The organism is Mycobacterium sp. 852013-50091_SCH5140682, from assembly GCF_001665685.1.
In the GTDB taxonomy this organism is placed as follows: Bacteria; Actinomycetota; Actinomycetes; order Mycobacteriales; family Mycobacteriaceae; genus Mycobacterium.
This window is the reverse complement of sequence record NZ_LZTB01000080.1, coordinates 1-86,420: the sequence shown is the minus strand read 5'-3', so window position 1 is coordinate 86,420 and position 86,420 is coordinate 1. Positions and strand designations below refer to the sequence as shown.

The 86,420-nt window shown below is 67.5% G+C and carries 86 protein-coding genes, 1 pseudogene and 1 riboswitch; of the genes and pseudogenes, 39 read left to right on the top strand and 48 right to left on the bottom strand.

Annotation, left to right across the window (positions count from 1 at the left end):
* The 4 genes from A5784_RS22270 to A5784_RS22255 form a co-directional block, all read right to left on the bottom strand.
* Positions 1 to 537, bottom strand: a 537-nt coding sequence (locus A5784_RS22270) for a transglycosylase family protein (protein ID WP_197514835.1), incomplete at its 3' end; no start/stop codon positions are given.
* Positions 538 to 545: 8 nt separating this feature from the next.
* Positions 546 to 724: riboswitch (cyclic di-AMP (ydaO/yuaA leader) on the bottom strand.
* A 253-nt stretch (positions 725 to 977) separates the two neighbouring features.
* Positions 978 to 1,238, bottom strand: a complete 261-nt coding sequence (locus A5784_RS22265; protein WP_064947056.1) for a MoaD/ThiS family protein — start codon at positions 1,236 to 1,238, stop codon at positions 978 to 980.
* Between the two features lie 2 nt (positions 1,239 to 1,240).
* Positions 1,241 to 2,311: a GTP 3',8-cyclase MoaA gene (gene moaA / locus A5784_RS22260; RefSeq protein ID WP_064947055.1), complete on the bottom strand. Its 1,071-nt coding sequence runs from the start codon at positions 2,309 to 2,311 to the stop codon at positions 1,241 to 1,243.
* Positions 2,308 to 2,700, bottom strand: coding sequence for a YccF domain-containing protein (locus tag A5784_RS22255; protein WP_064947054.1), 393 nt, complete (start codon positions 2,698 to 2,700; stop codon positions 2,308 to 2,310). Before A5784_RS22255 ends, moaA begins: the two co-directional genes overlap by 4 nt.
* Positions 2,701 to 2,862: 162 nt before the next feature.
* Between A5784_RS22255 and A5784_RS22250 the strand changes: the two genes are divergently transcribed.
* On the top strand, positions 2,863 to 3,273 hold the full coding sequence (locus A5784_RS22250; protein WP_029369734.1) for a cold-shock protein: 411 nt from the start codon (positions 2,863 to 2,865) through the stop codon (positions 3,271 to 3,273).
* A gap of 27 nt (positions 3,274 to 3,300) precedes the next feature.
* Complete coding sequence (locus A5784_RS22245; RefSeq protein ID WP_064947053.1) at positions 3,301 to 4,326, top strand: glutathione S-transferase family protein; 1,026 nt, start codon at positions 3,301 to 3,303, stop codon at positions 4,324 to 4,326.
* On the opposite strand, the gene A5784_RS22240 is transcribed toward A5784_RS22245, so the two are convergent.
* Together A5784_RS22240 and A5784_RS22235 are read right to left on the bottom strand one after the other, a co-directional pair.
* Complete coding sequence (locus A5784_RS22240; protein ID WP_064947052.1) at positions 4,311 to 4,817, bottom strand: DUF2771 domain-containing protein; 507 nt, start codon at positions 4,815 to 4,817, stop codon at positions 4,311 to 4,313. The genes A5784_RS22245 and A5784_RS22240 overlap by 16 nt on opposite strands.
* Positions 4,814 to 6,400 (bottom strand): MFS transporter, encoded by a 1,587-nt coding sequence (locus A5784_RS22235; RefSeq protein ID WP_156750709.1) that lies wholly within the window; start codon positions 6,398 to 6,400, stop codon positions 4,814 to 4,816. Before A5784_RS22235 ends, A5784_RS22240 begins: the two co-directional genes overlap by 4 nt.
* A 328-nt stretch (positions 6,401 to 6,728) precedes the next feature.
* Between A5784_RS22235 and A5784_RS22230 the strand changes: the two genes are divergently transcribed.
* Positions 6,729 to 7,430, top strand: a complete 702-nt coding sequence (locus tag A5784_RS22230; protein WP_156750708.1) for a DUF3027 domain-containing protein — start codon at positions 6,729 to 6,731, stop codon at positions 7,428 to 7,430.
* Here A5784_RS22230 and A5784_RS22225 read toward each other — a convergent pair.
* Positions 7,427 to 7,879 carry an SRPBCC family protein gene (locus A5784_RS22225; protein ID WP_064947050.1) on the bottom strand — a complete coding sequence of 151 codons (453 nt, stop codon included), beginning with the start codon at positions 7,877 to 7,879 and terminating at the stop codon, positions 7,427 to 7,429. The two genes, A5784_RS22230 and A5784_RS22225, sit on opposite strands and share 4 nt — an antisense overlap.
* An 8-nt stretch (positions 7,880 to 7,887) precedes the next feature.
* Positions 7,888 to 8,133, bottom strand: a complete 246-nt coding sequence (locus tag A5784_RS22220) for a DUF2530 domain-containing protein (RefSeq protein WP_064947049.1) — start codon at positions 8,131 to 8,133, stop codon at positions 7,888 to 7,890.
* 55 nt (positions 8,134 to 8,188) lie between these two features.
* On the opposite strand from A5784_RS22220, the gene A5784_RS22215 reads away from it, so the two are divergent.
* From A5784_RS22215 to A5784_RS22205, 3 genes are read left to right on the top strand one after another with little or no spacing between them, the layout of a single operon-like run.
* Positions 8,189 to 8,620 (top strand): Rv0880 family HTH-type transcriptional regulator, encoded by a 432-nt coding sequence (locus A5784_RS22215; protein ID WP_064947048.1) that lies wholly within the window; start codon positions 8,189 to 8,191, stop codon positions 8,618 to 8,620.
* Complete coding sequence (locus A5784_RS22210; protein WP_064947047.1) at positions 8,617 to 9,444, top strand: TrmH family RNA methyltransferase; 828 nt, start codon at positions 8,617 to 8,619, stop codon at positions 9,442 to 9,444. The genes A5784_RS22215 and A5784_RS22210 overlap by 4 nt, the downstream gene beginning before the upstream one ends.
* Before the next feature lie 9 nt (positions 9,445 to 9,453).
* Positions 9,454 to 9,726, top strand: a complete 273-nt coding sequence (locus A5784_RS22205) for a DUF2537 domain-containing protein (protein ID WP_064947046.1) — start codon at positions 9,454 to 9,456, stop codon at positions 9,724 to 9,726.
* A 118-nt stretch (positions 9,727 to 9,844) separates the two neighbouring features.
* Here A5784_RS22205 and A5784_RS22200 read toward each other — a convergent pair whose 3' ends face one another.
* From A5784_RS22200 to map, 4 genes are all read right to left on the bottom strand, one after another.
* The gene (locus A5784_RS22200) at positions 9,845 to 10,636 is read right to left on the bottom strand and encodes a TIGR03620 family F420-dependent LLM class oxidoreductase (protein WP_064947045.1); all 792 of its coding nucleotides are present in this window, start codon (positions 10,634 to 10,636) and stop codon (positions 9,845 to 9,847) included.
* Between the two features lie 39 nt (positions 10,637 to 10,675).
* Complete coding sequence (sepH, locus tag A5784_RS22195; protein ID WP_064947044.1) at positions 10,676 to 11,482, bottom strand: septation protein SepH; 807 nt, start codon at positions 11,480 to 11,482, stop codon at positions 10,676 to 10,678.
* Between the two features lie 67 nt (positions 11,483 to 11,549).
* Positions 11,550 to 12,656, bottom strand: a complete 1,107-nt coding sequence (serC, locus tag A5784_RS22190; RefSeq protein ID WP_064947043.1) for a phosphoserine transaminase — start codon at positions 12,654 to 12,656, stop codon at positions 11,550 to 11,552.
* A gap of 9 nt (positions 12,657 to 12,665) precedes the next feature.
* Positions 12,666 to 13,430: a type I methionyl aminopeptidase gene (gene map / locus A5784_RS22185; RefSeq protein ID WP_064947065.1), complete on the bottom strand. Its 765-nt coding sequence runs from the start codon at positions 13,428 to 13,430 to the stop codon at positions 12,666 to 12,668.
* Between the two features lie 120 nt (positions 13,431 to 13,550).
* Here map and A5784_RS22180 point away from each other — a divergent pair, with 120 nt between their 5' ends.
* Together A5784_RS22180 and A5784_RS22175 are read left to right on the top strand one after the other, a co-directional pair.
* Entirely contained in the window at positions 13,551 to 14,567 is a 1,017-nt protein-coding gene (locus tag A5784_RS22180) for an AurF N-oxygenase family protein (RefSeq protein WP_064947042.1), read from the top strand.
* An 18-nt stretch (positions 14,568 to 14,585) separates the two neighbouring features.
* Positions 14,586 to 16,250, top strand: a complete 1,665-nt coding sequence (locus A5784_RS22175; protein ID WP_064947041.1) for a 4Fe-4S binding protein — start codon at positions 14,586 to 14,588, stop codon at positions 16,248 to 16,250.
* Positions 16,251 to 16,435: 185 nt separating this feature from the next.
* Here A5784_RS22175 and A5784_RS22170 read toward each other — a convergent pair whose 3' ends face one another.
* The 5 genes from A5784_RS22170 to A5784_RS22150 all read right to left on the bottom strand — a co-directional run bounded on the left by A5784_RS22170 (position 16,436) and on the right by A5784_RS22150 (position 20,514).
* Positions 16,436 to 17,524 carry an AAA family ATPase gene (locus A5784_RS22170; protein ID WP_064947040.1) on the bottom strand — a complete coding sequence of 363 codons (1,089 nt, stop codon included), beginning with the start codon at positions 17,522 to 17,524 and terminating at the stop codon, positions 16,436 to 16,438.
* Positions 17,521 to 18,144, bottom strand: coding sequence for a nicotinamide riboside transporter PnuC (pnuC, locus tag A5784_RS22165; RefSeq protein WP_064947039.1), 624 nt, complete (start codon positions 18,142 to 18,144; stop codon positions 17,521 to 17,523). Before pnuC ends, A5784_RS22170 begins: the two co-directional genes overlap by 4 nt.
* A gap of 77 nt (positions 18,145 to 18,221) precedes the next feature.
* Complete coding sequence (locus A5784_RS22160; protein WP_062827619.1) at positions 18,222 to 18,674, bottom strand: VOC family protein; 453 nt, start codon at positions 18,672 to 18,674, stop codon at positions 18,222 to 18,224.
* 101 nt (positions 18,675 to 18,775) lie between these two features.
* A complete protein-coding gene (locus A5784_RS22155) occupies positions 18,776 to 19,384 on the bottom strand; it encodes a maleylpyruvate isomerase N-terminal domain-containing protein (protein WP_064947038.1) in 609 nt (202 codons plus the stop codon).
* Positions 19,381 to 20,514: a citrate synthase 2 gene (locus A5784_RS22150; RefSeq protein ID WP_064947037.1), complete on the bottom strand. Its 1,134-nt coding sequence runs from the start codon at positions 20,512 to 20,514 to the stop codon at positions 19,381 to 19,383. Before A5784_RS22150 ends, A5784_RS22155 begins: the two co-directional genes overlap by 4 nt.
* On the opposite strand from A5784_RS22150, the gene pdxH reads away from it, so the two are divergent.
* The 4 genes from pdxH (at position 20,513) to A5784_RS22130 (ending at position 24,649) form a co-directional block, all read left to right on the top strand.
* Positions 20,513 to 21,223 carry a pyridoxamine 5'-phosphate oxidase gene (gene pdxH, locus A5784_RS22145; RefSeq protein ID WP_064947036.1) on the top strand — a complete coding sequence of 237 codons (711 nt, stop codon included), beginning with the start codon at positions 20,513 to 20,515 and terminating at the stop codon, positions 21,221 to 21,223. The two genes, A5784_RS22150 and pdxH, sit on opposite strands and share 2 nt — an antisense overlap.
* Positions 21,223 to 22,527: an MFS transporter gene (locus A5784_RS22140; protein ID WP_064947035.1), complete on the top strand. Its 1,305-nt coding sequence runs from the start codon at positions 21,223 to 21,225 to the stop codon at positions 22,525 to 22,527. Before pdxH ends, A5784_RS22140 begins: the two co-directional genes overlap by 1 nt.
* A 55-nt stretch (positions 22,528 to 22,582) precedes the next feature.
* Complete coding sequence (locus tag A5784_RS22135) at positions 22,583 to 23,239, top strand: TetR family transcriptional regulator (protein WP_082945008.1); 657 nt, start codon at positions 22,583 to 22,585, stop codon at positions 23,237 to 23,239.
* Positions 23,240 to 23,344: 105 nt separating this feature from the next.
* On the top strand, positions 23,345 to 24,649 hold the full coding sequence (locus A5784_RS22130) for a citrate synthase (RefSeq protein WP_082945007.1): 1,305 nt from the start codon (positions 23,345 to 23,347) through the stop codon (positions 24,647 to 24,649).
* Between the two features lie 102 nt (positions 24,650 to 24,751).
* Here the strand turns inward: A5784_RS22130 and A5784_RS22125 are convergent, their stop codons facing one another.
* Complete coding sequence (locus A5784_RS22125; RefSeq protein WP_197514833.1) at positions 24,752 to 25,216, bottom strand: YbaK/EbsC family protein; 465 nt, start codon at positions 25,214 to 25,216, stop codon at positions 24,752 to 24,754.
* Between the two features lie 62 nt (positions 25,217 to 25,278).
* Between A5784_RS22125 and A5784_RS22120 the strand changes: the two genes are divergently transcribed.
* Positions 25,279 to 26,739 (top strand): MFS transporter, encoded by a 1,461-nt coding sequence (locus tag A5784_RS22120; protein ID WP_064947033.1) that lies wholly within the window; start codon positions 25,279 to 25,281, stop codon positions 26,737 to 26,739.
* Positions 26,729 to 27,172 (top strand): MarR family winged helix-turn-helix transcriptional regulator, encoded by a 444-nt coding sequence (locus A5784_RS22115; RefSeq protein ID WP_156750705.1) that lies wholly within the window; start codon positions 26,729 to 26,731, stop codon positions 27,170 to 27,172. The genes A5784_RS22120 and A5784_RS22115 overlap by 11 nt, the downstream gene beginning before the upstream one ends.
* Here A5784_RS22115 and A5784_RS22110 read toward each other — a convergent pair.
* The 6 genes from A5784_RS22110 to A5784_RS22085 all read right to left on the bottom strand — a co-directional run bounded on the left by A5784_RS22110 (position 27,159) and on the right by A5784_RS22085 (position 33,016).
* A complete protein-coding gene (locus A5784_RS22110; protein WP_064947032.1) occupies positions 27,159 to 27,428 on the bottom strand; it encodes a hypothetical protein in 270 nt (89 codons plus the stop codon). The two genes, A5784_RS22115 and A5784_RS22110, sit on opposite strands and share 14 nt — an antisense overlap.
* A 1-nt stretch (position 27,429) precedes the next feature.
* Entirely contained in the window at positions 27,430 to 28,497 is a 1,068-nt protein-coding gene (locus A5784_RS22105) for a Leu/Phe/Val dehydrogenase (protein WP_064947031.1), read from the bottom strand.
* Positions 28,498 to 28,567: 70 nt separating this feature from the next.
* Positions 28,568 to 30,052, bottom strand: a complete 1,485-nt coding sequence (locus A5784_RS22100; RefSeq protein ID WP_064947030.1) for an aldehyde dehydrogenase family protein — start codon at positions 30,050 to 30,052, stop codon at positions 28,568 to 28,570.
* A 78-nt stretch (positions 30,053 to 30,130) separates the two neighbouring features.
* Positions 30,131 to 31,498, bottom strand: coding sequence for a glutamine synthetase family protein (locus A5784_RS22095; protein ID WP_232006194.1), 1,368 nt, complete (start codon positions 31,496 to 31,498; stop codon positions 30,131 to 30,133).
* The gene (locus tag A5784_RS22090) at positions 31,483 to 32,253 is read right to left on the bottom strand and encodes an SDR family NAD(P)-dependent oxidoreductase (protein WP_062827607.1); all 771 of its coding nucleotides are present in this window, start codon (positions 32,251 to 32,253) and stop codon (positions 31,483 to 31,485) included. The genes A5784_RS22095 and A5784_RS22090 overlap by 16 nt, the downstream gene beginning before the upstream one ends.
* Positions 32,237 to 33,016, bottom strand: a complete 780-nt coding sequence (locus A5784_RS22085; RefSeq protein WP_232006192.1) for a gamma-glutamyl-gamma-aminobutyrate hydrolase family protein — start codon at positions 33,014 to 33,016, stop codon at positions 32,237 to 32,239. The genes A5784_RS22090 and A5784_RS22085 overlap by 17 nt, the downstream gene beginning before the upstream one ends.
* A gap of 67 nt (positions 33,017 to 33,083) precedes the next feature.
* Between A5784_RS22085 and A5784_RS22080 the strand changes: the two genes are divergently transcribed.
* A complete protein-coding gene (locus A5784_RS22080) occupies positions 33,084 to 33,821 on the top strand; it encodes a FadR/GntR family transcriptional regulator (RefSeq protein ID WP_064947028.1) in 738 nt (245 codons plus the stop codon).
* Here the strand turns inward: A5784_RS22080 and A5784_RS22075 are convergent.
* From A5784_RS22075 to A5784_RS22065, 3 genes are all read right to left on the bottom strand, one after another.
* Positions 33,818 to 35,305 carry an APC family permease gene (locus tag A5784_RS22075; protein WP_156750704.1) on the bottom strand — a complete coding sequence of 496 codons (1,488 nt, stop codon included), beginning with the start codon at positions 35,303 to 35,305 and terminating at the stop codon, positions 33,818 to 33,820. The two genes, A5784_RS22080 and A5784_RS22075, sit on opposite strands and share 4 nt — an antisense overlap.
* A gap of 218 nt (positions 35,306 to 35,523) precedes the next feature.
* Positions 35,524 to 37,080 carry a phytoene desaturase family protein gene (locus A5784_RS22070; protein ID WP_064947026.1) on the bottom strand — a complete coding sequence of 519 codons (1,557 nt, stop codon included), beginning with the start codon at positions 37,078 to 37,080 and terminating at the stop codon, positions 35,524 to 35,526.
* A gap of 13 nt (positions 37,081 to 37,093) precedes the next feature.
* Positions 37,094 to 37,342 carry a DUF2630 family protein gene (locus A5784_RS22065; protein ID WP_029369696.1) on the bottom strand — a complete coding sequence of 83 codons (249 nt, stop codon included), beginning with the start codon at positions 37,340 to 37,342 and terminating at the stop codon, positions 37,094 to 37,096.
* 31 nt (positions 37,343 to 37,373) lie between these two features.
* Here A5784_RS22065 and A5784_RS22060 point away from each other — a divergent pair, with 31 nt between their 5' ends.
* The gene (locus A5784_RS22060; protein ID WP_062827596.1) at positions 37,374 to 37,736 is read left to right on the top strand and encodes an FKBP-type peptidyl-prolyl cis-trans isomerase; all 363 of its coding nucleotides are present in this window, start codon (positions 37,374 to 37,376) and stop codon (positions 37,734 to 37,736) included.
* Positions 37,737 to 37,828: 92 nt separating this feature from the next.
* Here the strand turns inward: A5784_RS22060 and A5784_RS22055 are convergent, their stop codons facing one another.
* Both A5784_RS22055 and prrA read right to left on the bottom strand, forming a co-directional pair.
* Positions 37,829 to 39,169, bottom strand: coding sequence for a HAMP domain-containing sensor histidine kinase (locus A5784_RS22055; protein WP_064947025.1), 1,341 nt, complete (start codon positions 39,167 to 39,169; stop codon positions 37,829 to 37,831).
* A 102-nt stretch (positions 39,170 to 39,271) separates the two neighbouring features.
* On the bottom strand, positions 39,272 to 39,988 hold the full coding sequence (prrA, locus tag A5784_RS22050) for a two-component system response regulator PrrA (protein WP_170064294.1): 717 nt from the start codon (positions 39,986 to 39,988) through the stop codon (positions 39,272 to 39,274).
* 73 nt (positions 39,989 to 40,061) lie between these two features.
* On the opposite strand from prrA, the gene A5784_RS22045 reads away from it, so the two are divergent.
* From A5784_RS22045 to A5784_RS22020, 6 genes are read left to right on the top strand one after another with little or no spacing between them, the layout of a single operon-like run.
* The gene (locus tag A5784_RS22045) at positions 40,062 to 41,051 is read left to right on the top strand and encodes a phospholipase D-like domain-containing protein (protein WP_064947024.1); all 990 of its coding nucleotides are present in this window, start codon (positions 40,062 to 40,064) and stop codon (positions 41,049 to 41,051) included.
* Complete coding sequence (locus A5784_RS22040; RefSeq protein ID WP_064947023.1) at positions 41,044 to 41,622, top strand: chromate transporter; 579 nt, start codon at positions 41,044 to 41,046, stop codon at positions 41,620 to 41,622. The genes A5784_RS22045 and A5784_RS22040 overlap by 8 nt, the downstream gene beginning before the upstream one ends.
* Positions 41,619 to 42,179, top strand: a complete 561-nt coding sequence (locus A5784_RS22035) for a chromate transporter (protein ID WP_064947060.1) — start codon at positions 41,619 to 41,621, stop codon at positions 42,177 to 42,179. The genes A5784_RS22040 and A5784_RS22035 overlap by 4 nt, the downstream gene beginning before the upstream one ends.
* A 56-nt stretch (positions 42,180 to 42,235) precedes the next feature.
* Entirely contained in the window at positions 42,236 to 44,119 is a 1,884-nt protein-coding gene (locus A5784_RS22030; RefSeq protein WP_064947022.1) for an ABC transporter ATP-binding protein, read from the top strand.
* Between the two features lie 38 nt (positions 44,120 to 44,157).
* Positions 44,158 to 45,984 carry an ABC transporter ATP-binding protein gene (locus tag A5784_RS22025; protein ID WP_064947021.1) on the top strand — a complete coding sequence of 609 codons (1,827 nt, stop codon included), beginning with the start codon at positions 44,158 to 44,160 and terminating at the stop codon, positions 45,982 to 45,984.
* Positions 45,981 to 47,810, top strand: a complete 1,830-nt coding sequence (locus tag A5784_RS22020) for an ABC transporter ATP-binding protein (protein ID WP_064947020.1) — start codon at positions 45,981 to 45,983, stop codon at positions 47,808 to 47,810. The genes A5784_RS22025 and A5784_RS22020 overlap by 4 nt, the downstream gene beginning before the upstream one ends.
* Before the next feature lie 52 nt (positions 47,811 to 47,862).
* Here A5784_RS22020 and A5784_RS22015 read toward each other — a convergent pair whose 3' ends face one another.
* The 7 genes from A5784_RS22015 to A5784_RS21985 form a co-directional block, all read right to left on the bottom strand.
* A complete protein-coding gene (locus A5784_RS22015; protein WP_082945006.1) occupies positions 47,863 to 48,393 on the bottom strand; it encodes a hypothetical protein in 531 nt (176 codons plus the stop codon).
* Entirely contained in the window at positions 48,390 to 49,472 is a 1,083-nt protein-coding gene (locus A5784_RS22010; RefSeq protein WP_064947019.1) for a hypothetical protein, read from the bottom strand. The genes A5784_RS22015 and A5784_RS22010 overlap by 4 nt, the downstream gene beginning before the upstream one ends.
* A 9-nt stretch (positions 49,473 to 49,481) precedes the next feature.
* Positions 49,482 to 49,889 carry a FixH family protein gene (locus tag A5784_RS22005; protein WP_064947018.1) on the bottom strand — a complete coding sequence of 136 codons (408 nt, stop codon included), beginning with the start codon at positions 49,887 to 49,889 and terminating at the stop codon, positions 49,482 to 49,484.
* Complete coding sequence (locus A5784_RS22000; RefSeq protein WP_197514832.1) at positions 49,886 to 51,298, bottom strand: DUF8832 domain-containing protein; 1,413 nt, start codon at positions 51,296 to 51,298, stop codon at positions 49,886 to 49,888. Before A5784_RS22000 ends, A5784_RS22005 begins: the two co-directional genes overlap by 4 nt.
* Before the next feature lie 50 nt (positions 51,299 to 51,348).
* Positions 51,349 to 52,155: a DUF1214 domain-containing protein gene (locus tag A5784_RS21995; protein ID WP_232006189.1), complete on the bottom strand. Its 807-nt coding sequence runs from the start codon at positions 52,153 to 52,155 to the stop codon at positions 51,349 to 51,351.
* Between the two features lie 137 nt (positions 52,156 to 52,292).
* Positions 52,293 to 53,429: an epoxide hydrolase family protein gene (locus tag A5784_RS21990; protein ID WP_064947016.1), complete on the bottom strand. Its 1,137-nt coding sequence runs from the start codon at positions 53,427 to 53,429 to the stop codon at positions 52,293 to 52,295.
* A 23-nt stretch (positions 53,430 to 53,452) separates the two neighbouring features.
* The gene (locus A5784_RS21985; RefSeq protein WP_064947058.1) at positions 53,453 to 54,592 is read right to left on the bottom strand and encodes an FAD-dependent oxidoreductase; all 1,140 of its coding nucleotides are present in this window, start codon (positions 54,590 to 54,592) and stop codon (positions 53,453 to 53,455) included.
* A 101-nt stretch (positions 54,593 to 54,693) separates the two neighbouring features.
* On the opposite strand from A5784_RS21985, the gene A5784_RS21980 reads away from it, so the two are divergent.
* A complete protein-coding gene (locus tag A5784_RS21980; RefSeq protein WP_064947057.1) occupies positions 54,694 to 55,245 on the top strand; it encodes a TetR/AcrR family transcriptional regulator in 552 nt (183 codons plus the stop codon).
* On the opposite strand, the gene A5784_RS21975 is transcribed toward A5784_RS21980, so the two are convergent.
* Positions 55,228 to 56,112 (bottom strand): helix-turn-helix transcriptional regulator, encoded by an 885-nt coding sequence (locus A5784_RS21975; protein ID WP_232006186.1) that lies wholly within the window; start codon positions 56,110 to 56,112, stop codon positions 55,228 to 55,230. The genes A5784_RS21980 and A5784_RS21975 overlap by 18 nt on opposite strands.
* Before the next feature lie 14 nt (positions 56,113 to 56,126).
* Between A5784_RS21975 and A5784_RS21970 the strand changes: the two genes are divergently transcribed.
* Together A5784_RS21970 and A5784_RS21965 are read left to right on the top strand one after the other, a co-directional pair.
* Complete coding sequence (locus A5784_RS21970) at positions 56,127 to 57,824, top strand: AMP-binding protein (RefSeq protein WP_064947014.1); 1,698 nt, start codon at positions 56,127 to 56,129, stop codon at positions 57,822 to 57,824.
* The gene (locus tag A5784_RS21965; protein WP_064947013.1) at positions 57,824 to 59,434 is read left to right on the top strand and encodes an AMP-binding protein; all 1,611 of its coding nucleotides are present in this window, start codon (positions 57,824 to 57,826) and stop codon (positions 59,432 to 59,434) included. The genes A5784_RS21970 and A5784_RS21965 overlap by 1 nt, the downstream gene beginning before the upstream one ends.
* 81 nt (positions 59,435 to 59,515) lie before the next feature.
* Here A5784_RS21965 and A5784_RS21960 read toward each other — a convergent pair whose 3' ends face one another.
* A complete protein-coding gene (locus A5784_RS21960; protein ID WP_064947012.1) occupies positions 59,516 to 60,268 on the bottom strand; it encodes an IclR family transcriptional regulator in 753 nt (250 codons plus the stop codon).
* Positions 60,265 to 61,722: an APC family permease gene (locus A5784_RS21955; protein WP_064947011.1), complete on the bottom strand. Its 1,458-nt coding sequence runs from the start codon at positions 61,720 to 61,722 to the stop codon at positions 60,265 to 60,267. Before A5784_RS21955 ends, A5784_RS21960 begins: the two co-directional genes overlap by 4 nt.
* Before the next feature lie 248 nt (positions 61,723 to 61,970).
* Here A5784_RS21955 and A5784_RS21950 point away from each other — a divergent pair, with 248 nt between their 5' ends.
* From A5784_RS21950 to A5784_RS21930, 5 genes are all read left to right on the top strand, one after another.
* Positions 61,971 to 63,470 carry an aldehyde dehydrogenase family protein gene (locus A5784_RS21950; protein ID WP_064947010.1) on the top strand — a complete coding sequence of 500 codons (1,500 nt, stop codon included), beginning with the start codon at positions 61,971 to 61,973 and terminating at the stop codon, positions 63,468 to 63,470.
* An 85-nt stretch (positions 63,471 to 63,555) separates the two neighbouring features.
* Positions 63,556 to 65,022, top strand: a complete 1,467-nt coding sequence (locus A5784_RS21945) for an APC family permease (protein ID WP_064947009.1) — start codon at positions 63,556 to 63,558, stop codon at positions 65,020 to 65,022.
* Positions 65,019 to 66,956, top strand: coding sequence for a primary-amine oxidase (locus A5784_RS21940; RefSeq protein WP_064947008.1), 1,938 nt, complete (start codon positions 65,019 to 65,021; stop codon positions 66,954 to 66,956). The genes A5784_RS21945 and A5784_RS21940 overlap by 4 nt, the downstream gene beginning before the upstream one ends.
* A 3-nt stretch (positions 66,957 to 66,959) precedes the next feature.
* Positions 66,960 to 67,400 carry a hypothetical protein gene (locus tag A5784_RS21935; protein ID WP_064947007.1) on the top strand — a complete coding sequence of 147 codons (441 nt, stop codon included), beginning with the start codon at positions 66,960 to 66,962 and terminating at the stop codon, positions 67,398 to 67,400.
* Positions 67,376 to 67,822 carry a hypothetical protein gene (locus A5784_RS21930; protein ID WP_064947006.1) on the top strand — a complete coding sequence of 149 codons (447 nt, stop codon included), beginning with the start codon at positions 67,376 to 67,378 and terminating at the stop codon, positions 67,820 to 67,822. The genes A5784_RS21935 and A5784_RS21930 overlap by 25 nt, the downstream gene beginning before the upstream one ends.
* Before the next feature lie 6 nt (positions 67,823 to 67,828).
* On the opposite strand, the gene A5784_RS21925 is transcribed toward A5784_RS21930, so the two are convergent.
* Both A5784_RS21925 and A5784_RS21920 read right to left on the bottom strand, forming a co-directional pair.
* Positions 67,829 to 68,512, bottom strand: a complete 684-nt coding sequence (locus A5784_RS21925; protein WP_197514836.1) for a hypothetical protein — start codon at positions 68,510 to 68,512, stop codon at positions 67,829 to 67,831.
* Between the two features lie 44 nt (positions 68,513 to 68,556).
* Positions 68,557 to 70,017, bottom strand: a complete 1,461-nt coding sequence (locus tag A5784_RS21920; RefSeq protein WP_064947004.1) for a carboxyl transferase domain-containing protein — start codon at positions 70,015 to 70,017, stop codon at positions 68,557 to 68,559.
* Between the two features lie 26 nt (positions 70,018 to 70,043).
* On the opposite strand from A5784_RS21920, the gene A5784_RS21915 reads away from it, so the two are divergent.
* The 9 genes and pseudogenes from A5784_RS21915 to A5784_RS21875 all read left to right on the top strand — a co-directional run bounded on the left by A5784_RS21915 (position 70,044) and on the right by A5784_RS21875 (position 81,056).
* A complete protein-coding gene (locus tag A5784_RS21915; RefSeq protein ID WP_064947003.1) occupies positions 70,044 to 70,778 on the top strand; it encodes an enoyl-CoA hydratase in 735 nt (244 codons plus the stop codon).
* A gap of 1 nt (position 70,779) precedes the next feature.
* Entirely contained in the window at positions 70,780 to 71,886 is a 1,107-nt protein-coding gene (locus A5784_RS21910; RefSeq protein WP_064947002.1) for an MBL fold metallo-hydrolase, read from the top strand.
* A 14-nt stretch (positions 71,887 to 71,900) separates the two neighbouring features.
* Entirely contained in the window at positions 71,901 to 73,505 is a 1,605-nt protein-coding gene (locus tag A5784_RS21905) for a serine hydrolase (RefSeq protein ID WP_082945003.1), read from the top strand.
* A 28-nt stretch (positions 73,506 to 73,533) separates the two neighbouring features.
* Entirely contained in the window at positions 73,534 to 75,909 is a 2,376-nt protein-coding gene (locus A5784_RS21900) for a cation-translocating P-type ATPase (RefSeq protein WP_064947000.1), read from the top strand.
* A 71-nt stretch (positions 75,910 to 75,980) separates the two neighbouring features.
* Positions 75,981 to 76,160 (top strand): antitoxin, encoded by a 180-nt coding sequence (locus A5784_RS21895; RefSeq protein WP_064946999.1) that lies wholly within the window; start codon positions 75,981 to 75,983, stop codon positions 76,158 to 76,160.
* 3 nt (positions 76,161 to 76,163) lie between these two features.
* The gene (locus tag A5784_RS21890; protein ID WP_064946998.1) at positions 76,164 to 76,610 is read left to right on the top strand and encodes a type II toxin-antitoxin system Rv0910 family toxin; all 447 of its coding nucleotides are present in this window, start codon (positions 76,164 to 76,166) and stop codon (positions 76,608 to 76,610) included.
* A gap of 304 nt (positions 76,611 to 76,914) precedes the next feature.
* A complete protein-coding gene (locus A5784_RS21885; protein ID WP_064946997.1) occupies positions 76,915 to 77,712 on the top strand; it encodes a hypothetical protein in 798 nt (265 codons plus the stop codon).
* A gap of 19 nt (positions 77,713 to 77,731) precedes the next feature.
* A pseudogene (locus A5784_RS21880) lies at positions 77,732 to 78,409 on the top strand (ABC transporter ATP-binding protein); the annotation flags it as partial.
* Positions 78,410 to 78,572: 163 nt separating this feature from the next.
* Positions 78,573 to 81,056 (top strand): FtsX-like permease family protein, encoded by a 2,484-nt coding sequence (locus A5784_RS21875; protein ID WP_082945009.1) that lies wholly within the window; start codon positions 78,573 to 78,575, stop codon positions 81,054 to 81,056.
* A gap of 8 nt (positions 81,057 to 81,064) precedes the next feature.
* Here A5784_RS21875 and frdD read toward each other — a convergent pair whose 3' ends face one another.
* The 7 genes from frdD to A5784_RS21840 form a co-directional block, all read right to left on the bottom strand.
* Positions 81,065 to 81,418 carry a fumarate reductase subunit FrdD gene (frdD, locus tag A5784_RS21870; RefSeq protein ID WP_064946994.1) on the bottom strand — a complete coding sequence of 118 codons (354 nt, stop codon included), beginning with the start codon at positions 81,416 to 81,418 and terminating at the stop codon, positions 81,065 to 81,067.
* Complete coding sequence (locus tag A5784_RS21865) at positions 81,415 to 81,795, bottom strand: succinate dehydrogenase/fumarate reductase transmembrane subunit (protein WP_064946993.1); 381 nt, start codon at positions 81,793 to 81,795, stop codon at positions 81,415 to 81,417. Before A5784_RS21865 ends, frdD begins: the two co-directional genes overlap by 4 nt.
* A complete protein-coding gene (locus A5784_RS21860; protein WP_064946992.1) occupies positions 81,792 to 82,544 on the bottom strand; it encodes a succinate dehydrogenase/fumarate reductase iron-sulfur subunit in 753 nt (250 codons plus the stop codon). The genes A5784_RS21865 and A5784_RS21860 overlap by 4 nt, the downstream gene beginning before the upstream one ends.
* 6 nt (positions 82,545 to 82,550) lie before the next feature.
* A complete protein-coding gene (frdA, locus tag A5784_RS21855; RefSeq protein ID WP_064946991.1) occupies positions 82,551 to 84,290 on the bottom strand; it encodes a fumarate reductase (quinol) flavoprotein subunit in 1,740 nt (579 codons plus the stop codon).
* Positions 84,291 to 84,299: 9 nt separating this feature from the next.
* A complete protein-coding gene (locus A5784_RS21850) occupies positions 84,300 to 84,542 on the bottom strand; it encodes a hypothetical protein (protein ID WP_082945002.1) in 243 nt (80 codons plus the stop codon).
* 56 nt (positions 84,543 to 84,598) lie between these two features.
* Entirely contained in the window at positions 84,599 to 86,083 is a 1,485-nt protein-coding gene (locus A5784_RS21845; protein WP_064946990.1) for an acyl-CoA synthetase, read from the bottom strand.
* Positions 86,080 to 86,420 (bottom strand): SDR family NAD(P)-dependent oxidoreductase (locus tag A5784_RS21840; protein WP_156750703.1); only part of this gene is annotated, 341 nt, incomplete at its 5' end. The genes A5784_RS21840 and A5784_RS21845, both read right to left, overlap by 4 nt.

Genomic DNA, 86,420 nt, shown 5'->3' with positions numbered 1-86,420 from the left:
CGGCAGCGTCAGATGTGTATAAGAGACAGGGGGAGCGTCAGGGGCCGGGGCCGCGGCGGGATCGAACGCGGCAGGCTCGACGGCAGGAGCATCGGGAGCCGGGGCCTCAGGAGCGTTGCCGGCCGCGTTGTCCAGCGGCTGCGGCTGGTTCACCACGTTGCGCGGGGTCGAGCCCGACAGGCCGTGGCCGCATACGGGCCAGGCGCCCTTGCCCTGGCTCGCCAGAACGCGCTCGGCGACGGCGATCTGCTGATCCTTGGTGGCCATGTTGGCGGCCGGGGCGTACTGGCCGCCACCGTGTGCCGACCAGGTGCTCGGCGAGAACTGCAGCCCGCCCTGGTAGCCGTTGCCGGTGTTGATGGCCCAGTTGCCACCTGACTCACAACGAGCCACGGTGTCCCATTCGCCGTCGGTCGCGGCGGACGCCTGGCTTGCCAGGGCGAGGCTGCCTCCGGCGAGCGCGACGCCGGTCACGGCGATCTTGGCGACGTTCTTGGCTGATGAAGACGTAGTGGGCTTGCGATGCCGTCCACTCATGAGCGTGCAGGTCCTCTCGTATGCGCCCACGAGGTCAGCTGTCGGGTTCGGGCTGGAGAGGTAGCCCGGCCGGCGACGTCGAAACGACGACGGCTTCACCCCAAGGGGCCGCAAGCGGCTCCTGGTCCTTGTAGCTCGGTGGACCGGTGGGTCCCCCGCCTCCATCCAAGTTGTGCTCGTCGTTAGCCACTCGCCCGATGGATGGAGCTCGGCGCAATCGGGGGTGGCAGGTCATCCGATAGAGAGTCAGTTGACTTGGGAATGAAGGTAACGGCTCGTCGCGGTCTCGTCATCTTTTGCCGCTTCGGGCGTTTTCCCGCCGGGCAAAACTTAAAAGAGCATTAAAGCCGCAGGTTACTGAAGCGTTTCCGCAGGTCGCAGGTTCGATAAACCCGCTCGTAGCCAGCTCGTGACCATTTCGTTATGTGATGCAAATCACGTTACCCGCCGGCGAATGGGGGTAACACATCGAGGGTCTGCGGCGTTGTCACGGCGCCCGATGTGTCGCGCACCGCGACGCCATCGCACAGGTAGGAGCACCGTTTCAGCACTCGCGCGAGTTCCGCGTTGCGTTCGCCGAGCTGTCCGATGAGTTCCTCGATGGTCGTTCCCGATTTGAGACCTAACGTTTCGGTCTCGACGCCCGCAGCGGCCGCCGCGGCGGCGAAATAACGGACCGTCACTTCGACGGTGGCTGTCATCGTCAGCCTCCGATCGCGCTCATAGGCCGCTGCGGTTGCACGAAGCTCGGATCGTTGATGCCGTGCCCGGCGGGCTTGGCCCACATGGCGCTGCGCCACGCGGCCTCGATCGCAGCGTCGTCGGCGCCGCCGCGCAGCAGCCCCCGCAGATCGGTCTCCTCTGTGGAGAACAGGCAGCTGCGGATCTGGCCGTCGGCGGTCAGTCGCGTGCGGTCGCAGGCCGAGCAGAAGGCGTGTGACACCGAGGCGATGACCCCGACCGTGCCGCCCGGATGCGTCGGTCCTGGCCCGACCTGCCACAGCTCGGCGGGCGCCGAGCCGCGCGGACGAGGATCGGGCTGCAAGTCGAAGTGCTGCCGCAGGGTCTGCAGGATGCGGTCGGCGTCGACGACCGCATCGCGCTTCCAGCTGTGCCCGGCGTCCAGCGGCATCTGCTCGATGATGCGCAGTTGGTAGCCCTGCTGCAGGCAGTACCGCAGCAGGTCGACCGCGTCGTCAAGCCCGGACACCGGATCGAGAACGGCATTGACCTTCACCGGTTGCAGCCCGGCGGCCTTGGCCGCCGCCAGGCCCGCGAGCACGTCGGCCAGCCGGTCCCGGCGGGTGATCCGGGCGAAATGCGCCGCGTCCACGCTGTCCAGCGAGACGTTGATGCGGTCCAGCCCGGCTTGGCGCAGCCCGGCGGCACGGCGTTGCAGCCCGATGCCGTTGGTGGTCAGGGTGATCTCAGGACGGGGCGTCAACGCCGCGGCCGCGGCCACTACGTCTTCCAGATGGCGGGTCACCAGCGGTTCGCCGCCCGTGAAGCGCACGCTGGTGACGCCGAGCCGGGTCACGGCGATGCGCAGCAGGCGCCCCAGTTCGTCCGCGCTGAGCAGGGCCTGCCCGGGCAGCCAGTCCAGGCCTTCGGCGGGCATGCAGTAGGTGCAGCGCAGGTTGCACCGGTCAGTGAGCGAGACGCGTAGGTCGGTGGCCACCCGCCCATACGTGTCGATCAGTGGGCCGCTGGCCGGAGCGGGCTTCGTGGGCCCGCCACGGTTCACGGCGGGCAATCCGAGCCCGGTGACGGTCATACCGGCGTCCTGACCGAGTCCACCGGCACGATCTCCTTACCGAGCGGCATCAGCGACACCGGGATCAGCTTGAGGTTGGCCAGCGCCAGCGGGATGCCGACGATGGTGATCGCCATCGCGACTGCACTGACCAGGTGGCCGATGGCCAGCCAGATGCCGCACAACAGGATCCAGATGATGTTGCCGATCAGCGCGCCCGGCCGGGTGCCCGGTTTGTCGACGATGGTGCGGCCGAACGGCCACAGCGCGTAGGACGCGATGCGCAGCGAGGCGAACCCGAAGGGGATGGTGATGATCAGGATGAAGCAGATCAGCGCTGCCAGCAGGTATCCCAGCGCCAGGTACAGGCCGCCGAAGATCAACCAGATGACATTGAGTATCACTCGCATATAGGGCGCATCTCCTTCAGCGGTGGTCCAAGCCTACCGAGTAATGGGGATGAAGGAGCGAACCGCCTCAGAGTAGGATCTGCACATCGCGTTCCGGCGCAAACCGGGACGCGAACTTTGTGTGTCTCCAGTAGTGCTAACAACAACGAGCAGGTGAGTCCAGTGCCGACCGGCAGGGTTAAGTGGTACGACGCCGAAAAGGGCTTCGGGTTTTTGTCCCAAGAAGAGGGCGAGGACGTCTACGTCCGGTCTTCGGCGTTGCCTTCGGGCATCGAGGCGCTCAAGGCCGGTCAGCGCGTCGAATTCGGGGTCGCTGCAGGTCGTCGTGGTCCTCAGGCATTGAGCCTCAAGCTGATTGACCCGCCGCCGAGCCTCTCCAAGGCTCGTCGGGAAGCCGAGCGTCCCGAGCACAAGCACACTCCTGATGAGCTGCACGGCATGGTTTCGGACATGATCACGCTGCTGGAGGACACGGTTCAGCCGGAGCTGCGCAAGGGCCGGTATCCCGATCGCAAGGTCGCCCGACGGGTGTCCGAGGTGGTCAAGGCCGTCGCCAGGGAACTCGACGCCTGACGCGGTGCGGCGGGGCAGACTGGGGGTATGACCCAGGGCTCATACGTCGCCGACAAGTCATCGTCCGGAGGCGAATTCAACCGCGACACCAGCTACATCACCACCCGGATCACGCGCGACGGGGTCGACGGTTTTCCCGTCGAGGCCGGCCGCTACCGGTTGGTGGTGGCGCGCGCGTGCCCGTGGGCCAACCGGGCGATCATCGTGCGCAGGCTGCTAGGGCTGGAGGACGCACTGTCCATCGGCTTCTGCGGCCCTACGCATGACGAGCGCAGCTGGACCTTCGACCTCGACCCTGGCGGGCTCGACCCGGTGCTGAAGATCCCGCGGCTGCAGGACGCCTATTTCGCGCGGGATCCCAACTACCCCAAGGGTATTACGGTGCCCGCTGTCGTCGACGTGCCGACGGGTGCGGTGGTGACCAACGACTTCGCCCAGATGACGCTGGACTTCTCCACCGAGTGGACCGAGTTCCACCGCGACGGTGCTCCGCAGCTGTACCCCGAACCGTTGCGCGACGAGATCGATGCGGTCGCCCGGCGCATCTACACCGAGGTCAACAACGGCGTCTACCGCTGCGGTTTCGCCGGGTCACAGGAGGCGTACGACGCTGCCTACGACCGGTTGTTCACCGCGCTCGACTGGCTCTCCGAGCGCTTGGCGACCCAGCGATATCTGGTGGGCGACACCATCACCGAGGCCGACGTGCGGTTGTTCACCACGCTGGCGCGGTTCGATCCCGTGTACCACGGCCATTTCAAGTGCAACCGGTCCAAGCTCACCGAGCTGCCCGTGCTGTGGGCTTATGCCCGTGACCTGTTCCAGACCCCCGGTTTCGGTGACACCATCGACTTCGTGCAGATCAAGCAGCACTACTACATCGTGCATGCTGACATCAACCCGACGCGCATCGTCCCGAAAGGCCCCGAGCTGGCCGACTGGCTCACCCCGCACGGCCGGGAGTCATTGGGCGGCAGGCCGTTCGGCGATGGCACGCCGCCCGGGCCGACTCGCGAGTCCGAACGGGTGCCCTCCGGTCACGGTGCCGGCTGAGCCTTGTCTGGCCAGTCGGTACGTACCGACCATTCGGCGTGCGGCAGGTCGAACACGTCGCCGTTCTGATCCTGCACCAGCGTGAGCAGCTGCACGGCGATCCCGGTGAGCCGCCCACGCTGCGGGTCGACCGTCGGAATCGTCACGGCCAGAGTGGTATTCGGGCGGTAGAGCGACAGCGTCGTGTCGATCGGGTTCTCGTAGACGCGCAGCAGCCGCCACGGTGCGCGGGCGATCTCGGCGGGCACCGACAGCTGCACGGGGTGCTCTTTGTTGACCCGCAGCACGCCCTGGTTGCCTGACTGCGTGCAGTCGTTGAGGTTGAGCACCGGGCAGTACCGGAACGGCCCGACCCTGCTCAGATGCCCGTTGCTGTAGGCACTGATCTTCGGCAATTCGTCGTGTCCGCGACTCAGCTGCGACACCGCCACGGCCGTGCCGGCAGCCGCCACCACGACGATCACCGCGAGGATGGCCAGGAATCGCCTCATCGCGGCATGTCCGTCGTGCTCGCCATCGCGGGTCCTCCGCCTTCCTGTTGGGCCAGCACCGGGCGGTTACCGCCGAGGCCGGGGATCAGTGACTCGCCGCGGTAGCTCACGATGGTCTGCGCGAGACCGAGTATCAGCACGGCGGTGATGGTAGTGAACCCGACGGTGAGGTCGGTGTAGATCAGCACGCCCGTCGCGCCACCGGCCACCCAGGCCAGCTGCAGAACCGATTCGGAGCGGCCGAAGGCCGATGCGCGCGACTCCTCGGGCAGATCGTCTTGCAGCGACGCGTCCAGCGATGCCTTGGCGATCGCGCTGGCGGCCGAGGTCACCAGCGTGGCGCCCGCCGCGACGAGAAGGTTGCCGGTCAGTGCGGTGGCCAGCGCGACGGCGGTGACGGCGACGGAGGCGCGCACCACCAGTTGGGCGGGGTGGCCGAGTTTGAGCCGGGCGGCGGCGATGTTGCCGCCGAAGTTGCCGATGCCTGCTGCGGCTCCGATCAGGCCGAGCATCAGCAGCTGTTGCCAGCCGGTGGCGTCGTGCGACTTGGCCACGAACGCCGGGTACAGGAACAGGAATCCGACCATCACCTTGATGGTGCAGTTGCCCCACAGCGCGGTGATGGTGTTGCGGCCCATGGGCTGCCGCGCCGCCTTGGTCTTGCCGGGCCGCCGCAGGTCACCCGGGCCGCCGTGATAGCTCAGCGTCGTGGGCACCTCGCCTTCGGTGACCTCGACCCACTTCGGGATCCGCATGGCCAGCACCGCACCGGCCGCCGAGACGACGGCGACGACGTAGAGCGCACCGGGCAGATGCACGACGCTGAGCAGATATTCGGCGGCCGCGGCGATACCGCCGCCCACCACGGTTCCGCCGAGCAGCCCGAAGGTGGTCAGCCGGGAGTTGACCCGGACGAGGTCGATGCTCGGCGGCAGCACGCGGGGTGTGACGGCACTGCGCAGCACCGAGAACGATTTGGACAGCACCATCATCCCGAGCGCGCACGGGTAGAGCACCCACGACGGGTAGCTGCCCGAATCGCCGTCGTAGTTGGCGATCAGGACCACGATCAGCACCGTGCGCAGTGCGAACGACGCCGCCAGCGCCACCCTGCGGCCGTGCTGCAACCGATCGAGGGCGGGCCCGATCAGCGGTGCGATCACAGCGAACGGGGCGATGGTGATCAGCAGGTACAGCGCCACCTTGCTCTTGGATTCACCGCTGGCCGCGGCGAAGAACAGCGTGTTGGCCAGGGCGACGGCCATGGCCGCGTCGACGGCGAAGTTGGCCACCACCGGCCAGGTCAGCGCGGTCAGCCCGGATTTGTCGGCGCCGTCGGCGGTGGCCGCGCGGTGCACGAACCCATACATCCGCGAACCCATCTCACGGCTGCGCGCGGCCGCGGCACGGGTCACTGTCACCTTTTCCCCGGCCGCGGAGCCGACGCGCGGCTGCGGGTCGGAGCGATCGGAGCGGTAGCTGCCGGCCTGCTCGTCGTCCAGCGGCGGCAACCAGCGGTTGGAGCTCGGGCCCGACGGCCGGCGGGGGCGCCGGGGCGTCTCGTCGCTGGGGTAATTGGCCATGCCGGGATGCTCCGCGCCACGATCGGCCGGCGGCCGCGGCGGGTAGTAGGTCACCCCTCGATTCTCGCCTATGCGGGCCCGGCGGGGTGCATGGGCGACCGGTGTGGCTTTCGACCGAACCAGTCAGGCACTATGGATGACGATGGAAAGCGTGACCGAACCTGCTGAGCAGGCCGCCGAGCAGGTTTCCGAGCCGGCTGAGATTGCTGAGCAGGCCGAAACCCCTGAGCAGGCCGTGGAATCCGAGCAGGCACCCGAGGCCGAGCAGGCCCCCGAGGCCGAGCCGGCGACGGATGCTGTGCCTGCGCCGGGCCTTGAGGCGTTGCTGATGGGTGCGGTGGACCAGGCGCGCGCGGCGTTGGCCGAGTTCAGCGGCGCGGAGACGGTCGGGGAGTACCTCGGTGCCACGTTCGAAGATCCCAGCTCGGCGACCCATCGCTTCCTGGCGAACTTGACGGGCTACCGCGGTTGGCAGTGGGCGGTCGTGATGGCGGCGTACCCGGGCGCCGACCACGCCACCATCAGTGAACTTGTTCTCGTGCCGGGGCCGACGGCGCTGCTGGCGCCGCAATGGGTGCCGTGGCAGGAGCGGGTGCGGCCGGGCGATCTCGGTCCCGGTGACCTGCTGGCTCCGCCGGCCGAAGATCCGCGCCTGACCCCGGGTTTCATGGCGACGGGCGACCCGCTGATCGACGACACCGCGGTGGAGCTGGGACTCGGCCGCCGCCAGGTGCTCAGCCCCTTCGGTCGCGCCGAGGCCGCACAGCGATGGCACGACGGCGACTACGGCCCGGGTTCCGCGATGGCCCGGTCGACCCGCAGGGCGTGTCGCGACTGTGCCTTCTACCTTCCGCTCGGCGGTGCGCTCGGCGTGATGTTCGGCGTGTGCGCCAACGAACTCTCCGCTGACGGCCATGTCGTCGAGGCGAACTACGGTTGCGGTGCCCATTCGGACACCCCGCCCCCGCCGGGGACGGGTTCCCCGCTGTACGAGCCGTACGACGACGGGGTCCTCGACCTCGCCGATTAGCGCTCGGCGGCCGCCTTGATGCGGGCCAGCGAGGCGTTCATACCCTCGACCAGTTCGTCCTCGAAGTTCGGTACCCCGCCCATGAACGCGTCGATGAGCGCATTGGAGATGGGCTTCACACCGTTCTCGGCGTGGCGGCTCTCGATGACCCGGGTGCCCGATTCGGTGGGCTGCAGCTCATAGGACCAGATGGTGTTGTTGATGTCGACCTTGAACGCCAGTTTCTGCTGCGGGATGACCTCGGTGATGGTGCTGGTCGTGGGCCAGTAGGTGAACTTGCGCTTGTTGAGATTGAGCGTGCGGGCGCCCGGCCGCAGCGGCCCGCGCAGCTTCATCACCCGACATTGCGGGCTCCATTGCGGCATCCGGCTCAGATCCGAGATCAGCGCCCACACCTTGTCGACCGGGGCATCGATGTCGATCTGGGCCTGCAGCAGTGGGGCAGCCATGGTTCTCCTCAGGTCAATCCGCGTTGGGCACCGCGCGCTCCGCGGCGCACGGCGTGACGTTGCCACAGGAAGATCGACGTGCCCAGGAGGCCGATGGCCAAGCCCGCCAGCGACAGTGGCCGCCAGGTGTGCAGGGCCGGCACGGTGAAGGCCAGGACGGTCGTGATCAGCCATCCCGCCGCGATCACCACGATCACCGGCCACGGCTCAAGGAGCGACGCGGGTAACGGCGGCGGCTGCGGCTCGTCGGTCATCGCTGACCAAAGTACTCGAAGACCGGCGGGCCAGGCACTCAGTACTATTTGCCGTGTGAAAGACCCGAATGCTCGGCTGGCGAGTGACCTGGCCCTGGCCGTCATGCGGTTCACCCGGCAACTGAGAGTCCGGCGCTCGGACTCGGCGGTCTCGCTGACCCAGCTCTCGGCGCTGTCGACATTGGCCAAAGAGGGTTCCATGACACCGGGAGAATTAGCTGTGCGTGAGCAGGTGCGCCCGCCGTCGATGACCAGGGTGATCGCGGCGCTGGCCGAGCAGGGCCTGGTGGAGCGCAGTGCCCATCCCGTCGACGGCCGCCAGGTGATGGTCTCGGCCCTGCCCGCGGGCGTCAGCCTGATCGAGGCCGAACGCCGGGCCACCCAGGACTGGCTCAAGGATCGGTTGGCTCGGCTCGACCCCGACGAACGCGAAACACTGGTTGCGGCGGCCGATCTGATCTCGGCGATGGTCGACGACGGCGCGTGAGCGCACTTCAGGTCATCGACATCGAGGATCCCGCCGACCCGCGTCTCGACGATTTCCGCGATCTCAACAGCGTCGACCGACGGCCGGATCTGCCCAGCGGCAAGGGCCTGGTCATCGCCGAGGGAGTGTTGGTGGTGCAGCGCATGCTTGCCTCGCGGTTCGTGCCGCGGGCACTGCTCGGCACCGACCGGCGACTCGGGGAACTCGCCGACGACCTCGCCGGTGTACCTGTCCCGTTTTACCGGGCCAGCGCGGAGGTGATGGCCACCGCCATCGGCTTCCACCTCAACCGGGGGGTACTGGCCTCGGCGTCCCGGCCGCCGGAGCTGTCGGTGGCCGACGTGATCTCCGATGCCCGGACCGTGGTGGCGCTCGAGGGCGTCAACGACCACGAGAACCTCGGTTCGATCTTCCGCAACGCGGCGGGGCTCGCGGTGGACGCCGTGGTGTTCGGCGCGGGATGTGCCGACCCGCTGTACCGCCGCGCGGTGCGGGTGTCGATGGGTCATGCCCTGCTGGTGCCGTTCGCCCGGGCCCAGTCCTGGCCGGCGGATCTGAAGATATTGCAGGACAACGGGTTCCGTGTTCTCGCCATGACGCCGGATTCGGCCGCGGCGACGCTGCCGGAGGCGATGGCGGATCTGCAGTCCGAGCGCGTGGCGATCCTGGTCGGCGCCGAGGGGCCGGGGCTCACCGAGCACACCATGCGGACCAGTGATGTGCGCGTGCGGATCCCGATGTCGCGCGGCACCGATTCGCTCAACGTCGCCACTGCCGCGGCGCTGGCGTTCTATGAGCGGGCCAGGCTCTCGGAGCCGACGTAGATTGAATCCGTGACCGACGATTCGACACCGTGGGGGACCGGGCTGACCGTGGCCGGATTCGTGGCCGCGGTGCTCGCGGCGGCCATCGTGGTCCTCGGCCTCGGCCTCACTCGGGTGCACCCGCTGCTGGCGATCGGCCTGAACATGGCGGCGGTCGGCGGCCTCGCACCGACCGTGTGGGGTTGGCGGCACCGGCCCGTGTGGCGCTGGTTCGTCCTCGGGGCCGGGGCAGGCGTGGCCGTCGGCTGGATCGCCCTGCTGGCGGCAGTCCTGTCGCAGTGAGGCGTCAGGCCGGCGTGGCGGTCGCGCCGTCGCTGCTGGCCAAGTCCCAGGTGTCGTTCTCGGTGCGCGGCATGAGCCCCTCCAGATATATAGCTAGACTAGTTATTAGTCACTATAACTAACTGATGAGGGTTTCGGCGAGTCGCGTGCGCCACGCCGCCACGTCGTCGGCGCCCAGAATCCGCAAGACCACCTGATCGGCCCCGGCGGCGTGATACTCGGCGATGCGCTCTGCGATCCGCCCGGGCGAACCCCAGGCTGCGATCCCGTCGAGCAACCGGTCGCTGACGGTGTCGATATCGGCCGCCGTGAACCCCTGTCGCAGCAGATTGCGCCGGTAGCCGCCCTGCGCCGTCAGAAACTCGAGCGGTCCGGCGGCCGCCCGGCGAGCCGTCTCGGGGTCGGTGACCGGGATGACCATCAGCAGCACCGCCAGTGTCCTGTCGTGTCCCAACGCCGACCGGGCTTCGGCGACGTAGGAGGGCGTCACCAGGAACGGGTAGGCGCCACGGGCCCGGTCCCGCGCCAGCGCCAGCATGTTCGGTCCCAGCGCGGCCAGCATTCGGTTGTCGACGCCGACGGCGTCCAGCTCGTCGAGGTAGGCGTTGAGCGTGGCGACCGGATGGGGTCCGTGCGCGCCGCCCAGCCCGACGATGAAGCGGCCGGGATCGGTGCCTTCGAGCTCGGTGTGCGTGGCGATGACGTCGGCAGCAGGCACCCGCACCACCGGGATGATGCCCGTGGCCACCGCGATCGTGCGGGTCGCGCGCACCGCCACCGAGACCATCGGCAGGTTTCCGGAACGCCACAGCGTGGCGTAGCCGAGGCTTTCGGCGTGTTGCGCCTCGTCGGCCACGAGGGACGCGTCATCGGTGAACGGATTGCTGGTCGCCAAGCCGATCGAGGTCATGCACCGACGCTATGACCTCAAGATTGGTTCAGGTCAACCTCAGCGCTGGCCGCCGGACGAACGGACACCCAGCAGCACGTCCTCCCAGGCCGGCACGGCGGGCCGCGCCTTACGTGAACGTGCGGGCTTCGGCGGCGCAGGCTCGGTCGCGACGGGTTCGGGTTGCTGCACCGGCGCGGCGACCGGCTCGGGAACGGGCGTCGGCGCGGGCGCATCGAAGTCGAGCTGCGGCAGCGACGCCACCGGGCGCAGCGGCCGGTTGAAGTCCGGATTGATCAGTTCGAGGGCGGTGTCGTCGGATGCGGTGACGGTTCCGCCGTGCGCGCCCGGGGTGAACCGGAAGTGCGCGACGTTGTCGGAACGTCCCGCCTTCCACGACAGCTGCACGGTCCACCGACTGTCCTCGTTGCGCCAGGCGTCCCAGCTGGTGGCGTCCGGGTCGAGCCCGCGGGCGACAAGCGCCGTGGTCACGGTCTCGAGCAAGGTCAGCACCGCGGGCCCGTCGGCGAGCACGGGATGTGCGGCGGTGGCCAGCTCCGCTGCCCGGGCACGCTCCAGTAGCACCGGGTGAGCGAACCGTTCCACGCGTTCGATCGGTACGCCTGCGGCAGCTGCCAGCTGCTCCACCGAGGCTCCTGCGCGGATCTTGGCTTGAATCTCCTTGGGACGCAGCACGCTGTGCACCTCTAGATCCATCTGGGTTTGATTCGAGGCGACTCGGTCACCACGCGCCGCGGCACGCAGTCGATCATCGACGCGCACACTGAACAACTCCGAGGAGTCGTCGGTTTCACAGATGATGCGCTTGCCGTCGACATCGAGCCCGACGACTTTGAGTTCTCGCATTACCGACCTCCTTGGCGCACCATACTGCGTTATCAGCCCGTAACCGTGCTGACACGCGGTAGCGGCGTCAGAGGCGTTCGACGACCCAGTCCACGCAGCGGGTCAGCGCGCTGACATCGTCAGGGTCGACCGCTGGGAACATGCCGATGCGCAGCTGGTTGCGGCCCAGCTTGCGGTACGGCTCGGTGTCGACAATGCCGTTGGCCCGCAACGTCTTCGCCACGGCCGCGGCATCCACGGAGTCGTCGAAGTCGATGGTGCCGACCACCTGCGAGCGCAGCGCCGGATCGGTGACGAACGGGGTGGCGAACGAGGTGCCCTCCGCCCACGAGTACAGCCGCTGCGACGAATCCGCGGTGCGCTTGACGGCCCAGTCCAGCCCGCCGTTGCCGTTCAGCCAGTCGATCTGCTCGGCCAGCAGCACGAGCGTGGCGATGGCCGGGGTGTTGTAGGTCTGGTTCTTGACGCTGTTGTCCACCGCGATCGGCAGGGACAGGAAGTCGGGCACCCAACGATCGGTGGCAGCGATGGCCTCGATGCGGGCCAGCGCGGCGGGGGAGAGCACCGCGATCCACAGGCCGCCGTCGCTGGCGAAGTTCTTCTGCGGGGCGAAGTAGTAGGCGTCCACGTCGGTGATGTCGACCGGCAGTCCGCCTGCCGCCGAGGTGGCGTCGATGAGGACGAGCGCGTCGCCGTCGGGACGCTGGACCGGCACCGCGACACCCGTCGAGGTCTCGTTGTGTGCCCACGCGACGACGTCGACCGACGGATCAGAGGTCGGTGTGGGCGCGCTGCCCGGATCGGCCTTGAGGATGATCGGGTCGCCGACGAACGGGTTTTTGGCGACGCACGAGGCGAACTTCGAGCTGAACTCGCCGTAGGTCAGGTGCAGCGATCGCTTGTCGACCAGGCCGAACGCCGCGGCGTCCCAGAACGCCGTCGAGCCGCCGTTGCCCAGCACCACCTCGTAGCCGTCGGGCAATGAGAACAACGCACGCAGCCCGTCGCGCACCCGGCCGACCAGATTCTTCACCGGGGCCTGCCGGTGGCTGGTGCCGAACAGGTCCCCGGCCGCGGCCAGCGCAGTCAGCTGCTCGGGGCGCACCTTGGACGGTCCACAGCCGAAACGGCCGTCGCGGGGCTTGAGGTCGGCGGGAATCGTCAATTCAGCCATGGGACCAGCTTAAAGTGTCAGAATCCGCGCTCCACCGGGGGTGACGGCGATGGTGTGCTCACTGTGGGCGGTGCGCGCGCCGGTCGCGGTGCGCAGGGTCCAGCCGTCGGAGTCGTGCACGTAGTCGTCGGTGCCGTCGGCGATCAGCATCGGCTCGATGGCGATCACCAGGCCGGACCGCAGCTTGAGGCCCTTGCCGCGCAGGCCCTCGTTGGGGACGTGCGGCGCCTCGTGCATGGTGCGGCCGATGCCGTGACCACCGTGATCGGCGAGCAGGCCGTAGCCGGCCTGACGTGCCACGGTTGAGATGGCGTGGCCGACATCACCGAGAGTGTTGCCGGGCCGGGCCGCCGCGATACCGGCCGCGAGCGCCGCGTCGGTGGCCTTGATCAGCTCGGTGTCGCCGGGCCGCGGCGTGCCGACGACGAAGCTGCGGGCGGCGTCGCCGCACCAGCCGTTCAAGATTGCCCCGAAGTCCACCGAGACCAGGTCGCCGTCGGCGAGCACGGTGTCGCCGGGCACGCCGTGGACGACGGCGTCGTTGACGCTCACGCACAGCACCGCGGGGAACGGGCTGGGAGCCCAGCGGGGGTGGTAGTTGAGGAAGGGGGAAGTGGCGCCGTGGGCGGCCAGCACGTCGGCCGCTACGCGGTCCAGATCGGCTGTCGTGCGCCCCGGAGCGGCCTCTGCCACCACCGCTCGCAATGCCTCTGCGACGACAGATCCGGCGGCCGTCATGGCCGCTATCTCGGTTTCTGTCTTCAGTTCGACCACGTCATCCACCCTCCCGGCAAACTTTTGAAATCCGACGTAGACATTTAGTCGATACCTGCGGTACCGTTATACACAAGGCAGGTAGATGTAAACCTCATAGGAGAGGGAGAGGTCTGCAATATGGCTCGGACCAAGATGATCAGGCGCTGGCGCAAGAACATGGACGTCACCGACGACACTGAGTACGTCGACATGCTCACCACACTGTCCGAGGGGTCGGTGCGGCGCAACTTCAATCCCTACGTCGACATCGAGTGGGGTTCGCCAGAGTTTGCTGTCACGCCCAACGATCCCCGCTGGGTGCTGCCGGCGACCGACCCGATCGGTGGCCACCCGTGGTACCAGGCTCAGCCGTTGCAGCGGCAGATCGAGATCGGCATGTGGCGGCAGGCCAACGTCGCCAAGGTCGGCCTGCACTTCGAGAACATCCTGATCCGCGGCCTCATGGAGTACTCGTTCTGGGTGCCCAACGGCTCGCCGGAGTACCGGTACTGCTTGCACGAATCCGTCGAGGAGTGCAACCACACCCTGATGTTCCAGGAGATGGTCAACCGCATCGGCAAGGACGTGCCGGGCATGCCGCGGCTGCTCAAGTGGCTGCAGCCGCTGATCCCGCTTGCGGCGGGTCCGCTGCCCATCCCGTTCTTCTTCGGCGTGCTCGCCGGCGAGGAGCCCATCGACCACACGCAGAAGAACGTGCTGCGCGAGGGCAAGGAACTGCACCCGATCATGGAGCGGGTGATGGCCATCCACGTCGCCGAGGAGGCCCGCCACATCTCGTTCGCACACCAGTACCTGCACAAGCGGGTGCCGCACCTGCGTCGCCGTCAGCGCTGGCTGCTGTCGCTGTTCGTGCCGCTGACCATGCGCATCCTGTGCTCGGCCATCATCGTGCCGCCGCGTGCGTTCTGGAAGGAATTCGACATCCCGCGCTCGGTCCGCAACGACCTGTTCTTCGACGCGCCCGAATCCCGCAAGATGCTGCGCGACATGTTCGGTGACGTGCGGATGCTGTGCACCGACACCGGACTGATGAACCCGATCGCCAAGATCATGTGGAAGATCTGCAAGATCGACGGACCGCCGAGCCGCTACCGCAGCGAACCGCAGCGCGAGCACCTCGTCGCTGTCGCGTAACCGACGAGAGCCTCCACTGTGCCCCATGTGATCACCCAGTCGTGTTGCAGCGACGGATCCTGTGTTTACGCGTGCCCGGTCAACTGCATCCATCCGTCGCCGGATGAGCCGGGCTTCGCGACCGCCGAGATGCTCTACATCGATCCCGATGCGTGCGTCGACTGCGGTGCGTGCGTGAGCGCGTGCCCGGTCGGCGCCATCGCGGCGGACACGCGGCTGACCGAGAACCAGCTGCCGTTCATCGAACTCAATGCCGCGTTCTATCCCAAGCGGGAAGGCAAGCTGCCGCCGACGTCCAAATTGGCGCCGGTCCTCGAGGCGCCGAAGATCGACCGGCGCTCAGGTGGACCCTTGACCGTGGCCATCGTGGGTTCAGGGCCGGCTGCGATGTATGCCGCCGATGAACTGCTGACGCAAAAAGGCGTGCGGGTCAACGTCTTCGAGAAGCTGCCGACGCCCTACGGGCTGGTGCGGGCCGGTGTTGCGCCCGACCATCAGAGCACCAAGCGGGTGACCAAGCTGTTCGACACCATCGGCAGGCAGCGCAATTTCCGATTCTTCCTCAACGTCGAGGTCGGCAAGCATCTGACGCATGCCGAGCTGCTCGAACACCATCACGCCGTGCTGTACGCGGTCGGGGCGCCGAACGACCGGCGCCTGGACATCGAGGGCATGGACCGCCCGGGTACCGGAACGGCCACCGAGATGGTGGCCTGGATCAACGGGCATCCCGAGTTCACTGATCTGCCGGTGGATCTCACGCACGAACGGGTCGTGATCGTCGGCAACGGCAACGTCGCGTTCGACGTCGCCCGGATCCTCACGACCGATCCGGATGTGTTGGCCGGCACCGACATTTCTGATCACGCGCTGGCTGCTCTGCGGGGCTCGCGGGTACAGGAAGTCGTAATCGTGGCCCGCCGCGGCCCGGCGTTCTCGGCATTCACCCTGCCCGAGCTGATCGGGCTGACCTCGACGTGCGAGGTCGTGCTGGACGCGGCCGACCATGCGCGCGTGGTCGCCGATCTCGCGTCCGAGAAGGATCCGCTGACCCGCGGCAAGCTGGAGATCCTCGCCAAGCTGGGCGATGCCTCGGCCCCGATCGCCACGCCGCGGATCCGGTTGGCCTACCAGCTGACGCCGCAGCGGGTGCTGGGTGACGCCCGCACGAGCGGTATCGAGTTCGGCGTCACCGGCACAGACCAGACGTGCACCATCGAGGCCGGGCTCGTGCTCACCTCGATCGGCTACCGCGGCAAGGCCATTGACGCGTTGCCGTTCGACGACGACGCTGCTGTCGTGCCGAACGACGGTGGCCGCGTGCGTGGCGCCTCAGGTGCGTATGTGGCGGGCTGGATCAAGCGCGGGCCCACCGGTTTCATCGGCACCAACAAGTCATGTGCGTCGGAGACGGTGCACAACCTCGTCGCCGATTACAACGACGGGGTCCTGGCGGCTCCGGTGCGCAAGCCGGGGGAGCTTGAGAAGCTGGTGCACCGCCGCCAGCCCGACGTGGTGGACGCCGCGGGGTGGCACGCCATCGACGCGGCGGAGATCGCGCGTGGCGGCGACGAGCGTCCCCGCGACAAGTTCACCACCGTCGAGGCCATGCTCGCCGCAGCCGCGACGGCACCGAAACCGACTGTGCGCCAACGTCTTGTAGCGAGCCTGCAGGCGCACTGAACTCCGACGGAGCTGTCACACCCGCCACTTTGGCACCGGTGAGCCGAGCGGCACCCGACCTGGAATCGAGCTACCGCCGGCGGTACCACATTTTGTGATACTGCGGGCGGTGGCGCATTTCGAAGTCCACCAACGCCTGCAGGCCCGGTACGGCTGTGACGCCTGTGACCAGTGCCCGCATCGCGTCACTCGAAGCCCGGGCCGTGCAGTGGTTCGCCGAAGCTCATCGCGAGGTTCAGCAACGGGTCGACGGTGCGCACGGCGAGCTCGACCCGCTCGGACAACGATCCCGTCAAGAGCACCCATGAGTGTCCGGCGGCCGTGAGCGCATCGGCGAACCAGCCGGTCATGGCTGCCCGGATGTCCAGGTCGCCCTCGCGCATCCCGTCGTCGTGCCACGGCACGTCCGTGTGGTCGGTGAGCAGATAGACCGCGCGCCGCGGTACCCGCGTCCACGCCTGATCGGTGCGCGCGCCCGTTCCAAGGTAACGACGCTCCCACACCGAGGTGGCGAACGCGTCGGTGTCGCACAGCAGGATCGGGGAACCGGTGCGGGCCGCGGCCTCCTCCCGTCGGTTCTGTTCGATTCCGATGGCATCGAAATCGGCGTGGCCCCAGGCTAATTCGGTGATCGCTCGGTCGGGTTGCCGCTGCCACACCACCTCGGTGTGTTCCCGGCCGTATTCCTCGACGGCGCGGGTCGTGGCCCAGACGCCGCCGCGCGCGGAGTAGTGCTGCTGCAGCCGGGTGGCGACGGTCGTCGTGCCGGTCGACTCGGCGCCGAGCACGACGACGCGCGTGGTGAGCCCCGCACGGGTGGCCGGGGCCAGCTCGAGCCACCGTCCAGCGAGGTCGCGGCGGACGGCCGAGGCGCTGACCGGGCTGCGGGTGATCCGCACGCACGCGGCGTCGAACCAGCGCGCCAGCTCGTCGCCGTAGTCGTCGCCGCAGAACACCGCGTCGACCTCGGGTGGGCAGCCCGCGGCCCGCAATCCGGCCCGCATGGCCGCCACCTGCGCGGCCCACACGCGTTGATCGGTGACGTCAAGCGGTGCGTCGCACGGGATCCCGGCAACGGTGACGTTGCCCTGCGTGCTGTGGGTGTCACGGAGCCAGGCCACCCGGTCGGCCAGCGGCACGGTCTCCGGCGCCGCGGCCATCACCAGCACACTCACCCGGTCGCAGCGGGCGGAGGCGGCCTCGATCACGGCGTGGTGGCCGCGATGCGGCGGATAGAACTTGCCGATGAACAGGCCGTGACCGAACTCGCTCACGCCACCCGCACCTTGCGCCAGGACTGCAACCCGGACAGGCACAGTGCCAGGAACACCACGTAGATCGCCGCGGTCAGGTTGAGATCGCGGCTCAGGTAGAGCGGCACGTAGATACAGTCCGCGGCGATCCAGAAGTACCAGGTCTGCAGATACTTGCCGTTCAGCAGCCACTGCGCCACCAACGACAGGGAAGTGGTCAGCGCGTCGAGAAACGGGGCAGAATCGTGCGCCGCCCGCAGGATGACCGTCAGCGCCGCCGTTGCGGCCACGACAACGCCGATGCACCAACCAATTTGGTCCGGGCGGGCCCGGGTGACCATCAATGGGGTTCGGCCCGCGTTGCCGTACAGCCACTGCCACCACCCGGCGAATCCCAGGGCGATGTAGAGCACCTGCAGCCCGGCGTCGGCCCAGAGCCGAGCCGAGGCGAACAGCACCAGGAAGAACACGCAATTGGCGATGCCGACCGGGAAATTGGCGATGTGGCGGCGCACGGTCAGCGCCACACACGCCCCTCCGGTGACGAAGCCCAGCAGCTCGGCCCAACTCACGGCGTCACCGCCCAATACAAACAGCGTGGCATTGAGCGGCTGCACCAACTGCGCCAGCCAGTCCAGCATCGACCCTCCCCCCCGGTTCTCGCGTCGAGACTAACCGGGCCTGCTGGGACGGCCGATACTGGTGAGGCCGGAGTGTCCTACTGCTGGTTCTGCATGGCCGCGGCGATCTCCTCGGGGCTCACCTCACGCACCGGCTGACCCAGCGACCACTGATGTCCGAACGGATCACGCACCATGCCGTAGCGGTCACCCCAGAACTGGTCCTCCAGCGGCATGACGACCTCGGCGCCTGCCTCGACCGCCTGCGCGAACTTGGACTCGACGTCGGTGACGGTCAGATGGATGGTGACGGGTGTGCCGCCGAGGGCCTTCGGCGTCGTCGACTTGCCGCCGTTGAACTCGGGGAAATCGTCGTTGAGCATCACGGTGGAGCCGTTGATGGTGAGTGCCGCGTGGATGAGCTTGCCGTCGGGACCGGGTACGCGGCCCAGCTCGGTGGCACCGAATGCCTTGACGTAGAAGTCGATAGCGGCGGCGGCGTCGTCGACGACCAGATGCGGCAACACTGCGGGGGTTACTTCGATGGCCATAGTGTGGACTCCTGTCTCATTGTGGGCGGACCCCAATGCAGACCCGCCGGGCGGACGGATCTCATCGCGGCTCTCCCCATGCAAGCACGGGAGTCTGACATTCACGTGACGGAGAAGGGCTGCGGCAACGGGGTCCGGCCGGTCAACGCTCGCAGCACGGTGTCGCCTTCGCCCAGCGCGACCGAGATGCGGGTGGCCAACACCGCTGCCGCCTCCAGCGCCTCGGACGGCAGGTCTGCCGTCACGCCGGCTGCCGCGGCGATGTCGAGGCTGTGCACGGTCAGCTCGAAGATGCGGGTCTGCAGGTAGGCGCTCAACCGGATGCCCAGACCGCCGATCACCGTGATCAAGGGGTCGCCCGCGTCGGCGACGTCGGCGAGGGTCCGAGCCGACAGCTGCTCGATGGCGGCGACGGGGTCGTCACCCAGATCCCGGCCCGCCTGCCTGCCGCGCTCCATAATGGCCGCGGCGCCGCTGCTGGACATGTAGTCGCGGATCTTCACGTAGTACTCGACCGCACTGGACACGTCCTCGTCGGTGGCGGGGGTGCGCAGATACGTGCTGACCGTGACGAACGACCGTGAGGTGTGGCCGATCAGGGCGCGCATGTCCCACTCGCCCAGGCCGGGCCCGTCCCATGCCGCGGCCGGGAGCGACTGCACCAGCCGCGTGAAAGCCTGTGCCGCCGAGGCGAATACGTCGGCCGTCACACCGAGGCCGCTCGCGCCACGGCCAGCTCGTCCCAGCCGGGGACGTCCTGCACGCTGCGCGGATCGGGGCCGACGTAGATGGCCGCGGGCCGCACCAGCTTGCCGAGGCGTTTCTGTTCGAGGATGTGCGCACACCAGCCGGCGGTACGACCGCAGGTGAACATCGCGGGCATCATCTTCGCCGGTACCCGGGCGAAGTCCAGGATGACCGCGGCCCAGAACTCGACATTGGTCTCGATGGCCCGATCGGGCCTGCGTTCGCGCAACTCGGCCAGCGCGGCCTGTTCCAGCGCGGCGGCCACCTCGAAGCGCGGTGCCTCCAGGCGTTTGGCGGTGGCCCGCAGCACCCGGGCCCGGGGGTCCTCGGCGCGGTACACCCGGTGGCCGAAGCCCATCAGCTTGCCGCCGCTGTCCAGGATCGATTTGACCACCGCGCGGGCGTCGCCGGTGCGCTCGACCTCCTCGATCATCGGCAGCACCCGCGCCGGTGCGCCACCGTGCAGCGGGCCGCTCATCGCGCCGACCGCGCCGGAGAGCGCCGCGGCCACGTCGGCTCCGGTTGACGCGATGACCCGGGCGGTGAACGTCGAGGCGTTCATCCCGTGCTCGGCCGCGGTCACCCAGTAGGCGTCGATGGCCTCGACGTGCCGGGGATCCGGCTCGCCCTGCCAGCGGGTCATGAAACGTGCTGTGACAGTGGCACATTCATCGATCTGGCGTTGGGGGACCGCGGGTTGGTAGATGCCCCGGGCGGATTGCGCGACATAGGAAAGCGCCATCGCCGATGCGCGGGCCAGCTGATCGCGCGCAGTCTGATCGTCGATGTCGAGCAGCGGTGCGTAGCCCCAGATCGGGGCCAGCATCGCCAGCCCGGCCTGGACGTCGACCCGCACGTCGCCGCTGTGGATGGGCAGCGGGAACGGTTCTGCGGGCGGCAGGCCGGCGCCGAAGCGGCCGTCGACCAGCAGTCCCCACACGTCGCCGAAGGTGACGTGTCGGTTGACGAGCTCTTCGATGTCCACGCCGCGGTAGCGCAGCGCGCCACCGTCCTTGTCCGGTTCGGCGATCTCGGTGGTGAAGGCGACAACGCCTTCGAGGCCGGCGACGAACTCTTCCGGTACGGCTGCCATGGCCCGATTCTCGCACCCGGGCGGGCGTAGCGTGGGCGCGGTGGCAACTCCGGACAATCATGATCTGGCGGCGATGCGGGTCGAGTATGTGGAGAAGGACGGCTGCGGCGACCTCGACGCCGATTGGCTCGGCGACGATCCCGCGACAGGCTGGCTGACGCTTCTGCGTACCTGGCTCGGCGATGCCCAGCGGGCCGGGCTGGCCGAGCCGAACGCCATGGTGGTCGGCACGGTCGACGCGCAGGGAAGGCCCGTGACCCGCACGGTGTTGTGCAAGGGCGTGGACGAATCCGGCATCACCTTCTTCACCAATTACGACTCCGCCAAAGGCGAGCAGCTGGCCGCCAACCCGTATGCGTCGGCCACCTTCCCGTGGTTCGGCCTGGGTAGGCAGGTGCATGTCCGCGGTCCGGTGAGCAAGGTGTCGGCCGACGCGACCGCCGAGTACTGGTCCAAGCGGCCCCGCGGATCGCAGCTCGGCGCCTGGGCGTCGCATCAGTCCTTTCCCATCGGATCGCGCGCCGAGCTCATGGACCAACTGGCCGAGGTGACCGAGCGGTTCGCCGAACTCGACCGGGTCCCGGTCCCGCCGAATTGGGGCGGTTACCTGATCAGCCCGGAGGTGGTCGAGTTCTGGCAGGGCCGGGAGAACCGGGTGCACAACCGGATTCGCGTCCAGGACGGCCGCGCGCAACGCCTCCAGCCGTAGTGAGAAAGTTCTTCGCCGACACCACCCCTCTGCGCAACCCCGACTTCCGGCGCTTGTGGGTGGCAGGCATACCGACCGTCATCGGCGCCAATCTGACGATCTTCGCGGTGCCGGTGCAGCTGTACGTGCTCACCCAGAACTCGGCCTACGTCGGGCTGGCCGGGTTGTTCGCCCTGGTGCCCCTGGTGGTGTTCGGGCTGTGGGGCGGCGCGTGGGCTGACGCGATGGACCGCAGGCTGCTGCTCATCATCGCTTCGGTCGGACTGGCCGTCGCGTCGGTGCTGCTGTGGGTGCAGGCCGCGCTGGCCATGGACAACGTGTGGGTGGTGCTGGGCCTGCTGTCGGTGCAGCAGGCGTTCTTCGCGATCAACAGCCCGACCCGCTCGGCGGCGATCCCGCGGATGCTGCCCGGCGAACAACTGCCCGCCGCGAACTCGCTGAACATGACGGTCTTCCAGTTCGGTGCCATCGTCGGCCCGCTGCTGGCCGGGCTGCTGCTGAGTTGGGTGGACCTGTCCACGCTCTACCTCATCGACGCGCTGACGTGCCTGGCGCCGATCTGGGCCACGTTCCGGCTCGCACCGATTCCTGCCACAAATACCGAGCAGGGTTCGGCGCGCTGGGGATTCGCTGCCGTGCTGGACGGCTTGCGGTACCTGGCGGGCAACCGGGTCGTGCTGATGTCGTTCGTCGTCGACCTCATCGCCATGATCTTCGGCATGCCGCGGGCGCTGTTCCCGCAGATGGCACACGAGAGCTTCGGCGGGCCGGTGGAGGGCGGCACGGTCATGGCGCTGCTGGCCGCCGCGATGTCCGCAGGCGCGGTGCTCGGCGGCGTGTTCTCGGGCTGGCTGCCGCGGATCCGCAGGCAGGGCCTGGCCGTCGTGTGGTCGATCGTGGTCTGGGGCCTGGCGATGGTCGGTTTCGGCGTCGCCGGTGGGATGGCCCACGGCCACGCCGGGATGCTGTTGTGGATTGCGTTGGCGTTCTTGGCGATTGGCGGGGCTGCCGACATGGTATCGGCGGCGTTCCGGTCGACGATCCTGCAACAGGCCGCGTCCGACGATGTGCGGGGACGGTTGCAGGGCGTCTTCACAGTCGTGGTCGCGGGCGGCCCGCGGCTCGCCGACGCGGCGCACGGTGGGGTCGCGGCGATGGTCGGCACCACGGTGGCCGCGGCAGGCGGCGGAGCACTCGTCGTCGTCGGCGTCGTCGTCGCTGCATTAGCGGTGCCCGCGTTCGTGCGGTACCGGGTGGCACCCGTGTGGGCGCCCGACGACCTGCGAGATCCCGACAAGGTGTGAACAGTCGGCAGCGGTTGTCATTTATTTGCGAAATCATCGACTTCGGGGCGATAGCATGCCGGACGTGGCGGAACTGGGCGGGACGGCCTATGTCGGTTTACGTGAACGTAAGAAACAGCGCACCCGGGCGACATTGATCGACGCAGCAATCGAGTTGTGTAACCGGCAGGGGTTCGAGGCGACCACCGTCGACCAGATCGCTGCCGCGGCCGAGGTGTCGCCCCGGACGTTCAGTCGGTACTTCTCGACCAAGGACGCCGTGATGCTGGCGTTCATCGACGAGGTGGTCGAGATGATCGCGATCGAACTGGCCCGGCAACCGGACGGCATCAGCGACATCGAGGCGCTGTACCGGGCGCACGTGAAGGCGTTCGCGGACACCAAGTCCGCGCCGCCGAACCGGCTGACGGCCGACCGGTTGCTCGCCTCGGCGCGCATCCTCACGTCGTCGGCCGCGCTGATGCACGCCGCATCCCAGTTCCGGTTCGACGCGGTCAACGCGGAGCTGGCCAAGCGCATGGGTGTGCCGCGCGACGACCAGCGGTTGATGCTGACCGCGGCCGTGTGGACGTCGATCATCATGTCCGGGCTGGCACGGCTCGGTGCGACAGTCGATTGGGACACCGTGACGGTCGACGACGTGATCGCGGCTGTGCATTCCACGTACGCCGAGTTTCTCGAGGTGACGGCGGGCGTGCAGCGCCCGGCGTGACTGGTTGGTAGCCCCCCGCGGGCAACGCCGACCGAATGCGACTACCTTTTGGTAGAGCAGTCGTAGGTTCGCAACGACTTCCCAAACGAGGACGAAGGGAATCCCGTGGCCGAAAACCCGTCGAGTGGGCAGGAGCACGCCACCCTCAGTTACCCCGGTGGCGAGCTTGATCTGGAAATCGTCAAGGCCACCGAGGGGTCGGATGGCATCGCGTTGGGGCCTTTGCTGTCGAAGACTGGGTACACCACCTTCGACGGGGGCTTCGTCAACACCGCCTCCACCAAATCGGCCATCACCTACATCGACGGTGACGCCGGCATCCTGCGGTACCGGGGTATCCCGATCGAGCAGTTGGCGGAGAAGTCGAACTTCATCGAGGTCAGCTACCTGTTGATCTACGGCGAGCTGCCGACCGCCGAGGAGCTGGAGCAGTTCACCAACCGGATCCAGCGGCACACGCTGCTGCACGAGGATCTCAAGCGGTTCTTCGACGGGTTCCCGCGCAACGCGCACCCCATGCCGGTGCTGTCCAGCGCGGTCAACGCCTTGAGCGCCTACTACCAGGATTCGTTGGATCCGCTCGACAAGAAGCAGGTGGAGCTCTCCACGATCCGCCTGCTGGCGAAGCTGCCGACCATTGCCGCCTACGCGTACAAGAAGTCCGAGGGGCAGCCGTTCCTGTACCCGGACAACTCGCTGAGCCTGGTGGAGAACTTCCTGCGGATGACGTTCGGCTTCCCGGCCGAGCCGTACGAGGTGGATCCTGAGCTTGTCCGGGCGCTCGACATGCTGCTGATCCTGCATGCCGATCACGAGCAGAACTGCTCGACATCGACTGTGCGCCTGGTCGGCTCGTCGCAGGCCAACCTGTTCACGTCCATCTCCGGTGGCATCAACGCGCTGTGGGGCCCGCTGCACGGCGGCGCCAACCAGGCCGTGCTGGAGATGCTGGAGAAGATCCGCACCGAGCACGGTGATGTCCGCGATTTCGTCAAGAAGGTCAAGAACCGCGAGGACGGCGTGAAGCTGATGGGCTTCGGGCATCGCGTGTACAAGAACTACGATCCGCGGGCGCGCATCGTCAAGGAGCAGGCCGACAAGATCCTCGGCAAGCTCGGCGGCGACGACGAGCTGCTGGCCATCGCCAAGTCGCTCGAAGAGGTCGCGTTGACCGACGAGTTCTTCATCGAGCGCAAGCTCTACCCGAACGTCGACTTCTACACCGGTGTGATCTACCGGGCCATGGGCTTCCCGACGCGCATGTTCACCGTGCTGTTCGCGCTGGGCCGGCTGCCGGGCTGGATCGCGCACTGGCGGGAGATGCATTCCGAGCCCAACAAGATCGGCCGTCCGCGCCAGGTCTACACGGGCTACACCGAGCGCGACTACCTCGACATCGGCACCCGCTGACTTCTTTCGCCGAGCAGTCCCCCGCAAGCGGGAGGTGCCCCCAGCTGCGGCACCCGACACGCCGCGTGTCGCGAACCTTGACGTCTGCTCGCAAAACGTCGGCTAGCGCACCGGCAGCGCGACGCCTCCGGTGAGCGCCAGCAACTGCGGATAGGTCAGCGGCATCACCGAGTCGGCGGTGCCCGCGGCGGTCCACACCACCGGGTAGCCGGCCAGTGTTTCGTCGACCACGGTCCGCAGTTGGATCGGATGTCCGGTGGGCGCGACGCCGCCGATCACCTGACCGGTCGCCGTCAGCACCAGCTTCGGGTTCGCCTTGCTGATGGTCGTGGCGCCCAGTTGGCGGGCCAGCACGTCGGTGTCCACCCGGGCCGCGCCGCTGGCCATGACCAGCAGCGGCTCGCCGTCGCAGTCGAATACCAGGCTGTTGGCGATCGCGCCGACCTCGCAGCCCAGCTGCTCGGCGGCGGCGGCCGCGGTCTTCGCGGCGGCGGCCAGGATTCGGATGGCTGGTTCGATACCGGCGGCGGCGACGGCCGCGGCGACCCGGGTATTCCGTTCGTTCACGGTGACGATTGTCTCGGATACCGCACTTGCCCGCGACAGAGTTGTAGTTTCACAATAGTTGTGTGAATGAAACTGTCGTCCGGTCGCTGAGCCCGCGGCGCAAGGCCATCATCCTGGTCTCCTGCTGCCTGAGCCTGCTGATCGTGTCGATGGACGCCACCATCGTCAACGTCGCCATCCCGAGCATCCGGTCCGATTTCGACGCATCGCCTTCGCAGCTGCAATGGGTGATCGACGTGTACACCCTGGTACTCGCCTCGCTGCTGCTGCTGTCCGGCGCGACGGCTGACCGGTTCGGCCGGCGGCGCACCTTCCAGTTGGGTCTGACCGTCTTCGCGCTGGCCTCCCTGCTGTGCAGCCTGGCACCCAATATCGAATTGCTCATCGCGGCCCGGTTTCTGCAGGCCATCGGCGGCTCGATGCTCAACCCCGTCGCGATGTCGATCATCACGCAGGTGTTCACCGGCCGCGTCGAACGGGCCCGAGCCGTCGGCGTGTGGGGTGGCGTGGTCGGCATCTCGATGGCGCTGGGCCCCATCGTCGGCGGCGCGCTCATCGAATATGTCGACTGGCGCTCGGTGTTCTGGATCAACCTGCCCATCTGCGCGCTGGCCGTCCTGCTGACCGCCATCTTCGTGCCGGAGTCGAAATCCTCGACGATGCGCGACGTCGACCCGATCGGCCAGGCTCTGGGCGTGGCGTTCCTGTTCGGTGTCGTCTTCGTGCTGATCGAGGGCCCGGGCTATGGCTGGACCGATCCCCGCACGCTCGGTGTCGGCGCGGTCGCACTGATCGCCTTCGCCGGCTTCCTGCGCTACGAGGCCCGCCGCCGCGACCCGTTCATCGATCTCCGGTTTTTCCGCAGCGTTCCGTTCGCGTCAGCCACAGTGGTCGCGGTGTGCGCGTTCGCCGCGTACGGTGCGTTCCTGTTCATGATGTCGCTGTACCTGCAGGGCGAACGGGGCTATTCGGCCATGCACACCGGTCTGATTTATCTCCCGGTCGCCGTTGGCGCACTGATCTTTTCGCCGCTGTCGGGGCGCCTGGTGGGCCGGTTCGGCAGCCGGCCTTCGCTGTTGGTGGCAGGCACGATGATCACCGCGGCGACGCTCATGCTGACCCGGCTGACGGCGCACACCCCGGTGTGGCAGTTGCTGGTCATCTTCGCGGTCTTCGGGATCGGCTTTGCGACCGTCAACGCGCCGATCACCACCGCCGCCGTGAGCGGTATGCCGCTGGACCGGGCCGGCGCGGCATCCGCGGTGGCGTCCACCAGCCGCCAGGTAGGTGTCAGCATCGGTGTGGCGCTGTGCGGCTCGGTGGCGGGAACGGCACTGGCGACCGCAGGCGCCGATTTCGCGGTCGCCGCCCGGCCGCTGTGGTTCGTCTGTGCCGCACTGGGTTTGGTGATCGTGGGGCTCGGCATGGTGTCCACCACGACGTGGGCGCTGCGGTCAGCGGAGAAACTGGCTCCGCTGATCGGTGAACATCACCGTCCGTCGGAGGTGGCCCATGTCGGCTGACCAGATGCCGATGCCCGGTACGCACACCGCCGCCGATGAGGTGTGGCGGGCGCTGACGACCCTGGTGTTCGACAACCGCGACAGTTGGAAGCGGGCAGTGATCGAGCGCAGCGGCCTGCCGTTCAGCCGCATCCGGATCCTGCGCCGGTTGGCCCGGCAGCCGATGACGGTCAAGCAGGTCGCCCACGCCGCAACGGTCGACGCGCCGGCAGCGACCGTCGCGGTCAACGATCTCGAGGAACGCGGCCTGGTGATCCGCACCGTCGACCCGGCCAACCGGCGCTGCAAGACGGTGTCGCTGACCGATGCGGGCCGCGCCGTGCTGGAGCAGATCGAGGCGGTCGAGGACCCGGCACCGGACGTGCTGGCGGGCCTCGACGCCGCCGATCTCGACGCGCTGCTGACGATCCTTGCGAAGATCACGCCGAGTTGATCAGACCGACACCCCGCAATGCGGTGCGCACCACGCCAATCCGGCCCTCCAGCGTGCGTTGAGCAGTCCGGGCCTGGCGGCCCGTCGCGGTGAACTCGGCATCGATCCGCACGCGCTCGGCAGCGGGCACATTGAACGACAACGCCGTGATGGTGATCCCGCGCCGATGCAGATCCGCGGCGAACCGCAGCAAGGTTTGCGTGTGATCGCTCGAGTCGAACTCCACGGTCAACGCGTGTGCCTCACAACGTTCCATGTCACGTCCCGGACCCGGCCGCGCGCATCCGCTCCTGCACGATGTCCCGCGCGGACTGGCCTGCGGATATGTTGAGCTGACGGGTGCGGCCGAGGATCTCCCGAACGGTGTCGCCGATCTCGACGACCTGGGCCGCCGCCTGTTCTCTGGTGACCCGCCGGATCTCACCTGCGACCTGAATGAGACCGCCGCCGTTGGCGACATAGTCCGGTACCCAGGTGATTCCGCGATCGTTCAGCAGTTGTTCGACACCGTCATGCGCGAGTTGGTTGTTGGCCGCCCCGCACACGATGCGCGCCGAAAGCTCCGGCACGGACGCATCGGTGAGCGTTGCACCCAATGCGCACGGCGCGTAGATGTCGACCGGTGCATCGATGACCCGGTCCAGCACCGTAACGCCATCGAACTCAGAACGGACCCGGTCCAGTGCCGCGCTGTCGACGTCGCAGACCGACACGTCCGCGTCGGCCTCGGTGAGCAGCCGCACCAGGTGGTAGCCGACCTTGCCCGTTCCTTCCACCCCGACCCGCCGCCCGCTCAGATCGCTGCTGCCCCACACGGATTCGGCAGCGGCCAGGATCGAGTGGAACACGCCGAGTGCAGTCAGCGGGGCGCTGTCTCCCGACCCTCCGTGCGCGGCGGTCCTTGACGTGACATGGCGGGTGCAGCGGCCGATGATGTCCATGTCCTCGGACGTGGTTCCCACGTCGCCTGCGGTGATGTAGCGGCCGCCGAGGCTGTCGACGAATCGTCCATGGGCTTCAAGCAATTCGGGTGTCTTGATCCGCCTGGGGTCTCCGATGATGACGGACTTACCACCCCCGAGGCCGAGCCCCGCGATCGCGGCCTTGTAGGTCATACCCCGCGACAGCCGCAGCACGTCGGTCAGTGCGGTGCCTTCGTCGGGGTAGGGGTAGAACCGGGTGCCGCCCAGAGACGGACCGAGAGCGGTGGAATGGATCGCGATGATGGCCTTCAGGCCGCTGGGCTCGTCGCGGCAGAAGATCACCTGTTCGTGTGAGATGTCGTCGGCGAAATCGGGTCGATCGAACACCCGGCTGGTCTGCATGGTCAATCCTCTCGGCTGTGGTCTGCCGCGGCAGGTGGGACGGGGTGACGCCGAACGCGTTGAGCCGGCTTCATATCGGCAAACCGGGCCGCTCGACTCCGACGATGCGGGCGCCGCGGAAGAAACGGAGAAGCTCGGCGTCACCGTGGGCGCCGACACCGCTGGCGCCCCAGAAGCCCTGGGTGGATTCCGGGACGAGATCCAAGACGCTGGTGCCGTTGATCTTGACCTCGCCGCAGTCCAATTCGGCGCCGAGCGCCATCGCCTGCTCGATATCGCTGCTGAACACGTAGCCGGCCAGGCCGGTGCTGCGTGAGTTGGCCAGCGCCAGGGCGGCGGCGTCGTCGCTCACCCGGTGCAGGGTGAGCACCGGCCCGAAGATCTCGTCTTTCGTCATCGCGGCAGGCGCGTGGTCGACGACGACGGGGGCGTGGAAGAAGCCGGCCGCATCCGGCACCGGTGTGACACTGTGCGCCACCCCGCCTGCGGCGACCAGTTTGGCCACCGCAGCCGAAACCTGTTGATACTGGCTGGCATGCGCTTGCGGTCCCATCTCGGCGGCCGGGTCGAGGCTGTGCCCCATGCGCACGGTGCGCAGCCGGTCGAGCAGCGCATCGAGCAGCGCGTCGCACCGGGAGCCCACCACGGCCACGCTGCCCGGGCTCTCGCACCACTGACCGTTGAGTTTGGTGAACCCGCTGACGAGTGCGTCGGCGGTGGCGTCGATGTCGGCATCTGTGCGCACGATCGCCGGGTTGTTGCTGCCGAGTTCCAGTTGCAGCGCTTTGCAGTCCGGGGCGGCGGCCACCGCCACCGCCACCCCCGCAGCCCGGCCGCCGGTGAACGACAACGCGCGGATACGAGAATCAGCGGCCAGTTGCCGCCCCACGTCAGGGCCGCCGTGCACCAACTGGAAGATCTCCAGGGGCAGGTCGGCCTCGGTCAGGGCCTGCTCGATGGCTTGGGCCACCAGTGCGGAACTGGCCGGGGCCCAGTTCGACGGTTTCGCGATCACCGGTGCCCCGGCAGCGAGAGCGTACGCAGTCTTCTTGGCGACGATGAAACTCGGTGCATTCCATGGCGCGATCACCGCCACCGGGCCCCACGGTAGGTATCGCAGCTGTACGGGCCGCCCCGCAGCAGCCGGGTCGTGCGTGCCGGGGTCTGCCTCAAGGTGGTCGGCGGCCGCGCGCAACGCATCCGAAAGGCCTTGGGCGAACATCTCGGTCACTGACACCACGACACCGGTGTTGATGGCGTCGCAGCGCGCGATATCACCGGACAGCTCGGCCAGCAGGTCTGCCGTGCGGCGCAGTAGCGCGGCGCGCTCAGCCGCGGGCGTGCGCCGCCAGGTACCTGCGACGTGCAGGGCATCGGCGGCGGCAATCGCCCGGTCGACCTCGCCTGCATCGGTCTGCAGCTGACGCTGGAGAACGCCAGCGGTGTTGGGGTCAACCAGGTCGGCGCCGAGGTCGTGTGTGGGCATCGACCAGCTACCGCAGACGAAGTCGCGCTGCGGCGCGAGTTCCGGTGCGGCCACGGCATTTCCAGTCATGTACGGTCACCTTTCGTGAGCCGGGCAGCCCGGTACGCGGTGGCACGGGCTCGGCCATGCCGCCGGCATACGGGCGGATCAGATGGTTTCGAAGTACCGGTCGCGGTCCCAGTCGCTGACCGCGCGGAGGAACTGCAGCCACTCGTGGCGGGCCACGGTGGCGTAGTGGCCGACCACTTCCTTGTCGAATGTGGTTGCGGCGAACAGGCTTTGCTCCAGGTGCCGGGCTGCTTCATCGAGCGTGAGGGGCAGCTCGCCGTGCGCTTCGGCGTATCCGTCCCCCGTGCACGGAGGGCCGGGATCGATCTGTCGGGCCATGCCGTCGCGCATGCTCCCGAGTATCGCCCCGGATGCCAGATACGGGTTGACGTCGGCGCCCGGCAACCGCAACTCCAGCCGGTTGGCGTCCGGCCCGCCGGTGATCAACCGACATGTGGTGGTGCGGTTGTCGAATCCCCACGTCAACCCGTTGCCTGCGAAGTCGTGGCTGATGATGCGGCGCATCGAGTTGACCGTCGGCGCATAGAACAGCATGAGGTCGCAGGCGCGGTCGAGCACCCCGGCGACCGCGTGCCGAAGCGGTGCGCTCGCGGTCCGGTCGGCTTCGGCGTCGTAGAACGGCCTGCTGCCGTCCGATCCGCGTACCGAGGCATGGATGTGGCAGGACGAGCCCATACCGTCGGTCAACGGTCGCGGCATGAAGGTGGCGGTCATGCCGTGTGCCCGGGCCAGATCGGCGACCGCACATTTGAACAGCACATGGCGGTCGGCGGTCTCGATCGCCTCGGCGTATTCGAGGTTGATCTCCCACTGCCCGAGTCCGTACTCCGCTTGGGCCACCTCGACCGGGATACCACTGTCCTCCAAGGCGTTGCGGACCTGGCGGAAGAACGGCTCCATGGCGTTGCCCGCGCCGATCGCGTAGTCCGATCGGGTCAGCGTGGTCGGGTCGAGGTCACGGTATCCGTTGCGCCGCAGTTCGTCTGGTGTGCCGCGGTACAGGTGGAACTCGAGTTCGGTTGCGGTATAAGCAGTGAGCTGCTGGTCGGCAAGGGCCTGTACCTGACGACGCAGGATGCTCCGCGGCGCGACCGGCAATGGCTCGCCGGACTCCTCGTCCACCGAATCGGCCAGGCAGATCGCCGTGCCCTCCAGCCAGGCCGCCCGGCGCAGTGTGGTCAGGTCCGGTAGCAGCCGGAAGTCGTGCCACCCGGTGTGCGCGCCGGCGAATTCCACTTTCAGGGTGTCCATGTCCTGGTTGACGTCCCAGGCGTACACGCACGTACAGACGTGCAGGCCCTCGCCGACAACGCGCTGAAAAGACCGTACGGGCAGGCGTTTTCCGAACAGCCGCCCGTACATGTCGACGCCGGCGACGATCACGGTGTCGATGCCCTGGCCGCGCAGGTCCGTGATGTCGAGCAGCCCGGTCATCGGGTCAGCCACCCGCCGTCGACGGGAAGTTGCACGCCGCTGATGTACGAGGCGTCATCGGAGAGCAGGAAGGACACCGCCGCGGCCATGTCATCGGGCCTGCCGAGGCGCTTGACCAGCAGCCGGGACTCCATCACGGCCAGCACCTCGGGGCTGTTCAAGTCCACGCCGGGAAGGAAATTGGTGGGTACCGGGCCCGGGGCGATGGCGTTCACCCGGACGTTGTAACGCGACAGCTCCACCGCCAGGGCCTTGGTCAGCATCTTCACACCGCCTTTGGAGGCGTTGTAGTGCACCTGGGCGAACCCCTGTGAAGACACCACCACGTCGGCCTCGACTGTCGAAAGATTCACCACGGCACCGCGATTGGCCTTGCGGAAGTACGGTACCGCCAACTGGGTGGTGATGTACACGCCTTTGAGGTTGACGTCGAGCACCAGATCCCACTCGTCGTCGGTGAGGTCCTCCAGGGACGACATGGTGATCAGCCCGGCGTTGTTGACGAGGTAGTCGAAGCGTTGCCACTCGGTGGCGGTGGCTTCGAACGCGGCGGCGATCGCCTCGCGGTCACGCACGTCGGCGGCCAAGGCCAGGGATTGGCCGCCGGATTCGGCGATGCTGTCGGCGGTTTCCTTCGCTCGGACGTGGTCGACGTCGACACACGCAACCTTTACGCCGTGGCCTGCGAGCCGCTCGGCGATGGCCCGACCGATACCGGATCCGGCACCGGTCACCAGTGCGACGCGGTTCTCATGCGATGACGACATCTTCCTCCTGCTTTCTGTTGGTGGTGCTGTGCTGCCTGGCGCTGTCGACCAACCAGTCGAACAGCGGGTCTGTCCCGTCGAGCATCTCGGGATGCCACTGGACCCCGACGACGGGTGCGTCGAGAGCTTCGATCGATTCGACGACACCGTCGGGGGCGCGCCCGGTGACGGCCAACCCGGTGCCCACCTCGTCCACTGCCTGGTGGTGCAGGCTGTTCACCCGGAGTCGTCTGCCGTAGAGGCTGTGTGGCACCGAGCCGTCCACGAATTCGACGAGGTGCGAGCGATGGTCGCGCGGGTAGCCCAAGAAGCTATGGGCCTCACCGGAATCCGCGGGCAGATGCGCGACGAGTGTGCCACCGCGGTGGACATTGATCACCTGGTTGCCGCGGCAGATCCCGAGAACCGGGATGCCGCGCAGCCATGCGGCGCCGAGCACGGCGTGTTCGAACTCGTCGCGCAAGGGCTCAGCCGGCGTGGCGTGCGCACCGGGGGTGGCGCCGTAGCGGCGCGGATCGATATCGGCCCCGCCGGAGAGCACGAGGCCATCGATCCGTGCGGTCACCTCGACCGGATCGCATTCCATGGTGAGCAGCACCGGCAGACCTCCTGCGGCGGATACCGCGGTCGAATAGTCGACGAAGAACGTCTCGACCAACGCATCCCGGACTACCGACACCGCCAGTGGGCCTGCGGGCTGTCTGCGTCCGGTAATGCCGATCACTGGGCGACGCGGGTAGTGATCCATATCTCGATGGGTCATTGGACTGAGGTTAGAACCATTGGCGTGTTTCGTCAATGCCGCCGCCTAACGTTCTAACTTGATACCTATGGACCTTGACCTCGGAGCGCCGACCGTCACCACTGACATCGCTCGGCGGCTGCGCGCACGCATCCGCGCGGGTGAACTCAGCCCAGGCGACCGGTTGCCTGCGGAGCGCGATCTCGCCAAGCAGATGGGCGTCGGCCGGGTCAGCGTTCGGGAAGCCCTTCGCCTGCTGCAGGCGGGAGGTTATGTCGAGGTGCGCCGGGGTGCCACCGGCGGCACCTTCGTGACGCAACTCGATCTGCCGTACCGGAACTGGCTCAGCGAGATACGCAGCGGGGTGGGTGACGTCACGGACATCCTGGACTTGCGGATCGGTCTGGAAGGCCAGGCGGCAAAGCTTGCGGCCACTCGACGCACCGACGTGGAACTCGAGGCGATGGCGGCGGCGATCGAGGAGATGTCGACATCGGATTCGCGAGTGTCGTTCCGCAACAGCGATGCCCGTTTTCATGCGGCACTGGCCCAGGCGGCTCGTAATCCGCGACTGGAATCGGCCATCGCCAGTGCCCGCGGGGAGATGTTCGCGCCACTGGACGCGCTGGTCTACACCGAGGTCGTCGAATCGAGCCGGGCCGGTCATCTCGCGGTCTACGAGGCTGTCCGCGACGGGGATGCCGATCGCGCTCGTCGCGCCATGGAGGACCACCTCGAGCAGACGCGCGAGGAGTTGGAGCTGCTGATCTTCGGCAAGAACGCAGTGGATGCGGTCGGGCCGCATCCACTGCCGAGTGCCGATTAGCTGTCGCCCAGCGATGGCGAGACGCGGTTCTCCTGTGGCGCTTCGCTGATCGTGCCTGTGCCGAAGACGTCGAGGTTGGTGCGCAGCGGCCGCACAGCGCCGACGATGTAGCCGATGAGCGCGACGGCCACCAGCAGCCACGGCATCGAGTTGACGATGGCCGAATCGCTGCCGGTCAGCAGGGGGTAGTTGTCGATGACCAGGTAGCACCCGCAGAACAGGCCCCCAGCGGCCAGCGCCGGCGCGGCGAGATGCGTCCACCAATGCCGATCGGGTCGCCGCAGGAAGAAACCGATCACGGCGATCGAGGTTGTCCCCATCAACGCGATCACCCCCAGCGCACCGAGCCCGGCGGTTTGGTTGCCGAGGTCGAGGTAGGGGTCTGCCCCGGCCAGTGAGTAACCGACGACCGCGATGGCGACGACCAGCGCCTGCGTGCATGCGGCGATATGCGGTGTGCGATAACGGGGATGCGTGCGGCCCAGCGGGCGCGGAAGCACCCCTTCGCGGCCGAATGCCATCAGGTACCTCGTGGCCATGCCGTGTAAGGCGAACAGAACGGCGATCAGGCTGGTCAGCAGCAGCCAGCTCATCACGTGCGTCGACCAGCCACCCAGCACGGCATGGGCGGCGCTGAACACGAAGTTGCCGGGGTCTGCGGCGGCCGCCGCGGGTGCTTCGCTGCCACCGGACGCCGCGATCAGCGACCACGACGACAGGAGGTACACGATGCCGATGAACGCGATCGCAAGCTTGGTCGCACGCGGCACGGTGCGTCGAGGGTCGCGCGCTTCTTCGCCGAAAATGGCGGTCGCCTCAAAGCCGATGAATGAGATGAAGACGAACATGAACCCGATTCCGACTGCGCCGCTGAAGATTTCGGTGGGGCTCAGCGAGCTGATGGGATATGCGGCGGGTCCTTTCACGACCAGCGTCGCGATATCGACGAGCAACAGCAGTCCGGTCTCGAGAATCAGCAGCACACCCAGCACGCGGGCGTTAACCTCGACCCCGCGTATTCCGACCACCAGGGCCGCCGCCAGCAGTCCGAAGGAAAACACCTGCCACGGAACGTGAATCCCGAGTTCCGTCGCAAAGATGTTGTCGGCGAAGTAGCCGACCAGCCCGACGACATAGAGCACGAGGGCGTTGTAGGCCAAGACGGCGACGAACCCGGCGGCCATGCCGAGGCGGCGCCCCAGCCCCACGGTGACGTAGGCGAAGAACGCTCCCGCGTTGGTCACGTGCCGGCTCATCGCTGCGTAGCCGACGGCAAAGAGCGCCAGGATCAAGGCCACGACGACGTAGGTCCCCGGTGCGCCGAGACCGTTTCCCAAGGCCACGGCGAGCGGGAACGCACTGGCCATGGCGGTCAGCGGTGCTGCTGTCGCGACCACCATGAAGACAATCGAGCGGACGCCCATCGCCCCCGTCTTCAGTTGGCTGCCGGCTTCGTCCGGGCGCTGGTTGCCTGGTAATGCCACTGGTCACTCCGTTCTGCACCGCATGGTTCTAAGGTAGGGCCATTGCAGAATAGGAGCATCGCGCCCGGTCGGCGAGGTGAATCGCAAATCTTTCGATCACGGCCCGACCGACTGATGCGCACAGCAAAGTCGCACGGCAGCGCGACCACCGTGCCGCGCTGCCGCGTCAGGGGTTGGACCGACGCTGCCGCGTCAGGGGTTGGACCGACGCTGTCGCGTCAGGCCTCCAGCACCGCCATCGCCGCGTTGTGCCCGCCGATGCCCGATACCGCACCGCCGCGGTGGGATCCGGAGCCGCACAGCAGGATTCGATAGTGGGCGGTGGCCACACCCCAGCGCCGGGCCGGGGTGTCCAACGGCTCGTCATCCTCGGCGAACGGCCAGCGCAACGCGCCGTGGAAGATGTTGCCCGCCGTCATGCCCAGTGCCGCGTCCAGATCCACCGTGGTCTTGGCCTCGATGCACAACCGGCCCGCGGAGTCCTCCATCAGGACATCCTGAATCGGTTCGGCCAGAACGGAATTCAGTGAATTCAAGACAGCGGAGGTGAGCCTGTCCCGCATCCGGTCGGGATCACCGGAGGCCAGCGCGTGCGGGGTGTGCAGGCCGAACACCGTCAACGTCTGAGCACCGGCGGCACGCAGCTGCTCGGACAGGATCGTGGGATCGGTCAGCGAATGACAGTAGATCTCACACGGCAGGGGATCAGGCACCGAGCCGTCGGCCGCCGTCTTGTAAGCGTTGCCCAGCTGGCTGTAGGTCTCGTTGATGTGGAACGTGCCGCCGAACGCCTGCTGCGGCGTCACGCTCTCGTCGCGCAGCCGGGGCAATCGGTGCAGCATCAGGTTCACTTTCACCTGAGCTCCCGGCGCGGTCTCGGGCGCCGGTTCGCCGAGCAGGCCCGCCAGGACGGTGGGCGTCACATTCGCCAGCACCACGTCGGCCTCCACCCGTTGTGCGGCCCCGTCTTTGCGGTAGCGCACCTCGCCATCCGGGTTGACCGCGTAAACGTCTGCGCCGGTGACGATTTCGGCGCCGAATCCGGCCGCGGCGGCAGCCAGCGCCCCGGTCACCGCACCCATGCCGCCGATCGGCACGTCCCAGTCGCCCGTGCCGCCGCCGACCAGGTGGTAGAGGAAGCAGATGTTCTGGATGAGAGACGGATCGTCCACGTCGGCGAACGTGCCGATCAGCGCGTCGGTGGCCAGCACCCCGCGCACCAGATCGTTGTCGACGGCGTCGGTGATGGCGGCACCGATCGGCCGGTCGACCAGTGCCTCCCAGGCCGCCGCGGCGTCGCTGTCCTGGCCGGCCAGCACCTGGCTGCGCAGCTCGGTCCGGGTGCACAGGGGCTGCAGCAGGGTCGGCCAGATCCGCTTGGTGATGAGTGATGCGCGGCGGTAGAAGTCGTCGAAGCCTGCGGCGTCGGCCTGGGCGCCGACCGCGGCGAAGGTCGAGTTGGGACCGATGAGCAGGCCTGTGCGACCGCCGGTGGCCGGATCGGGGGTGTACGACGAGTAGCTGCGCCGGGCCAGCCGGATGCGGGCGCCCAGATCGTCGATGATGCGCTGCGGCAACAGGCTGACCAGATACGAATACCGCGACAACCGGGCGTCGACCCCGTCGAAGGCGTGGGCGGACACCGCCGCGCCGCCCACATGGTCGAGGCGTTCGAGCACCTGGACCCGCCGTCCGGCCCGGGCCAGGTATGCCGCTGCCACCAAGCCGTTGTGCCCACCGCCGACGACGACTACATCGAACCGTTTCTCACTCATCGCCCTCGCCTTGTCAGCCTCGGTAGCCTTCGACCTCGTCGGCCGGACGCACTCTGGCCTCCCGCGGGTCCTGCCCAGTCTCCCGCAACGCTCTGCGCTGCCGCAGCAGATCCCAGCACTGGTCGAGGGCTACCTCCAGCGACTGCAGGCGCTGGCGCTCCTCGGTCTCGTCGATCTCCCTGCGCTGCAGTTTTCCCCGCAGCTCCTGCTCCTCGGCGACGAGTCGGTGAACTTCGGCGAGGATGTCCTGATCTTTGGCCACCTGGCCAGTCTGCCCGACTACGGTTGGTCCGGTGAGTACAAAACCTGAGATCGAATTTCCGGACGGCCCGGCCCCCGCCGAACTTGAGATCACCGACTTGGTGGTCGGCGACGGGGCCGAGGCGGTGCCCGGTGGAAACGTCGAGGTGCACTACGTCGGCGTCGAGTACGACACCGGCGACGAATTCGACAGCTCGTGGAATCGGGGGGAGTCCATCGAGTTCCCGCTGCGCGGGCTGATCCAGGGCTGGCAGGACGGCATCCCGGGCATGCGGGTCGGCGGCCGTCGCAAGCTGGTGATCCCGCCCGCGCAGGCATACGGCCCGGCCGGCTCCGGCCACCGCCTCTCGGGTAAGACGCTGATCTTCGTCATCGATCTGCTCGCCGTTCGCTGACGCCCCGCCAACTTTCCACCGAGATTCGCGTCAGGGACACATCCCTGACGCGAATCTCGATGGCGGGACTCCGTCCCAGTGCTCGCGCCGGGCTAATGCGGCCCGGGTAGTCGCAGCACCAGCCGGGCGCCGCCCAGCGGGCTCGACTCCAAAGTGGCTGTCCCGCCGTGCAGTTCGGCCTGTTGGGCCACGAGCGCCAGGCCGAGACCTGAGCCGGAGCGCGACGCCGTCGAACCTCGCGAGAACCGGTCGAACACCACGGTCCGCTCTTCCTCGGGCACCCCGACCCCGTCGTCGTCGACGGCGATCTCCACTCCGGCGCGTGAGCTGACGGCGGAGAGCTGCACCCGGGTCGCCCCGCCGTGTTTGACCGCGTTGGCGATCGCGTTGTCCACGGCGAGCCGCAGGCCGGTCGGCAGGCCCACGATGATCACGGTCGGTGTGGGGGCTTGGGACACATCGAGATCCGGGTACACCCGCCTGGCGTCGTGGGCTGCCCTGTCGAGCAGCTCGGTGATGTCGACGGTGACGTGGTCGTCGGTGGTCGTGAGCTCGCCCTGCGCCAACCGTTCCAGTGCGCCCAGCGTCGCCTCGATCCGCGACTGGGTGCGGATGACGTCGTTGACCACTTCTTTGCGCTGCTCGTCTGGCAGGTCGAGGGTGGCCAGCACCTCCAGGTTGGTGCGCATCGCAGTGAGAGGCGTGCGCAACTCATGTGCCGACACGGCCGCGAAGTCGCGTGCCGAGGCCAGCGCGGCCTTGGTGCGGTCCTGCTCGGACCAGATGCGCTGCAGCATGCCGTTGACGGCGTCGGCGATCTCGACGGCTTCGGTGGCGCCCCGGACTTCGACGTCGGGTGCCTCGTCACCTGCGTCGATCTGCCGGGTCTGCTGGGCCAGCCGTTTGAGCGGCCGCACCGCGAATGCGGCCAGCACCCAACCCAGTACGGTCGCCGCGCTGATGGCGAACACACAGATCACGATGACCCGCCGGTGCAGGTTGTTGGTGTCGGCGATGGTGGCGTCATACGTCGCCCCGACTGCGACCCACATGGGCCCGGGCGCGGGGATCTGCACCGTACGCACGCGCCAGCGCACGCCGTCGATGTCGGTGTCGGCGTAGCCCGCAGGCAGCTCGGGCAGGATCACCGTCGAATTGGAGGTGACGTCGCCGGCCTGCCGGACGGTGATGACGGCGTCCTGTTCGCTGGGGGAGCGCGGGATTTCGTGCAGGCCGCGCGGGAGGAACGGGATGGCGAATCCGGCTGCCTCGTCGAGGCGACGGTCCAGCCGCTCCTTGCGGTCGTTGGTGATGCCGACCCACACGATGGTGCCGACGATGATGACGACGATGGCCGCGCCGATGGCCGTCGCGAACGCCACCCGGGTCCGCAGCGACGGGGTGCGGCGGAAGATCCGGGTGAGCACGCTCATGGCTATCGATTCCTCGCGCAAGCGCTCGTCATGTGTCGTTGATTCCTCGCGCAAGCGCTCGTCATGTGCCGTTGATTCCTCGCGCAAGCGCTCGTCATGTCGCTACTGGGTCCTCAACACGAAGCCCACCCCGCGCACGGTGTGCAGCAGCCTCGGCGCACCGCCGGCCTCCAGCTTGCGGCGCAGATAGCCGATGAACACGTCGACGACGTTGGTGTCGGCGGCGAAGTCGTAGCCCCACACCAATTCCAGCAGCTGCGCACGTGACAGCACCGCGGTCTTGTGTTCGGCGAGCACCGCGAGCAGATCGAATTCCCGTTTGGTCAGGTCCACGTCGACGCCGTTGACCCGCGCGCGCCTGCCCGGGATGTCGACTTCGAGCGGACCGACCTGGATGGTCTCCGACGAGAACGTGGCCGACGAGCCGCGCCGGCGCAGGAGGGCCTTGACCCGGGCGACCAACTCGGCCAACACGAACGGTTTCACGAGATAGTCGTCCGCGCCCGCCTCCAGCCCGGCGACGCGGTCATCGACGCTGCTGCGCGCCGAAAGCACGCACACCGGAACGTCGTTGTCCATTGCGCGTAGGGCCGTCACGACGCTCACGCCGTCGAGCACCGGCATGTTGATGTCGAGCACGATGGCGTCGGGCCGGGTTTCGGTGGCGCTGCGCAGTGCTTCGGCGCCGTCGACTGCCGTCGACACGTCGAACCCGGACAGCCGCAACCCACGCTCCAACGAAGCGAGAACGTCGGGGTCGTCATCCACCACGAGCACTCGGGGGGAACCCCCACCGGCAGAACTGTCCATGCCCGCCATCTTGCCCGATGACGTACTCCGATTCGCGCAGGCACGTCTGGCCGACACCATTGAGTGCTAGCATCCGGCCCTTATGCTGCCTGTGTCGCCGCGGCTCATCGTCCAACCCGATGACGGTGTGCAACCGGTCCTGGACTTCATCTCGTCCGCGCAGAGCTCGCTGCTCATAAAACAGTTCACGTTCACCGAGCCGTCGTTGGTGGCCGCGGTGATCGACCGGCACCGGGCCGGGGTCGCGGTGCGGGTGATGTTGAACCCCCAGCGGTCGGGCGGGGACCGCGCGAATGACGAGACCTACGAACAACTCTCCGCTGCCGGGGTGAACGTCCAGTGGTCCAATCCGACGTTCTATGTGACGCACGAGAAGTCGATCGTGGTCGACGAGCAGGCCGCTCTGGTGGCCACTTTCAACCTGTGCGAGAAGTACTTCAGCCTCACCCGCGACTACGGCGTCATCACCACCGACAGCGTGCAGGTGGCCCAGATCATCGAGGTGTTCGACGCGGACTGGTCGCACACGGAATGGGAACCAACGGTCTATCGCGGGTTGTTGTGGAGCAACTCGAATTCGCGCTATCACATGGCGAAGTTCATCGACACCGCCGAGCATCGGCTGCGCATCCAGCATCCCAAGTACGTGGACGCCGTGATCCTCGACCACATCGCCGCGGCGGTGGGCCGTGGCGTCAACGTCCACGTGTTGTGCGGCGGCAGGCACGGCATCAGCGACTGGGACATCCTGGACACCTTCGCCTCACTGCGGACGTTGCGCCGGTTCGGGGTGAAGGTGCGTAAGCAGAAGAACCTGCGGGTGCACGCCAAACTCGTCATCGTCGACGACCACCAGGCCCTGGTGGGTTCGATGAACATCGACCGCAGCGCCTTCGACCTGCGTCGCGAGCTCGGCATCACCGTCGAGGATCCGGCGGTCGTCGGGCAACTGAGCCAGGTGTTCGACGCCGACTGGGAAACCTCGCACCATTACGAGCCGCCGGATCCGCTGGACCCCTCGCAGCATCACGAGGACGACTTTCCGCACGACCCAGATCTGGTCCATGAGTGAGCAGCTCGACGCTGGAGTACAGCGGGTCTCGCTGTTCGAGCTGGCGTGGACGTTCAACCACATCGCGTTGGCCTCGTTCGGCGGCGGGCTCTCGGCCTGGTCGCGTGAGGTGCTGGTGGTCGAGAAGGGCTGGCTCGGGGAGGCCGAGTTCCTCTCGGCGATGACGATGTGCCGCATCCTGCCCGGCGCCAACCAGGTCAACATGGCCGTGTTCGCCGGCACCAAGATGCGGGGCATGGCGGGGGCCGCTGCCGCCGTGCTCGGCCTGTGCGCCATGCCGCTGGTGATCGTGCTGGCGCTGTCGTTCGCGTACTTCCGGTTCAAGGAGGTGCCTGCGGTCAAAGGGGTGCTGCACGGCGCGTCGGCGGCCGCGGTGGCCCTGACACTGACGATGGTGATCAAGACCGGGCAGAAGTGCCTGACGGGCGTGGTGCCGGTGCTGTTGTTCGCCGGGGCGTTCGTGCTCAACGGCGTGTTGCGGTTCCCGTTGCTGGGGACGCTGGCGATCTTGGCGCCGATCAGCCTGATCTGGGCGTGGCCGCGCGGCGTGCGCGAGAAGCCGGCGGCATGAACAGCCACTCGCTGGCCACCTATGTGCAGCTGATCGGGCTGTTCGGCATGCTGTCGCTGCTGTCCATCGGCGGCGGCAACGTGGTGTTGCCGGAAATGCACATGCATGCCGTCAACGGCAGGCATTGGCTGACCAACAGTCAGTTCGCCGACCTGTTCTCGATCTCCCAGACCGCACCCGGCCCGAGCATCCTGATCGTGTCGATGGTCGGCTACGGGGCGGGTTTGCAGGCCGGTGGTATTCCCGCGGCGATCGTCGGCGGCGTGGTCTCGATGATCGCCATGGTGGTACCGGCCGCGACGTTCGTCTACGTCGTCACGTTGTTCTGGCAGAAGGCCGAGAAATCCAAGCTGCGCCATGCGGTCGAGAGGGGTTTCGCGCCGTTGACGGTCGGGTTGATCCTGGCCACCTCGCTGGTGATGAGCCGGGCCGCCGACCATGACTGGCGGGCGTACAGCGTCACGGCGGTGTGCACTGCGGTTTTCATGTTTACCAAGGTCAACCCCCTGATCGTGGTCGCCGCGGCGGGGGTGATCGGCTACTTCGGTTTCATTTGAGCCACACCCGGGAAGTCGTTGACCTCATCAATTGTTGAGGTTTTACGGTGAGGCTCATGAGTATCGAATCAGTGGCGCGGCAGACGCTGTACCGGCAGGCGCATGCCCGCGGCGGCGACCTGCGCACGCTGGCGGACAAACGGCTGTTGGCGCGCATCTGGCGGTTCGCCGCACGTCACCACCGCAGGCTGGCATGGTTCGTCGCGGTCAGCGTGGTCAGTGCATTGCTGACGGTGACGACGCCGGTGCTGGCCGGTCGCGTGGTCGACGCGATCACACGGGGCGGTCCCGCGTCGACGGTGGTCCTGTTGGCTGCGGTGATCGCGGCAGTGGCATTGGCCGAAGCGGCCGTGTCGCTGGTGACGCGGTGGCTGTCGTCGAACATCGGTGAGGGCCTGATCTTGGATCTGCGCACGGCGGTGTTCGATCATGTGCAGCGCATGCCCGTCGCGTTCTTCACCCGCACCCGCACCGGGGCGCTGGTGAGCCGGCTCGGCAACGATGTGATCGGGGCACAGCGGGCGTTCTCGGACACGCTGTCGGGCATCGTCGCCAACGTGGTCACGCTGAGCTTGACGCTGGCGGTGATGCTGAGCATCTCGTGGCAGATCACGCTGTGCTCGCTGGCGCTGCTGCCGTTGTTCGTGGTGCCCGCCCGCCGCATCGGCAGCCGCATGGCGGGGCTGTCACGCGAGGCGGCCGCACACAACGCGACGATGAACACCCAGATGACAGAACGCTTCTCGGCTCCCGGGGCGACACTGGTCAAGCTGTTCGGCGACCCGGACCGCGAGTCCGACGAGTTCGCGACGCGCGCCGACCGCGTGCGCGACATCGGGGTGCGCACGGCGATGCTGCAGTCGACGTTCATGAACTCGTTGACCCTCATGTCGGCGCTGGCTCTGGCCCTGGTCTACGGGCTGGGCGGGGTGCTGGCCATCGGCGGGCACCTGCAGGCGGGCGCGGTCGTGTCGCTGGCGCTGCTGCTGACCCGGCTGTACGCGCCGCTGACCGCGCTGGCCAACGCACGCGTCGAAATCGCCAGTGCGTTGGTGTCTTTCGAGCGGGTCTTCGAGGTGCTCGACCTCGTGCCGCTGATCGCTGAAAAGCCGCACGCCGGTGCGGTGCCCGACGGCGCCGTGGCCATCGAGTTTCACGACGTCCGGTTCTCGTATCCCTCGGCCGACAAGGTGTCGCTGGCTTCGCTCGAAGAGGTCGCGACGTTGGACGACCGCGGCGGTGACGAAGTGCTGCACGGCATTTCGTTCACCGCGCGCCCCGGGCAGATGGTGGCGCTCGTCGGCTCGTCAGGCGCGGGCAAGTCGACCATCGCGTCGTTGCTGGCCCGGCTCTACGACGTCGACAGCGGCTCGATCACTCTCAACGGCGTCGATGTGCGTGACGTGACCTTCGCGTCGCTCAAGGACACCGTCGGTATGGTGACCCAGGACGGGCATCTGTTCCACGAGTCGATCCGCTCCAACCTGCAACTGGCCGCTCCTGATGCGTCCGATGACGAGCTCTGGGAGGCGCTGCGCCGGGCCCGGCTCGACGACGTCGTCGCGGCGATGCCCGACGGGTTGGACACAGTTGTCGGTGAGCGGGGATACCGTCTGTCTGGAGGACAGCGGCAGCGGTTGACCATCGCACGCCTGCTGTTGGGGCGATCACGGGTGGTGGTGCTGGATGAGGCGACGGCATCGCTGGACACGGCCTCGGAGGCCGCCGTCCAGCACGCGCTGGCCGAGGCGCTCGAGGGGCGCACATCGCTGGTCATCGCTCACCGGTTGTCGACGGTGCGGGCCGCGGATCTCATCCTCGTCGTCGAGGACGGACGCATCGTCGAACGCGGCACCCACGACCAGCTGCTGGCCCGCGACGGTCGGTACGCCGAGCTGTACTACACGCAGTTCGCCGATGACGCTGTAACGGCCGCATGAGGTAAATCGATTGCAACAGATGGGAAAATTAGGGTCTGGTGACTGAATCCGCGACAGATGCTCTTCGATCCGCGCCCGCGATCGCTCCGCGACGGGCGCGAGTTCGTGGCAGCTCGGATCTGTGGCGGCTGCTGCCGTATCTGCTTCCGTACCGCACGCGCTGGGTCTGGATGCTCGTGGTCGCGGTGGTCAGCCTGGGTGCCACGGTCGCGATTCCGCTGATGACCAAGGCCGTGATCGACGGTCCGGTGCGCCACCAGGATCAGCACGGTCTGTGGCTGCTCGGCGCGGCCGCGATGGGCGTCGGCATCTCCGAGGCCGTGTTGTGGTTCATCCGCCGCTGGCTGGTGGCGCGCGCCACCATGGGTGTCGAAGCCGATATTCGCAAGGATCTCTACGCGCGGCTGCAGGTGCTCCCGATGAGTTTCCACGGTCGCTGGCAGTCGGGGCAGCTGTTGTCGCGGGTGATGAACGATCTGTCCACGATCCGGCGGTTCCTGTCGTTCGGCCTGGTGTTCCTGATCCTCAACGCGCTGCAGATCGTCGTGGTGACCTCGATCCTGTTGGCCATGTACTGGCCCCTCGGGGTCGTGGTGGTGGTGTCGATCGTGCCGATCGCGGCCACCGTGCTGCATTTCGAACGCGAGTACACCCGGTTGTCGCGGCTGGCTCAGGACCAGACCGGCCATGTCGCAACGCATGTCGAAGAGTCCGCGTTGGGCATGCGCGTGGTGAAGTCGTTCGGCCGTGAGGACTACACGTACGACCGGTTCGATGAGCAGGCCACCCGGCTGCACGACACCCAGGTCGACCGGGTCACGGTGTCGGCGAACTTCTGGACTCTGCTCGAGGTCATCCCGAACCTGACGCTCATCGTCGTGCTCGGTCTCGGTGCGTATGCCGCGGGCCACGGCTACGTCACCATGGGCACACTGGTCGCGTTCATCACGATGATGCTGTCGCTGGTGTGGCCCATCGCGTCGCTGGGCTTCCTGCTGTCCATGACCCAGGAATCGTTCACCGCGGCCAACCGCATCGCCGAGATCTTCGATGCACCGCGCGAGATCACCGACGGTCCGCATGACGTGGCACCGCACGGTGGCCGGCTCGAACTGCGGGACGTCGGTTTCCGGTTCCCCGACAGCGATGCGTGGGTGCTGCGGCACATCGACCTGACGGTCGAGCCGGGTGAGACGGTGGCGCTGGTCGGGTCGACGGGTTCGGGCAAATCGGTGCTGGCCGCGTTGTTCTCGCGGCTCTACGACGTCACCGAGGGGCAGATCCTCATCGACGGCAAGGACATCCGGGACCTGAGCCTGCCCGCGCTGCGCGCGACCGTGGCCACCGCGTTCGAGGATCCGACACTGTTCTCGATGTCGGTGGCCGAGAACCTGCGGCTGGGGCGCCCGGGCGCGACGGACGAGGAGCTCGCGCGGGCCATCGACGTCGCGGCCGCACAGTTCGTCTACGACCTGCCGTTCGGACTCGACACCCGCATCGGTGAGCAGGGCATGAGCCTGTCCGGTGGTCAGCGGCAACGGCTTTCGCTGGCCCGCGCGATCCTGGCAGGCCCGAAGATCCTGGTGCTCGACGACACCCTGTCGGCGCTCGACGTGCACACCGAGGCCGCCGTGACCGAGGCGCTCGGCCGCATCCTGCGCGACGTCACCGGCATCGTGGTCGCCCACCGCGCGTCGACGGTGTTGCTGGCGGACAAGGTCGCGCTACTGGACAGGGTTGGTCCTTCTGGGGCAACCATCACGCACGTCGGCACCCATGCCGAACTGCTCGCCGCGGTGCCGCAGTACCGCTATCTGCTGGCCGCCGATGACGAGCCCGCGACGATCGGAGGTGGCAACCGATGACCGCGGTCGAGACCGAAAGCTGGCGTGGGCGCGTCAAGGACGACGCCGACGACGATCTGCCCATCGACGAGAGCGTGCCGCGACGTCGCGAGGCGCGGGCACTGCTCGGCTCGTTGTTGCGTCCGTACCGGTGGACCGTTGCCGTGCTGGCGCTGGTCGTCGTGGTGGAAAACGTTGCGCGGTTGGCTGTTCCACTGCTCGTGCAACGCGGTATCGACCGCGGCATACCGCCCATCGTCGCCGGCGGCCCGGCCCGCGAGCTGATGGTCATCGTCGGCACGCTGTGTGTGGTCGTGGTGGTGCAGGCGGTCAGCCGGATGTTCTTCCTCCGCCGCTCAGGCCGGATCGGGCAGAGGGTGCTGCTGGAACTGCGTCGCCGCGTGTTCCGGCATTTCCAGCGTCTCGACGTCGCCTTCCACGACCGTTACACGTCGGGCCGCGTGGTCAGCCGCTCGACCAACGACGTCGAGGCCATCCAGGACATGCTGGAGACCGGTTTCGACAGCCTGATCACCGCGGTGTTGACGCTGTTCGGCACGGCGGTGCTGCTGGTGGCGCTGGACTGGCGGCTCGGCCTGATGTGCTTGGCGGCCTTCCCGATCCTGGTGGCGCTGGTGTGGTGGTTCCGCAATGAGTCGGCCAAGACCTATCGGGTGGTGCGGGAGAGCGCCGCCCTGGTGATCGTGCAGTTCGTGGAGACCATGACGGGCATCAAGGCCGTGCAGGCCTACCGCCGTGAGCCGCGCAACCAGGAGATCTTCTCCGACATCGCCGACGGCTATCGCGCGATCAACGAGAAGACGTTCAAGCTGCTGGCCGTCTTCATGCCGGGCGTCAAACTCGTCGGCAACATCACCACGGGTGTGGTGCTGCTCTACGGCGGTTACCGGGTGCTGCACGGGCAGATGACGGTCGGCACCCTCGCCGCGTTCCTGCTGTACCTGCGGATGTTCTTCGAGCCGATGCAGGAGATCTCGCAGTTCTTCAACACCTTCCAGTCGGCGTCGTCGGCGCTGGAGAAGCTGGCAGGCGTGCTGGCCGAGCGTCCTGGCATCGCCGACCCACGACGGCCGGCGAAACTGTCGAACGTCAAGGGCGACATCGAGTTCCACGACGTGGCGTTCGGCTACGCGCCGGGTCGTACGGTGCTGCCCGGGCTTGAGCTGCGGGTGCCTGCCGGGCAGACGGTGGCGTTGGTGGGCACGACCGGGGCGGGCAAGACCACCATCGCGAAGCTCATCGCCCGGTTTTACGATCCGACCTCGGGTGCGGTGACGCTCGACGGTGTGGACCTGCGTGACCTCTCGCAATCCGAGCTGCGCAGGCACATCGTGATGGTCACCCAGGAGAACTTCATGTTCGAGGGCACGGTGGCCGACAACATCCGGTTCGGCCGCCCCGACGCCACCGACGACGAAGTCCGGGCGGCCGCCAAAGCGGTCGGTGCGGACCGGTTCATCGACACGTTGCCCGACGGCTACGACACCGACGTCGCCAAGCGCGGCGGCAGGCTCTCGGCGGGACAACGCCAACTCGTGGCGTTCGCCCGCGCGTTCCTGGCCGACCCCGCCGTGCTGATCCTCGACGAGGCCACATCGTCACTGGACGTGCCCAGCGAGCGAATGGTGCAGCGCGCGTTGGAGACCGTGCTCGCCGATCGCACCGCGCTGGTGATCGCCCACCGGCTCTCGACGGTGCAGATCGCCGACCGCGTGCTGGTGCTCGAACACGGCCGCGTCGTCGAGGACGGTCCGCCTGCCGGGCTCATCGGCCGCGACGGCCATTACGCCAAGCTGCATCGGGCCTGGGTGGACTCGCTGGCCTGACGCTTCGGCGCGAGTGGCCAGTTATGTCCCCCCGCCGCCGGAAATGCGTGCGTCAACTGGTCACTCGGCGATCTGAGCCGGTGCGCAGCCACACCACGCCGAAGAACACCACGGTGAGCGTCAGCGGGATCAGCCCGATCGCCCAGCTCAGCGGCAGCGGTGGGCCTGGTTGTTTGAGCACGTCGACGGTCAGCTCCCCGGTGCCCTGGCCTTGCGGGCCGTCAATGGTGAATCGCAGCGTCCAGGTTCCCGACGAGTCCAGCGACCGCACGTCGAGGCCCCACACGTCGCGGTTGCGCGGATGACGGCCCAGCCGGTCGGTTTCTTCCCGGCCATCGGGCGCGATCTCGGTGAGCGTGCCCGATTTGCCGGCGATACCGCCGTCGGGTTCGAAGGTGAAATCCAGCGATTGCATGGCCCGCAGCGGCCAGACAGTGAAGCCGACCGTCACGGGATACGGCCCGACCTGGACGTGCTCGGAATGCACTACGTAGTCAAGGGGATTGGCGGCTGCGGTCGGTGCGGCTCCGAACCACAGGGCGACCACGGCGCCGAGCACGGCGGCGACTTTGCGCGCCTTCACGCCGTGACCACCGCATCGTCGCGTGCGGCGGGCGCGGTGTCGGCCGCACGCAGTGCTCGCCCGAGCCGCAGCGTCGCGGCACCCAGGATCGCGGCGATGACAGCCGAAGCGGCACAGGTGAATACGACGTTGTCGCCGGGCGCATGCCGCATGCCCGATTCGAGCCACCAGGTGATGGCCGCCGCGCCGACTGCGCCGCAGCCGGCCAATAGCCATGCGCTGGAACCCTTCCAGTGCAGCAGCAGTTCCACGAGGATGCTGAACACCAGAACCGCCGCCGGGATCAGCACCCGCTCGATCGGGAAGCCCAACTCGACGTAGTCACGCAGCGCGAGGTGCTGAACACCCGCATACCAACCGACCGCCCACTGCGCGAACGACCATGTCGCCAGGTTGACCGCCAGCGTGAGCACACCGGTGCCCAGCGCCCCGCCACGCGGCAGCACCTGTGAGCCGAGCAGCACGCAGACGACGGGGATGGCCACCCAGGTGACGACGAACCAGTCGATGCTGCTGCCCATGTTGACATCGGCCAGCGCGGTACTGGTGATCGACGCATACGATCCGAACGCCGCCAGGGCAGTCATGAAACCCCAACGCCCCCAACGATGTTCTCGAGCCGCCGCGAACACGATGGCAGTGCCGATCATCGTGACACAGATCGAGGTCAGCCAGCCCTGGTGCGGTGGCGAGGCAATGGTGACGTCGAATCCGTAGAGGCCGTGCCACCATTCGTCCCACAGGCCGTACAGCAGGAACGATGCCGCCGCGATGCCGCCGACGAGATAGCCGATCGGGGCGGCAAACACACCGAGCACCTTGACGGCCCGGCCACCGACCGTTGGATCGGGAGCCTGGCCGTTGCGCTGTGCGGAGGTGGCGCGCAGCACCATGGTCAGGCTGGTCAGTCCGGCGATGGCGCCGCCGGAGTAGACGAAGAGGTGGGGCAGGGTGAAGAAGCTGTCCGGTCCGACGTCGCCGTGCCACCCGATGTCCCAAGTGAGCCCGCTCAGGGAGATCAGGGTTCCGGCCAGCATCACGAACGCGGCGAGCCGTCCCGCTGAATCCGTTTTGGTCATGGGCGTTTCCTATCCGGTGGTGGTCACGTTGAGGACCGCGTCGTAGTGGTCTTTGCCATTGGAGATCCGCACGGTGATCTCCCACTGTCCGGGCATGCTGAGGTTCACGTCGCCGCGGTAGTGCTCGGTGCCGTCGGGCTTGGCCACCACAGGCGTTGTGGCGTGGCCCATCTGGGGCATCGCGGGTTCGAACGTCACCGATTCCGGCGTCGGTGATTCGCCTGCGCTGCCGGTGATCTCGACCACCAACGGGGTGACCCCGACCTTCGGCGGCGTGCCGGTGATCCGCACCAGATACGGGCCCGCGGTGGCCTCGGCGACGAGCGGTGGCGCGGGTTTGGGCCACAGCAGCCATATTCCGGCGGCCACCGCGACCCCGGCGATCAGGGCGATGACGATGAGGCGTTGACGGCTCATGCTGCGGGGACCTCGACTTCGGTCGGTGCGGTGAGGATGGCGTAGTTGCGTTCGCTCTGCACCCAGAGCTTGTATCGACCCGGCAGGGCGAAGGTGTAGGTGAAGTCGATCTCCGGTCCGTAGCGGGCCACTGATTCGTCGGGCTGGCCGCCGGCTGCGCCAGGGGCGGGCGGAACCATCGCGTGGGCGTGAGCCCAAACCGGTGCTGTCAGTGCGAGTTTGCCGATATCGGGGCTGCTGGTGTCCAGCGGGCCGACCACCATCATGTGGCCCGTCATGCCGAGCCATGGCTGCAGGTCCGCGGTGTCGCCGAACCGCGCCCGGACGGTGCTCGGGGTACCGGCGGGGGACACCGTGGTCGTGATCCGGGCCGGCGACGGACCGGGAGCCGTCGGCGCCTGACCCCGGTCGCGGCCGGCAACCGAGCCGCGCAGCAGTTGGACGCCGCCGCCCCGCCGGGCGATCTCCGCGGCGACGGCATACGTGCCGTGCTCGGCCGGATCGAACTGCACCTCATAGCGGCCTGCCGCCACCCGCACCGGATGCAGATGCGACATCGCTCCCGACGGGGAGACGACGATGAGGTGGATCAGTGCTCCGTGGTGGATGAGCAGGTCGTCGACGGGACGGCCGGTCGCCGAATCGATGAGGTGCAGCTCCAGTGACTGGCTCTGCATGGCCAGCGCCAAGTTAACCGGCGGTCGCGAATAGTCCACGGGGGTAAGGGAATTCGCCGCCACGCGGGCATAGGGGTCGCGGATGTTCTCCACGGTGGGGTCCAGGTCACGACCGGGCTGCGGCGGGGGCGGGAACGACGTCGACAGCACGGCACCCGTGACGCCGACGGTCAGAGCGACGACCATCGCGGTCGCCGGGATCAGCGTGACCGCGCCCCGCCGCGACCGGAGTGCCACGCCGAGAGAGACGATCAGCAGCACCCCGGCGGCGAAGAACCCGTAATCACTGGCCTTTTTCCACGGCGGGGTCAGCTGCACGGGGACCAAGAACGGAATGCGGGCCACGGTGTGCCCGTCGTCGACGAGAAGTTCCCACGGTCCGGGCCGGTCGACGTCGAGCGTCGTGGTGTAGATGCCCGGCGCGCCGAGCTGCACGCGGCCGGAGCTGCCCGCGGCCCCCGCGGTGGTCGCTGTGAGCTGCAGGCTTCCGGGTGCATCACCGGCGTGGGTGACCACGTCCACCTGCAGCGGGCCGAGCACCGGGCCGACCCGGCGAATCACCACCGTCAGCTCACGGCCGCCCAGCGACTGCGCGATGTGCACGTCGGTGTCCGACCCGCCTCCGTCGGCGTGCACAGTCGGGGATCCCAGCAGCACCGTCATCACCATCAGCATGCCGACCGTGAGCGCGCGTGTCAGTAGGGTTTTCCCCCAACGGGTTGCGACCGTCACCTAGCCAGTAATAACAGATCCTGGCAGCTGATCGGCGGGCGTGTTTGCTGTCATGCCTTTTCGATGTCGGGCAACTGCCAGGTCTTGTCGAACAGGGCCTGCTGCGGCCCGTACAGCCGGAACAACACCTCGAACCGGCCGCCGGGTGCAGTGGGAATCCAATTGGCCACGTTGCACTCTTGTGCGGACGGTCCGATGAACACGTCGACCGAGCCGTCGGGATTGGTGATCAGATCGGGTCGATGCGACGAGCGGCTTGCGTACGGCAGGTCCCGGATCAGCGCATGTGTGGCACGGTCGTACACCGTGGCCGACCAGTAGAGCGACACCGGCGGGTCGGCAGGGACCCGTAGCCGGTAGGTCTGGTCACCGTCGAGCGGTCGGCCGTCCTTGTCGGCGATGGTCATCACGTGGAACTGGCCCTGGCCAAGGTGTTTGGCGCTGAAGTAGATGAAGGAGTACAGCAGACCGCGATCGTCGACGGGATAGCTGTCGGCATCGGCGAATCCGGTCTGCATGCCCCGCACCACCTCGGGTGAGGCGGGCACAGCCCAGTGCGTGCCTTCGAAATACGGTGTGGTGAAGAACCGCGGATAGCTGGCTTCGAGCCAGTCGTGTGCTGCGGCCGCGGCGGAGTTCAGCACCGTGGTGAGTTCGGCGTCGGGGGAGAACGGCGTCCCCTTCTCGATGCCGATCGACTTGAGGATCGAGATCATCACGCGGTCGCGCTGCAGCCAGGGTTCGCGTTGCACGAACCGGTCGAGCAATTCGAAGAATCGGAGGTCGTACGGAATGGTGTTGTCGTACACCACATCAGCCGCGTCGACGAATATGGTGGTCGCATCGTCGTGTCCCAATGGATAGAACTTGATGCGCTTTCCGTAAGTTCATCCATGGCCGTTACGCTAGCCCGTCCCGTTTCCCCGCGAGCAGACACCGCGGTACGCGACACGCCGGATTTGGCGCACCGCCATGTCTGCTCGCGCAAGGAAACTCAGCGCACGGTGGCGAAGAAGGCCTTCACATCCTCGACGAACAACTCCGGTTGCTCGAAGGCCGCGAAGTGTCCGCCGCGCGGCATGGTCGTGTAATGGGTGACGTTGTAGCCGGTTTCGCACCAGGCGCGCGGCGCCCGCAGGATCTCCAAGGGGAAGGACGCGATACCGGTGGGCACGCTCACGTATCCGCCGCCGCCCCAGGTGTCGTGGCTTTCCCAGTACAGCCGGGCCGACGACGCTGCTGACGCGGTGAGCCAGTAGAGCATGATGTTGTCGAGCATTTCGTCTTTGGACACCACGTTCTCGGGGTTCCCGTCGCAGTCCATCCACGACCAGAATTTCTCCACGATCCAGGCCAGCTGGCCGACGGGAGAGTCCGTCAGACCGTAGCCGAGGGTCTGCGGCCGGGTGGACTGCTGCTTCATGTAGCCCGAGTCCCACTTGCGGTAGTACTCGATGCGGGCGAGCGCCTTCTGCAGATCTTCGGTCATCTCACCGACGCCTTCGGCGGGCGGCTGCGCGATCGGCATGTTGACGTGGATGGCGATGCAGTGGCTGAGGTCGCCGCCGGAGCTGCTCCGGTGCCCCACATTGCGGCCGATCTGCGTCGTCACCGCCGCACCCCAGTCGCCGCCCTGCGCGCCGTAGCGGTCATACCCCAGCCGCACCATCAGCTCGTCCCACGCTTCGGCGATCTTGGCGACGCCCCAGCCGGTCGTCGTCGGTTTGTCGGAGAAGCCGTAGCCGGGCAGCGACGGGCACACCACATGGAACCCGGCTTCGGTCAACGGCTCGATCACCTTGTGGAACTCCACGATCGAGCCGGGCCAGCCGTGCGTGATCAGCAGCGGGAACGCATCCTGGTGTGGCGATCGCTGATGGATGAAATGGACGCCCAGGCCGTCGATTTCGGTGGTGAAGTGGTCGAAGCGGTTGAGGCCGGCTTCGCGGGTGCGCCAGTCGTAGGTGTTCGCCCAGTAGTCGGCGAGTTCGCGCGTGTAGCTCAGGGGTATGCCCTGGCTCCAGTCGTCCACGCATTCGGCCTCGGGCCATCGGGTCCGCGCCAGCCGATCCTTGAGGTCGGCGAGATCGGTATCGGGGACGTCGATGCGGAACGGTTTGATGGCAGCCATGTGTGCCATCCTGTCGCATCAGCTCAGCGGTAGACCAGACCGCTCAGGCGCCACGCCAGTTGGTGGCGCACCACGGGAAGGTGCGATGCCAACCCCATGAGCACATTGCGGACGGGACGCAGCAGCGGTGGCAGCGTGGCGACCCGGGTGAGCTGCCCGGTGAGTGCGAGCACCTGCAGGGCGATCGGCCGGCGCGCCGCGCTGTAGTCGTCGAGCATGCGCTCGGGCGCCCCGCTGAGCACGGCGGCAAGGGCGTCGGCGAGTGCCACGGCATCCTGGATGCCCAGGTTCATGCCCTGCCCGCCTGCCGGGCTGTGGACATGCGCGGCGTCGCCGGCGAGCAGCAGCCGGCCGGCGCGATAGGTGTCGGCGACCCGGTGCTGGATCCGGAACCGCGAACCCCAGATGACTTCGGTGACAACGGTTTTCCCCGGCCCGAAACCGCGTTGGTCGAGCAGGCGTTGAACGTAGGGCACGGTCGGGCACTCCGGTGCGTCGGCGGTGGGTGCGACGATGCGGAACACGCCGTCGGGCAACGGCGCGACGACGGTCAGGCCCGATTTCGCGTAGAACAGGATCACTCCCTCGTCGTCCAGTGGTGCCGCCAGCCGGACATCGGCCAACGCGAACGATTCCGGGTATTCGCCGCCACTGAACCCGATATCGGCTTGGTCACGTACCCGGCTGTGGATGCCGTCTGCGCCGACGACGTAGCGCGCCCGCATCGCGGTGCCGTCGGTGAAGGTTGCGGTGACGCCGTCGTCGTCCTGGTCGAGCCGCTCGAGCCCGAGCGGTCGGATCACCGTGCCGCCGAGTTCGGTGAGGCGCTGCAGCAGGATCCGCTCGGTGTCGGCCTGGGACAGCATGAGGGTGAACGGGTAGGCGGTCGGCAGCGTGCTGAAGTCGACGGGAATCAGCACGCGTTCACCGTCGCGCATCGTGAAATGGGGCGTGACGAGCCCTTCGGCGATCATGCGGCGGGATACGTCGAGACCCTCGAGCACCTCAAGCGTGCGGGCGGCCACGGCGGCGGCGCGCGAGGTGTTGGCGCCTTCGGGCAGCTTGTCGACGACGGTCACGTCGACCCCGCGTCGGCGCAGGTCGGCGGCGAGGGTGAGGCCGGTCGGGCCGGCTCCGATCACCAGGACGTCGGTGGATTGCATGGTGAGCCCTTTTCTGTCGAACATGTCAACGCTTGTTGACTTGCTCCATGGTGCGCCCGATCGGTCCCCGTGTCAACACCTGTTGACTTATGCTGTCGGTCATGAAGCGTTCAGCCGATCGGACCAGGGAGGCGATCCTCGCCGCGGCCCGCGAACAGTTCGCCGCCACGGGCTACCAGGGCACGACCATCAGGGCCGTGGCCGCGGCCGCAGGCATCGACCCCGCCTTGGTGATCCGGTATTTCGGCAACAAGGACAAGCTCTTCGCGACCGCATCGGAATTCGATCTGCGGTTCCCCGATCTCACGGCGGTCGACCCGGCCACGGTGGGACGCCACCTCGTCACGCATTTCCTCAACCGCTGGGAGGGTGACGAGGCGCTCACGGTCCTGCTGCGCTCGGCCACCACCAATGCTGAAGCGGCCCAACGTATGCGGGAGATCTTCGGGGCTCAGCTGGTGCCGGTGGTCGCGAGGCTGGCCCCCCCGGGTGAGGCTGAGCGGCGTGCCGGTCTGGTCGGCGCGCAGATGATGGGGCTGGCTCTGTGCCGATTCGTGCTCGCGGTGGCGCCGGTGGCGGATATGACGCGCGAGGAGATCATCTCGTCGATCGGCCCGACGATTCAGCGCTACCTGTCAGGGGATCTGACGTAGCCTGCGGGCCTTGGACACCGCCTCGTGCCGGGTCCGCGCCCCGAGTTTGGCTGTGGCGCTGCGCAGATAGCTCTTCACCGTCTCGGGCTTCAGCGAAAGGCGTTGGGCTGCTTCGGCGTTGGTGCAGCCCAACGCGACCTGCGCCAGCACGTCGACTTCCCGCGCGGTCAGCGGCGCGCTGGCCGGGGCGTCACCACGCAGCGCGCCTGCCAGGCGGTCGGCGAGATCACGCAGGGGAACCGCCAGCGCGGGGGTGTCGGCGGCCAGCCGGCGCAGATCGGCGTACACCGAACGGATTTGCTCGGTGTCGGCGGGCTGGCCCTCGAAGTTGGCCAGCTGTGCCTCGCGCAGCCGCATCCGGCGGTCCACCTCGTCACGCACACGCAGCTCGTCGGCGAGCCGGCGCGCAGACGTCAGCATCGCGGTGGCCGTCCGGTCGCCGATCGGGGCGCTGCTGCGGTGCGCGCCGTACAGCACCGCCCGCGCCGCGCCGTCGACCACCACCGGAACCGCCAGGATGGAGCGGATGCCCTCGGTCAGCACCGGCTCGTCGTAGTCGTGGGTGATGGTCGCCGATCGCCGGTAGTCGGGCACCGCGATGGGCCGCCGCGCCACCATCGAGGCCCCGCCGAGCCCCGCACTCGGCCGTACCGCCAGCCCGCGCATGGCCCCCGTGCGGGTGCCGATGAATTCGCTGAGCAACAGCGCGTCGCCGTGCACCTCCCCGCCGAACGCCAGTGGCAGGCCCGTGTCAGTAGCCATGCGGCGCAGTTCGGCGCGCACCGCGTCGGCGTCACGCGGCCGCAGCAGCGAGGGGCGCATGGCGGATACCCACTTTCGGGGGTAGCGGACGGACAACTGTGACATAGAGCATAACTGTCATGAACGAGCCAGCGACGAACTCGGACCTTTACCGTACCGCCCGTGACCAGCTCGTCGCGGCGATCTCCGACTACGACAAGGCCGTCGACGCCTTCTCCTGGCCGCAGATCACGGGCACCTTCAACTGGGCCACCGACTGGTTCGACGTCATCGCACGGGACAACGAGCGGACTGCGTTGTGGATCGTCGAGGAGGACGGCAGCGAGCAGCGGATCAGTTTTGCCGAGATGGCCGACCGCTCCGACCGGGTGGCGGGCTGGCTGCACGGCCTTGGCGTCGGCAAGGGCGACCGGGTCATTGTGATGCTCGGCAACCAGACCGAACTGTGGGAGTCCATGCTGGCCATCGCCAAACTCGGCGCGGTCACCATGCCGACCACCGGGGCGTTGGGCCCGGCCGATCTGGCCGACCGCATCACGCGCGGCGGGGCACGTTTCGTCATCGCCAACGCCGCCGACGCGGACAAGTTCACCGAGGTCGACGGTGACTACGTGCGCATCGCGGTGGGTGCGCCGGTCGCCGGCTGGCACGCCTACGCCGATGCCGCCGAGGCCGAACCGATCCGCTGGGTGGGGACGACGACGGTCGAGGACCCGTTGCTGATCTACTTCACCTCGGGTACCACCAGCAAGCCCAAACTGGTTGAGCATTCCCAGGTCTCGTACCCGGTCGGCCATCTGACGACGATGGCGTGGATCGGCGTGCGCCCCGGGGACGTCCACTTGGCGATCAGCTCACCGGGCTGGGCGAAGCACGCCTGGAGTTGCTTCTTCGCGCCGTGGATCGCCGAGGCCACCATCTTCGTGTACAACTACCGCCGGTTCGATGCCGCGGCGCTGTTGCACCAGATCCGCCGCGCGGGCGTCAATACCTTCTGTGCCCCGCCGACCGTGTGGCGCATGTTGATCCAGGCCGACCTCGGCGCCAAACCCGAAGGTCTGCGCGAGATCCTGGGTGCGGGTGAACCGCTCAACCCCGACGTCATCGCCCGGGTCCAGAACGCATGGGGCCTGACCATCCGCGACGGATTCGGTCAGACCGAGACGACGTTGCAGGTCGGCAACACCCCGGGGCAGCCGGTCAAGCCCGGTTCCATGGGCCGGCCGATGCCCGGCGTGCCGGTGGTGCTGGTGGATCCCATCAGCGGCGAACTCGCCGACGAGGGTGAGCTGTGCCTGGATCTCAGCGCGCACCCGGTCAACCTGATGACCGGGTATCTCGGTGACCCGCAACGCAATGCGGCAGTGATGGCCGGTGGCTACTACCACACGGGCGACGTCGCGGCGCGTGACGCCGACGGCTACATCACTTACATCGGCCGCACCGACGACGTCTTCAAATCCAGCGATTACAAGGTGTCGCCGTTCGAGTTGGAAAGCGTGCTCATCGAGCATCCCGCGGTCGTGGAGGCCGCCGTCGTGCCGCAGCCCGACGAGACCCGGCTGGCGGTGCCCAAGGCCTACGTCGCGCTCGCCGACGGCTGGGAAGCCAACGCCGACACCGCAAAAGACGTGATGTCCTACGCACGCGACCACCTCGCGCCGTACTTGAAGGTGCGACGAGTGGAGTTCTTCGAGCTGCCCAAGACCATCTCCGGCAAGATCCGCCGGGTCGAGCTGCGCAGGCGTGAGGACGAGGCGTACCAATCGGGGACGCCGATCGACAGTGAATACCGCTACGAGGATCTGGTGGACTGATGCGCAGCTACGACGCGGGGCCGACCGACACTCCCATCCTCGAGGAGACCATCGGGGCGAACTTCGAACGGATCGCGGCGACGCATCCCGGCATCGAGGCGCTCGTCGACGTGGCCCAGGGACTGCGTTACACCTACGCCGAGTTGAACGACGAAATCAACGTGGTCGCACGAGGTTTGATCGGCATGGGTATCGACAAGGGCGATCGTGTCGGCATCTGGTCGCCCAACTGCGCGCAGTGGACCATTGTGCAGTACGCCACCGCGAAGATCGGTGCGATCCTGGTCAACATCAACCCGGCCTACCGCACCCACGAGCTGGCTTACGTGCTCAACCAGTCGCAGGTGCGGCTGCTGGTGTCGGCGACGGCGTTCAAGACGTCGGACTATGTGGCGATGGTCGACGAGGTGCGGCCGCAGGCCCCGCAGTTGGCCGACGTGGTGTTCCTGGGTACCGGCGACTGGGATCGCCTGCGCGCCAGTGCCGTGCAGCCCGAGGCCTTGGCGGCCCGCGCGGCGACGCTGTCCAACACCGACCCGATCAACATCCAGTACACCTCGGGCACAACGGGTTTCCCCAAAGGCGCGACGCTCAGCCACCGCAACATCCTCAACAACGGGTTCTTCGTCACCGAGGGTATCAAGCTCACACCGGGCGAGCGCTTGTGCATCCCGGTGCCGTTCTATCACTGCTTCGGCATGGTGATGGGCAACCTGGGGTGCACCACCCACGGCGTCACCATGGTGATCCCGGCCCCAGGATTCGACCCGGCCGCTACGCTCGATGCCATCGAAACCGAAAGGTGCACCGGCGTTTACGGGGTTCCGACGATGTTCATCGCCATGCAGAACCATCCGAGTTTCGCCGGTCGCGACCTGTCGTCGCTGCGCACCGGGATCATGGCGGGCTCGGTGTGCCCGGTCGAGGTGATGAAGCGCTGCGTCAACGATATGCACATGTCCGAGGTCGCGATCTGCTACGGCATGACCGAGACGTCACCGGTGTCCTGCCAGACGCTCATCGATGACGATCTGGAGCGGCGTACCTCGTCGATCGGCCGGGTGCATCCGCACCTCGAGGTCAAGATCGTCGACCCTGAGACCGGCGAGCTCGTGGAACGTGGTGCGCCGGGTGAGCTCTGCACGCGTGGCTACTCGGTGATGTTGGGGTATTGGAACGATCCGGAGAGAACCGCCGAGGCGATCGACGCCGAAGGCTGGATGCACACCGGCGATCTCGCGGTGATGGCCGAGGACGGCTACTGCAACGTGGTCGGCCGCATCAAGGACATGGTGATCCGCGGCGGTGAGAACGTCTACCCCCGGGAGATCGAGGAGTTCCTCTACACCCATCCCGATGTCGAAGACGCCCAGGTGGTCGGGGTTCCCGACGAGCGCTACGGCGAGGAGATCTGCGCGTGGATCCGGCTCAAACCCGGCCGGGCCCCGTTGGATGCCGCTGCGGTGCGGGCGTACGCCTCGGGCAAGCTGGCGCACTACAAGATCCCGCGCTACGTGGTGCTGGTCGAAGAGTTCCCGATGACCGTGACCGGCAAGGTACGCAAGGTCGAGATGCGGGCCGAAAGCGTCCGGATCCTCGGGCTGGGTTAGCTCGCGGCCGAATGGCCAGTTGTTGTACGGCTTTTCGGCAGTTCCGTGCAACAACTGGCCATTCGGCGTACAGCTGTGTCCTCACGCCAATAGCGGACTGAGTCGCGCCGCGCACTCCCGCAGTACCGGCACCTGCCGGCTCAGCAGTTCGGTCTGATCGGATCGTCCCGACATCGCCACCGCCGCCACCAGCGCACCCGTGGCCGACCGCACCGGCACCGCCACGCAGGCCGATTCGTCGCGCAGCTCGCCGGTCTGAGTGGCCGCATCGTTCTGGCGCACGGCCTGGAGTTCTTCGGCAAGAACGGATTTCGATGTCACCGTGCGTGCCGTCAACGCACCGAGTTGTGAACCCAGCAGCGTGTCCGCGTCGCTCTTCTCGGCGAGCAGCAGCTTGCCCACCGCGCACGCATGCAGGTGATGGTTGAGCACAGACTCGTCGGCAGGCGGCGGATACTCCCCGTCAGGATCGGCGATGCGCACCGAGGTGTTGGTGAAGTAGAACAGGTGCACACCGAACCGCACCGACAGTCGCATCTCGCCGAGCACCTCGCGCGCGGCCGTGCACACCGTCGGGGAGACCGCGGTATCGATCAGCACGCCCATCCGCGGGCCGAGCGAGAAGCCGGACAGGTCCGGCAGCCGCACGATGTAACCGTCGGCGACAAGGAGATTCAGCAACCGGTAGGTGGTCGCCGATGGCATGTTCAGGCGATCGGCGATTTCCTTCGCGGTCACTCCCACACCTGCGTGCGCGACGGCCTCCAGGACCTGCAGCGCACTCTGCACCGCCTTGGGTTGGCGGCCCGACAGTGCTCCGTCGGCGGGGCTCATCGACGTACCTCCCACGGGTTGTAGTCGGCGAAGATGTCACCGGCCACCGTCTCGTCGAAGACACCGACCCGCTCGGCCAGGTCTGGTAGCGAGCGACGGCGAAGGGCGAAGGCCCCGAGACCGATTGCCAGCAGCGCGGCGTACACGGCGGTGGCGACCCACACCGGCGATTCGACGGTCAGCACCGCCCACACAATGATGGCGACCATCATGGCCGCGGTGGTCAGGCCCACGGTCAGCGGAGCCCAGGTGAGCTCGCCGATGCGGCGCAGGAACGTCGGCGCGGCCAGGCATGCCAGCAGGTAGGCACCGATGTAGCCGTGCGCCGATATCGCCAGCAGGCCGATCAGCACCTCGCGGGGGGAGCCGACGATCAGCAGATAGCCCACGGGCACCGCGACGATCACCGGAATGGCCACGTAGAGCGCGATGTGCGGAGTGCGGTGACGCGGGTGCGCATCGCCAACGGCCGACGGCAGGACGCCTTCGCGGCCCATCGCGAACAGGGTGCGCGACAACGCCGTCGTCGAGCCGATCACGCAGGCGAACCACGAGGCGGTGATGCCCAGCTCCATCACGATGGACAGCGCCACCGACGCGGTGCCGGCGGTGTCGGGCAGGCTGAGCACGATGGGCACCGCGCCGATGCCTGCCTGGATGGTGCCCGCGGATTGCATCGCCGCGGCGAACGTGTAGAGCACGCCGAGCGCGACCGGCGTCCACCGGATCGCGCGGGTGACGGTGACGAAGGGCCGTTGTGCCTCGCGCGCGACCGTCGACGCGCTCTCGAATCCCTCATAGGACGTGATGGCCAGCAGCAGGGCGAATCCCAGCGCTGAATGCGATTGTGCAGCAGGTGCTTCCGGCGGATCGTGACCACCGGCCACCGCCCCGGTGAAGGCGATCACGAGCACCACCGCGGCCGCCACGATCGCGAAAACCTCGACGGTGAGCGAGATTCGCGCGGACAGCCGGATCCCGCGCACCATCAGGGTCAGGGCGACGATGCCGACGACGACGGCCAGCACCGCGATCGTGGGTTCGCCGCCGGGCACCCCGAGCCGGCCCAGCAGGGCGGTGAGATAGCTTGCGGCGCCCAAGGTGCTGGCCATCGCCGCCGCCGCGTAACCGATCACCACCGACCATCCCGCCGCGATGCCCGGCACCGGCCCGAGCCCCTTGACCGTGTAGCTGTACAGGCCACTGACCGCGACCATGCGCGTGGAGAACTGCGTCACGCAGTAGCCGACGGCGGCCATCAGCACCGCCGTCACGATGAACACGGGAAGCGTGGCCGAGCCCGCCGCCGGGATCACCAGCGCGGGCAGCGTGACCATGACGGCCGACGGAGCCACCGCCGACACCGACTGCCCGAGCACCTGGGTGAAGGACAGCTGAGCGCGCCGGAGCCCCGAGACCGGCGAGCTGCTCTTCATGGCACGTCTGCCGCTCACTCGTCGCAAGGTAGCCCATCGCGGGACCCCGCCACAGCCCAAGCCGGAAAAAATTTTGAAATGAGAATCCGGACGTCGCGAGGCCCGGGTTCCGGTGGCCATGGTTGCGTCCGGACTCCGTCAACTGGCCTTTCCTGCGACCCCGAATGAGAATTGTCGGAGTTTCTCAAATGAGAATCGCAATGCGCCGAATATCCATTTGAAATAAGTGGTGACGCGCACCACATCGGGGCGTAAACATGATTCCCATGACAGCCTCGCTCAGCACAGATCTCGACCCGCGCACGGTCGATTTCATCTCGGTTCCCCGGCGGATGTACATCGACGGGCAGTGGGTCGATGCGATGTCCGGGCGGCGGTTCGACACGGTGGACCCGGCCACCGAGCAGGTCATCACCACCGTCCCGCACAGTGGGCCCGAGGACGTCGAACGCGCCGTCGCCGCGGCCCGCCGGGCCTTCGAGGACGGCCCCTGGCCGGCCATGACCCCGGCCGAGCGGCAGAAGGTGCTGTGGCGCATCGCCGAGGGCATCTCTGCGCGCGCCGACCAGTTCGCGCAGCTGGAGAGCATCGACAACGGCAAGTCCGTGGCTGTCGCCAAGGCCGTCGACGTCACCTGGGCCGCGGAGATCTTCTACTACTACGCGGGTTGGGCCACCAAGATCGAGGGCCGCACCATCCCGGTGTCCGTGCCGTGGGCTCCCGGCGCGCGTTTCCACGCGTTCACGCTGCGCGAGCCGGTCGGCGTATGCGCCCAGATCACCCCGTGGAACTTCCCGCTGGTGATGGCGGCGTTCAAGGTCGCGCCGGCGTTGACCTGCGGCAACACCGTCATCCTCAAGCCTGCCGAGCAGACCCCGCTGACGGCGCTGCTACTGGCCGAGGTCATCGCCGAGGCAGGCGTGCCGGCCGGCGTGTTCAACCTGCTGACCGGCTTCGGTGACGTCGGAGCCGCGCTTTCGGCACATGACGGCGTCGACAAGGTCGCCTTCACCGGATCCACCGAGGTCGGCAAGAAGATCGTCAACGCCGCATCGGGCAACCTCAAGAAGGTCTCCCTCGAGCTGGGCGGCAAGAGCCCGCAGGTGGTCTTCGCCGACGCCGACCTGGAGGCCGCGATCCCTGGCGTGGCCAGTGGTTTCTTGTTCAACCACGGCCAGACGTGCACCGCGGGCACGCGACTGCTGGTCGAGGACGCCGTCTTCGACGAGTTCACGCAGGGCGTCGCCGAGCACGCCGCGAGCCTGCGCATCGGCCCCGGCCTGGACCCCACCAACGACATCGGCCCGCTGGTCTCGCGTGAGCAGCTGAGCAAGGTCACCGGATATCTCGATGCCGGCATCGCGCAGGGTGCCCGCGCGCTGGCCGGCGGCGGTCGTCACGGGGACACCGGTTTCTACGTGCAGCCGACCCTGCTGGTCGACGTGGACCGCGACTTCAGCGTCTACCAGGAGGAGATCTTCGGGCCGGTGGCGGTCGCGGTGCCGTTCAACCGAGACCGCGGCGTCAGGGAAGCGGCCAACGACACGCCCTACGGGCTGGCGGCCAGTGTGTGGACCCGCGACGTGTCCACCGCGCATCGGGTGGCCGCGCAGATCAAGGCGGGCACCGTGTGGGTCAACTGCCACAACGCGTTCGACACCGCATTGCCGTTCGGGGGATACAAACAATCGGGCTGGGGCCGCGAACTCGGTGAGGGCGCGATCGCCGAATACACCCAGACCAAAGCTGTGAATATCGCGCTCTAGATTCCCGCTGTCGTCAAATGAGAATACGGCGCCGCCGCAATTCTCATTTGGACCCGCCACGTCCAATTCCACCGAAAGAAATGCCATGTCAACTGACGCAGTTCTGACTCCCAGCGTCGCCGCCGGGCATCAGGCCCACCGACTGGCGGGCAAGCTCGGTCCCACCGCCATCGTGTTCATGGTGGTCGCGGCGGCCGCGCCGCTCACCGTGGTCGCCGGCACCTTCCCGATCGGCATCGCCGCGGGCAACGGGGCCGCGTTCCCGGCGTCCTACGGCGTATGCACCGTCGTGCTGCTGTTGTTCGCCGTCGGTTTCACCGCGATGGCGCGGCACGTCCCCGGTGCCGGTGCCTTCTACACCTACATCGCGCACGGGTTCGGCCGTCACGCCGGTCTCGGCGCGGCGTTCCTGGCCCTGCTGTCCTACACCGCCGTACAAGGCGGGGTGTACGGCTACATCGGCGCGTCCCTCAACGAACTCGTCACCAGCCACGGCGGCCCGTCGGTGCCGTGGTACGTCTACGCCCTGGTGATGATGGGCATCACCGGATTCCTCGGCTACCGGCACATCGAACTGTCCGGCAAGGTTCTGGGTGTTCTGCTGGTCTGCGAGGTCGGCATCGTCCTGGTGATCAACGGCGCGGTGATCGGCCACGGCGGCGCGTCGGGCCTGTCGACCGCGGTGCTGCACCCGGGCAACTTCTTCGCGGGCGCGCCCGGCATCGCGCTGATCTTCGCGCTGGCAGGCTACATCGGGTTCGAGGCCACGGCGGTGTTCCGCGACGAGGCCCGCGATCCGGCCCGCACCATCCCGCGGGCCACCTATGTGGCGCTGCTGGTCATCGGCGGGTTCTACGCGCTGTCCAGCTGGGCCCTGGTCTCCGCGTGGGGCGACGCCGATGCCGTCACCGAGGCGACCAACAATCCGGCCACGATGCTCACCGAGACCGCGACCCGCTATGTCGGTGCGGTGGCCGGAGACCTGGTCCAGATCTTCCTCATCACAAGCCTTTTCGCCGCACTGCTGTCCTTCCACAACGTGCTGGCCCGCTACATCTTCTCGCTGGGCAACACCCGGGCGCTGCCCGAGCGGTGCGGTCGCTCACATCTGCGCCACGACTCCCCGCACATCGCCTCGGCCGTGCAGACCGTGTCGGCGCTGGTGCTGGTGGCCGCCTCGGTCGCGGCCGGCCTTGATCCGGTGACGCAGGTGTTCACCTGGTTCGTCGGCGCCGCTTCGGTGGGCATCGTGGTGCTGATGACGGTGACCTCGGCAGCCGTCGTCGTGTACTTCCGCCGCACCCGCCTGGACACCCGGCCGTGGAACACCCTGATCGCCCCGCTGCTCGGATTCGCCGGGCTGGCAGTGCTTTCCGTGATGACCGCGGTGAATCTGCCACTGCTCGTCGGCGGGTCCGACACCCTGGCCGCCATCATCGGCGTCCTGCTGGTCGGCGCCTTCCTCGGCGGCATCGTGGTCGCGGTCATGCGCCCACACGCCGGCACGCAACAAGACGAAAACCCTGATATCGCAAAGGAGATCGCACGATGACCGCAACGCTGGAACCCACTCGGAAGACCACCGCCCCCGATCACCCGCTGACCCCGCTGAGCGCCGACGAGATCCGCGCTGTGCGCCGCATCATCGACGAGAACGGACTGCTGGGCGAGAGCGGCCGGTTCGTCTACGCCGCCCTGGAGGAACCGCACAAGAGCGTCGTGCTGTCGTTCACGCCAGGCGATCCGATCGAGCGGCGCGCCAGGGTCATCATGTTGGACCGCGACAGCGGTCAGGGCACCGACCTGATCGTGTCGATCACCGAAGGGCAGATCGTGTACCGCCACGACGTCGATCCGGTGACCGACGGCCAGGTTCCGGTTCTCGACGAGGAATTCGGCGATGTCGAGGCGATCCTGCTGCAGTGCGACGAATGGCTGGCCGCGATGCGCAAGCGCGGCCTGGAACCGGAGAAGGTGCGTGCACTTCCGTTGTCCGCCGGGGCATTCGGCCATGAGGACGAGGTGGGCAAGCGCGTCGCACGGGTGCTGGGCTTCTACCAGTTCGATGAGGCCGACCTGCCGTGGGGACACCCGATCGACGGCGTCGTCGCCCATATCGACCTCACGGCGAAGTCGGTCATGTCGGTCGTCGATCACGATGAGCTGCCGTTCCCCAGTGAGCGGTCGGAGTGGGATGCCGCACCGCACGCGACACCGACCCGCACCGACCTCAAGCCCATCGAGATCACGCAGCCCGAGGGCCCCAGCTTCACTGTCGACGGCAACAAGATCACCTGGGCGGACTGGTCATTCAGGTTCGGGTTCGACATCCGGGAAGGGCTGACGCTGCACCAGCTCTCGCTCAAGGACGGCGATGCCGAGCGCCCGGTGATCTACCGCGCGTCGATCGCCGAGATGGTGGTCCCGTACGCGCACCCGTCGCCGTCGAGGTACTGGATCAATTACTTCGACCAGGGCGAGTACATGTTCGGCCGCTACACGAATTCCCTTGAGCTGGGCTGCGATTGCCTCGGCGAGATCAAGTACTTCGACGTCACCATCGCCGACGAGCACTGCGAGCCCCGGCTGATCAAGAATGCCATCTGCCTGCACGAGGAGGATTACGGCGTGCTGTGGAAGCACGTCGACATGTTCAACGGCATGTCCGAGGTCCGCCGGTCGCGGCGGCTGGTGATCTCGTTCTTTCTGACCATCGGCAATTACGACTACGGCTTCTACTGGTACCTCTACCTCGACGGCACCATCGAGATGGAGGTCAAGGCCACGGGTGTCGTGTTCGCCTCGGGCTACCGGGCACCCGACCAATTTGCGTCGGAGCTGGCGCCCGGGCTGGGTGCGCCGTATCACCAGCACCTCTTCTCGGCCCGGCTGGACATGGCCGTCGACGGGCATGCCAACACCGTCGAGGAGGTCGACGCGGTCGCCGCGCCGATGGGCCCCGACAACCCGTGGGGCAACGGGTTCACGCAGCAGAAGACGAAGCTGACCCACGAGTTGGGAGCGATGCGTACCGCCGACAATCTCAAGGCCCGCGTCTGGCACATCGTCAACCCGAACAAGCAGAACCGACTGGGCCAGAACGTCTCCTACGCGCTGTACCCGGAAGGGCAGCCCACGCTGTTGGCCGACCCGTCGAGCTCGGTGGCGGCGCGGGCCGCGTTCACCACCAAGCACCTGTGGGTGACGAAATACGATCCGGCCCAGCGGTACCCGGCCGGTCACCTGGTCAACCAGCACCCGGGCGGGGATGGTCTGCCGGCATTCGTCGCCGGCGACCGCAATATCGAGAATGAGGACGTCGTGCTGTGGCACACCTTCGGGCTGACGCACTTCCCGCGGCCCGAGGACTGGCCGGTGATGCCGGTGGACTATGCCGGGTTCAAGCTCAAGCCGGTGTCGTTCTTCGATCGAAATCCCGCTCTGAACGTTCCGGCCGCACCGAAGTCGCACTGCTGCGAGGATTAGGTCATGTCCATCGGTCGCACGCCCGCTGTCCTCGGACGGCGGGCGTGCGCCGTGCTGGCCGCCTGCTCGGCGGCTCTGCACGGCGTGCTGCTGGGCCATGCGGCCAACCCCGCGATGATGGCCGCCATGGTCGCGATGATGATCGCGTGCCTGTTCTGCGCGCGGGATTTGTGGCTGCGCGGGTCTCTGGGTGTGTGGTGTGCGGTGGCCCTGATGAACCTCGCGATGATCGCGCTGCACACGCCGATGCCTGCGCATCACCACGGCGTGGGTATCCCCTCGGCGCCATCGGCCGCCGTGGACCCGATGGCGATGGCGACCGCGTTGGCGCTGGTCGAGGTCGTGATCGCCGCCGTGGTGCTGGCGTACCGCACTCGGCACCGCTCGCTCGACGCCATCTCGCTGGATAATCGGAATGCGTGGGGATCCCGGCACTCGTCCTGATCGCTGTCGCAACGCTGCTCGCCTGTGTACTCGTGGGCGGCGGCCTCTACGAAACCCTGGTGGTCGATCCGGCCTGGCCGCGGCGGCCCGGCATCATCCAGGCCCGCAACGGCGGCATCTCCCGTCGGCGGTTCTGGATCCCGGCACACAGCCTCTTCGAACTGGTTGTCGTCGTCGCGGTCGTCGCCGCCTGGGGCGATACCGCGGTCCGGACCGCGCTGCTGGTGGCCCTGGTGAGCCACGCGGTGATGCGGATCTGGACGCTGCTCTACTTCGTGCCAAAGGCGGTCGCCTTCGAGAAGGCCGACCCGGTCGAGGTCGACGAGGCTGCCGCGCTGCGCTGGACGCGGCACAGCCTGTTGCGCTTGCCGCTGGACCTGGTCACCGCGGCGGCGTTGCTCACGGCGCTGGCGCTGGCCTGACGGCTCTCAGGCTTCCAATTCGCCCGCGATGCCCCGCTCGATGGCCGCCCGCGCGGTGGCCGGGAGCACGAACAACCCGGCGAGTTCCCGCTGCGCCTTGCTGTAGGCGTTCTGCCGCTCCTGCGGGGTGGCCGCCGCGTCGGAGGCCAGCCTGAGCAGCTGCTGCGCGCGGCCCAGCCGTTCCTGGTCTTCGGGGGAGAAGTCGCTGCGGCGTCGCCGGATCGCCTCGGCCTCGGCGACGTCGAATGCCGAGGTGTACTCGTGCACGGCATCGCGATACTCCAATTGGGCCTCGCGGTCGCCGAGCATGTCGTCGAGTTTGTCGGGACGCAGCCACTCGGCGCGGCTGCGCGCCTTGTGGAACGCGATGGTCAGCGGCTCCCGCATGTCGGTCATCAGCGGGAAATCCAGCAGCTTGGCGATGTCCATCTCGTAGTCCAGCCACCGGGCATTGGTGCTGTCGTGCTGTTCGAGCAGCTTCTTGAGTTCCCGCTGCGCGGCGGCGTCCGTCATCTTCGCGCTGCCCGCGGCGCGGGCCAGCTCGATCTTGGTCTGCTGCTTGATCCGGTAGCGCTCCAGCCGCCGCTCGGCGCGGCGTTCGTTGGCCGCGGCGACCGCCTTGATCCCGCCACCGATCGCGCCGCCGAGCGGAAAGATCAGCCACCAGAAATTTCCGGCGAACTGCAGCATCGGCTCCACCACCCCAGGATGCCACTGCGTCACGAACGCGAACGTCAGCCCGGCAAGCCGATCCGCCGGTAGCGGTGCAGCCGCATGCCGATCCGTTCGGCATCGGGCACCGTGCGCAGCCGGTGCAGTTCGCCGGCGATGCTCGCCGACAGGCGCGCGGTGAACTCCTCGGGTTCGTCTGCGGCATCGGGCTGCTCGGCCACGATGGCGTCGACGATGCCGTTGCGCAGCAGGTCGGCAGCCCGGATGCCTTGTGCGGCAGACAGTTCCGGGGCGTGTCGGGTATCGCGGAAGACGATGGCGCTGGCTCCCTCCGGTGGCAGGGGAGCCAGCCAGCCGTTGGCGGCGGCCAGCACGCGGTCGGCGGGCACCATCGCCAGCGCCGGTCCGCCGCTGCCCTGGCCGAGCAGCACCGACACCGTCGGCACGTCCAGCGTCACCAATTCGGCCAGGCAGCGGGCGATCTCGCCGGCCAGCCCACCCTGCTCGGCCTCGGCCGACAGCGCCGGGCCTGCGGTATCGATCATCGACACCAGCGGCAGGCGCAGGTCGGCGGCCAGCGCCATACCGCGTCGGGCCTCCCGCAGCGCTGCGGGGCCCACCATGCCGATGCGCTGCTGGCCGAGCACGACGGCGGGCTGCCCGCCGAAGCGGGCCAGCGCCAGCAGCATCTGCCCCGAACCTCCACCGGTTCCCGACAGCAGCACCCGATCGGTGGCACCGTGCTTCAGCACGTACTCGGCACCGGGCCGGTCGGACCGGCGTGACGCGGTGACCGAGTCCCAGGCCGGCACGTCGCGCGGCGCCGCAGGCGGCGGTTCGGGCGGCGGGGCTCCGGGGGAGTCGCACATCACCGTCAGGGTGCGGTGCAGCACCGAGCGCAGCGCCTCGACCGGCACGACGCCGTCGATGACGCCGTGCTCGAACAGGTTCTCCGCGGTCTGCACACCTGACGGGAACTTCTCGCCGTAGAGCTGCTCGTAGACGCGGGGGCCGAGGAACCCGATCAGCGCGCCCGGTTCTGCGGCGGTGACGTGGCCAAGCGATCCCCACGACGCGAACACCCCGCCGGTCGTGGGGTGGCGCAGATAGACGATGTAGGGCAGGTGGGCCCGCTTGTGCAGCTCGACCGCCGCGGCGATCTTGACCATCTGCAGGAACGCGACCGTGCCCTCCTGCATCCGGGTGCCACCCGAACTCGGCGAGGCCAGCAACGGCAGTCCCTCGGCGGTCGCCCGTGCGACCGCAGCGGTGATGCGTTCGGCGGCGGCCACCCCGATCGACCCGGCGAGGAAGTCGAACTCGCAGGCCAGGACCGCGACGCGGCGGCCGAACACGGTGCCTTCACCAGTGATCACCGACTCATCGAGGCCGCTGCGGGCAGCTGCTGCGTCCAGTTCGGATCGGTAGGACTCGGATGTGGCTACCTGCAGCGGAGGGCCGTCCCAGCTGCGGAACGACCCGGTATCCAGGACAGCGTCACGTAGTGCCACGGCACGACTCACAGGGTGAGCGTATATAGGCTGGCGACATGATTGGTGTCACCCGGGACGGCAATGTCCTGACCCTGGAACTGCAGCGCCCGGAGCGGCGCAACGCGCTGAACTGCGAACTCGTCGACAGCCTGCGCGAAGCAGTGGAGAAGGCCGCCACTGAGGATGTCCGCGCGATCGTGCTGACCGGTGCTGGGCATGTGTTCAGTTCGGGCGCAGATCTGACCGACGCGACGGGCATGGCCGAGAAGCTGCCGGACAAGGCGCTGGCGTTGAACCTCGCGATCGACAAGACCCCGGTGCCCGTCATCGGCGCCATCAACGGCCCGGCGATCGGCGCCGGGGTGATCCTGTCGATGATCTGCGATCTGCGCGTGGTGGACCCCAGCGCGTACTTCCAGTTTCCCGTCGCCAAATATGGTCTGGCCCTTGATAACTGGAGTATCCGCCGGTTGACGTCGCTGGTCGGCTACGGCCGGGCCCGTGGCATGCTGCTCACCGCCGAGAAGCTCACCGCCGAAACCGCGCTGCAGACCGGTATGGCCAACCGCATCGGCACGCTGGCCGACGCGCAGGCCTGGGCCGCTGAGATCGCCGGGTTCGCGCCGCTGGCCCTGCAGCACGCCAAGCGGGTGCTCAACGACGACGGTGCTTACGAAGACCAGTGGCCCGAGCACAAGGAGCTCTTCGACAAGGCGTGGTCCAGCAACGACGTCATCGAGGCGCAGGTGGCCCGGCTGCAGAAGCGGCCGCCGAACTTCACCGGGGCCTGAGGTGCTGCGCGCTGCGCTGCGGTTCGGCGTCCGGTCGGCCTCGCTGCTCGCCGGCGGCTGGCTGGTGCGTGCGTTCAGCGGCACCTCGGCGGCCGTGGGCGCCGGCCCGCGAGCGATCCGCCCGGTCGCCCAGCGGTCGCCGCAGTACACCGGCGGCGCGTTCGTCAACATCGAGCCGGCGTCGCCGGGCATCAGCCTGGGCCGCGAGGAGCGTCGCCTGCTGCTGCGGGAGATGATCGGTTCACGGGGCGCGAGCTGGCCCGGCGGCCCGATCCCGCTGGCCGACCCGGAGGACGGCCCCGCGGGGGAGTGCGCGGTGTCGTGGTACGGCCACTCCAGCGCGCTTGTCGAGATCGACGGGTACCGGGTGCTGGCGGATCCGATCTGGAGTCAACGCTGCTCACCGTCGCGGGTCGTCGGTCCGCAGCGGCTGCATGAACCGCCCCTGGCCTTGGACGAACTGCCCGCGATCGACGCGGTGCTCATCAGCCACGACCACTACGACCATCTCGACATCGACACGGTCATCGGGTTGGCCCGGACGCAGCGCGCACCGTTCGTGGTGCCGCTCGGGATCGGCGCGCACCTGCGCAAGTGGGGCATCCCGGAGGCGCGCATCGTCGAACTGGACTGGAACGAAAGCCATCGCATCGGTGAGCTCACGCTGGTGTGCACGCCGGCCCGGCACTTCTCGGGCCGCACGCTGCGCCGCAACACCACGCTGTGGGCGTCCTGGGTGATCGCCGGGCCCCGGCGCCGCGCGTTCTTCGGCGGCGACACCGGCTACACCAAGAGTTTCGCCGAGATCGGTTCGGACCATGGGCCTTTCGATCTCACCCTGTTGCCGATCGGCGCCTATCACCCGGCCTGGCCGGACATCCACATGAACCCGGAGGAGGCGGTGCGCGCGCACCTGGACATCACGGAGTCCGGGCTGCTGGTGCCGGTCCACTGGGCCACGTTCCGGCTGGCGCCGCATCCGTGGGCCGAGCCGGTGCAGCGGTTGCTGGCCGCTGCCGATCCGGCAGGGGTCCAGGTGGCGGTGCCACGGCCGGGCCAGCGGGTCGACCACCAGTCGCCCGCGCTGGACCCGTGGTGGCAGCTGTAACGCCATTGCCCCGAATGCCCGCAGATTTGCGGGCATACTCGCCTGCTGTGAACACCTTTCGCGCGTTCGCCGGCCTCGCGTTCGGCCTGGCGCTGATCACAGGCTGCACCGGATCGCCGCCACCCGCCCAACACCTCAGCGATGTGCCGCCACCGCTGGTGCCGGCTTTGCCGCTGCCGGACGATGCCGTCGCCAAGGCGGTGGACAAGCTGGACGGCATCGCCGACGAGCTCATGCGCTCGTCGGGCATACCCGGCCTCGCGGTGGCCGTGGTGCACGGAGGAAAGACCGTGTACGCCAAGGGCTTCGGCGTGCGGGATGTCCGCAGAGGCGACGGTCCAGACAACCGGGTCGACGCCGATACGGTGTTTCAACTGGCGTCGCTGTCCAAATCACTGTCGGCCACGGTCGTCGCGCACCAGGTCGGGGTCGGAGCGATCGACTGGGACACCCCGGTCGTCTCGAAGCTCCCGTGGTTCGCGCTGTCCGATCCGACCATCACTCGCATGGTCACCGTCGGCGACATGTTCGCCCACCGGTCCGGGCTGCCCGATCACGCCGGAGACCGACTCGAAGACCTGGGTTACGACCGCCGGGCGGTCCTCGACAAGCTGCGCATGCTGCCGTTGGCGTCGTTTCGGACCTCATACGCCTACACCAACTTCGGTTTGACCGCAGGCGCCGAGGCGGTCGCCGCCGCAGCGGGCAAGAGCTGGGAGGACCTGTCCCAGGACGTGCTGTACCGCCCGCTGGGGATGAACGCGACGAGCTCACGTTTCGCCGATTACGCAGCCCGGCCCGACCGCGCTGTCGGGCACATCCGGATCGGAGACCGGTACCAGCCCGACTATGTGCGTGACGCCGACGCGCAGTCCCCGGCCGGTGGGGTCAGCTCGTCGGTCAACGACATGGCCCGCTGGTTGACGATGGTGCTGGCCAACGGCAGCTTCGAGGGCCATCAGATCGTCGACGGCAAGGCGCTGTTGCCGGCCGTCACGCCGCAGGCCGTCTCCGCCCCGGCCACCGAAGCGGCCATGCGGTCCGGTTTCTACGGCTACGGGTTCAACGTCAACTCGACCTCGGCGGCCCGCATGCAGCTCAGCCATTCCGGAGGGTTCGACCTCGGTGCGGCCACCAACTTCCTCATCATCCCGTCCGCGGACGTCGCCATCGTCGCGCTGACCAACTCCACGCCAGTGGGTATCCCGGAGACACTGACCGCCGAGTTCGCCGACCTGGTGCAGTTCGGAGAGGTCCGCGAGGACTGGCGCAAGCTCTACGCCAACGCGTTCGCACCGATGGATGCCCCCGACGGAGCTCTCGTCGGCGACCGACCGCCGGCCAATCCGGCTCCCGCCAAACCCCTTTCGGCCTACACCGGCGTCTACCGCAACGACTACTGGGGTCCCGCTACCGTCACCGAAGCCGACGGCAAGCTGATGCTGGCGCTCGGGTCGAAGCTGTGGGTTCCGCTCGACCATTGGGACGGTGACGTCTTCACCTTCATGTTCGTCACCGAGAACGCCCCGCCCGGAACGGTTTCCAAGGCGACGTTCGCCGGTGACAAGCTGACGCTCGAATACTACGACGAGGACAGGACAGGGACTTTCACCCGATGAGCCGCTTGCGCGAAGAGAGACAGTACCGATGACGACCATGACAGCCGCAGGGCTGACCGATGCCGAAGTCGCCCAGCGGGTCGCCGAGGGCAAGACCAACGACGTGCCGACCCGCGCTGCGCGCAGCGTCTCGGAAATCGTGCGGGGCAACGTCTTCACCCGCATCAACGCGATCCTCGGTGTGCTGTTCCTCATCGTGCTGTCCACCGGATCGGTGATCAACGGCGCGTTCGGGTTGTTGATCATCGCCAACAGCGCCATCGGCATCATCCAGGAGCTGCGGGCCAAGCAGACCCTGGACAAGCTGGCCATCGTCGGGCAGGCGAAACCCAAGGTGCGCAGGCAATCCAGAAGCATGCCCTTGGCGCCCAGTGAGGTCGTGCTCGACGACATCATCGAATTGGGTCCGGGTGATCAGATCGTGGTCGACGGCGAGGTGCTCGAGGAGGCCAATCTCGAGGTCGACGAGTCCCTGCTCACCGGCGAGGCCGACCCGATCGTCAAGCACGTCGGCGACACGGTCATGTCGGGCAGCTTCGTGGTGGCGGGCAGTGGCGCCTACCGGGCCACCAAGGTCGGGCGCGAGGCCTACGCCGCCAAGCTCGCCGAAGAGGCGTCCAAGTTCACCCTGGTCAAATCCGAACTGCGCAACGGCATCAACAAGATCCTGCAGTTCATCACCTATCTGCTGGTGCCCGCTGGGCTGTTGACCATCTACACGCAGCTGTTCACCACCCGCGCCGACTGGCACGACGCGATCCTGCGCATGGTCGGTGCGCTGGTGCCGATGGTCCCCGAGGGCCTGGTACTGATGACGTCGATCGCGTTCGCGGTCGGCGTGGTGCGGTTGGGTCGGCGACAGTGTCTGGTCAACGAGCTGCCCGCGATCGAGGGGCTCGCGCGGGTGGATGTCGTCTGCGCCGACAAGACCGGGACGCTGACCGAGAACGGTATGCGGGTCAGCGATCTGAAGAGGCTCGGCACCGATGATGTCGCGGAGGTTCTGGCCCAGCTCGCCGCCGACGATGCCAGGCCCAACGCCAGCATGGCCGCCATCGGCGAGGCGTACCGGATGCCGCCGGGATGGACGGCCAACGCGACGGCACCGTTCAAGTCGGCGACCAAATGGAGCGGTTCGTCCTACGGCGAGCACGGCAACTGGGTCATCGGCGCCCCGGATGTGTTGCTGGACCCGGCTTCTCCGGTCGCCGAAGAGGCCGAGCAGATCGGTGCACAGGGCCTGCGGGTGCTGCTGCTCGGGTCATCCGACCTGCCGGTGGACGATGCCCGAGCCCCGGGGACCGTCACCCCGGCCGCGCTGGTGGTGCTGGAGCAACGCGTGCGGCCCGATGCCCGCGACACCCTGGAATACTTTGCCTCGCAACATGTCACGGTCAAGGTGATCTCCGGGGACAACGCCGTGTCGGTGGGCGCGGTGGCCGCCACGCTCGGCCTGCACGGCGAGACCATGGATGCCCGCCGGCTTCCCGAGGAACCCGAGAAACTGGCCGACACGCTTGAGGAGTACACGACGTTCGGCCGGGTGCGGCCCGATCAGAAGCGCGCGATGGTGCATGCCCTGCAGTCCCGCGGCCACAACGTCGCGATGACCGGCGACGGCGTCAACGACGTGCTCGCGCTCAAGGATGCCGACATCGGCGTCGCGATGGGCTCGGGCAGCTCGGCCTCGCGGGCTGTGGCGCAGATCGTGCTGTTGGACAACAAGTTCGCGACGCTGCCGTATGTGGTCGGTGAGGGACGCCGGGTGATCGGCAACATCGAGCGGGTGTCGAACCTGTTCTTGACCAAGACCGTTTACTCGGTGCTGCTGGCCATCCTGGTGGCGGGTGCCGGTTTGTCGTCGCGGTTCTTCGGCACCGATCCGCTGCTGTTCCCGTTCCAGCCGATCCACGTCACCATCGCGGCGTGGTTCACCATCGGCATCCCGGCGTTCATCCTGTCGCTGGCACCCAACACCGAGCGGGCGCACCCCGGCTTCGTGCGTCGCGTCATGACCGCGGCCCTGCCGTCGGGGCTCGTGGTGGGCATAGCCACCTTTGTCTCGTATCTGATCGCCTACCAGGGTCGCGAGGCCGGGGAAATCGAGCAGACGCAGGCGTCCACTGCGGCCCTGATCACGTTGCTGGTGTCCTCGCTGTGGGTACTCTCGGTGGTGGCCCGACCGTATGAGTGGTGGCGGGTGGCACTCGTCGTGGGGTCCGGCCTGGCGTATGTGGTGATCTTCTCGTTGCCGCTGGCCCAGCGCCTGTTCATGCTGGATCCGTCCAATCTAGAGGTCACCTCCACGGCGCTCGGGATCGGTCTGATCGGTGCCGGAATCATCGAGGTGCTGTGGTGGGTACAGGGCGTTGTACTGGGTGAACGGCGTCGCTTGTGGAGATAGCTGAGGCGCGGCAGACTGGCACCGAAATGCGTGCCGCGTTTCAGCCGAATCTCAAGCGATAGGGTGGGCACATGAGTTTCCTGGACAAGGCCAAGGATCTGCTGGCAGAGAACGCCGACAAGGTGGAAGCCGCGATCGACAAGGCAGGCGACATGGTCGACGAGAAGACCGAGGGCAAGTTCTCGGGCGTTGTGGACAAGGCACAGGATGCCGCCAAGAACGCCATCCACAAGGACGAACCGACGCAGTAACCGATGGCGAAACTTTCTGTCTCCATTGATGTTCCACTCCCACCCGAGAAAGCGTGGGAGTACGCCTCCGATCTGTCCCGGTATGACGAGTGGTTGAGCATTCACCGGGCGTGGCGGTCGAAGCTGCCGGAGACCCTGGAAAAGGGCACCGTCATCGACTCGATCGTCGAGGTCAAGGGCATGTTGAACCGCGTCCAGTGGACGCTCGTCAACTACAAACCGCCGCAGTCGCTGACCCTCAACGGTGACGGCCGGGGCGGGGTCAAGGTCAAGCTGATCGGAAAGATCAAGCCTGCGCCGGTCGACAGCGGTGAAGGCGCCAGCGTCACGTTCGACGTGCACCTCGGTGGTCCGGCATTGTTCGGACCCATCGGCATGGTGGTGGCGGCCGCCCTCAAGGGCGATATTCAGGAGTCCCTGAACAAATTCAAGGCCCTGTACGCCCCGTAAGCAGTTCCCCGCCGAGCAGACACGCCGGTCCCGCGACACGCCGGTGTTACGGGACCCGCGTGTCTCTTCGCGCTAGGTCCTCAGCTCGACGATCGATTCGTACACACCGAGTTCACAGCTTCTAGGCAGTTACCTCCGATTGTGTGCCGAGAAATCAGATGGCATGGTCTGTGCCAACCCGTCAGTGAAGGTCTGATCGAGACGCTGCAGTCCCGATGATCGATGCGATAAATCAGGGAGCACGTTCGAGCGATGATGTTGCATGTAATCCGTCGACCATGGTCAACGGGATAGGCGCGACATAGTGCCTGAGACGTCAGTCGACGAACGCGGATGTGCCTACGGCCTGTCGGACGCCGAACGTGACGCGCTCACCAGGGAGTTTCTCGCTTCACGCAAATGGGCGGGTGGTTCGCGGTTTGCGTGCTTCGAGGTGCAGGGCCTCGACCCTTTCGCCAACATCGCCCGCCAACTCGAGCGGGAGGTGTTCTTCGACTCCTGGGGCAACGACGCCGCCACCATGCGGCGGGAGTACGGACCGTACGAAGAGGGCAGCCTGTTCTTCCTGGCCATCGATACCCGCGCGATGGCACCGGCGGGTGTTCTGCGGATGATCCGCAATTCGCCTGCAGGCCTCAAAACGATCGTCGATCTCGACGACTGCGTGAAGTCTCCGATCGCCCCCATCGCCATTCCCATAGAGGATGTCACCGCCTACCACGGGATCAATGACCTCGACCGATGCTGGGACGGCGCGACGGCTGCGGTACCCCGGCGCTATCGCCGTCTGCTGCCCTCCATTCATATGCAGGTCATGCTCGTCGTGTTCGCTGCAGCGATGCGCGACGACATCGAGCACTTCGTCGCCGTCCTGGATGCGCCCGTCGTCAAGACCGCGCGCGATGTGCTCGGGCTCCCGCTCGTTCCGCTGGCAGGCACGCCGCCTTTCACGCATATGGACGCCCCGAACAACCAAGCCGTCTATGCGCACGTACCGTCGGTGTTGACCGTCTCGATGGGACGGAACCGACGAGTGGGCCAGAAGATCCGGGACTGCATGATCAGACGAAGCCTTCCCAACCTCTCTCAGCCCTTCTGCTGACGTAAGGGATGCTGTGCCGCTGAGTGTCGAACTGGCCGATGTCGTGCGCGTGTACCGCGCCGGTGGCCAGACGGTCCGCGCATTGGACGGCATCGACCTGCAGATCCGTGGCGGCGAGTTCACCTCGATCGTCGGCCCGTCGGGCGCAGGCAAGTCCACGCTGCTGCATCTGCTCGGCGCACTGGACAGTCCCGACACGGGGTCCGTGCGCTTCAACGGCGACGAGATCGGCACGATGAACGACGATCAGCAGTCCACTTTCCGCCGCCACAAGATCGGGTTCATCTTCCAGTTCTTCAACCTGCTGCCCACGCTGACGGTGTGGGAGAACGTCGCCGTACCGGCGTTACTGGATGGCAAGCGGCTGCGCGCGGTGCGCCCGAAAGCGATGGAACTCCTCGCGCACGTCGGGCTGTCCAGCCGGGCAGACCATCGCCCGTCGGAGTTGTCCGGTGGCCAGATGCAGCGGGTTGCGGTGGCGCGTGCCCTGGTGATGGATCCTCCGCTGATCCTTGCCGACGAGCCGACCGGCAACCTGGATTCGGTCACCGGCGCGACGATCCTGCAGTTGCTCTTGAATGTTGCGCACGAAGGCGACGAGCGCGCGGTGGTGATGGTGACGCACAACCTGGAGGCCGCCGCTGCGACCGATCGCGTCATCACACTGCATGACGGCAACGTGATGGCAGACGTGCTGACCGACGAGGAGCCCCGTACGGGGCGTCACGCGCACAAACCGTTCACCGAGGCGGTGACCGACGTGATCAGGGACCTGAAATTCGACATGGCCACCGAGACCGATCCCGGATTGATCCCGGAGCCGACAGCAAACTTTCTGTAGCACAGTGCAATTCGCATCCTTGAGTCGCTTCCGCGTCATCAATGTCCGTGAGCTGCGCGCACACTGGGGACGTGCGCTGGCATCGGTTGCGGTGGTTGCGGTTTCGGCCGCACTGCTCGTCGCTGTCCTGGGTGTCTCCGGCTCGATCACCGGCTCGATCAATCGCCTGGCGGCAAGCATCGGCGGCGACGCCAACCTCGAGGTATCGGGTATCACCGAGGACGGTTTTGATGAGACCCTGTTCGACACAGTATCCGGGGTCGAAAATGTCAGCGCGGCTGTGCCTTTGACGCGCCGGCCGATTCAGGTGGGCACGCAGCCTGCGTTACTGCTGGGGATTGGTCCGAACTCGTCAGCGCTGCATTCGGACCTGCAGACCGCGATTCTCGAGCAGTTGAAGAACGCGCCTCCGCCGGAGTCGGGACCCAACGGCGTCATCGTCGGATCGAGCGTCGGCGCCTCGCGCGGCGACCAGCTCGACCTCGGCTCGACGCGCGTTACTGTGCTCGCGGTGGTCTCGGGCCCGGCAGCACAACGTCTCAACGGCGGGCACTTCGTGATGGCGCCGCTCGAACTCGCACAGCACATCTCGGGGCGAGAGAATCGACTGGACTCGATCCTCGTGTTCACCAAACCCGGGGCGGATCTAGCCCACGTGCGTGCCGCCATCTCCGCGGCCATCGACGGCCGCGCCGTGGTCGCGACACCCAGTTTCCGTGCCGCGCAAGCAAGTAGTTCATTTGCCATCCTGCAGGCGTTGACCCTGTTGGCCGCGTCGGTGTCCTTGGTGGTGGCCGGGTTCCTCAGTTACAACGCGATGAGCATCGCTATCGCGCAGCGCCGCCCGGCAATCTCCACGATGCGGGCCCTCGGCGGCCGCCGGCGCATGATCGTGGCCGACCTGCTGACCGAGGCCGCGGTGGTTGGTTTCGCCGGTGGGTCCGTCGGGTCCGTCGCGGGGGTGGTCATCGGCCGCCTGGCAATCGACGACCTGCCGTCGACGATGGTGCAATCGCTGGAGACGCGCGTCGAATACGTGCTGGCGCCCTATGTCATACCGCTGACCGTAGCGGCATGCGTGGCGGCCAGCGTGACCGCCGCGGCCTTCGCGGCGCGACAAGTGCACAGCGTCGCCCCGGTCGAAGCGCTGGTACCCGCGGGCGCCCGGGTACCAGCGGCGAGCCACCGCAGGCTGTCGATCATCACCGGAGCCGTGGGCGCGATCATGGTGTGCGCCACCATCGTTACGGTCACCGCCGATCTCGGCCGCGTCGCCGTCGCGTCGATCGCCCTGGCATTCGTCGGTGCGGCCGCGCTCTGCTTCGCCTTGTCGCGCCCGATCGTCGCCGCCGCGTCCGCTGTGGCGCGCATGTTCGGCAGCCCAGGTGCGCTGGCTGCGGCGAATATCGAGCGAGCGCCGCAACGTATGTGGGTGGCGCTGATGACCGTTCTGACAGCCGTGGTCACCACGGTCGCCGTCACCGGCGCTACCAACGACGCCGTCCGGTCCACCGTCGCATCGTTCTCGTCGGTCGCCGCCGCCGACGTCTGGGTCAGCTCCGCGCCGGCGTCCGATTACTCCTCGACTCTGCTACCGCCGGACACCGAGACCATCGTGCGCGCGGTTCCCGGCGTCGAGCGGGTGGTACCGGACCAGATGGCCTTCGCCACCGTCGGCGGCACCAGAGTGATGCTGCTCGGGATCGCTCCCGGCACCCATCGCGACATCTACACGTCCCTGTCCGATCCGGACCGGGAGAAGCTGATCTCCGGGCAGGGTGTGGCGCTGTCCCGGGAAATCGGTCGGGCCATGGCGGTGTCGGTGGGCGACGAGATCACCTTGCAGACCCCGACAGGCCCGCATCGCGCCCAGGTACTCGCGCTGATTCCGTATTTCTCCGGGATGACGGGAACCATTGCGATGAGCTTGGACTCCATGCGCAATTGGTTTCAGCGGCCCGGCGTCAGTGACCTGGAGGTTTCCGTCGCACCGGGCGCAGACCCCGGGGTCGTGCAGGCTGCGGTGCGCCGCGCAGTCGCGCCGGAGGCGTTCGTCTATTCCGGGCACGACGCGCTCGAAGGCATCAGTACCACGCTTGATCAGGTCATCGCGATCATCACCGCCATCGCGTGGATCGTGGTGGTGGTGTCGGCCATCACTCTGCTCAACATCCTGATGCTGTCGGTACTGGACCGGCGCCGCGAGATCGGTGCCCTGCGGGCCACCGGGGCAAGCCGCAGATTCTCCGTCAACGCCGTGCTGGCGGAAGCCGCAGGCGTCGGCATCGTCGGCGGACTGCTCGGGTTGCTGCTCGGTATGGCCATCCAGTATCTGACCGCTTTGGCGCTCACGAACGTTTTGAGTATCGACGTTGCGTGGCGACCTGGTCCGACGGTAGTCGTCATCGGATTCGCGGCGGTCGCGCTCTGTCTACTCGGCGCGATACCGCCCGCTCTGCGTGCCGCGCGGCTGAACATCAGCGAGGCGATCAGCGCAGACTGATGGCGCAACTAGGTCAGCACGATCCACAGCACTACGAGCGACCCCAAAGCCGCTGCGCCATAACAACACACCGCGATCGCCCGGTCGAACCGGCCCAGCTGCAAGCCGTGCTCGACGGTGAAGCGGAACCGGTGCGCCGCGTGGAACAGCGCCAGCACGAAGATTCCCGCCAGCACAATCCTGGTCAGCGGATGGCGTACCACGGCCTCCAGATGCGCGGCGTCGATATCGACGACACCCAATGGCAGCAGCACGCCGAACAGCAACATCAGGATCGGCAGCGTCAACGCGGCCGCCATGCCGCCTGCGGAGAACAGCAGCCAGAAGTACGGCTCGGGTGTGCGGCGCGTCGAGGTTTTCATCGCAGCACCAGCCACACGACGACGGCCGAGACCACCAGCCACGCGGCGTAGTGCCCCGCCAGCACTGCCCTCGACGGGACGCGCCGCCCGCGCAGATGGATGACCATCGCGCGCGGTGCCAGGTCGAACCAGGTGACGGCGTGCAGCAGCAGGAAAGCCAGCGCGACGACGTTCACCAGCACCACCGCCGGGTGTGCGGAGAAGTCCAGGAAACCGCGGTAGTCGCCACCTGCGACGGCGGCCACGCCGGTCAGCAGGAATACGACGGACCATGCGACAGCCACGCAACTGAGCTCACGCAGCATGAACGTCAGATACGACCGGCGTTTCGCCCACCAGAACCGAGGCACCGGTTGGCGATAGGCGCCGGTGGTCATCGGGCACCCCGCGGCAGTACCAGGTCTCGGACGGAATGTGTTGCCGCCGTGAGCTTGTAGCGCTGGATGGCGCCCGCGGGATCGACACCCTTGGGGCACGCCGCCGAACATTCACCAACGTACGTGCACGCCCACGCCCCGTCGGCGGCGGCCAGCACGTCGGCGCGATCCGCTGCGCCGTCGTCGCGCGAGTCGAGGTTGTAGCGCTGACCGAGCGCGATCGCAGCGGGGCCGAGGAACACCGGGTCCAGTGCATACACGGGGCAGGCCGAGTAGCACAGCATGCAGTTGATGCACATGCTGAATTGTTTGTACTCCGCCATTTCGGTTGGCGTCTGCAGGTATTCACGGTCCGGAGGCTGTTCGTCGTCGCGGATGATCCAGGGTTTGACCTTGGGCAGTTTGGTCATGAAATCGCTGATGTCGACCACGAGATCGCGGATCACCGGGAAGTTGCGCATGGGTTCGACCCGCACCGGGCCCGGTAGGTAGTCGACCAGGAAGGTCGCGCAGGCCAGCTTGGGATCGCCGTTGATGGTCATCCCGCAACTGCCGCAGATGCCCATGCGGCACGACCACCGGAAGCTCAGCGTCCCGTCGAGTCGGTCCTTGATGTAGTTGAGCCCGTCGAGCACAGCCCATTCCCGCGTGACCGGCACCTCGTAGGACTGCAGCACGGGTTTGGTGTCGGTGCCCGGCCGATAGCGGGCCACTTCCATGACAATTCGGTCCGTGGTCGTCTCGGACATGTCATCTCACCTCCCGTACACGCGCTCGCCCGGCGGCCAACGCGTGATCGTGACCGGCAGCAGGTCGACGCGTGCCGAACCGTCTGGCTTCCGGTGAATCAGGCTGTGCGCCAGGAACTGGTCGTCATCGCGGCCGGGGAAGTCCGTGCGTTGGTGCGCGCCTCGGGATTCCGTGCGGTGTAACGCCGATTCGACGATGGTTTGCGCGATGTCGAGCATCCCGGACAGTTCGAGCAGCCCGGTGAGCTCGGTGTTGAAGGTGAGGCTGTGATCGTCGAGGCCCGCGACGGCGAACCGCTCCTGCAGGTCCCGGATCTGTTCGGCGGCCCGGGTCAGCGTGGGCCCGTCGCGGTAGATGCCGGCGGCGGTCTCCAGCACGGTCTGCATCTCGGTCCGGATGTCGGCGATCCGGTCGGTGCCGTCGCCGTGGCGCTGCAGCTCGCGCTGCAGCCGGTGTTCTTCGGTGCGGGCCGCAGCGTCCACCGCGGCTGAGTTGGAATGCGTCTGCCTGACGTACTCCGCGGCGGCGTGACCCGCGCGGGCCCCGAACACCAACAGTTCGGGAAGGGAGTTGGAGCCGAGCCGGTTGGCGCCGTTGATGCTCACGCAGGCGGTCTCGCCCGCTGCGTACAGACCGGAAACCGGTGTGCGACCGTGGATGTCGGTGTGTACACCGCCCATCATGTAGTGCACCACCGGACGCACGGGGACCAGCTCGGTGACCGGGTCGACGTGCTGGTAGTCGCGGCACAGTTCCCGTACGAAGGGCAGTTTGGTGTCGATGAGGTCCGCGCCGAGGTGCCGTAGGTCGAGGTAGACGACTGGGCCATAAGGGGTTTCGACGGTGCGTCCCTTGTCGAGTTCGTGAACGAACGCTTGCGACAGGCGGTCACGGGGGCCGAGCTCCATGCTGCGGAGCTTCGGCGTGGGTGTCGGGGTGCCCAGGTCGTAGTCCTGCAGATACCGGTAACCGTCCTTGTTCAGCAGCCAACCACCCTCTGCGCGGGCCGCTTCGGTGATGAGGATCCCGGTGAACGGCAGACCCGTCGGGTGGTACTGGACGAATTCCATGTCCTTCAGCGGTGCGCCGGCCCGAAATGCCAGTGCCATCCCGTCGCCGGTCTTGATGTTGGCGTTCGTGGTGAACGGGAACACCCGTCCGCAACCTCCGGTGCAGATGATGACCGCGTCGGCGAGGATGGTTTCGATTCTGCCGGTGGCCAATTCGATGGCGACGAGCCCGCGCACCACGCCGTCGTCGACCAGCAGGGTGGTGGCGAACCACTCGTCGTAGCGGACGATGTCCGGATAGCTCAACACCCTCTGAAAGAGGGTGTGTAACAGGTGAAATCCGGTCTTGTCGGCGGCAAACCAGGTGCGGAGTTTCCGCATGCCGCCGAACGCTCGCACGGCGATGTGCCCGTCGTCGGTACGGCTCCACGGGCAGCCCCAGTGTTCGAGCTGCAGCAGCTCGCGTGGTGCTTCGGCGACGAACGCCTCCACCGCATCCTGATCGCACAGCCAGTCGCCACCGGAGATGGTGTCGTAGGCGTGCTCGTCAAGGGTGTCGTCAGCGCCGACGACGGCCGCTGCGCCACCTTCGGCCGAGACGGTGTGGCTGCGCATCGGATACACCTTGGACACGATGGCTATCGTCAGCTTCGGGTCCGTTTCGGCGATGGCGATCGCGGCGCGCAGACCAGCCCCGCCCCCGCCGATCACCACGATGTTGTACGAGGCCGTCATAGCTGCGTCTCACACTTCGAAGGCCTCATGCTCTCCACAGCGCTCGTCTCGCAGCACCTTCCCGTCATGTCTCACGGTGCGGATGGCTACGCAGCCGTCGTGATAGACATGCCTGCTCTCGCGGCAGCCGCACGAGAATCTGAGGTCGTCGTAGCTGAGGCCGTCGTCATCACTCTCGACGTGGTGATCGCCTTCTGCCATGCGCCCGCATGGCGCCTTCTGGCGCGGGAAATGTGTGGTCATTGCGGCCATTGCCCCGCCTCCTCACGTCTGAGGCGTGTGATTCAGATCACATAATGGTATTCCGGTCACGACTTGGGCGCCATCCCCTGGATGAGGCGCTCCCGCAGCTCCCGTTTGAGCACCTTGCCGTAGCTGTTCTTGGGCAGCGCGTCGACGAACTCGTACCGCTTCGGCCGCTTGAACCGTGCGATGCGCTCCAGCAGATGCGTGTCGAGCGCGCTCGCGTCGGCATCGCCGACGATGAACGCCACCACGATCTCGCCCCAGTCGGGGTCGGGGACGCCCACGACGCAGGCCTCGGCAACCCCGGGATGGGTCAGCAGCACCTCTTCCACTTCGCGCGGATAGATGTTGCTACCGCCGCTGATCACCACGTCCTTGGACCGGTCGCGCAGGGTGAGGTAGCCGTGCTCGTCGAACGAACCCATGTCGCCGGTGTAGAGCCAGCCGTCCTTGAGCGTCGAGGCGCTGGCCGTCGGGTTGTTCCAATAACCCGACATGACGGCGTCGCCGCGACACACGATTTCGCCGATCTCGCCGACCTCGGCCGGGCTGCCATTGCTGCGCAGCACCGCGACGTGCATCCCCGAGCGCGCGTAGCCGACGGAGCCCAGCACGGCGTCGTCCGCGTCGTGATGATCGGCCCGGCGTAACCCGGTGATGGTCATGGGCGATTCACCCTGACCGTAGATCTGGGCGAACACCGGACCGAACGCGTCGAGGGCCCTCCGCATGCTGTCGACATACATGGGGCCGCCGCCGTAGACGATGGTGCGCAGGGATTGTGGTGCGCGACGGCCGGTCTCGACGAGCCGCTGGATCATGGTCGGCGCCAGGAACGCCGACGAGCCCGGGTGGTGAGCGCACAGATCCAGGAACTCTGCCGGATCGAAGACGCCGGATTCCGGGACCACTTGCCGGGCCCCGCGCAGCACGTACGGCGCGACGTACAGGCCCGATCCGTGCGACATCGGGGCACCGTGGATCAGGCTGCAGTTCTCGTCCGGGTCGTCGATGTCTGCGAGGTGCGACACCGTCATCGCCATGAGGTTGCGATGGGAGAGCATGGCGCCCTTGGATTTTCCGGTGGTGCCGCTGGTGTAGAACAGCCAAGCCACGGCGGCCGGGTCGGTGTCGGGTGGCGTGGTGGGCTCGGCATCGAATCGCCCGGTGTACGCGTCGGACCCGATGACCTCGACCGGCACGCCCGGACTCAGGCCTGCCGCGATCTTGCGCGACGCGAAGACGTGCGACGCCCCGGAATCGGCGACGATGTCGGCCATCTCCCGGGGATGCAGCTTGTAGTTGATGGGGACGAAGACGCACTCGGCGGCCCAGATGGCGAACATGAGTTCCACGATCTCCGGCCGGTTTTCGCTGGCCACCGCGATCCTGCTGCCGCGCTCTGCATGCCGCTGCAGCGACGCCGCGAGTCGGAGCGCCCGCTCGCGCAACTGCGACCATGTGCTGAGTCGGCGTTCACCGCAGAACACCGCACCCCGATCACCGAACCGTGCCGCGGCCTGCTCCAAGACGTCGAAAAGGTTCACCGCTCAACCCATTCCGAGGTCAACGCGCGTTCGGACAGATACTTGGTCGAGCTCCAGCCGCCGTCGACGACGATGGTCTGCCCGTTGATGAAGCTGCCTCCGTCCGAACAGAGGAACGCCACCGTCGCCGCGATGTCTTCGACCCGGCCGAGCCGCTGATGCGGTGTCATCTCGGTGTTGATCTTGCGGAATCTCTCGTCTTCGAGCCGGGTGGCCACCATGGGGGTCACGGTAACCCCGGGGGCGACGGCATTGCACCGGATTCCCTGAGCACCGTATTGACATGCGATGTGCGTGGTCAACGCCGTCAACCCGCCCTTAGCCGCCGAGTAGGCCC

Excerpts from the sequence above, each read along its gene's own strand:
- A5784_RS22265 (WP_064947056.1), bottom strand. The coding sequence starts at position 1,238 with ATGACAGCCACCGTCGAAGTGACGGTCCGTTATTTCGCCGCCGCGGCG.
- moaA (WP_064947055.1), bottom strand. The coding sequence starts at position 2,311 with ATGACCGTCACCGGGCTCGGATTGCCCGCCGTGAACCGTGGCGGGCCC.
- A5784_RS22255 (WP_064947054.1), bottom strand. The coding sequence starts at position 2,700 with ATGCGAGTGATACTCAATGTCATCTGGTTGATCTTCGGCGGCCTGTAC.
- A5784_RS22245 (WP_064947053.1), top strand. The coding sequence starts at position 3,301 with ATGACCCAGGGCTCATACGTCGCCGACAAGTCATCGTCCGGAGGCGAA.
- A5784_RS22240 (WP_064947052.1), bottom strand. The coding sequence starts at position 4,817 with ATGAGGCGATTCCTGGCCATCCTCGCGGTGATCGTCGTGGTGGCGGCT.
- A5784_RS22235 (WP_156750709.1), bottom strand. The coding sequence starts at position 6,400 with ATGGCCAATTACCCCAGCGACGAGACGCCCCGGCGCCCCCGCCGGCCG.
- A5784_RS22230 (WP_156750708.1), top strand. The coding sequence starts at position 6,729 with ATGGGTGCGGTGGACCAGGCGCGCGCGGCGTTGGCCGAGTTCAGCGGC.
- A5784_RS22225 (WP_064947050.1), bottom strand. The coding sequence starts at position 7,879 with ATGGCTGCCCCACTGCTGCAGGCCCAGATCGACATCGATGCCCCGGTC.
- A5784_RS22220 (WP_064947049.1), bottom strand. The coding sequence starts at position 8,133 with ATGACCGACGAGCCGCAGCCGCCGCCGTTACCCGCGTCGCTCCTTGAG.
- A5784_RS22200 (WP_064947045.1), bottom strand. The coding sequence starts at position 10,636 with ATGACCTCGATCGGCTTGGCGACCAGCAATCCGTTCACCGATGACGCG.
- sepH (WP_064947044.1), bottom strand. The coding sequence starts at position 11,482 with ATGCGAGAACTCAAAGTCGTCGGGCTCGATGTCGACGGCAAGCGCATC.
- serC (WP_064947043.1), bottom strand. The coding sequence starts at position 12,656 with ATGGCTGAATTGACGATTCCCGCCGACCTCAAGCCCCGCGACGGCCGT.
- A5784_RS22180 (WP_064947042.1), top strand. The coding sequence starts at position 13,551 with ATGGCTCGGACCAAGATGATCAGGCGCTGGCGCAAGAACATGGACGTC.
- pnuC (WP_064947039.1), bottom strand. The coding sequence starts at position 18,144 with ATGCTGGACTGGCTGGCGCAGTTGGTGCAGCCGCTCAATGCCACGCTG.
- A5784_RS22160 (WP_062827619.1), bottom strand. The coding sequence starts at position 18,674 with ATGGCCATCGAAGTAACCCCCGCAGTGTTGCCGCATCTGGTCGTCGAC.
- pdxH (WP_064947036.1), top strand. The coding sequence starts at position 20,513 with ATGGCCCGATTCTCGCACCCGGGCGGGCGTAGCGTGGGCGCGGTGGCA.
- A5784_RS22150 (WP_064947037.1), bottom strand. The coding sequence starts at position 20,514 with ATGGCAGCCGTACCGGAAGAGTTCGTCGCCGGCCTCGAAGGCGTTGTC.
- A5784_RS22135 (WP_082945008.1), top strand. The coding sequence starts at position 22,583 with ATGCCGGACGTGGCGGAACTGGGCGGGACGGCCTATGTCGGTTTACGT.
- A5784_RS22115 (WP_156750705.1), top strand. The coding sequence starts at position 26,729 with ATGTCGGCTGACCAGATGCCGATGCCCGGTACGCACACCGCCGCCGAT.
- A5784_RS22110 (WP_064947032.1), bottom strand. The coding sequence starts at position 27,428 with ATGGAACGTTGTGAGGCACACGCGTTGACCGTGGAGTTCGACTCGAGC.
- A5784_RS22105 (WP_064947031.1), bottom strand. The coding sequence starts at position 28,497 with ATGCAGACCAGCCGGGTGTTCGATCGACCCGATTTCGCCGACGACATC.
- A5784_RS22100 (WP_064947030.1), bottom strand. The coding sequence starts at position 30,052 with ATGACTGGAAATGCCGTGGCCGCACCGGAACTCGCGCCGCAGCGCGAC.
- A5784_RS22090 (WP_062827607.1), bottom strand. The coding sequence starts at position 32,253 with ATGTCGTCATCGCATGAGAACCGCGTCGCACTGGTGACCGGTGCCGGA.
- A5784_RS22085 (WP_232006192.1), bottom strand. The coding sequence starts at position 33,016 with ATGACCCATCGAGATATGGATCACTACCCGCGTCGCCCAGTGATCGGC.
- A5784_RS22080 (WP_064947028.1), top strand. The coding sequence starts at position 33,084 with ATGGACCTTGACCTCGGAGCGCCGACCGTCACCACTGACATCGCTCGG.
- A5784_RS22070 (WP_064947026.1), bottom strand. The coding sequence starts at position 37,080 with ATGAGTGAGAAACGGTTCGATGTAGTCGTCGTCGGCGGTGGGCACAAC.
- A5784_RS22055 (WP_064947025.1), bottom strand. The coding sequence starts at position 39,169 with ATGAGCGTGCTCACCCGGATCTTCCGCCGCACCCCGTCGCTGCGGACC.
- prrA (WP_170064294.1), bottom strand. The coding sequence starts at position 39,988 with ATGGCGGGCATGGACAGTTCTGCCGGTGGGGGTTCCCCCCGAGTGCTC.
- A5784_RS22045 (WP_064947024.1), top strand. The coding sequence starts at position 40,062 with ATGCTGCCTGTGTCGCCGCGGCTCATCGTCCAACCCGATGACGGTGTG.
- A5784_RS22040 (WP_064947023.1), top strand. The coding sequence starts at position 41,044 with ATGAGTGAGCAGCTCGACGCTGGAGTACAGCGGGTCTCGCTGTTCGAG.
- A5784_RS22035 (WP_064947060.1), top strand. The coding sequence starts at position 41,619 with ATGAACAGCCACTCGCTGGCCACCTATGTGCAGCTGATCGGGCTGTTC.
- A5784_RS22030 (WP_064947022.1), top strand. The coding sequence starts at position 42,236 with ATGAGTATCGAATCAGTGGCGCGGCAGACGCTGTACCGGCAGGCGCAT.
- A5784_RS22020 (WP_064947020.1), top strand. The coding sequence starts at position 45,981 with ATGACCGCGGTCGAGACCGAAAGCTGGCGTGGGCGCGTCAAGGACGAC.
- A5784_RS22010 (WP_064947019.1), bottom strand. The coding sequence starts at position 49,472 with ATGACCAAAACGGATTCAGCGGGACGGCTCGCCGCGTTCGTGATGCTG.
- A5784_RS22005 (WP_064947018.1), bottom strand. The coding sequence starts at position 49,889 with ATGAGCCGTCAACGCCTCATCGTCATCGCCCTGATCGCCGGGGTCGCG.
- A5784_RS21990 (WP_064947016.1), bottom strand. The coding sequence starts at position 53,429 with ATGGCTGCCATCAAACCGTTCCGCATCGACGTCCCCGATACCGATCTC.
- A5784_RS21985 (WP_064947058.1), bottom strand. The coding sequence starts at position 54,592 with ATGCAATCCACCGACGTCCTGGTGATCGGAGCCGGCCCGACCGGCCTC.
- A5784_RS21980 (WP_064947057.1), top strand. The coding sequence starts at position 54,694 with ATGAAGCGTTCAGCCGATCGGACCAGGGAGGCGATCCTCGCCGCGGCC.
- A5784_RS21975 (WP_232006186.1), bottom strand. The coding sequence starts at position 56,112 with ATGTCACAGTTGTCCGTCCGCTACCCCCGAAAGTGGGTATCCGCCATG.
- A5784_RS21970 (WP_064947014.1), top strand. The coding sequence starts at position 56,127 with ATGAACGAGCCAGCGACGAACTCGGACCTTTACCGTACCGCCCGTGAC.
- A5784_RS21965 (WP_064947013.1), top strand. The coding sequence starts at position 57,824 with ATGCGCAGCTACGACGCGGGGCCGACCGACACTCCCATCCTCGAGGAG.
- A5784_RS21960 (WP_064947012.1), bottom strand. The coding sequence starts at position 60,268 with ATGAGCCCCGCCGACGGAGCACTGTCGGGCCGCCAACCCAAGGCGGTG.
- A5784_RS21950 (WP_064947010.1), top strand. The coding sequence starts at position 61,971 with ATGACAGCCTCGCTCAGCACAGATCTCGACCCGCGCACGGTCGATTTC.
- A5784_RS21945 (WP_064947009.1), top strand. The coding sequence starts at position 63,556 with ATGTCAACTGACGCAGTTCTGACTCCCAGCGTCGCCGCCGGGCATCAG.
- A5784_RS21940 (WP_064947008.1), top strand. The coding sequence starts at position 65,019 with ATGACCGCAACGCTGGAACCCACTCGGAAGACCACCGCCCCCGATCAC.
- A5784_RS21935 (WP_064947007.1), top strand. The coding sequence starts at position 66,960 with ATGTCCATCGGTCGCACGCCCGCTGTCCTCGGACGGCGGGCGTGCGCC.
- A5784_RS21925 (WP_197514836.1), bottom strand. The coding sequence starts at position 68,512 with ATGCTGCAGTTCGCCGGAAATTTCTGGTGGCTGATCTTTCCGCTCGGC.
- A5784_RS21915 (WP_064947003.1), top strand. The coding sequence starts at position 70,044 with ATGATTGGTGTCACCCGGGACGGCAATGTCCTGACCCTGGAACTGCAG.
- A5784_RS21905 (WP_082945003.1), top strand. The coding sequence starts at position 71,901 with ATGCCCGCAGATTTGCGGGCATACTCGCCTGCTGTGAACACCTTTCGC.
- A5784_RS21900 (WP_064947000.1), top strand. The coding sequence starts at position 73,534 with ATGACGACCATGACAGCCGCAGGGCTGACCGATGCCGAAGTCGCCCAG.
- A5784_RS21895 (WP_064946999.1), top strand. The coding sequence starts at position 75,981 with ATGAGTTTCCTGGACAAGGCCAAGGATCTGCTGGCAGAGAACGCCGAC.
- A5784_RS21890 (WP_064946998.1), top strand. The coding sequence starts at position 76,164 with ATGGCGAAACTTTCTGTCTCCATTGATGTTCCACTCCCACCCGAGAAA.
- frdD (WP_064946994.1), bottom strand. The coding sequence starts at position 81,418 with ATGAAAACCTCGACGCGCCGCACACCCGAGCCGTACTTCTGGCTGCTG.
- A5784_RS21865 (WP_064946993.1), bottom strand. The coding sequence starts at position 81,795 with ATGACCACCGGCGCCTATCGCCAACCGGTGCCTCGGTTCTGGTGGGCG.
- A5784_RS21860 (WP_064946992.1), bottom strand. The coding sequence starts at position 82,544 with ATGTCCGAGACGACCACGGACCGAATTGTCATGGAAGTGGCCCGCTAT.
- frdA (WP_064946991.1), bottom strand. The coding sequence starts at position 84,290 with ATGACGGCCTCGTACAACATCGTGGTGATCGGCGGGGGCGGGGCTGGT.
- A5784_RS21850 (WP_082945002.1), bottom strand. The coding sequence starts at position 84,542 with ATGGCCGCAATGACCACACATTTCCCGCGCCAGAAGGCGCCATGCGGG.